Genomic DNA, 113,829 nt, shown 5'->3' with positions numbered 1-113,829 from the left:
TGCTGGTTGATCTGCAGCGCGGCGGCGACGTCGCGTGCGGCCGGCAGCCGGTCGCCGGGAGACAGCGCGCCGGTGAGCAGGTCTGCCCGGACGGACGCTGCGACCTGGTCGTACAACGGTCGAGAGCTCTCGGGATCCACTCGGATCAGCATCCGTACGCCTCCTTCTCGGTTCGCTAGTAATTCTAGCTGAACTATAACAACTGTGACAACCTCCAGACGTTTCGCAGAGCAGCTCTGCGGTGATCCACACTGTCCGCATGCGCATCACCCCTCGCCGGCTCGCCATCGGCATGAGCCTGTGGTTCCCCAACCTCTTCAGCGGCATCCGCATCCGACGTTTCAGCGACGACTGGACACACGCCACGGTCGAGCTGCACGTCAATGCGATCACCCGCAACTACGTGAAGACCGCGTTCGGCGGCTCGATGTCCGCGATGACGGACCCGTACTTCTTCATGCTGGTGATGCATCAGCTCGGCCGCGACTACGTCGTATGGGACACCCGCGGGGAGATCGAGTTCCTGAAGCCCGGGCGGGGAGTGCTCACGGCGGAGTTCGAGGTGAGCCGCGAGAGGGCCGCGGAGATCCGGGAGCGCGCGCACGGCGGCGCGAAGGTGCTCGAGTGGTTCGAGACCGAGATCACCGACCGCGCGGGCGATGTCGTCGCGCGGGTCCGGCGCGAGGTGTACATCCGCGAGAAGAAGCGCGTCACCTCGTCGCGCGGCTGAAGGATGCGACACCCGACGTTCACGATCCCATGACACGATGACGGGATGCCCCTCGCCCGACGCCTGAGACTCGTCGATGCCGTCACGATCGGGCTCGGCTCCATGATCGGCGCCGGGGTCTTCGCGGTGTGGGGTCCGGCGATCGGCGTCGCGGGCAGCGGCATCCTCATCGCCCTGGCGATCGCCGCCGTCGTCGCCTACTGCAATGCGACCGCGTCGGCGCAGCTCGCGGCAGCGCATCCGGTCGCCGGCGGCACGTACGCGTACGCCCGCGCCGAGATCGGCCCCTGGTGGGGGTTCGTCGCCGGATGGAGCTTCGTGATCGGCAAGATCGCCAGCTGCGCCGCGATGGCGATGACCTTCGCGGCCTACGCCGCCCCGGAGGGCTGGCAGGCACCGGTCGCCGCACTCGCGGTGAGCGCGCTCGCCGTCGTGAACTGCTTCGGGGTCACCCGCACGGCACTGGTGACGCGCATCCTCGTCGTCTGCTCGCTCCTCGGTCTCGCGACCGTCGTGGCGATCGGCCTCGGCTCGGCATCCGCCCTCTCTCCCCCTCCCCTGCCGGTCGCGAACGCCTACGGGGTGCTGCAGGGTGCCGGCCTGCTGTTCTTCGCCTTCGCCGGCTACGCCCGCATAGCGACCATGGGCGAGGAGGTCGTGGACCCCGCGAAGACCATCCCACGGGCGATCGTCCTCGCGCTCGGCGGAGCCGTCGTGGTCTACGCCTGCGTCGCGATCACCGTCATGACGACCCTCGGGGCCGATGCCGTGGAGAGCGGCGCTCCGCTCGCCGACGTGCTCTCGGCGTCGGGATGGCCTGTGCTCACGCCGATCGTGCGGATCGCCGCCGCTGCCGCGTCGCTCGGCGCGCTGCTGGCGCTCCTCACGGGCATCGGCCGCACGACCCTCGCGATGTCGCGCGAACAGGACCTCCCCCCGTTCCTCGCAGCGGTCGACGAACGCTGGCAGGTGCCACGGCGGGCGGAGATCGCCATCGCCCTCGTCGTGATCGCCATCGTCCTGTTCGCCGATCTGCGCGACGCCATCGGCTTCTCCTCCTTCGGCGTTCTGCTGTACTACCTCATCGCGAATGCGGCGGCCTTCCGTCAGGAGGGACCATCGCGGCGCTACCCGCGGGCCCTCCAGGTGGTCGGCGCCCTCGGCTGTCTCGTGCTGGTGAACACCCTGCCCGTGCTGGCGTCACTGATCGGGACTCTCGTGGTGCTCCTGGGCGTCGGCTATCGGATGCTCCGGCTGCGCCTCGCGGCGCGCTGACCGCACCGCCTGATCGTCACTCCGCGGCGTCCAGGCGATACGCGCGCGGGGTCAGGCCGAGGATGCTTCGGAAGTCGCGGGTCAGGTGCGCGTGATCGGCGTATCCCGATTCGGCTGCGAGCTGCGCGAGGTCGATCGTCGGATCGCTCCGCAGCCGCTCCGCCGCCTCCTGCAGCCGGCGTCGCCGGATCATGGCGGCCGGCGGCACCCCGACGTGGCGGTGCGCCAGGCGCTGCAGCGTCCGCGTCGAGACGGCCAGGCGCCGCGCAGCCTCCTCCACAGTGTCGGCGGCGTCGTCGCCCATCAGCACGTCGACGAGCGTGTTCGCCTGCCTCGCCGCGTCGCCGATCGCTCCGACGCGGAGCGCGAGCCACTCGGAGAACACCGCCACCGCCTGTTCGCGGTAGGCGCCGCGCCCGGACATCGCGTCTCCCACCGCGGTCGCCAGCTCCGGCGCGTCGATCTGCTCCTCTCCGTCGACCAGCGCCGAGGGGGCGGACGAGAGCACGGCGACGGCGGCGGGCCGCAGCATCGCGCCGACGGCCCAGCCCTCTCCGACCAGGTCTCGATGCGACGCCGTCGTCGTCGGCCCGGAGAGCGTGACCGTCGCTCCCTCCACCACGAGGTTGACGGCCGGATAGCCGACGACGGCCTGACGGGACGAGCGGCCGGGCTCGATGCGCCACTCGGGGATCCAGAACCACACCACGAGCTCGGTCGCCTCGGGCGCGGGCGGCAGCCTGTGGAAGTCCGGCAGCCTGGCCGGGTAGAGCACTCCTCGGGAGCGGCTGATCATAGCACCAGCGTAGACAGGGCGGCCGACATCGCGGGGCTGTCGCGGATCTTCAAGCGGCGCCTGCCACGGCAGAACTACCGTGGCGGCATGACCGACGAGAACAGCACCGGCGCGACCGGCGAGCACACCACGGACGGCCGCCCGCACACGGCGACCTCCCTCACTCCCTTCCTGGCGATCCCCGGCGCACGTGACGCCATCGACTTCTATCGAGACGTCTTCGGCGCCCGGGTGGTCGACGTGACGGAATTCGGCGGCGCCGTGGCTCACGCCGACCTCGACTTCGGGCTCGGCAGGCTGCAGCTGGGCGAGCCGAGCCCCGAGTACCGCCTGGTGCCACCGCCGTCGGGCGACGACGACTGCTATTCGATGGGCCTCTATGTCGCGAACGTCGATGAAGTCGTCCGGCGGGCGGTCGAGGCGGGCGCGACAGTACGCGAAGCGCCGTCCGACTTCGTCTCGGGCGACAGGTTCGCCAGCATCCGCGATCCGTTCGGCGTGCGCTGGTCGGTGATGACCCGTATCGAGGACATCTCCGACGAGGAGAGCGCACGTCGAGTCGCCGAGTGGGCGGCGTCCTTCAGCTCCGCACCCTCGGACGACGCGCACTGAGCGCCGCGTCCGCAGCAGAACAGGCCTGGGGCAGCAGGGCCTCGGCGGTCCGCCGGTAGCCGAGAGGGCTCGGATGGAACCGATCGAGGCTGAACATGGCCTCAGGGTCGTCGAAGAACATCGGGCCGACCGCGCGGCGGAGATCGACGGGCCGCGCGCCCTCGCTCCGCGCGGTCTCGGCCTGCGCCTCGGCCAGCCGGCGCGACATGCTCGAGATGAGCCGTCGCAACGGCTGCGGCACGGGGCGGAGCGCTCCGAGGTCGGGACAGGTGCCCACCACCACCTCCGTGCCGCGGCTCCGCAGGCGCAGGATCGTCTCGCGGAGGTGTGCCGTCGAGACCGCGATCGGGATGCGGTGCGTGACGTCGTTGCCGCCGACGACGATCACGGCGACGTGGGGCGCATAGTCCTCCGGCAGCTGATCGAGCTGCACCGCGAGATCCGGCGACTCGGAGCCCACGACCGCCCCCGTGCGCAGATGCACCGGCCTGTGCATCCGCCGCGCCATGCCCTTCGCCAGGCGTCCGCCGAGCGTCTCCTTGCGGCGCTCCGCTCCCAGCCCCGCCGCCAGCGAATCTCCGAGCATGAGCAGATCGACCGGTGCACCCTCGAGCGAGCGGCGCCAGATCCGATCCGCGTCGATCGACTGCTCGCCGAGGGGTTTGCCGATGCGACGACGCGCGACGGCGGCCTGGTGCGCGAGGACGGACCGGATGCCGACGACGGTCGCCGCCGCGACGGCTCCGAGCGCTGCGAAGGCGACGAGGTGCTGCCGGCTCATACGTCGATTCGACCCGACCGCCGTGAACGCCGAGTGAACGCGGGTGTCAGGACAGCGGCTTGAGGTCCAGATCCACGGTTCCGGCGGCCACGGTCGCGAACGACGAGTAGCCGTCCGCCGCCGAGCGCTCCAGCAGCGCCTTCAGATTCTTCGTGCGGCGCTCGAGCCGGACTCGTGCCCCCGACGCCACGAGCGCGGCCTTGTGCGCGACGAGCTCTGCGACCGGGACATCGGCGTCGTGCACGAGGACGACCGCCTGCTCGGCGGCATCCGCTCCCGTCGTCACGAGGTCGACGAGACGCTCGAAGCCGAGCGAGAACCCGACCGCCGGAACCTGCTGCCCGAGGAAGCGGCCGATCATCCCGTCGTACCGGCCGCCACCGCCGAGCGAGTAGGTGACGGACGGATGCGCCAGCTCGAAGATCGTGCCGGTGTAGTAGCCCATGCCGCGCACGAGGAAGGGGTCGAAGACGAGCGGGATGTCGGCGGCACCGCGTCCGGCGGCCACAGCCTCGCCGATGCCGACGAGGTGGCCCACGATGTCGTCGGGCGCATCGTCCGGCAGCGCCTTGCGGATCTGGCGCTCCCCGAAGGGGTTGTACTCCCTGGTCTGCGGACGGCGGAGGAACTCCTCGAACGCGTCCACCGCCGACGTCGAGCCGAGCCCGTCCGCCTGTCGCAGTGCACGTTCTCGCAGCTCGGCGGCGACACCGTCGGGTCCGATCTTGTCGAGCTTGTCGATGGTGATCAGCACGCCGGGGCGCTCCTCGGCCGTGAATCCGAAGCTGTCGAGCATCCAGTCGAGCGCCCGTCGATCGTTGATGCGGATGCTCGCGCCGTCGAGCCCGAGCGCATCGACGGCGTCCAGCGACGCGACCATGAGCTCGGCCTCGGCTCGCGACGAGTCGTCGCCGATGATGTCGATGTCGCACTGCACGAACTGGCGGTAGCGACCCTTCTGCGGGCGCTCCGCGCGCCAGACCGGACCGATCTGGATGGCGCGGAACACCCCGGGCAGCTGTGCGCGATTGCTGGCGTAGTACCGGGCGAGCGGCACGGTGAGGTCGTAGCGCAGACCGAGGTCGGCGAGTGCCGCCTGGTCGCCTGCCGCCTCGCGGATCGCGTCGGCATCGAGGCCGCGGCGCAGCACGTTGTATGCGAGTTTCTCGTTGTCGCCGCCGATTCCCGCGTGCAGCCGCGAGTACTCCTCGAGGGCCGGCGTCTCGATCTCGTCGAAGCCGTGCGACCGGTATCGGTCGCGGATGACGGAGAGGACACGTTCGCGCCGCGCCTTGTCGGCGGGGAGGATGTCGCGCATGCCGCGCGGCGGGTTCACAGTAGCCACCCCACCATCTTTCCAGGTCGGAGGCGTGGGCCGTGCCGTCAGTCGTCGCCCTCCGCGTCGCGGACCTGCTCCTCGAGCACCCGCAGCCGCTCCCGGAGCGCACGCTCGGCGTCCCAGCCGTTCCGGCGGGCCGTGACCACGAGGGCGAGCAGCGCGTCGCCGAGCTCACCCTCGGACGATACCGAGGCCGACACCGGCGCCGAGGATGCCTCCACCCTCACGCCCGCCCCGACGGCACGACCGACCAGCTTCTGCGAGAGGGCGAGCGCCGGCATCCCTCGGGGGATCCCGTCGAGCACACTGCGGCGGGTGCGCTTCTCGGCGGCCTTCGCGGCGTTCCAGTGCACGAGCACCTCGTCCGGCGTCGTCGCCACCTCGTCCCCGAACACGTGCGGGTGACGACGGACCATCTTCTCGGACAGCGTCGCGGCCACGTCGTCGATGTCGAACGGATCGTCGGGATCCTGTGCGGCGATCGCCGCATGGAACAGCACCTGCCATAGGAGATCGCCCAGCTCCTCGCGCAGGTCGTCGCGGGTGCCGCTCTCGACGGCGTCGATGACCTCGTGCGACTCCTCGATCAGGTACGGCACGAGGTCGCGATGCGTGATCTGCTGCGACCACACGCAGCGCTCCCGCACCACGCGCATGACCTCTGCCGCCTCGCGGAGCGGACCGTGGTCGGACTGGGCGCTCATCGCTCCCTCTTCGTCAGTGCGATCCGGCTCCGGGCCATCCTGCTCCGGGATCGTCACGACGTCGCCTGCGCCACGCGCCGATACCACCGGGCGCGCAGCGAGACGATCACGCCGGAGAGCGCGAGCGCGATGAGCGAACCGACCAGGACGCCCAGGATCGCCTGATCACGGATGCCGGGCTGGGTCTCGAAGGCGAGGTTGGCGAGCAGCAGCGACACCGTGAATCCGATTCCGCCGAGAGCACCCGCCGCGAGCACGTCGGCGAAGGGCAGCGCCGGCGCAGACCCGCGCGGTCGGATGCGCATCGCGAGCCAGCCGAACACCCCGATACCGATGATCTTGCCGACGGGGAGGGCGACGGCGATGCCCCAGAAAGCGGGCGAGAGCTCGCCGGGCGAGAGCGCGGGGATCACGACGAATGCGGCGACGAACGCGAACACGGGAAGGATCACGCCGTTCACGGCGGGTTCCAGAAGGTGCCGGGTGCGCGCGGCGGGAACCGGCGACATGACGAGGCCCAGCATCACTCCGGCGATCGTGGCATGGATGCCGGATGCCGCGACGAGCCCCCAGGCGACGACGCCGACGACCACCATCGCGGCGGCGATCGCCGTGTGCCCCGTCGCGTGCAGCGCCCGACTGAGGAGCCAGAACGCGACGACCGCGACGACCCCCAGTCCGAGAAGCAGCCACTGCACGTCGTGCGCGAACAGGACCGCGATGAAGATGATGCCGATGATGTCGTCGAGGATCGCGAGTGCGAGAAGGAACACGCGCACCGTCGACGGGAGCCCTCGCCCGAACATGGCCAGGACTCCGAGGGCGAAGGCGATGTCCGTCGCGGTGGGGATCGGCCAGCCGGTCGCCGTCGCCTCGCCGCCGGCGATCAGGAGATAGACCGCGATCGGCACGAGGACTCCGCCCGTTGCCGCGATCGCCGGCTGCACGGCCTTGCGCGGCGAGTCGAGCTCGCCGTGGGTCAGCTCGTGCCGCAGCTCGATGGCGACGACGAGGAAGAAGACGGCGAGCAGCCCGTCCGAGACCCAGTGCGCCACCGAGAGGTCGAGGCCGGTGCCCGGCACCGCGATGTGGAAGTCCAGCACCGCGGCGAGCGCGTCATGGGTCGGCAGATTCGCCAGGAGGAGGCCGAGTCCCGCTGCGAGGAGCAGCAGAACAGCCGGGAACTGCTGGCCGCGAAGGGGGTTCGTCGAGATGCGCATCACCCCCATGGTAGGTCGCGCGACGTTTCATCGTCGCAGTCCGTCATGCGTTCAGAGCCACCCCCTCGCGCGGGATACTCTCGAACGGTGACCCCCGAACACGCCTTCCCCGAGCCCACCGACACCTCGGCCATCCGCATCATCGGCCGTTTCGAAGCGGGCCGCGGCATCCCCGACGCCATGCGCTCGGACGTCAGGATGCTCGGTGCCCTTCTCGGCCAGGTGCTGCGCGAAGCGGGCGGCGACGACCTCTTCGAGGACGTCGAGCGACTGCGCCTCGCCACCATCCAGGCATATGACGAGGAGACCTCCGACGCGTTCGAACGCGCCGCCGCGATCGCCGAGTCGTTCAGCATCGAGCGTGCGGACGAGGTCGCGCGGGCCTTCACCTGCTACTTCCATCTCGTGAACCTCGCCGAGGAGCATCAGCGCGTGCGCGTGCTCCGGGAGCGCGCCGGCCAGCCCGAGTCCTCGACCTCCTCGGGCACCCAGCCGCAGGCGGCCGACACCGTGGCCACGGCATACGCCCGGCTGAAGACCGAGGTCGGCGATGACGAGGCACGGCGCCGCCTCGAGGGCCTCCGGTTCCACCCGGTCTTCACCGCCCACCCGACGGAGGCACGGCGCCGCGCGGTGTCGTCCAGCATCCGTCGTCTGTCCGAGCTGCTCACCCAGCACGATGCCGCGAGCGAGGCCGGCGCCGAGCAGCGCCGCGCTCGGCGCCGCATGCTCGAGGAGATCGACACGCTCTGGCGCACCGCTCCGCTGCGCGCTCAGAAGCCGTCTCCGACCGACGAGGTGCGCACGGTCATGGGCGTCTTCGACGAGACGCTCTTCACGACCGTGCCGCACGTCTACCGCCGCATCGACGACGCCCTCCGCGGCGACGACTCCGGGGCGAGCGCGCCGATCGTGCCCGCGTTCGTGCGCATCGGCTCCTGGGTCGGCGGCGACCGCGACGGCAACCCGTTCGTCACGGCATCCGTCACCCGCGAGGCGTCGCAGATCGCCTCCGACCACGTGCTGCGGGGGCTCGAGCGCGCGCTCGAGCGGATCGGCCGCACACTGACGCTCGACGCCGAGGACACGCCGCCGAGCGATGCCGTCGTGCAGCTCTGGGAGCGGTTCGCCGCCGCCGAGCCGCGCCTGGCCGACGAGCTCGGGGCGCGCTCCCCCGGTGAGCCGCACCGGCGCGTGGTGCTGTCTCTCGCACATCGGGTGGCCGCCACCCGGCGCGGCGACGAGGGGCGCTACGCGGGCCCTGAGGAGCTGCTGTCCGACCTGCGCGCGGTGCAGTCGTCACTGGCGGATGCCGGTGCGCGGCGCCATGCCTTCGGCGGCGTGCAGCACCTCATCTGGCAGGTCGAGACGTACGGGTTTCACCTCACCGAGCTCGAGGTCCGCCAGCACTCACAGGTGCACGCCAAGGCCCTCGGCGAGCTGGAGTCGGGGGATCCGATCAGCGCGCAGACCGAAGAGGTGCTGGAGGTCTTCCGCGCCATCGCCGAGATCCAGCGCGACCGCGGCCTCCGCGCGGCGGGTCGCTACGTCGTGTCCTTCACGCAGGCGGCCTCCGACCTGGCGAACGTGCACCGGCTCGCGAGGCACGCGCTCGGCGACGACGCTCCCGTGCTCGACGTCGTCCCCCTCTTCGAGACCTTCGCCGATCTGCAGGCCGCGCCCGGCATCCTCGCCGAGGCCGTCACGTTCCCCGAGTTCCGCTCTCGCATGGCAGAGACCGGCAACCGGCTCGAGGTCATGCTCGGCTACTCCGACTCGTCGAAGGACGTGGGGCCGGTCGCGGCGAACCTCGCACTGTACGAAGCTCAGGAGAAGATCGCCCAGTGGGCGAAGGACTCCGACATCGAGCTCACCCTCTTCCACGGCCGCGGCGGCGCCCTCGGCCGTGGCGGCGGACCGGCGAACTCCGCGATCCTCGCGCAGCCGCCGCACTCGGTCGACGGACGCTTCAAGCTCACCGAGCAGGGCGAGGTGATCTTCGCGCGGTACGGCGAACCGGCCATCGCGATGCGTCACATCGATCAGGTCGCCGCCGCCACACTGCTCGCCTCCTCGCCGACGGTCGAGCAGCGCACGAGCGACGCCGCATCGCGGTTCGCCGACATCGCCGCCGTCATGGATCGCTCGTCGAGGGAGCGCTTCTTCTCGCTCGTGAAGGCCGAGGGCTTCGCGCCCTGGTTCGCCACGGTCACCCCGATGGAGGAGATCGGCCTGCTCGCCCTCGGCTCGCGCCCCGCACGTCGAGGTCTCTCGGTCGAGTCGCTCGAGGACCTCCGCGCCATCCCGTGGGTGTTCGCGTGGACCCAGGCCCGGATCAACCTCGCCGGCTGGTTCGGACTCGGCACGGCTCTCGCCGCCGTGGGCGACGAAGCGCGCCTGATCGAGGCCTACCGCGAGTGGCCGCTGCTGCGGACGATGGTCGACAACGTCGCCATGAGCCTCGCGAAGACGGATGAGCGCATCGCCCGCCAGTACCTGGCACTGGGCGATCGCGACGACCTCGCGCAGCTCGTCCTCGACGAGATGACGCTCACACGCGAGTGGGTGATCCGCCTGACCGGCGGCGTGGGCCTGCTCGAGAACAAGCCGATCCTGCAACGCGCCGTGCAGCTGCGCACCCCGTACGTCGACGCACTGTCGCTGCTCCAGCTGCGAGCACTGCGGGCGCTGCGCGAGCCCGCGGATGCCGTCGGCTCGGGTTCCGAGGACGAACAGCGTCGACTCCTGCTGCTCTCGGTGAGCGGCGTGGCCGCGGGCCTCCAGAACACCGGGTGATCCGCCGCTCATCGCGTGTCACCCGGCAGGCCGACGTGAGAGTTCTCACGTCGGCCTGCCCGATAGAGTGAAAACTCCGCCCGATCCGGCGACCCCTCACGCGACACGATCGCACGCCTCACCATCCCCCGATCAGAAAGTCCTCGCGTGACCTCTTCGCCCTCCGCCGACTTCCATCCGCTCGCAGAATCCGTGCAGCCCGTCTTCGACACCGTGCTCGCCCGCAGCCCGCACGAGCCCGAGTTCCAGCAGGCGGTGCACGAGGTGCTGCACTCCATCGCGCCGGTGCTGGAGCGGAGCCCCGAGTACGTCGACGGCGGCATCCTCGAGCGCCTCGTCGAGCCCGAGCGCCAGATCCTCTTCCGGGTGCCGTGGGTCGACGACGCCGGACGTCTGCACGTCAACCGCGGCTACCGGATCCAGTTCTCATCGGTGCTCGGACCGTACAAGGGCGGCCTGCGGTTCCACCCCTCGGTCAACCTGTCGATCATCAAGTTCCTCGGCTTCGAGCAGATCTTCAAGAACGCGCTCACCGGTCAGGGCATCGGCGGCGGCAAGGGCGGCTCGGACTTCGACCCCCACGGTCGCTCGAACGGCGAGATCATGCGGTTCTGCCAGTCGTTCATGAACGAGCTGTACCGCCACCTCGGTGAGCACACCGACGTCCCCGCGGGCGACATCGGCGTCGGCGGCCGCGAGATCGGCTACCTGTTCGGCCAGTACCGCAAGGTCACCAACCGTCACGAGTCCGGCATGTTCACCGGCAAGGGCACCGGCTGGGGCGGCGCCGAGGTGCGCACCGAGGCCACCGGATACGGAGCGGTGTTCTTCGCCCAGGAGATGCTCGGCGTGCACGGCGACTCGCTCGACGGCAAGCGCGTCGGCGTCTCGGGCTCGGGCAACGTCGCGATCTATGCGATCCAGAAGGCCTCCCAGCTCGGCGCGACCGCGGTCACGGCATCCGACTCCTCCGGGTACGTCGTCGACGACGCCGGTATCGACGTCGACCTGCTCCGCCAGCTCAAGGAGGTCGAGCGGGCGCGCATCGTCGAGTACGCGAACCGTCGTCCCGGCGCCCGCTTCGTCGAGGGCGGCAGCGTCTGGGAGGTGCCGGTGGACATCGCCGTGCCCTCCGCCACGCAGAACGAGCTCGATCTCGACGCCGCCGAGGCGCTCATCGCGAACGGCGTGCGGGCGGTCTCCGAGGGCGCCAACATGCCGTGCGTGCCATCCGCCGTCGAGGCGTTCCAGAGCGCAGGCGTGCTCTTCGCGCCCGGCAAGGCGGCGAACGCCGGCGGCGTCGCGACCTCGGCGCTCGAGATGAGCCAGAACGCCTCGCGTCAGCGCTGGAGCTTCGAGGCCAGCGAGAACCGCCTGCGCGAGATCATGGCCGACATCCACCGTGCCGCCTTCGATGCCGCGGAGCGGTACGACGTCCCCGGCGATTACGTCGCGGGCGCGAACATCGCGGGATTCGAGCGGGTCGCCGGTGCCATGCTCGCGCAGGGCGTCATCTGATCGCCTCACCCGTTCCGCACGACCGCAGAGCCGCCTCCCTCCCGGGTGAGGCGGCTCTGCGGCATCCGCGGGGTGTCAGATCTCGTCGACCGGCACCTTCACGACCTTGTTGTAGCCGGTGACGGCCTGGTTCTCGTCGAAGGCGACCACCTTCTTGCGGAAGCCCCGCGTGATCACGGCGAGGTAGACGATCCCGAGCGCCGTCCAGGTGAGGCCGCCGATGAGCGCATCCTGGTGGAGGTTCGCCCACAGGAGTCCGGTCAGCAGCATGCCGATACCCGGCATGACGATGTAGTTCACGATGTCCGCGGGGGTCTTGCGGCGTCCCTTGCGCACCGCGAACCATGCGATCACCGAGATGTTCACGAACGTGAAGGCGATGAGTGCGCCGTAGTTGATCCACGCCGCGATCAGCTCGAGCGTGAACGGGATCGCGAGCAGCGAGATCGCGCCCACGAGCACGATGTTGAAGGTCGGCGTGTGCGTGCGCGGGTTGATGTAGCCGAAAGCCTTCTGCGGCAGCACGTTGTTTCGCCCCATCACCAGCAGCATGCGGGAGACCGAGGCGTGCGAGGCGAGACCCGAGGCGAGGGTCGCGCAGAAGCCGGCCGCTGTCAGCACCGCCATCAGCACGTCGCCGCCGACGAGGCCGCCGATGACCGGCAGCGTCGAGTCCTCGACGTACTGCATGTCGCCGCCCGGGGCGAACTCGTTCCAGTCGGGGAAGCGCAGCTGCGTCACGTACGCCGCGATCAGGAAGATCGCTCCGCCGAGGAGCACGGTCAGGAGGATCGCCTTCGGCATGACCTTCGGGTCCTTGGCCTCCTCCGCGTACATGGTCACTGCGTCGAACCCGATGAACGAGAAGCAGACGATCGTCGCGCCCATCAGCACGGCGCCCATGGTGGCGCCGTCGTGGATGAACGGCGCCGCGGACGCGATCGTCGCGGCGCCCTCGCCCCGCATGAGCTGCGCCACGACGAGGACCACGAAGACGGCCATGACGACGATCGAGAACACGAGCAGGATCATGTTCATGTTCGAGGTGCCGCGCATCGTCATGTAGATGATGCTCGTGACGAGGATGCAGTAGAGGACGACCCAGATCCACCCCGGGATGTCGGGGAACAGAGCCTCGAGGTAGCTGCGGATGATGAGGCAGTTCACCATCGGCAGCAGCACGTAGTCGATCAGCGACGTCCAGCCGACCATGAAGCCGAGGTTGGGGTGGATCGATTCGCGGACGTACGTGTAGGCGGACCCGGCGCTCGGGATGGCGCTCGAGATCTTGCCGTAGCTGATCGCCGTGAAGACCATCACCACGAGGGCGACCAGATAAGCGGCGGGGACCACGTTGTCCGTATCGCGTGCCACCATGCCGAACGTGTCGAAGACGACCGTCGGGGTCATGTAGCCGAGACCCAGGCCGACGATCGCCCAGAGCCCGAGATTCCTGCGGAGCGTTCCCCCGCCCTGCGCGAGCGGCTTGGTCTTGGTCGCCATGTGTTCTCCTCGGAGAGCAGGGGCCGGACTTCGGGTCGTCCGACGCTGAGGATCAGTATGTACCCGGGATATTCGTCAGCGGAAGAGCAATTCTCGTTCGAAATACGCATTTAACATGATGAAATCTCGCGAGATTCGAAGACCGCTACGCTTTCCTGTCACCAGCCCTCGGCGAGCACGCGATCGAGCATCGCGACGACGTGATCCGCGCTCTCCGCGGTCAGGCACAGGGGCGGCTTGATCTTGAGGACATTGGAGCGCTCCGAGGTGGTCAGCACGATCACGCCGAGTTCCCGCATCCGCTCACAGATCGCCGCCGCCTCCGCAGCGGCGGGCTCCCTCGTCTCCCGGTCGCGCACCAGCTCGACTCCGAGGTACAGCCCGGTGCCGTGCACGGGTCCCACCAGCGGATGCCGCTGACCCAGCTCGCGAAGACCATCGGCCAGCCGCGCACCGATCTCGAGCGCGTTGCGCTGCAGGTCGTCCTCGATCATGGCGTCGAGCACGGCGATGCCGACCCGACAGCTGAGCGTGCTGCCGCCCGCCGACGAGAAGAACTGCCCCTGGGTGCTCAGCGCATCGGCGATCGCCCTCGTGGTGATGACGCCTCCGATCGGGAACCCGTTGCCCATGGGCTTCGCGATCGTCACGATGTCGGGCACGACACCGGACTGCTCGAAGCCCCAGAAGGTCGAGCCCATGCGCCCGAATCCGACCTGCACCTCATCGGCGATGCAGAGACCGCCCCGGGCGCGGACGAGCTCGTACGCCCCCGCGAGATAGCCGTCGGGCAGCAGCACGCCGCCCGCGTTGCCGAGGACGGACTCGCAGAGCAACGCCGCGGCGTCCCTGCCCTCGGCCGAGAGCCGGTCGAGATCGGCCTCGAGATCCTTCAGGTAACGGGGCGCAGAGTCATCACCCCGATACGTCCCGCGGAAGCTGTTCGGCACGTCGGCCACGTGCACCCAGTCGGGGCGCGAATCCAGCGCGTGCGGGTTGTCGTACGCGCTGGTGGTGACCGCATCGCTCGCCATCGTCCACCCGTGGTACGCCTCGCGGAGCGCGACGACGGTGCGACGGCCCGTCGCGGCCTGCGCGAGGCGGAGCGCCAGATCGACGGCCTCGGAGCCGCTGTTCACCAGCAGCACCGTATCGAGTCCGCTGCCCGCCGGCATGAGCGCCACCAGACGCTCGCTGTACTCCGCGAGGTCACGGAACAGGAAGCGCGAGTTGGTGGCGAGGGTCCGCAGCTGTCTGGCCGCCGCGTCCGCGACCCTCGGATGGCCGTGCCCCAGCCCGGCGACGTTGTTGACCACGTCGATGTAGCCGCGCCCCGTGGTGTCGACGAGGTGATGGCGCCAGCCGCGCTCGATCTGCGGCGGATGCTCGTAGTACCGCTCCTGCGCCTCCGCGAAGATGCGCTCGCGTCGGCTCAGCTCGTTCTCGGCGTCGTCGCGCTGGGCGAGTGACCGGATCCCGAGCAGCACGGCCGGGTCGGCGGTGAGCCGACGCCAGGCGCCGACCTGCGCGGGCTCGACGAGCCGGGCGCCGCCGAGTGGCGCCGCGTTCTGCGGAGCATCCGTCCTGCGCACGCCGACGACGACGACCCGCGTGTCGAAGGAGGCGGCGAGACGCCCGATGCCCTCGCCTCGCTCGACGGAGCCGGCTCGCACGTGCTCGAGGTCGGCGCCGCGCAGGATCACCTCCCAGCCGTCTCCCCTGTCGATGCGGACCTGTCCTGCCGAGACGCTGAGGTCTCCTCCGATCGGCGCGACCAGGCGCGACGAGGGACCAGGCGCGACGTGCAGCTCGGTCTCGATCGGCCAGGTGGCGGCAGCGTCTGCCGTGTCGACCGCGGTGCGGGTGAGTCGGAACACCCCGTAAGGGACCACCACGACACGCGCCCCGCCGTCGTGCGCCTCCGAGACGAGCTGCGCCTCGATGCCGGACTCGCGCCACCGACCGGCATCCAACGCCTCAGCCTCCACCCCCGGATCGACGACCACGGTACGGCCGCCGAGATCGGGAAGCAGGGCGGAGAGCTCCGGCTCCTCGGATGCCGGCGCGTCGAAGGCCGGACTCTCGAACCCCAGCCGGGCGGAGACGTGCTCGACGGCCTCGGTCAGGTGCACCGCTGTTGCCGCGTCGAAGATGGCGCGCTCGCCGTCGACCCGCTCGCGCGCATAGTCGTTGTCCCCGTCGATCTCGAGCTGCCGCCATCCGCTCGCCACCAGCAGCGCGGAGCGCAGCACGATCAGCGGCCAGACGGCCACGGCCTCCTCGCGGCTCAAGGGCGCATGTGCGTGGAACGCGGCGATCGTCTCGAGCACTCGGAGCGGACGGTCCGGCTCATGATGCAGCATCGACGATGCGCACACGGCGAGCTCGGCCACCCTCCATCCGAGACCCAGGTCGCCGAGGTCGAGCACGGTGTGCGGATGCAGCCGGGAGTCCTCCCCGCGCTGCCCCATGACGTTGTCGTCGGTGAGATCGCCGTGGATCGCCTGCACGGGCAGGTCGGCCGCCACGGGTGCCAGCGCCGCTCCTGCCTCGTCGGCCGCCCGCAGGACCCGCCGGCGCAGCGTCGAGTCGGCGATGGAGGGAGCGAGAGCGATCACCTGCTGCCGCGCGACCCTCATGTCCCACATCTGCTCGCGATCGAGTCCCGGATGCGTCAGGGCCGAGAGCGCGGTGACGGATGCCGCCGCCAGAGCCCCGAATTCGGCGAGGACGACCGGCGCGAGGTAGCCGGCGTCGACCAGCGCCTCTCCCTCGGCGAATTCGCTGCGACGCACCGCGAAGTCGCGCCATCTCTGCGTCAGCTCTCCGTCGAGTCCCGGCAGCACCGCCGGCACAGACACCCCGGCGGCTCGATAGGCATCGAGGGCGGCGTGCTGAGCGTCGCGCGCCTCATCGCCGAAGACGGGATTGTCGACGCGCAGCACACTGCGCCGCCCATCCGGCTCCTGCAGCACGAAGTTGCGGTCCTGGTTGCTGCCCAGCTCGGCGGCCACGACGTCGATGCCGTAGCGTTCGCGGGCGATCAGCGCCGCATCGGCCGTGCTGACATCGGGGCGGACCAGCCCTGCACCCGCACTCACCCGCGCTCCGCCCGGTGCCCGCGGCGGTGGGTGTCACCGTCGACCCGGACATCGGCGGCATGCCGTGCCAGAGAGCTCCCGTAGCGTTCGGTCAGCTGGACCATGAGGTCGGGGGTGTCGCGGTCTACGCCGAACACGTGCCCGGGGAAGTCGAGCTCCGGCTGCGCGGCGGCGATCTCCTCGTCGCGGTCCGGCGACAGCAGCTGCACCGGGTCGCCCACCGCCACCCACCCGATCGGCACCACGGTTCCCGACGGCAGCACGGCTCTGCGATGGACGATCGCGTTCACGCGCACCTCGCAGCGGTCGCCGACCAGCGCGCCGTTGAAGATGCGGGCTCCCGAGGCGAGGAACACCTCCTCGCCCACCGTCGCCCCGGCGATGCTCGCCAGCGTTCCGATCAGCGTGTGCGGGCCGATGTGCACGGCGTTGGCCGCTGTCGCGCGGATGAGCGCGTTCTCCATGACGATGACGTGGGCCCCGAGGGTGATCGGCCCGCCTTCCGCGGTGATCACCGCACCGTGCAGGACCTGGCAGTCGGGGCCGATCGACACGTCGCCGGAGATCACGGCGGTGGGAGCGATGACGGCGGTGTCGTGGATCCGGGGCCGAGCCCCGAGGTGCTCGTACAACATGACGCCAGCGTAGTGGGGAGCAGCCGCGCGCGGCTCACTCCTCCGTGGCGGCGCGCGCTCGGAGGATCCCGATGACGAGCGTGATGAGGAACAGCACCACGCCGATGATCGCCAACCAGAGCAGTCCTTCGATCACGAAACCGAAGACAGCGAGACCGGCCCAGGCGATGAGGAGGATGATGAGGAGGGCCCACATGTGACAAGCATCTCTCCCCCACCCCTGGCCGGCACCCCGTTGACGCGCTTGCGATCGGTCGCTAGGGCGTTGCTACGCTGGGCACATGCAATCCCGGTGACTCGATCCCCTCCCTGCCGTCAGGCCGCGCCTCTGCGCGCCTCGGCACCACGATCGAAAGGCTCCGCATGCACTCCTCCGACCTCCCCCTCCTCGGCCGAACCGCTCTCGTCACCGGCGTCTCCCGCCGACGGGGCATCGGCTTCGCCACCGCGACCCGACTCGCCGCACTCGGCGCGAACGTCTTCTTCCACCATCACCGCCCGCATGACCTCGACCATCCCTGGGGCGGCGACGATCTCGACGCCGTGCGCGCCGGTATCGCCGATGCCCTGGCCTCCGGAGCGGTCTCCGACGACGCGGGCGCCGATCTCCGCGACGCGACGCGCATCGAACCGCTGCTGGATGCCGCGACGGCACTGACCGGCTCGCTGGACATCCTGGTGTGCAACCAGGCGATGAGCGGTGGCGACGGGAGCATCTTCGACATGACCGCCGACCGCCTCGACGCGCACTGGCAGGCCAATGCACGGGCGACCCTGCTGCTCACCGCGGGGCTGGCCCGCCGCAGACGACGCGAACTGCTCGGCGAGACGGACGGTGACTCGGCGCGGCCCGGGGATCGCATCGAGAGCGCCGGCCCGTTCGACGCACCGACGGGGCATGTGATCTGGATGACCTCGGGCCAGGGACACAGCGCCATGCGCGGCGAGATCTCGTATGCGACGAGCAAGGCGGCCCTCGCGGGCATCACCCGCTCGACGGCCGCCGAGCTGCTCGACGTCGGGATCGTGCTCAACACCGTGAACCCCGGGCCGGTCAACACGGGCTACCTCGACGCCGACACCACCGATCGGGATCTCTCGGGCGTGGCCGAGTGGATCGCCGGAACCCCGTTCGGACGAGTCGGACGACCCGACGACCCGGCGCAGCTCATCGGCTGGCTCTGCACGGATGCGGGGTCGTGGGTGGTCGGTCAGGTGCTCACCTCCGACGGCGGGTTCTCGTTGTAGCCGCGCCTCCGGTCGCAGATGCAGTTGATCGTCGCGGTCGGCGGATCTACCCTGCAGAGCATGGGCGTCACGAGTCTGTTCCCCATCCTCCGCACCTCCGACCTGCCGCGGCTCGCGAGCTTCTACGAGTCGGCGTTCGACGCCGTCGTCACGTATCGGTACACCGATGATGGGATCGACGTGTATGTCGCCCTCGCCGTGGGCGGGGGCGCGCTGGGCATCGGCCTCGAGCCGCGGGTCACACCCGGGGATCCGGTCGCCGTCTGGCTGTACGTCGATGACGTGGACGCCGCGTTCACCGGAAGCCTCGCCGCGGGCGCGGAGGCGGTCGCACCCCCTGACGACATGCCCTGGGGTGAGCGCGTCGCCCAGGTCAGGGACCCGGACGGCACTCTGCTCTATCTCGCGACGGCGGTCTGAGCTCTATCTCGCGACGGCGGTCTGAGCTCTATCTCGCGACGGCGGTCTGACCCGCGGGGTCCTCGGTCTTGGCGGGCTCGGGGAAGATCGCCGTGAACAGCTGACCGACCCACTCGAGCAGCTCGGCGTCCGGCAGGGGCTCGACACCGACGCCGATCGCTGCGGGCACCGTCGGCATGGGCACCACGAGCGCTTCTCCCCCGGAGACGAGCTTGGCCTTCGGGTAGAGACGCTGCAGGCGCACCTTGATCGAGTCCTCGAGGCGCGCGGGCGCGATCCTCAGGTTGGAGCCCATCACGACGACGTCGGCGAGGCCGACACGGGCCGCGCGGCGCCGCAGGCGGGCGATCGCGATGAGCCCCTCGACCTCGGCGGGCGGCGTGCCGTAGCGGTCGGTGAGCTCCTCGATCACGAGGTCGATCGCGTCGTCCTTGGCCGTCGCGGCCGACGCTGCCGACAGCTTCTGGTACGCCTCCAGTCGGAGTCGCTCGCTGTCGATGTAGTACTCCGGGATGCGCGCGTCGAGCGGCAGCTCGAGCCGGAGCTCCTGTCCTGTCTCGACCTCGTCACCGCGGAACGTCGCGACCGCCTCGCCGATCATGCGGAGATAGAGGTCGAATCCGACACCGGCGATGTGACCGGCCTGCTCGGCGCCGAGCAGGTTGCCCGCGCCGCGGAGCTCGAGATCCTTGAGGGCCACCTGCATGCCGGAGCCGAGGTCGTTGTTCACCGCGATGGTCTGCAGGCGGTCGGCCGCGGTCTCGCTGAGCGGCTTCATCTCGTCGTACAGGAAGTAGGCGTAGGCGCGCTCGCGCCCGCGCCCCACGCGCCCGCGCAGCTGATGCAGCTGGCTCAGGCCGTACTTGTCGGCGCGGTCGATGATGATCGTGTTCGCGTTGGAGATGTCGAGCCCGGTCTCGATGATCGTCGTCGACACGAGCACGTCGAACTTGCGCTCCCAGAAGTCGTCGACGACCTGCTCGAGCTGGTGCTCGCCCATCTGCCCGTGGGCCACGGCGATCCGCGCTTCGGGCACGAGCTCGGCGAGCTCCGCCGCGACGCGCTGGATCGACTGCACGCGATTGTGCACGAAGAAGACCTGGCCCTCGCGCAGGATCTCGCGACGGATGGCGGCGGCCATCTGCTTGTCGCTGCGCGGCCCGACGAAGGAGAGGATCGGATGCCGGTCCTCCGGCGGCGTCGCCAGCGTCGACATCTCACGGATGCCGGTGACCGCCATCTCCAGCGTGCGCGGGATCGGCGTCGCGCTCATCGCGAGGATGTCGACGTTCGTCTTCATCTTCTTGAGCGCGTCCTTGTGCTCGACTCCGAACCGCTGCTCCTCGTCGATGATCATGAGCCCGAGGTCCTTGAACAGCACCTGGTCGGTGAGGATCCGATGCGTGCCGATGACCATGTCGACGGTGCCGTCGAGCAGACCGGCCAACGTCAGGCGCGCTTCCTTGTCGCTCTGGAAACGCGACAGCGGACGGACCTTGACCGGGAAGCCGGCGAAGCGCTCGGTGAAGGTCTCGAGGTGCTGCTTCACGAGCAGCGTCGTCGGCACGAGCATCGCGACCTGCTTGCCGTCCTGGATCGCCTTGAACGCCGCGCGGACGGCGACCTCGGTCTTGCCGAAACCGACATCGCCCGAGAGCAGGCGGTCCATCGGGATCGGCCGCTCCATGTCGGCCTTGATCTCGTCGATGGTCTGCAGCTGGTCATGCGTCTCGGCGAACGGGAACGCCTCTTCGAGCTCGCGCTGCCAGGGTGTGTCGGGGCCGAAGGCGTGGCCCTTGGCGCTCATTCGCGCCGAGTAGAGCTTGACCAGTTCGACGGCGATGTCGCGCACGGCCCTGCGCGCCTTGCCCTTCGCCTGCGCCCAGTCGCTGCCGCCCATCTTCGAGAGGGTGGGCGCCTCGCCGCCGACGTACTTCGACAGCAGGTCGAGCTGGTCGGTCGGGACGTACAGCTTGTCGCCCGGGTAGCCCCGCTTGGACGGCGCGTACTCGAGGACGAGGTAGTCCCGCACCGACTTCGTGGCGTTGCGTCCGCCGGTCGACACCTCGCGCTGCGTCATCTCGACGAAGCGGCCGATGCCGTGGGTGGCGTGCACGACGAAGTCGCCCTGCTTGAGCTGCAGCGGGTCGACGACGTTCTTGCGGCGGGAGGCGAGCTTCTTGACGACGCGCTGGTCGCCGCCGATGGTGCGTCCGTAGAACTCGTTGTCGGTGAGGACCGCGAGCTTCGCCTCGGCGATCTGGAAGCCGGCCTCCACGGATCCGGTGACCAGCGTCGCGACGCCCGGATCGGGCGGGGTGTCCAGCGTCTCAACGATGCGCGCCGCGATGCCGCGGTCGGACAGCACGTCCCGCGCGCGATCGACGAGGCCGGCGCCGGCGGCGATGACCACCACGCGCCATCCGTCGGCGACCTTCGCATCGACGAAGGAGATCGCCCCGTCGACGTTGCCGTGGAAGGAGGGGATGACGGCGCCGTCGATCGTCTCGGCGTCCTCCCCGCCCATCGCGAACGGGCTCAGCCGCCACCAGACTCCGCCGCGGTCGCGGACGACCTCTCGGAGCTCGGCGATCGTGAGGAAGTCGCCGGCGCCGAGGTCGATGGGCGCGGAGGCGCCGGATGTGGCGGCGCTCCACGCGGCGTCGAGGAACTCGCGGTTCGTCTCGCCGAGGGTGATCGCGCGTGCGCTGGAGCGCTCGGGGTCGACGACGGCGGTGGCGCTGCCGTCGGGAAGGTACTCGGCCAGCGACTTCAGCGGACCGGAGACGGCGGGGAGGAGGGACTCCATGCCCTCGACGGGGATGCCCTCCGCCATCTTCTCGAGCATGCCGGCAATCGCCGGGAACCCTCCGATCAGCGCGCGCGCACGGTCTCGCACGTCCTGCGTCAGGAGCAGCTCACGGCTGGGCGGGAGGTCGACGCCGTCGACGTCGCCGGGCAGCGAGCGCTGGTCGGCGACCGAGAACGCGCGGATCTGATCGATCTCGTCGCCGAAGAAATCGACGCGATACGGATGCTCGGACGTCGGCGGGAAGACATCGAGGATGCCGCCGCGCACCGCGAACTCACCGCGCCTCGACACCATGTCGACACGGGAGTAGGCACGCTCGACCAGCTGCTCGGCGACGCGATCGAGCTCGTTCCCGCGGCTCCCCGTCCTGAGCTCGAGCGGCGCGATCTCGCCGAGGTTGCCCGCGATCGGCTGGAGCGCGGCGCGGACGGAGGCGACGACGATCAGGGGGTGCTCTCCCGACCAGTCGGCGACGCGACGCAGCACCTGCAGTCGCTGGCCGACCGTGTCGGGGCTCGGGCTCAGTCGCTCGTGAGGCAGCGTCTCCCACGCGGGGAACGTGAGCACCTCGGCGCCGGGGATGTACGCGCCGAGCGCCGACGCGAGACTCTCGGCCCGGCGCCCCGTGGGGACGACGGTGAGGAGAGCGGCCGGGTGCCCCGCGGCGCGACGCTTCTCGAGGAGGCCTGCGAGCGCAGGCGCGTCGAGGCCGTCGACCAGGCCGAGGTCGGCATCGGTCTGCGCCCAGGCGAGGGCGTCACGGTACAGAGACGCCTCTTCCAAGGCGCGCAGAATCCCCGGAACAGTCACCGGACAAGCCTAGCCGTGGCTCCCGACATCGGGAGCGTCGCCGTCGACACGCGGCACCACCCCTCTAGGATTCTCGGATGCGACCGGTCACCCTCACCACCGAACGTCTCGTCCTGCATGTACCGGACGAGACGGATGTCGACGCGATCACCGCGGCGTGCCAGGACCCGGAGATCCCGCGCTGGACGACCGTGCCGAGTCCCTACACGCGGACGCACGCCGAGGACTACGTGCGACTCGCCGCAGAATGGTGGGCCGACGGCAGCCAGACGATTTGGTGCGCGTACCGCGACGGCGAGCTGGTGGCCTCGATCGGCCTGCACCACATCACCGAGCATGCCTCGGGCGGACACGCCGAGCTCGGCTTCTGGGTGGCCGCACCCGCCCGCGGACACGGCTACATCGTGGAGGCGGCGCGCGCGGTGATCGACTGGGCGTTCCACGACCTGCGGCTCGCGCGTCTCACGTGGCGCGCGGCGGTGGGCAACATCCCGTCGGCCCGCGCGGCTCGCGCCCTGGGGTTCCGGTACGAAGGACTGGCCAGGCAGGCGCTCACGAGCGAGCGAGGACGCGAGGACGGGTGGTCGGCGGGACTCCTCGCCGCCGACGACAGCTCGCCGGTCGACTGGCCGATCCTCTAGTCCGGTGTCGGATCCCGGTGGCAGGATGGGCGCATGCCCGAGATGCCGGAAGTACAGGGCCTGACCGCGTTCCTCGCCGAACGAGCCGTCGGCCGCACGATCGTGCGCACCAGCGTGGGAGCGATCGCCGCGCTGAAGACGTACGATCCCCCGAACACGGCTCTGCACGGCGCCCGGATCACGGCGTCCACCCGCCGGGGCAAGTTCATCGTGCTCTCCTGCGGCGATGAGCTGCACCTCGTGTTCCATCTTGCGAAGGCAGGCTGGCTCCGCTGGTACGAGACCCTGCCGACGACCCTCATCAAGCCGGGCAAGTCGCCGATCGCGCTGCGCGTCGGCCTCGATGACGAGAGCGGCTTCGATCTCACGGAGGCCGGCTCGAAGAAGTCGCTCGCCGTCTACGTGGTGCGGGATCCGCAGGAGGTGCCCGGCATCGCGCGCCTGGGTCCCGACCCGCTCGACGACGACTTCACACGAGACGCGTTCGCCGGGCTCCTCACCGGGCGCCGCACTCAGATCAAAGGCCTGCTGCGCGATCAGGCGATCGTCGCCGGGATCGGCAACGCGTACTCCGACGAGATCCTGCACGCCGCGCGGATGTCTCCCTACGCGATCGCGGACAAGCTCGACGGCGACGAGGTCGACCGACTGTACGCCGCGATGCGGACCACCCTGACGGAGGCGGTGGCCGAAGCATCCGGAAGACCTCCGGCAGATCTGAAGGATGCGAAGCGGCGCGGGATGCAGGTGCACGCTCGACGGGGCGAGGCGTGCCCCGTGTGCGGAGACGTCGTGCGCAGCGTGTTCTTCGCCGACCGTTCGCTGGAGTACTGCGCGACGTGTCAGACCGGCGGCAAGGTCCTCGCCGACCGCCGGCTCTCCCGACTGCTGAAGTGACTGCGCTGCCGGAGACGCGCCACCTCCCCGACGCGGAATGAAATGCGCGCAGGCGCGTTGAGTACACTCAGATCAACAACGTGCTCCGGGGTCGGTGGGAATCCGAACCGGCGGTGACAGTCCGCGAGCGTCTCGATACATCGGGATGCCGATCCGGTGGAATTCCGGGACCGACGGTGATGTGAGGGAGACCTCGCTAGTCCGGAAGGGAGGCAGCACGAGACGCATGCGTGCGTCCGTTCCGCCACCCTGCCTGCCCGGAGCCTCAGAGAGGACCACGGATGGCAGTGAACGAGGCGGAACGCCGGGCGATGACCCGCGCACTCTCGCTCGCGACGCTCGGCCCGCGCGGAGTCAACCCGCAGGTCGGAGCCGTGCTCCTCTCCCCTGACGGCACGGTTCTCGCCGAAGGCTGGCACCACGGCGCGGGCACTCCGCACGCCGAGGTCGACGCGCTCTCGAAGCTCGCACCAGGCGCTGCCCGCGGAGCCACCGCCGTGGTCACCCTGGAGCCCTGCAACCACACCGGTCGGACAGGTCCCTGCGCGCTCGCGCTCATCGACGCCGGCGTCGCACGCGTGGTCTACGCCCTCGACGACCCGGGCGCCGTCTCGGGCGGCGGAGCGGAGCGTCTGCGCGACGCGGGCGTCAGCGTCGACGCCGGGGAGCAGGCGGATGCCGCGCACGCGGTGATCTCCGGCTGGCTCACCGCGCAGCGCCTCGGACGCCCGCACATCACCGTCAAGTGGGCGCAGAGCCTCGACGGACGTGCGGCTGCGGCCGACGGATCGAGCCAATGGATCACCGGGCCCTCCGCTCGCGCCGACGTGCACCGTCGACGTGCTGAGGCCGACGCGATCGTCGTCGGCACCGGAACGGTGCTCTCGGACGATCCCTCGCTCACGGCCCGCGACGGCGATGCGCTGTTCGCCGACCAGCCGGTGCCCGTCGTCATCGGATCGAGGGCGACGCCCGACGACGCCGCCGTCCGCCGGCATCCGCGTCCACCGCTCTTCTACGACACCCGTGATCTGCACGCCGTGGTCGCCGACCTCCAGGCCCGCGGCATCCAGAGCCTCTTCGTCGAGGGCGGCCCGACACTCGCGAGCGCCTTCGTCTCGGCAAGACTCGTCGACCGGGTGCTCGCCTACATCGCGCCCGTGCTGCTCGGCGGCGATCGGCTGGCGCTGACCGACATCGGGGTGCCGTCGATCGGCGAAGCCCGCCGGCTGACCGTCGAGGAGTGGCTGCCGTTGGGATCCGACCTGCTCGCGATCGCGAGCCCCAGCCCCGACCGCCCCAGCGCCGACCGCCCCAGCCCCGCAGGACCCCGAGAAGAAGGAGCCGCCTGATGTTCACCGGGATCATCGAAGAGATCGGCGAGATCACCGCGATCGCCCCCGCAGGTGACGGCTGGCGACTCACCGTCCGCGCGCCGCGCGCCGCGCGGGACGCGGTGCACGGCGAGTCCATTGCCGTCTCGGGCGTGTGCCTCACCGTGGTCGACTCGACCGCCGAGACCTTCGACGCCGATGTCATGAAGCAGACCCTCGACGTCGCGGCCCTCGGTGGAGCCGCCGTGGGCACGCGGGTCAACATCGAGAAGGCGATGCCGGTCGGAGCGCGACTCGGCGGCCACATCGTGCAGGGTCACGTCGACGGCGTCGGCGACCTGCTCGAGGTGCGCCCGGGAGCGCAGTGGAGTGTCCTGCGCATCTCGCTCCCCGACGATCTCGCGCCGCTCGTGGTCGACAAGGGATCCATCTCGGTCGACGGAACCTCGCTCACTGTGAGCGCGGTCAGCGAGCCCGCCGAGCCGTCCCCCTGGTTCGAGGTGTCCCTGATCCCTGAGACGCTCTCCGCGACCACTCTCGGCGCCCGCGCCGTCGGCGACCGCGTCAACCTCGAGACCGACATCCTCGCCCGTCACGTCGAGCGCCTGCTCGCGTTCCGCGCCGCACCGGAAGGAGGCTCGCGATGAGCCTTTCCACCATTCCCGAGGCCCTGGAGGCGCTGCGTGCCGGGCGTCCCGTCCTCGTCGCAGACGATGAGAACCGTGAGAACGAGGGCGATGTCATCCTCTCCGCCGAACTCGCGACCCCCGAGTGGGTGGCGTGGACGGTGCGCTGGTCGTCGGGGTTCATCTGCGCGCCCATGCCCGCCGATCTGGCCGACCACCTGAACCTGCCGCCGATGGTCGCCGCCAGCGAGGACGCCCGCTCGACGGCCTACACCGTGAGCGTCGACGCCGCCGAGGGCGTGACGACCGGGATCAGCGCATTCGATCGGGCGCACACCCTCAACGTGCTCTCGAATCCCGAGTCGACGGCCACGAGCATCATCCGGCCGGGTCACGTGCTCCCCCTCCGCGCCGTCGACGGCGGCGTGCGCGAGCGCAGTGGCCACACCGAGGCGGCGGTCGAGCTCATGAAGCTCGCGGGCCTCCGCCCGGTCGGCGCGATCGCCGAGGTCGTCGCCGAGGACGGCAGCATGATGCGTCTGCCCGGCCTGATCGAGCTCGGTCGGCGCGACGGCGTGCCCGTCATCACGATCGAACAGCTCATCGCCCACCTCGACGAGGTCGACCCGACGGGATACACGCCCGCGAGCCGCAGTCGTCGTGTGAGCCTGCGGGCGGATGCCACCGTGCCCACCACGCACGGGTCGTTCCGGTTCCTCGCGTACAAGGACAGGATCACCGGGACCGACCACATCGCCGTCGTGTCGGGCGAGCTCGGCGAGACGGCGCTCGTCCGGGTGCATTCGGAATGCCTGACGGGCGAGGCGTTCGGCTCTCTCAAGTGCGAATGCGGCCCGCAGCTGGATGCAGCGCTCGACGCGATCGAGCAGGACGGCGGGATCGTCATCTACATGCGCGGGCACGAGGGTCGCGGCATCGGCCTCATCAACAAGCTCCGCGCGTACAGCCTCCAGGAGGAGGGCCTCGACACCGTGGACGCGAATCTCGCCCTCGGTCTTCCCGCGGATGCGCGCGACTACGCGGCAGCCGCCGGCATCCTCTCCGACCTCGGAGTCTCGAAGGTGCGCCTGCTGACGAACAACACCGACAAGGTGAACCAGCTGCGCCACCTCGGTCTCGACGTCGTCGAGCAGGTTCCGCTCATCGTCGGGGTCGGCCCCAACAACCACCAGTACCTCGAGACCAAGCGTGACCGGATGGGTCACATCATCGGCGAGGCAGAGCTCGCCCAGGCACTCTCCGACGGAAGGAAGAACGACGCATGAGCGGCGCAGGAGCACCCAAGACCGAGGCCATCGACGGACGCGGACTGGACGTCGTGATCATCGCCGGCACCTGGCACGAGACCATCTCGAACGGCCTCATCGCCGGCGCCGAGCGCGTGCTCGACGAGGCCGGCGCGACGCACCGCCTCGTGCGGGTGCCCGGCTCGTTCGAGCTGGCCGTGGCCGCACAGGCGGCGTTCGCGGGCGGGGCCGATGCGGTCGTGGCGCTCGGCGTGATCATCCGCGGCGGCACCCCCCACTTCGAGTACGTCTCGGCGGCGACCACCGACGGCCTCACCCGGGTGTCGCTCGATGCGGGCAAGCCGGTCGGCTTCGGCCTGCTGACCCTCGACGACGAGAAGCAGGGTCTCGACCGCGCGGGCCTCGAGGGCTCGAAGGAGGACAAGGGCGCGGAGGCTGCGGATGCTGCGCTGCGCACGGCTCTCGTCGTCCGAGAACTGCGCGGCTGAGGTCAGCCTGCCCTTGCTGGCGCGGAGACCGTGAGCGCTCCTACGGTGAGCACATGGAGACTCTGCGTCATGTCGTGCTGTTCGTCCATCTGATCGGCTTCGCCGTGCTCTTCGGAGCGTGGGCCGCGCAGGCGTTCGGCGGACGCCGCGAGTTCACCCGCCTGATGAGCATCGGCATGACCGTCGCCGCTGTCGCGGGCCTCGCATTGGCTGCTCCGTGGGGGCTGCCGGAGGGCGTCGAGCTGAACTACGCCAAGATCGGGACCAAGCTCGTCGTGCTGCTCGCGATCGGAGCCCTGCTCGGCATCGGCACGTCGAAGCAGCGCAAGGACGGCTCCGTCCCGCCCGCGATGTTCTGGCTGGTCGGCATCCTCACCGCTCTCAACGCCGGGATCGCCGCGATCTGGCGCTGACCCTGCTCAGGCGTCGTCGGCGAACAGGCGCCTGACCCGGGGCAGCACGCGTGCGTGAGTCCGTCGGACCTCGGCGTACGCACTCGCCATCACGGGATCGACCTCCGCACGCGCACCGACGGCGACCATCGCATCGACCGCAGCATCCCAGGTCGGGTGCATCCCCGTGCCCACCGCCGCGCAGATCGCCGCGCCCACGCCGGCGGCATCGTGCACGAGCGGCGTACGCACCGGCACGCCGAACACGGCTGCGAGGATGCTCAGCATCAGCGGCGATCCGCTGCCGCCGCCGGTGACCACCAGTTCTCGTCGTCGCCTTCCCAGCACGCGCCTCGCGCGCGCATCGCCCTCCTCGCTCGCGATCGCGAGCGCCTCGAGGATCGCACGATGGATGTGGAATCGTCCCTGAGTGCCGTCGAACCCCACCAGCGCTCCCCGCCGCCAGGGCTCCTGCGTCGGGGCCAACCAGTCGAGCGCGGCGATCAGCCCGCCCGCACCGATCGGCACCTGTTCGGCGCCGCGATCCAGGACCTCCTCCGACACGGGCTCCCTTGCGCCGGAGACGAGCTCCCGGAACCAGCTGACGGTCCACATCCCCCGCCTCACTCCCGAGCTCTCGTACAGGAACCGTCCCGGCTCCGCGGCGAAGTTCGTCCAGACGTCGGGATGAGGTGGCAGCGGGCGGTCGCCGGGAGTCATGGTCGCGACATAGGTGCCCAGCGACAGCAGCGCCTCCTCCTCGTCTCGCAGCCCCGCACCGAGTGCCTCCACGGCCTTGTCGTTGGAGGTCGCGATCACGGGGATCCCCTCGGGGAGGCCGGTGAGGGCCCCCGCTTCAGCGGTGAGCCTCCCGAGGGTCTCCCCCGGCGGGAGCACGTCGAACAGCATCGACGGTTCCATGCCGCAGCGGGCGTAGTCTTCGGCATCCGCGCTCCACGTCCATCGCGCGGTGTCGATGGGCCACATCCCCTGGTAGTTGCCGGCCGCGTCGCGGCGCTGCCCGGTGAGCCGATGCGCGATATAGCCCGAAGAGGTGGTGACGAAGACGGCGTCATCGGCCTCCTGCCGGTACGGCAGCGAAAGCCGCTCGTCCATCCAGCTCATCACCGGCTGAGCCAGGGACCCGTCTGCGCGCAGCACCGCCCGGCAGAAGCGGATCGTGCACAGGCCGATCCCGCGGATGTCGCCGGGATCGCCCGGGAACACCGCCAGCGCTTCGCGTACGGCGGCGGCGATGGAGTCCCACAGATCGTCGTCGGGATGCTCCCATCGACCCGGCGACGGCGACGAGTACGGGCGCAGGGGGACGCGAGACCGTGCATGGATCGCGCCGCGTGCATCGAGGATCAGGACCTTCGTGCTCTGCGAGCCGTTGTCGATCGCGACGACGTACCCTGCGCCCGGGTCGCTCACGTGCGAGACGCCGTCTCGATGTCGTCCAGCGGGTAGATCGTGCCTCTGTTCATGATCCCGTTCGGGTCGAGACCGTCCTTGAGAGTCCGCAGCAGCCGGTACGCCGTGCCGTGCTCTTCGTGCGTCCACGGCGTACGGTACTTGCCGATGCCGTGGTGGTGGACCATCGACCCTCCGAGCCGCAACGCCTCCTCGACGACGATCGCGTTGAGCGGTTCGTGGTACTCGGTGATCTCCTCCCTGGGATCGCAGGCGATGTCGTAGTCGTACACGAAGTACAGGTTCGTCCCGGTCTGGTAGCTGTGCGAGGAGTGCGCCCCGAGCATGGTGAGATCAGCCGCTCGCGGGAACTCGGTGCGGACCCGCCGCATCACGGATTCGAACAGCTCCTCGACGCCGGACCAGTCGATGGAGACCTCGGTCGTGTAGCCGAGGTGCGCGTTCTCGAGCATCTCCCGCTTCTCCGCGTCGATCTTGTCCTGGCCCCAGTTCAGGTTGTCGAACCAGTTCTCGATGAGTGCGGGGTCGACCCTGTCGTGCGGGATGTCTGTGAAGATCTCCTCCACGCCGGCAGCGGTGGCATCTGCGACCCCCTTCGGCCCCTCGGCGACGACGACCACCACCGCCCTGCCACCCGCGAAGTGCGAGAAGTGCTGCGCGGCGTCCTCCTCCGAGTAGGCGCGCGCGACCGACGGGTGGTACCCGGCGACGATGATGTCACGCAAGCCCGAGACCCCCTCGGGCAGAGAATCGACCAGGTATCCGAGGAAGCGGTTGTTCTCCGGCTGATAGGTGAACACCTTGACCGTGACCTCGGTGATCACTGCCAGTGCACCCTCGTTGCCGATCACGATGTGACGGATGTCCGGCCCCGCCGCGCGACGCGGGACGTTCTTGACCCGCACGACCTCGCCGTCGGGCAGCACGGCCTCGAGTCCGACGACCATGTCCTCGATGCCCCCGTAGAGCGTGGAGAACTGTCCGATCGAACGCGTCGCGACCAGGCCGCCCATCTGCGCGAGCGGCTTGGACTGCGGCGAGTGGCCCGTCGTGAGCCCCTGCGCGCGCAACGCGTCTTCGAGCACCTGCAGCGGCACGCCGCACTGGGCCGTCACCATCATGTCGACGGGGTCGATCTCGAGGATCGCGTCCATGCGTGAGCCGTCGAGCACGATGGAGTCGTCGACGATCGTCTCGAGGCCGCCCTCGGTCGCGGTGCGACCGGTGCGGGGCACGACGTTGACGAGGTTCTCATCGGCGAACGCGAGGATCGACGAGACATCGGAGGTCGATCGCGCGTAGACGATGGCGGCCGGGATCGGACCGTCGAAGATGCCGTGCACGGACGTGTACTTCTTGAAGCGGTCGACGCTCGCCTCGCGCAGCTCCTGCTCGTCGGTCTCGACCTGGTCGGCGCCGAGCATCTCCTGCAGACGGGTGACGATCTCCGCGCGTGAGAGAGCGGATCGTGAAGCAACCATGAAAAGGTGTCCTGTTCGTTGAAGGTGTCGGGGCGCCGGCTCAGCGCACCAGGTAGCCGCCGTCGACGGACAGGATGTGCCCGTTGACGAAGTCGGAGGCGGGGCTGGCCAGGAACACGGTCGCGCCCATGAGGTCCGCGACGTCTCCCCATCTCCCCGCCGGGGTGTGATCGACGATGCGTCGGTTGGCCTCGGAGTCCGACCGCGTCTCCTGGGTGATCGGGGTGGCGAAGTACCCGGGGGCGATCGCGTTGACCTGGATGCCGTGGCCTCCCAGCTCGTCGGCATACGCCTTGGTCAAGCCCGCGATGCCGTGCTTGGTCGCCGCGTACGCCGGCGATCCGAGTCCGCCGAGGAATGCGAACAACGAGGCGATGTTGATGATCTTGCCCGCACCCTGCGGGATCATTCGCTTCGCCACCTCGTGGGACATCTCGAACGCCGCCGTGAGATTCACGGCCACCATCGGGTCCCACTGCTCCCGGCCGAAGTCGGTGACGTCTGCGATGCGGCTGATCCCCGCCGAGTTGACGAGGACGTCGACGCCGCCCAGCGTCTCGACGCAGACGTCGACGACCCGGGCCGGCGCCCCCGCCGTGGTGATGTCGATGGTGAGCTCGTGATAGCGGACCCCGGCGGCGTCGAGGAGCGCGGCGGTCTCGCCCCCGTCATCGAACAGCGTCGGGACGAGAACGTCGGCTCCCGCCTTGGCGAGGGCGAGGGTGAACGCCTGGCCGAGGCCGGTGTTCCCCCCTGTGACGATCGCTCGCCGACCGCGCAGAGAGAAGTGGTCGAGGGAGAAGTCGGTGATGTGCACGGATGCCCTTTCAGGAGTGCGATTCGGCGAACGGGTCGGCGATGCCGATGTAGGTCGTCTCGAGGTACTCGTCGATGCCCTCGAACCCGCCCTCGCGGCCGATCCCCGACTGCTTGACGCCGCCGAACGGCGCTGCGGGGTTCGACACGAGTCCGGTGTTCAGGCCGAACATGCCTGTCTCCAGTCGTTCGGCGAGACGGAGGGCCCGGTTGACGTCGCGGGTGTAGGCGAAGCACACGAGACCGTACTCGCTCGCGTTGGCGAGGCGCACCGCCTCGTCCTCATCGCGGAACGTGGTGATCGGCGCGACGGGTCCGAAGATCTCCTGCTGCAGTATGCGGGCGTCCTGCGGCACGTCGACGAGCACGGTCGCGGGATAGAAGTAGCCGCGCCCCTGCGGAACGCTGCCACCCAGCGCGAGACGGGCGCCGTCCTCGATCGCTCCGGCGACGAGCTCCGCGACCTTGCCGCGTGTCGACTCGTCGACGAGCGGCCCGAGGGTCGAGGTCGGCTCGGTACCACGCGCGTTCACGTACTCGCCCATACGGGCGACCAGCCGCGACGTGAACTCCTCGGCCACGCTCTCGTGCACGAGGAACCTGTTCGCCGCCACACATGCCTCACCGCCGTTGCGCAGCTTCGCGAGCAGAGCGCCCTCCACCGCCGCCTCGACGTCCGCGTCGTCGAAGACGAGGAAAGGGGCGTTGCCGCCGAGCTCCATGGACACTCGGAGAACCTGGTGCGCGGCGTCCGCGATCAGGCGGCGACCCACCTCGGTCGACCCGGTGAACGACAGTTTCCGCAGTCGCGGGTCGGTGATGAGCGGCCCGGTCACTGCACCGGCGCGGGTTGTCGGGATCACGTTCACCACGCCGTCCGGCACTCCGGCTTCGCGCAGCACATCCGCGAACAGCAGCGCGGTGAGCGGGGTCAGCGCGGCGGGTTTGAGGACCGACGTGCACCCGGCGGCGAGCGCGGGGGCCACCTTTCGCGTCGCCATCGCGAGGGGGAAGTTCCAGGGGGTGATGAGGAGGCTGGGCCCGACCGGACGCTTCGCGACCAGCAGGCGGTTCCGGCCGTCCGGCGCTGTGGCATAGCGGCCGGAGATGCGCGGCGCCTCCTCGGAGAACCAGCGAAGGAACTCCGCGCCGTAGGCGACCTCCGCACGGGACTCCGCGAGCGGCTTGCCCATCTCGAGCGTCATCACCAGGGCGAAGTCCTCGGCACGCGCGGTCACGAGCTCGAACGCGCGGCGCAGGATCTCGCCGCGAGCGCGCGGCGCCGTGGCGGCCCAGCTCGCCTGGGCGTCGGCGGCGGCATCGAGCGCGGCCATGCCGTCCTCCGGCGTCGCGTCGGCGACTCGGGCGAGAACCTCGCCGGTTGACGGATCGTGCACCTCGAACGTGGCGCCCGAACTCGCGTCACGCCACTGACCGCCGATCAGCAGCCCCGAGGGGACGGCGGCGATCAGCTCGGCTTCGCGCGTCGCGGTCATGCGATCACCTCCCGCCGCAGGTCGTGTCCGAGGAGCTCCTCGTACAACCGGACGGGGGTCATCTCCCCCGCACTGTCGCCGTACCGGGCGCGGGCCCGACGGAAGATCTGCTCCACGAGCGACGACAGCTCGACCGGCATGCCGACCGAGCGCGCCAGATCCACGGAGAGACCGAGATCCTTGCAGGCGAGGGCGATCGCGAAGCCCTCGTCGTAGTCGCCGTCGTCGAGGATCGACAGCACGTCCCGCGAGACGAAGGTGCTGTCCGCGGGACTCGCCGTGAGCGCGGTGCGGAGGACTTCGAGGTCGACACCCGCGGCCACGCCGACGGACAGCACCTCGGCCGTCGCCACGAGGTGGGAGAACCACAGCTGGTTGATCATGAGCTTCACGGCGTACCCCGCCCCGTGGCCGCCCACGTGGAGGATCCGCTCAGGGTCCCCCATCGCCTCGAAGACGGGACGGAGTCGCTCGACGTCGTCGGCGTCACCGCCGATGAAGATCTGCAGCATGCCGTTCGCCGCTCCCACGGACATCCCGCTCACCGGTGCGTCGACCAGGTGCAGGTCGCGCTCGGGGTTCGCCGCTCTGACGCCCGCGAGCACCTCGGGCACTGAGGTCGACATGTCGATCCAGGTGCCGCCGTCGGGAAGCCCCGCGACCAGCCCGTCGGGCCCGGACGCCACCGCATCGACATGCTTGGGCGTGGGCAGCATCGTGATGACGAGGTCGCTCGCCTGGGCGACCTCGCGCGGCGTGGCCGCCCACTCCGCGCCGCCGGCGATCAGGTCAGCCGCCGATTCGCGGCGGAGGTCGGTGACGACGAGCGGGAAGCCGGCCGCCTGCAGGTTGCGGGTCATGCCCGAGCCCATGTTGCCGAGGCCGATGAAGCCGACGGTGGGCCGGGTCTCGACACGGGCGGTGTCGAGCACGGGGGTGGGAGAACTCATCTGTCGTGCGTGTCCTTCGAAGGGGTGGCGGATGCGGGGGTGAAGAAGGGGTTGTGCGGGGCGTGGCGAGCCTCGAGCACGTCGCCGAGCTCGGGCAGTGAGGCAGCGCCGTTCGCCAGGGCGGTGCGGGTCGCCTCGCGGTTGTTGCGGTAGACGACCTCGGCGTCGTCTGCTCCGGGGTTGACCCACACGGCCGCGATGAGCGCGTGCGTGTCGGTCGCCTCCGGCGGGATCACGCCATCGGCCACGGCATCCGCGACACCGGCGGCGACGCCTGCCTGAGCGGGTCCCCAGATGAGGAGTCCATGCTCGTCGCTCGCCGGAGCCGCCTTGGTGACGAACAACGTCAGCGGCTTGACCGGAAGAGACGGGCGCAGCACCGCCACGAACGGCACGTGCCCCTGGGTGGGGCCGGCGAGGGCCGTGGCCCACGCCGTCCCCGCCGGGCCTTCGCGATGGCCGAGGACCGTGTTGATGTGGGCCGCGTTCACGCCATCGCCGACGAAGCTCTCACCGAGTTGGAGCGTCGATGCCATCAGATGAGTCCCTGCTCCTCGAGCCAGTCGATCGCGACGTCTTCGGGGTCCTCGCCGTCGACGTCCACCAGGGCGTTGAGCTCCTGCATGACCTCGGTGGTCAGCAACGGGCTCAGCTCCGCCATCACGTCGGCGATCTCGGGGTAGTCGTCGAGCGTGCTCTGCGCGAGCGTGAAGCCTCCCTGGTAGCTGGGGAAGAACTCCTTGTCGTCCTCCATCACCACGAGGTCGAGGGCGGGGATGCGCCCGTCGGTCTGGAACACCTCGCCGAAGTTGCAGTCGTCACCCTTCTGCGTCGCGGTGTAGATGACGCCGGTGTCGAGCATCGTGACGTTCGAGTCGGGAGCATCGAAGCCGTAGGCCGCCTTCAGCCCGGGCCACCCGTCGTCACGGGTCGAGAACTCGCTCTCGATGCAGAACGTCTGATCGGCGCTCGGCAGGGCGGCGACATCGCTGAGCGTCTCCACGCCGAGCTCGTCGGCCTCGCTCTGGCGGATGGCGAACGCGTAGGTGTTGTTGAACGGGGCGGGGTCGAGCCATGCGATGCCGTTCTCGGCATCCGCCTCCTTGACCGCCTCGAACTGCGCCTCGGCTCCCTGCACCGGAGCTGTGTTGCCGTTGTAGGTGATCCACGAGGTGCCGGTGTACTCCCAGTACCCGAGGAACTGGTCGTTCTCGAGCGCCTGGCGAACGTTCGCCGAGCCGACGAGCTTGGTGTTCGCCTCGACGTCGGCGCCGTGCGCGTTGAGCAGCTCGGCGGTCATGTACGCGAGGATGTACTGCTCCGAGAAGTCCTTCGATCCGATCTCGCCGGTGAGGCCGTCCAGCTCGTCCCCCTGCGCGCCGGCACCGCCGCCGGCGCTGGAGGAGCAGCCGGTGAGGATGAGCGCGCCGACGGTGAGAGCCACGAAGGGGGCGGAGGCGATGGTGCGTGTTTTCATTGCGGGTTCCTTTCGGGAAGGGATGCGGTGTGTCAGAGACCCTTGGGGCGCACGATGTCCTCCACGACACCGGCGGCCCAGTCGATGAGCACGGCGATCGAGGCGACCAGGATGGCGCCGACGACGAGCACGGGATAGCGCTGCAGCTTGAGGCCGTTGATGATCATGTCGCCGAGACCGCCGGCGTTGATGAACGTCGCGACGGTGGCCACTCCGACCGCGAAGACAAGCGCCGTCCGGAGACCGGCGAGGATCACCGGCGAGGCCAGAGGGAGCTCGACCCGGCGCAGCACCTGGGCGGGCGTCATCCCCATCCCCCTCGCGGATTCGCGGATGCTGGGATCGACCTGCGCCAGGCCCGCGATCGTGTTCTGCAGGACGGGGAGGAACGAGTAGATCACGAGCGCGAGGAGGGCGGTGGTGAATCCGGTCTGCCAGACGATCGCGAGCAGGATCACCACGCCGATGGCCGGCGTGGCCTGGCCGATGTTGGCGATGCCGATCACGACGCCGCGGAAGACCCTCGAGGGAGATCTGCTCACCGCGATGCCCGCGGGGATCGCCAGGACGGCCACGAGGACCGAGGCGATGATCGACAGTACGAGGTGCTCGCCGATGCGCGCGGAGATGTAGTCGGCGTTGAGCGTGCGCTGCTCGATCGAGTCGAGCTCGAGGCTCGACACCCAGACATAGGTGAGCAGGAGCACGACGGCGACGACGATCAGCGGGATCGTCCGGCGCAGCAGCACCGGCATCTCCCTGCGGGGCGTGCTCTGAGTGCGCAGCACCGTCGTCGCCGACGGCACGACCAGCTGCGGGCCGGTCACGGTCAGACCTCCTCGGCGCGGCGCGCGGGGCCCTCGGCCCCCAGCGCCGCGGAGATCGACGACTGGTCGATCGAGCCGACGACGGCCCCGTCGCGCGTCACGTTGACGCGACGCGCGCCGGTGACGATGAGCGTATCGAGTGCCTCGCGCAGCGAGGCGTGCTCGTCGACGGTCGCGTCGGGAGCGCCCGGGTCGGCCGACGCGATACGCGCATCGGCGACCGGGATCAGCGCGAGGCGCTTGAGCGCGGCGCCCTCGCCGATGAATGAGCGGACGTAGTCGTTCGCCGGTTCGGCGAGGATGCGCGCTGGAGTGTCGAACTGCTCGATCTGGCTGCGGTCGCTGAGCACGGCGATCCGATCGCCCATGCGGATCGCCTCCTCGAAGTCGTGGGTGACGAAGATGATGGTCTTGCCGATGTCGGCTTGCAGTCGGAGGAACTCCGCCTGCAGCTTCTCTCGCGTTATCGGGTCCGTCGCGCCGAAGGGCTCGTCCATGAGCATCACGGGCGGGTCGGCCGCGAGCGCACGTGCGACGCCGACGCGCTGCTGCTGTCCGCCGGAGAGCTGTCGCGGGTATCGCTGGGCGAAGACGCCGGGGTCCAGCTGCACGGTGCGCAGGAGCTCGTCCACGCGCTCGGCGGTGCGCGCCTTGGACCAGCCGAGCAGCTTCGGCACGATCGCGATGTTCTCTGCGATGGTGAAGTGCGGGAAGAGGCCGATCTGCTGGATCACATAGCCGATGTGGCGCCGCAGCTCGTTGCCGTCGAGCGACAGCACGTCGTCGCCGTTGATGCGGATCGACCCCGACGTCGGCTCGATGATCCGGTTGATCATCTTCATGGTCGTCGTCTTGCCGCAGCCGCTGGGGCCGACGAACATGATGAGCTCGCCCGGCTCCACGCGCAGGGAGAAGTCCTCGACGGCCGGAGCCTCCTGGCCCGGATACTGCTTCGTGATGTGGTCGAGCACGATGTCGACTCCGCCCTGCTGGGCGGCGAGCGACGTCAGGACGCCGGTGTTCGTGGTGGTGTCAGGCACGGAGACCCCTTGATGTGGTGAGGCGGGCGACGAGCACGAGGATGCCGTCGAGGAGCAGCGCGAGGAGGATCACGGCCACGGTGCCCGTGAGTGCGTAGTTGAGGGCGTTCTTCGACCCGAGCGAGCTGAGGCCCTTGAAGATGTACTCGCCGAGGCCCGGGCCGGCGACGTACGCGGCGATCGCCGCGATGCCGACCGTGAGCTGCGCCGCGACCCGGACGCCGGTCATGATGACGGGCCAGGCGATGGGCAGCTGGACGGTGAACAGGATGCGGGTGGGACCGAGGCCCATGCCGCGTGCCGATTCGAGCACGGACAGGGGCACCTCGCGGAGGCCGACGACCGTGTTGCGCACGACGGGGAGCAGCGAATAGAAGACCAGAGCCACGACTGTCGGAAGCCATCCGAGGCCGAGCACGGGGCTCAGGAGCGCCAGGAGCGCGAGCGACGGGATCGTGATGGCCACGGCGGATGCCGTCAGCACGGTGGTCCTCGCGATGCGGCGGTTGCGGACGAGGATGCCGAGGCCGATCCCGATGATCGCGGCGAGCGCGACCGAGACCAGGACGACGACGAGGTGATCTCGGGTGAGCTCGAGGATGTCGTCGGCGCGGCGTGTGAGGAAGGCCGTGAGGTCTTCCCAGTTGAATCCGGTCAAGAGGGCTCCTGTCTCGTCGTTGAGGCCGGTACCGGGTGTGTCACCAAAGTAATCCCAGTAACCATTTCGTCAAAGCCTGTTGTGTTTATGGCAACAGCCGGAACTATGATGGGGCGATGACCTCTCCACGTCCGACCGCGAGGCGCAACACCTCCGGTCTCGCTCGCGACATCGAGATCCTCGAGCTCCTCGGCTCCGACGAGGCGCTGCGCGCCGGAGGGATGGGGGTCTCCCAGGTGGCGCAGGCCACCGGACGCGACAAGGCGGTGGTGTCTCGCACACTCGCCACGCTCGCCGAGACCGGGCTCGTCGAGCGGGACGACGACTCCCTCCGGTACCTCCTGGGACCGCGCCTCTACGCGCTCGCGGCGCACACTGCGACATCGACCCTCGTCCACGCGTCGCGCAGCATCCTGCGCCGTCTGGTGCAGTCCACGCGCGAGACGAGTCATCTCTGCGTGCTCCGCGGGGGAAACGTGCTGACACTGCTGAGCGAGCTCAGCCCGCACGACGTGCGCACGACGGGGTGGGCGGGGACGACGACCGCCGCCTGGCGCACCCCCTCCGGTCGCGCGCTGCTCAGCGACTGGGACGAGGAGGCGCTGGCCCGCTGGTACGAGGACCACGGGCAGGATCAGCCGCTCGTCGGCAGGTTCGATCAGGCTGATCCGTCGGGCTTCCCGGTGCTCGACGCACCTCCTGCCGGCAACGCGCCGGTGACGGATTTCGCGAGTCTGCTCACCGAGCTGGAGCGCATCCGCGAGCAGGGGTTCGCACTGTCGGATGAAGAACTCGAGTTCGGCGTGGTCGCTGCGTCGGCTCCGATCACCGATTTCACCGGCCGGATCGTCGCGGCCGTGAACGTGAGCGCACCCAAGGCGCGGATCGGTCCTCGGCTCGACGCTCTGGGTGCACTGGTCGGCCGCGCCGCGCGTGAGCTCTCCGCACGTCTGGGCGACGACCGAGTCGGCCACGCCTGAACGAAGGCGGCATCCGCTCCGCCGCCGTCACCCGATGCCCCGAGCACCTTCCCAGATCGCCGCCGAGAGAGGCGACGCGTCGCCCGCATGGATGCGCTGCCAGTTGCGGCCACCGCGTGCGAAGGACTGCAGGACGCCGGTCGGCACGCGTCCCGGCGCCATCGGGTCGGCGAGCCAGTCGCAGGGCCGCACGTGCACGAGGTCGCAGCCGAGGGCATCCGATGAGCCGTCATAGCGCCACGACCCCGTCAGCCGTCCCAGCCAGAACAGCCCGTCGAGGTCTCGCGTCCACACGAACGCGCCCTCCGGCACGGCCGCGAAGCGCTCGAGACGTCTCGCCATCCGTTCGCCGTGGCGGCGGTCCACCGCGGCGAGAGCGGCCTCGAGGGAGACGGGGGCAGCGTCCACGCGACCGCCCACACCGCAGATCCCCCGGCGCAGGGCTCGTTCCACGGCGACGCCCGGGGCGACGCCATCGTCACGGGAACGCATCGGCGCGCGATACACGGGGGTCGTCACGAGATCGGCACCAGCGCGGCCTCGACGGCGTCGGCGTCGATCGTCACGGTCATCATGGTGCAGACGGGCTGGCGGCGTCGATCCGTCGGCGAGCCCGGGTTGAGCAACCGCAGCCCCGACGGCGCCACCGTGTCCCACGGGATATGGGAATGGCCGAAGACCAGCAGGTCGACATCGGGGAACGCGTCATCCATGCGCTGCTCCCGCCGCGCCGCGGGCCCGGTCTCGTGCACGACGGCGATCCGCACATCCTCCACGCGCACATGCGCCACCTCCGGCAGACGCTCGCGGAGCTCGGGGCCGTCGTTGTTCCCGAAGACGCCGTGCAGCACCGCGGCCCGCGACTCGAGGAGCTCGAGCGTCGGAAGATCGACCCAGTCACCCGCGTGGATCACGATGTCGGCCTCGTCGACGGCGCGCAGCACCGCATCGGGCAGTCGTCGTGCCCGCTTCGGCACGTGGGTGTCGGCCAGCAGCAGCAGTCTCGTCGTCACAGCATCCGCCTTCGCTCTCCTCCCCGACTCTACGCACGCACCGCCGTCGACCAGATGTCACACGCACCCAGGAGACTCCCAGGAAGGCGTAAGATCACCCGAGTGCCCTGGTATACCAGGCACGGATACGAGGGAGCAGCATGAGTACGTCCACAGCGCCAGCCAATCCGCGGTCGCGCGTCATCACCGCGAGCCTGGTCGGCACCACGATCGAGTTCTACGACTTCTACGCCTACGCGACGGCGGCCGTACTCGTCTTCCCGGTGCTGTTCTTCCCCACCGGCAACGACACGACGTCGCTGCTCTCGTCGTTCGCCGTCTTCGGCGCAGCCATGGTGGCCCGCCCCATCGGCGCCGTGGTGTTCGGCCACTTCGGCGACAAGTTCGGCCGCAAGGCGACCCTCGTCGCATCGCTGCTGACCATGGGAATCGCGACCTTCGTGATCGGTCTGCTCCCCACCTTCCAGCAGATCGGCTGGTGGGCGGCGCTGCTGCTTCTCATCCTCCGGCTGTTCCAGGGCTTCGCCCTCGGCGGCGAGTGGTCGGGTGCCGCGCTGGTCGCGACGGAGAACGCCCCCGCCGGAAAGCGGGCCTGGTACGGCACGTTCCCGCAGCTCGGCGCGCCGCTCGGCTTCATCATCGCGAACTTCCTGTTCCTGGGGATCAACTGGCTCCTGCCGCACTCCGAGAACCCCGCCCTGAAGTCCGAGGCCTTCCTGTCGTGGGGCTGGCGGATCCCGTTCCTGTTCTCCGCGATCATGGTCATCATTGGCCTCTGGGTGCGCCTCAAGCTCGTCGAGTCCGACACCTTCAAGAAGGCCGAGGAGAAGGGCGTGATCCGCAAGCTCCCGCTCGCCACGGTCTTCCGTCACCACTGGAAGCAGCTGATCCTCGGCACGTTCATCATGCTGGCGACGTACGTGCTGTTCTACCTGATGACGAACTTCACCCTCGCCTACGGCACGAAGGCCGCGTCCCTCGAGACCGCGTCCGCAGCCGCGCAGGCGGCGGCTGAGGCGGCGGGCAACGACTTCGACGCCTCGGCGTTCGCCGCGCAGTTCTATCCGGGTCTCGGATTCGGGTACACCGACTTCGTGCTGATGCAGATCATCGGCGTGGTGTTCTTCGGCATCTTCACCCTGCTGTCCGGTCCGATCGCCGACAAGATCGGACGCCGCCGGCTGCTGCTGTGGGTCACGGGTCTCATCATCGTGTTCGGTCTGACCTTCAACGCGTTCCTGCTGCCGGCGGTCGATCCGAAGTTCACCGGTGCGCTCGCACAGGCCTTCCTCGTCTTCGGCTTCATGCTGATGGGCGCGACCTTCGGCCCCATGGGCGCGCTGCTGCCGGAGCTCTTCCCGACGAACGTGCGCTACACGGGATCTGCGATCTCGTACAACGTCTCGTCGATCCTCGGCGCCGCTGTCGCGCCGATCATCGCCGTGTGGCTGTGGGAGCTCGGCGACGGCGCTCCGTGGCTCGTCGGCCTGTACCTCTCGGTCATGGGCGTGCTGACGTTCATCGCGCTCTTCCTCTCGAAGGAGACCAAGGACAACGACTACGAGTCCGACCTCGGAGTGGCCGCGGCCGTCGAGCTCTGACGCCTCCGGAATCCGTCGAACGGCCGCATCCCTTCGGGGGTGCGGCCGTTCGCCTTTCGAGGGTCGGCCGTCCGCGCGCTGACGACGTGCGCGGTGGATGTGGGGCCGGAGGCGTGCCGCTGCGCTGGCCCGCAGCCCGGCCGGATGCGGGGCCGGAGGCGTGCCGCTGCACCGGCCCGGCCGGATGCGGGGTCAATAACGCACCGGCGAAGGCCGTTTACGGTGCGAAATCGACCCCGCACGCCGCGCGAGGTGGGGAATCGACCCCGCACGCGGCGCGAGGTGCGGAATCGGACCCCGCACCGCCCGCCGCAGTGCATGCGCGGCAGAATCGCACCACGCGCAGCCGCCGCCGGATGCGGGGTCAATAACGCACCGGCGAAGGCCGTTTACGGTGCGGAATCGACCCCGCACGAGGCCGCCGCAGTGCATGCGCGGCAGAATCGCACGGCGCGCGGCCGCGGCCGGATGCGGGGTCAATAACGCACCGGCGAAGGCCGTTTACGGTGCGAAATCGACCCCGCACGACGCGCGAGGTGCGAAATCGACCCCGCACGCGGCGCGAGATGCGAAATCGACCCCGCACCGCCCGCCGCAGTGCATGCGCGGCAGAATCGCACCACGCGCAGCCGCCGCCGGATGCGGGGTCAATAACGCACCGGCGAAGGCCGTTTACGGTGAGAAATCGACCCCGCACGCGGCGCGAGATGCGCAATCGACCCCGCAGCGCGGCCCGCGAGCCACGGCACGCGGGAGTCCGAGTGCGTCCCGCGACGCCGGCGTGATCCCGGAATGACTCGCCGGGATCACCCGAGGATCCGGTCTCCCTGATGTCGAGCAGCGCGACAGCGCCTCAGTAGGTCGCGCTCACGGTGCGGGTCTCGCCGTCGAGCGCCATCGTGCCCCCGAACGGCACGATCCACTGCGGCCTGGTGTGGCCGAACGGCACGCCCACGCACACGACGGCGTCGGGGTTGTACCGCGAGACCACGTCGACGACCGCGTCTCGCTGAGCGGCGCGGAGCGCATCGGCCTCGTCGGGCGAGGGGTGGAAGTCGAAGTCGCTCACCGGCGGTCGCGCCACCGCCACACCGGCGACCGCTCCGAGGATGCCTCGCTCCCCCAGACCTCTGAGCCAGCGCGCCACCCAGCTCGCGGCGGGGCGCTCCTCGCTCGTCTCCAGCAGCAGGATGCCGCCGCGGAGATCCTCGATCGGCGGCAGACGATCCACGAGCGCGAGCTGGTCGATGACCTCGAGGCAGCCACCCCAGGTGCGTCCTTCGACTCGTGCGGCGGGGCCCGACCAGGTCCACGGTTCGGTCGCGACGCGGTCGCCGTACTCGGTGAGCGCCCGCGGGTCCGCCCAGCGGCGGCCGACGTCCTCCGACTCCCCCGGTTCGGTGAGCTCGATCGCGCCGCCGTCGAGAAGGGCGGCCAGGAGCGAGCGCCGGTGGACATCGTCGACGGCGGGACCGGGCCCCAGGTGGACCGCGGTCGAACCGCCGTAGTAGCCGCGGATGCTCAGGCTCCACAGCCAGTTCAGGATGTTCGTGTTGTCGCTGTACCCGAGGAAGGGCTTGGGATCGGCCAGCGCGAGGGTGGGGTCGAGATGCGGGACGACGAGCACCTGGTCGTCGCCGCCGATCGTCGCGACGATCGCGCGGATCTCGGGATCCGCGAAGGCCGCGTTCACGTCGGCTGCTCGCGCCTGCGGGCTCGCATCGAGCTGTCGCGTCGTGGGGTACTCGACCGGGATCAGCCCGGTCAGATCCTCGAGGCGGCGAAGAGCCTGCGCGTGCAGCTCCGGGGCGACCGCGGGCGCGGCGAAGGCGGGCGAAAGCACGGCGACCTTGTCGCCGGCGACGGGCTTGGTTGTCGACAGCATCCGCCCAGTCTGTCAGTGCTCGCCACCGGCGCCCGGAGGTCAACATGAGTTGACAAAGAAGCCGTCGTCAACAAGTATTGACGCAGGAGGTGCACCATGACCCTGAAGACCGCGATCGCCCAGCACGACGGCAACGAACCCATCGCCGAGCTCCATCGGCTCGCCGGCCTGCGTTCGGAGATCGCCCGCGCCGAGGAGAGCCAGGTGCGGCGGGCTCGCAACCTCGGGTACTCCTGGCAGGCGATCGCCGGCGCGCTCGGCGTCTCGAAGCAGGCCGCGCATCGCCGCTTCGGCGGACGCTGACGCCCTCAGCCCACCCACAGGAATCGCCCGAGAACGAAGTACGGTCGAAGTACCCCTTTCAGAACGAGGTCCCGCATGTCCAGCACGGCGACGTCACGCCGACGCGGACGGGGCGCGCAGCACGACGGTCCGCGCGCCACATTCCGTCAGCTCCTCCCCTTCCTCTTCGAGCACAAGCGCACGCTCGTCGTCGTCGCGGTGCTCAGCGTCTTCGGCGCAGCGACATCGCTCGCGCAGCCTCTGCTGGTCGGCCAGGTGATCGAGGCCGTGCAGTCCGACCGGGGCCTCGGCATCCTCGTCTGGCTGCTGATCGGATTCGTGGTGATCTCGTCGATCATCTCCGGCTATCAGCACTATCTGCTGCAGCGCACCGGCACCGCGGTCGTGTATTCGAGTCGGCGCAAGCTCATCGCCCGCATCCTGCACCTGCCGATCAGCGAGTTCGACGCCCGCCGCACCGGCGACCTCGTCTCCCGCGTCGGCACCGACACGACGCTGCTCTACGCCGTGCTCACCCAGGGACTGGCGGATGCCGTCGGCAGCGCGCTCCTGTTCGTGGGCGCGCTCATCGCGATGCTCGTGATCGACCCGGTGCTGCTCCTGCTCATCGTCGTGGTCATCGGCGCGTCGGTCGTCGTGGTCACCGTTCTGAGCGGCCGCATCCGCACGGCATCCACCGCCCAGCAGGAGAAGGTCGGCGATCTCGCCTCCGGCGTCGAGCGTGCGGTCGGCTCCATCCGCACCGTCCGCGCGTCGGGCGCCACCGAGCGCGAGACCGAGTCCGTGTCACGGCTCGCATCCGACGCCTACGGCATCGGCGTGCAGATCGCCAAGGTCTCGTCGCTCGTCGTGCCGATCGCCGGCATCGCGCTGCAGCTGTCCCTTCTCGTCGTGCTCGGCGTCGGCGGATTCCGCGTCGCCTCGGGCACCATCACGATCGCATCGCTGATCACGTTCATCCTGTTCCTGTTCATGCTGGTGATGCCCCTCGCCACCACCTTCGGCGCGATCACGTCGGTGAACCAGGCTCTCGGAGCGCTCGGCCGCATCCAGGAGGTGCTCGACCTGCCGACCGAGACGCAGGGCGATGCCGAGATCGCCGCGTCGCTGCCCACAGAGGATCCGCAGCCCGATGCGCCGGCGATCGAGTTCCGCGACGTGCGCTTCCGCTACCCGGAGAACGTCGTGGCCGCCAGGCAGGCCGCGGCCGAGGCCGCGCGGATCCTGCTCGCCGACGCTCATCTCGACACGGCCGAGGAGACCACGGTCGACGAGGCCGCGTCGATGGAGCGCGACGTGCTCCGCGGCGTCTCGTTCTCGGTGCCGCAGGGTGCACGCGTCGCCCTCGTCGGCCCCAGCGGCGCCGGAAAGAGCACGATCCTGTCGCTCATCGAGCGGTTCTACGACCCGACGGGCGGGTCGATCCGACTGCGCGGGCACGACGCCCGCACCTTCCCGCGCGACGAGCTGCGCGCGCAGTTCGGCTACGTCGAGCAGGACGCCCCGACTCTCGCGGGAACACTCGGCGACAATCTGCGGCTCGCCGCTCCCGAGGCCTCGGACGAGCGCTGCGAGCAGGTGCTGCGCGCGGTCAACCTCGGCGATGTGCTCGATCGCAACCCCCTGCGTCTCGATGCGCCCGTCGGCGAGGACGGCGTGATGCTCTCGGGAGGAGAGCGCCAGCGCCTCGCGATCGCGCGCGCGCTCCTCACGGAGGCGCCGATCCTGCTGCTCGACGAATCGACGTCCTCGCTGGACGGCGTCAACGAGCAGCGGATGCGGGAGGCGATCGACGCCGTCTCCGCCGATCGCACGCTCATCGTGATCGCGCACCGCCTGTCGACCGTGGTCGACAGCGACGTGATCGTCGTCCTGCAGGACGGCGTGGTCGTGGGCCAGGGCACGCACGCCGAGCTCGTGGAGTCGACGCCGCTGTATCGCGACCTCGCTCGGCACCAGCTGCTGGCCTGACGCAAAGACGCAGCACGGTTCGTCTCGCTCCGCTCGCTCCGCGTCCGAGGGCGACGCGAAGGCGGGATGTCGGGGACCACTCAGCCATGGGTTCGTCTCAGACATCCCGCCTTCGCGGGTCTATGGGGGTGTGAGACGCCGGCTCCCCCGAACCGGCGCCCCGTCCGTCACGCCTTGTCGAGGCGGTAGCGGAGCGACGCCAGCTCGGCGCGCAGCGCGGCGGGGACCTTGTCGCCGAAGGTGTCGTAGAACTCCTCCGTGAGGTCCGCCTCCGTCCGCCATGCGTCGACGTCGACGGAGAAGAGCTCCTCGAGGTCGGCCTCGGGCACGTCGATGCCGTCGAGATTGAGGTCCGACACGACCGGAAGCCGACCGATCGGGCTCTCCACTGTCGACACCTCACCCGAGATGCGACGGATGATCCAGTCGACGACACGCGAGTTGTCGCCGAACCCGGGCCACAGGAAGCGACCGTCAGCTCCTCGACGGAACCAGTTCACCTGGAAGATGCGCGGAGCGCGGTCGAAGCGTAGGCCGCGGCCCACCTTGAGCCAGTGCCCGAAGTAGTCGGCCATGTTGTAGCCGCAGAACGGGAGCATCGCGAAGGGGTCGCGGCGAAGCTCGCCGACCTTCCCCTCGGCGGCGGCGGTGCGCTCGGACGAGATGTTCGAGCCGAGGAACACGCCGTGGGTCCAGTCGGTGGCCTCGACGACGAGCGGGACGTTGGTGGCGCGGCGTCCGCCGAACAGGATGACGTCGAGCGGCACCGCCTCCTCCCAGTCCTCCGAGATCTGGGGGCACTGCGCGGCCGACACGGTGAAGCGCGAGTTGGGGTGCGCAGCCGGACGACCGGAATCCGGAGTCCAGGGGTTGCCCTCCCAGTCGGTGAGGTTCGGCGGCGCCTGGTCGGTCAGGCCCTCCCACCACACGTCACCGTCCGGCCGCAGTGCGACGTTGGTGAAGATCGTGTTGCCCCACAGCGTCTCCACGGCGGTGACGTTCGTCGACTCGCCGGTGCCGGGCGCGACGCCGAAGAATCCGGCCTCGGGGTTGATCGCCCAGAGCCTGCCGTCGTCGCCGGGGCGGATCCAGGCGATGTCGTCGCCGAGCGTCTCGACGCGCCATCCGGGGATGGTCGGGCGGAGCATGGCGAGATTCGTCTTGCCGCATGCCGAGGGGAAGGCCGCGGCGACGTGGTACGCCTTGCCCGCGGGGTCGATGACGCGGATGAGCAGCATGTGCTCCGCGAGCCAGCCCTCGTCGCGGGCGATGACGGAGGCGATGCGCAGCGCGAAGCACTTCTTCGCGAGGATCGCGTTGCCGCCGTAGCCCGAGCCGAACGAGTAGACCTCGAGCGTCTCGGGGAAGTGCACGATGTACTTGTCGTCGTTGCACGGCCACTCGACGTCGGGCTCGCCGTCGGCGAGAGGAGCACCGACCGAGTGCACGGTCTTCACCCAGGGAGCACCCTCCGCGATCTGCCGGGTGACGGCATCGCCCACGCGGGTCATGATGCCGATCGAGGCGACCGCGTACTCGCTGTCGGTGACCTGGACGCCGATGTGCGACAGCGGCCCGCCCACGGGGCCCATCGAGAACGGCACGACGAACATGGTGCGTCCGCGCATCGACCCCTCGAAGATCTCCGTCATCTTCTCGCGCATCTGCGCGGGATCCGCCCAGTTGTTCGTCGGACCTGCATCCTCTTCGCGCTCGGATGCGATGAAGGTGCGCCCCTCGGTACGGGCGACGTCGCTGGGGTGCGACCGGGCGAGGTACGAGCCCGGACGCCACTCGGGGTTGAGCTTGATGAGCTTGCCCTCGTCGACGAGACCTCGCAGCAGCCAGTCGTTCTCGGCCCGCGAGCCGTCGACCCAGTGGATGCGCGCCGGCTGGGTGAGTGCCGCGATCTCGTCGACCCACGCAGACAGCTCGGACATCGCGGGGGTGTCGTACGTGGGCGCGGTCCCGAAGGTGCGCACGGGTGCGACGGATGCTGTCCGAGGGCTGAAGACTTCGGCGATCGCCATGTCTGCTCCTTTGAAGTGGGGGCCGTACACCTATCTTCTTCCGGCTCTGAGCCGACTTTCCGGCATTTCGAGCGATAAGAATGCTGATTCTTTAGATAGCATCAAGGAATGGCTCCCTCCGGCATCCACCTCACGACCCTCGGCCACCGCATCCGCCACCACCGACTCTCGAGCGGCTTCACGCTCGACGAACTCGGCGCGGCGGTGGGTGTCGCGGGGTCGCAGCTCAGCCTGATCGAGAACGGCAAGCGAGAGCCGAAGCTGTCGCTTCTGCAGGCGATCGCACACGCGACCGGCACCGAGGTCACCGATCTCATCTCCGGCGAGCCGCCGAACCGGCGGGCGGCCCTCGAGATCGAGCTGGAGCGCGCCCAGGAGAGCCCCGTGTTCCGGCAATTGGGCATCGCGCCGGTGCGTGTGACGAAGGGCATGAGCGACGAGACGATCGAATCCGTGCTCGGGCTGCACAGAGAGCTGCAGCGTCGCGAACGCGAGGCCATCGCCACGCCGGAAGAGGCCCGCCGGGCGAACACCGAACTGCGACTGCGGATGCGCGCGCAGCACAACTATCTCGCCGACATCGAGAAGCTCGCCGAGAAGCAGCTGCGATCGGCAGGGCACGTCCAGGGCGCGGTGACGCACCGCACGGTGAGCATCATGGCGGAGAAGCTCGGATTCGAGCTCATCTACGTCAACGACCTCCCCCACTCGACCCGGTCGGTGACCGACCTGGAGAACGGCCGCATCTACCTGCCCCCGGCGTCCATCCCGGGTGGTCACGGACTGCGGTCCATGGCCCTGCAGGCGATGGCGCATCGTCTTCTCGGGCACACGCCGCCGACCGACTACGCCGACTTCCTCCAGCAGCGGCTCGAGATCAACTACTTCGCGGCGTCGTGCCTCATGCCCGAGACCGCCTCCGTGGCGTTCCTTCAGCAGGCGAAGAAGGATCGCAACCTGGCGGTCGAGGACTTCCGCGATGCCTTCGGCGTGACGCACGAGGCGGCGGGCATGCGGATGACCAACCTCCTCACGCAGCACCTCGGCATGGAACTGCACTTCCTCCGCGTCGACGAGACCGGGGCGATCACGCGGGTCTACGAGAACGACGGACTGCCGTTGCCGATGGACGTCACCGGAGCGGTCGAGGGCCAGCGCGTGTGCCGCAAATTCCAGGCGCGCAGCGCGTTCACGCAGCAGAATCGCACCACGGAGCACCACCAGTACACGGACACCCCGTCGGGGACCTTCTGGTGCGCGACGCAGACCGGCTCGTCGAGCGAGGGGGAGTTCTCGATCACCGTCGGTGTGCCCTTCGACGATGCGCGCTGGTGGCGCGGACGCGAGACGGCCGACCGAGCGGTGTCGACCTGCCCCGACGAGTCGTGCTGCCGACGCCCGTCCACTGATCTCGCCGAGCGGTGGAGCGGCAAGGCCTGGCCGAGCGCCCGGGTGCACACCCACATGTTCTCGCCGCTCCCCCGAGGCGCGTTCCCCGGTGTGGACGACAACGAGGTCTACAGCTTCCTCGGGCGTCACGCCAGCGAGTGATCGGGGCGAGTCCGCCGCTCAACCCTCCATGAAGCGCGCGAACCGGGCGAGGGCGGCGGCCACGGCCGCGTCGTCGACCGGCTCGTGGAACAGTTCCGGCGGCGCGCCCATCGATGCGGCGGCGTGCGTCCAGCATCCGATCACCCGCCCCTCCTCGATGAGCGTCGCCCGCACCATGCCGTTCTTGCCGGGCCCCACCGCGGCGAGGTGCTCCGGAGCGCACACGGCCGTGCGGTCGGCGTAGGAGATGTAGTACTCGTCGAACGCGCCGAGCGCGAGGACGGATGCCGCGCCCGCCGACCGTCGTGGGCGGGTGGCGGCGGAGAACACACCTGCCTCGACCTCGACGACGCGGCCCGCAGCCCGGTCCCGCGCCTCCCGCGACTCCCCCAGCGTCAGGCCCGACCACCAGGCGAAGTCGGCGACGCCGGCGGGTCCGTGGCCGTCGATGTAGCGGACGAAGAGCTCGGCGAGCGGGTCGTCGGGCGTGGCATGCTCGCGGATGTGCGCGTCCACGGGCACGAAGCGCTGCTCGCGGGCGACTCCGTCGCGCGCGACGACCGGCCCCTGGCAGATCAGACCGTCGAGCGTGAGGACGTTCAGCAGGTGGATGCCGCGCTGCCCCGTGGGGTCGATCCCCACGCCCTCGAACACGGCGAACACCTCGGCCCTGGTGAGACCGCCCTCGCGCAGCCGGGGCATGATCGCAGCGACGGCGCCCGCGATCATGGCCTCGTCGATGCCGAGGTCGCGCTGCCGCGACGCTCCCTGCCGGCGCTGCCGCTCGGCGGTCACCGAGAGCACCCATCGCAGATCCCGCGCGGGAATGGTGTGCAGTGTGCCGCGCATGGTCCAGGCCCGTACGAGCTCACCCCGGTCGAAGGCGCGGTCCACGGTGCGGATCGTCGGCTCGCCGCGGGTGCGGGTGGCGAGCGCCCACCGCCCGGCCGTGAAGTCCTGGCTCTGCACCGCGAGCATGTGCGACGCCGCCTCCCCCACCGACGCCGCGGGCGCGGAGAGGCGATGCGAGCGCAGCCGCTCCGACAGCAGCGTCGAGGTCGTCATGGCCCCATCATGCCCGGTGCCGCCGACACGCGTGCGACGCCGCACGCGCGCGCTCAGCCGTGCAGAGTGACCTCTCGGCGCGCGGGCAGCACCACGGGGTGCGACCCCGCCATGACCTCGAGCACACGGATGACCTGGCACGAGTACCCGTACTCGTTGTCGTACCAGACGTACAGCACGACGTCATCGTCGGTCGCGATGGTCGCCAGCCCGTCGACGATCCCCGCTCGATGCGAGCCGACGAAGTCCGTCGACACGACCTCGGGGCTCTCGACGTAGTCGATCTGCTGGCGGAGCTTCGAGTGGAGGGATACCCGGCGCAGGTAGTCGTTGAGCTCTTCTCTCACCGCCGGGCGATCGAGCGTGAGGTGCAGCACGGCGAGCGACACGTCGGGCGTCGGCACCCGGATCGCCGATCCCGTGAGCTTGCCCTCGAGTTCGGGTAGCGCCCTGGCGACGGCCTTCGCGGCACCGGTCTCGGTGATGACCATGTTCAGCACTGCCGAGCGTCCGCGGCGGTCGCCGCTGTGGAAGTTGTCGATGAGGTTCTGATCGTTCGTGAACGAGTGCACGGTCTCGACGTGACCGCGGCGGATGCCGTACGCCTCGTCGACGGCCTTCAGCACCGGCGTGATGGCGTTCGTGGTGCACGAGGCGGCCGTGACGATGCGGTCCTCCGGCGTGATCGTGCCGTCGTTGATGCCGTGGACGATGTTCTTCAACGCCCCCTTGCCCGGCGCGGTCAGCAGCACGCGTGCGACGCCGGTGGACTCGAGATGGCGGCTGAGGCCGGCCTCGTCGCGCCAGCGCCCCGTGTTGTCGACGACGATCGCGTCGCGGATGCCGTACGCGGTGTAGTCGATCGTCGAGGGGTCGTCGGAGTAGATCACCTGGATGCGGGTGCCGTTGGCGATGATCTGCTCGGCCTCCTCGTCGACCGTGACGGAGCCTGCGAAGCGACCGTGCACGGAGTCGTGCAGCAGCAGCGAGGCGCGCTTGACCAGGTCGTTGTCGGCTCCGCGCCGCACGACGATCGCGCGGAGCCGGAGCCCGCTGCCTCCTCCGGTGTGGGCGATGAGGATGCGGGCGAGCAGTCGACCGATGCGGCCGAAGCCGTACAGCACGACATCGGTGGGCGGCGCGGGGACCGCTCCGACAGCGGGCGCGAGGGCGTCGGCGACGTGGGCGGCGAGCTCCTGCCCGCTCTCCGCTCGCCCCTCCACCAGACGAGCCACGTCGATCGACGAGGCCCCGGGAGCGAGCGCGTGGATCGCCTCGAGCACGGCGAGGGTCTCGTCGAGGGGGATCTGCTGGTGTCCGAGCTGCGCCACGCGATCGTGCACCTCGACGATCCCGGTCGCGGAGAGTCCGAGCAGCCGGTGCCCGTGGAGGGAGGTGACCACGTCGCGCTCGCGCTTGAGTGCGCCGATCAGCGGGATCATCCGCTCGGCCAGCTCTTCTCGCGCCGTCCAGTCGTCGTGGGGTGCGGCGATTACGTTCATCTGCGTCCTTGCATGTGTGAGCGCGCGCCGAGGTCGCCGGCGCGCGGGATTGCCGGGTGAGCTTCGGGGGATGCGACCAGCCTACGCGGCGCGCGGCGGGCTTTCGAATCGCCGCTGCGCACGTGCGACTGTTGCGTCTACAGTGGGAGAATAATGACTCACGGCATACACGGCCACGACGCCGACCTGATCATCCGCGGCGGACGCATCCACACCCTGGACCCGTCGGACTCCGTCACCCATGCGCTGGCCGTGCGAGGAGGACGCATCACCGCGCTCGGCGACGACGCCGAGGCGCTCTCGGCACGCGAGACGATCGAGCTCGACGGTCGGACTGCCGTTCCCGGCATCAACGACGCCCACCTGCATGCCGCCTGGCTCGGCGCCCGCTGGCCGCATCTGTTCTTCGGCGACACTCCCCCGGAGCAGCAGCCCGCGGGACGACTGGTCTCGACTCCCGACGAGCGCCGAGCAGCACTGCGAGGCGCCTGGTCGCTGCTCGCCGAGCTCGGCATCACGAGCTACACGGAGCCGGGGATCGGCCCGGGCGAGGACGACGGAGAGACGGGATGCTTCGGCACGACGATGCTCGACACCTACCTCGACCTGCACCGCGAGCGCATGCAGACGTCGCGCGTCACCCTGCTGCGGCTGTTCGGGACCATCGACGGCGAGAGCACGCTCGACGACTTCGAGAGAGGCATCCGGAGCAGCGTGCCGACCACGGATCCCCGGTGGCTCGCGATCACCGGCGTGAAGATCTTCGCCGACGGCATCCCGCCGATGGCGACGGCCTGGGTGCAGGACCCCTACCTCGACGGCTCGCACGGAGAGCTGCTCACCCGTGGCGCCGTCGAGCCGGTCGAGGCGTTCCGCCGCATGGTGCGGCTCGCGGCGGGCCGCGGACTCCAGGTCGCGGTGCACGCGACCGGCGACCGCTCGATCTCGGAGTTCCTGGCCGTCCTCGAGAGCCTCGACCCGGCCACCGCGACGCCCGCGACGGGCCCGCACTATGTCGTGCACGGCGACCTCGCGACCGGTGAGCAGATCGCTCGGATGCGACGGGTCGGCGCCGGGTTCGCAGTGCAGCCTCTCATCGCCGGCCACACGCATGAGTGGGCCGGGGCGCAGCTTCCCGCGGAGCGGCTCGCCCGCGCCTGGCCGGTCGCGGACATGCTCGCGAGCGGCGTCCTGACGACGATCACCAGCGACGCGCCCATCGTGACGCCCGACTGGCGCACGAGCCTCGACGCCACGGTCGACCTGCTCCGTGACGCCGAGCAGGTCGTCGACCGGGGCCTCCGGCGCATCCTCCTGCGATCCGTGACGCTGGATGCCGCCCGGCAGGACGGCGCCGAGACGTGGAAGGGCTCGCTCGAGCCGGGCAAGGTCGCAGACCTCACGGTGCTCGACGAGGACCCCGTCGACCCCGCCCGGGCCTTCTCGTCGATCGGCGTGGCCCGCACCGTCGTCGACGGGCGCACGGTCTTCCGGCGCGACTGAGGGCGCTCCACCCAGACGAAAACGGCGGGCGGCATGTTCACGCATGCCGCCCGCCTCTGATCCCCCTCGGATCAGTCCCGAGCTCCGGCGCGCGCCCGAGGGCGGGCGCCGGAGCGAGTCTCACACCGCCGTCGCGATGAGCACCCGCGGGCTTCCCGCGAGCGCGATCTTCTCGCGCACCTCCCAGCCGGCGTCCGCGAGCCACCCGCGCACCTCGGCCTCCGGGTACACGACCGTCCCATCGATCACGAGGTACTCCCCCGCATGCACGGCGTCGAGCGCACGCTGCTCATCGTCGTCGTCCAGGAAGAAGTCGAGCACCGTCAGCGTGGCGCCGGCCGCGGCCGCGCCGCGCAGGTTGCGGAAGATGCGCGCGTTCTCCTCGGCACCGAAGCGGTGGATGACGTGGTTCGCCAGGATCAGGTCGTACTCGCCCTCCGGAGTGGCGGTGGCGGTGTCGCCGTTCTCCACCGTGGTGCGGTCGGTGAGCCCTGCCGCCTCGATCGCCTCGGCCACTCCTCCGTCGAAGCCGGGCGCGTACAGGAAGGTGGTCCGGAGCTCGGGGCTCCGCCGCATGACCTCGATCGCGAAGCCGGCCGAGAGACCGCCGAAGTCGAGCGCCCGGCGGGCCGACGAGAGATCGACCGAGCGGGCGAACTCCTGCGCGTGCAGGGCGTTGTACGTCATGACCCCGTCCATGAAGGTCGCCCAGCGGGCGTCGTCCATCTGCAGGTCGCCCGGCTCCGTCGTGTCGACCGTGTGCGCGAACTGCAGCCAGTGCGGGTAGCTGATCTCGCCGAGGAACGTGAGGAACGGCGCGAGGTCGATCGCCGACGAGGGTCCGACCAGGTACGCCGCAGCGTCAGGCGCCACGGAGTACCGTCCGTCAGTGCGGGAGAGCAGGCCCTTGGCCGCCATCGCGTCGGCGAGGATCCGCGCGATCCTCTCGCTCACTCCGCACTCGGCGGCGATCGCGACCGTCGTGTCCGCACCGTTCGCGACGGCCGCGAACAGGCCGATCCTGCTCGCCTGGAACAGCTGCTGCGAAGCCATGTAGCCGGTCGCGATGTCCAGGATCCTCGTCGCCTCGGGAGGAGAGATGTTCGTCATGGTGTGCCTTTCTGGCTGTGGAGGTTCTTTATTCTACGTTTGGAGGATAATAGAGGCAGAGTGCGGCGCCCGGCTCGCGGGCCCTCAGCCCGCGAGGAAGTCGATCGTCACCGCGCGGAACTCCTGCGAGCGCAGGGCGGCCACGTGATCCCCGGGAACGCGCCGCACGGCGCCCTCCGGCAGCATCGCGGCGAGACCGTGGATCCCCGCGGCCATTCCGTCGTCGATCCCGCCGACGAGGAGCGTCGGCTGCACAGGCGGAGCCGCCGCCGGGTCGAACGGTTCGGCGGCGAGGCCTTCGATCAGATCGAGGATGCCGTCGGCGCGGTTGCCCGGCGCGGATGCCATCTGCAGGATCGTGCCCGTCAGCGGATCGGCCGGCAGGGCACCCCCCGCGAGGGCGGTGCGCGCCGCTGCGAGATCGACGTGGGCGAACGGCTCACCGGGTGCCAGCCCGCCGAGCACGAGGCGCCGCACCCGCATCGACGGATGCCCGGCGAGATCCCACGCGAGCCTCGCGCCGAGGGAGTACCCCACGAGGTCGACCTCGCCGTCGCCGACCACCGCGGCGATGAGGTCGAGCACCTCTGTGCTCGTCACGACACCGAAGTCCGAGCTCCTGCCGTGCGCCGGCAGGTCGACGACGACGCTCGGTCGGTCGCCGAGGAGAGGCGACCAGTCCGCATCCGGCCAGTCCGCGTCGCCTGACGAGGCGAGCCCGTGCAGGAACACGACCGGACGCCCCGCACCGGGACGACGATGGACGAAGAGAGCTGTCATGACGCACCCGCCTCTCGGGAAGGGCGCGCCGGCCTCAGCGAAGGCGCGCCAGGAACTGGTCGACGTAGGCGCGGTAGTCCGCGAGGCGCTCGCCGTCCGGATACATGAGGTTGATCACGGTCGCGCCGACGGCCACCGAGATGTACTCGTTGGCCACGACGTCGAAGTCCTGGGCGCGGATGGCACCGGCGTCGCTCGCCGCCTGCATCCTCTCGACCAGCATCCCGCGCCACCTCTCGAGGTGCGTGCGGTAGAGGGCGGTGAGTGCATCGTTCGACATCGCGTACTCCCACAGCGCCAGAAGCACCCGCCCGCTGGGGATCTCCTGCACCCGGCTCGGCAGAGTGCCCTCGAGCAGCGTCCGCAACGCCGTCTCGGCGCTCTGCCCCTCGGCGATCGATTCCTGCAGCCAGGTGTCGTGCTCGGACAGCACCGTCTCGAAGGTCGCCGCGACGATGCTCTCCTTGCCCGGGAAGTAGTGCTTCAGCGCGCCGTTGGCGAATCCCGCCTCCGCCGCGATGCTGCGCATCGTCGCCGCCTCGAAGCCGCCCTTGAGGATGATGCTCCGCGCCACCTCGACGATGTCCCGTCGACGCTGGTCGTGGTCGATGATCTTCGGCATGGAATCCTTCCGGCCGGTGGTGTCTGGGCCTGGTGCTACCGTACAACCGCATCGCGCACCTCCCGCAGAGCCAGCCACTGAGTCCGCCGTTCCCGCTGCGCGACCGGGTCGGCCACGGGCGACGCGAGGCGCAGGCGTTCCGAGTACGGATGCTGCGGCGATCGCGTCACCTGCTCGCCCTCGCCCACCTCGACGAGCTCGCCCCGGTACATCACGGCCACCCGATGGCAGACGCGACGCACGACTCCGAGGTCGTGCGAGACGAAGAGGTACGCCACGCCGGTCTCCCGCTGCAGCTCGATGAACAGGTCGAGGATCGTCGCCTGGGTCGTGAGGTCGAGCGCGCTGACCGGCTCGTCGCACACGATCAGTCGCGGACCCCGCACCAGGGCTCGCGCGATCGCGATGCGCTGCCGCTGCCCGCCGGAGAACTCGCTCGGATATCGCTCCATCGCGGTGGAGGGGAGGCGCACCCGATCGAGCATCTCCCGCACCCTGGTCGCCGCCGCTCCGGCGCTGATGCCGCTCGTCAGCAGGGGCTCGACGAGGATGTCGCCGATCGTCATCGCGGGGTTCAGCGAGCCGTACGGATCCTGGAACACGACCTGGATGTCGTCGGCGAGCGCGCGCCGCGCGCGACCGCTCACCCCGCTGATCTCCCGACCGTCGAATTGGATGCGGCCGCCGGTCACCGGAGCGAGTCCGAGAATCGCCTTGCCCAGCGTGGACTTGCCGGAGCCTGATTCGCCGACGAGACCCAGGCACTCGCCGGGGGCGATGTCGAGCGACACCCCGTGGAGCGCGCGGAACGCGGTGCGGCCACGACCGTAGTCGACCACCAGATCGCTGACGTCGAGAAGAGCGGTCATGCGGTCACCTCCACTGCTGTCGCGGACGACGAGCGCGACAGCCGGTCGAGCTCCCGTCGGCCGGCGACGTCGTCGAGAGAGGCCGCGATCAGCTCTCGCGTGTACTCCTCGGCCGGTGCGGCGAAGAGGTCGTCGACCGCCCCCGACTCGACGATGTCTCCCCCGCGCATGACGACCACCCGGTCGCAGATGTCGGCCACGACGCCGAAGTTGTGCGTGACGATGAGCAGGGCCATGCCGTACTCCGCCTGCAGCTCGCGGAGCAGCTCGAGCACCTCGGCCTGGACGGTGACGTCGAGGGCCGTCGTCGGCTCATCGGCCACCAGCAGCGACGGCCGCCCCGCGATCGCCCCCGCGATGAGGACGCGCTGCGCCATGCCGCCGGAGACCTGATGGGGATAGCTGCGCATCACCCGATCGGGGTCGGTGAGTCCCACGCGTGCGAGCATCGCCCGCGCGCGCTCCTCGGCGGCCGCCCGACTCAGACCGTGCGTGCGCCGCAGCGGCTCGATCAACTGATGGCCGATCGTGTACGACGGGTCGAGATTGCTCATCGGCTCCTGCGGCACGTAGCCGATCTCGCGTCCGAGGAGCGCCCGCCGCTGCGCGGGGGACGCATGAGTGACGTCGATGCCGCCGACCCAGACGGCGTCGGCCTCTGCCCGGCCCGTGGCGGGCAGGAGGTCGAGCACGGAGAACACCGTCTGCGACTTGCCCGACCCGGACTCGCCCACGATCCCGACCACCTCACCCGGTGCGACGTCGAGGGTGACGCCGTGCACCACCTCGGTCTCCCCGACCGGCGTGGCATGGGTCACGCGGAGGTTCTCGACCCGAAGGGCCGAGGCCTCGGCGGCGTGGCTCGTCGTGCCCGTGGCCGGTGCGGCGGATGCCGGTGCAGCATCCGTCCGTCGCTTGGCGGCCCGGGGAGTGCGCACCTGCACGAGCTCCGCGAGCGTCGATCCCATGATCGCGAGCACCGCGATCGTGAGCCCGAGTGCGGCGGAGGGCCAGAGCAGCATCAGCGGGTAGGTGAGCATGAGCCGGAAGCCCTCGAGCATCATCGCGCCCCAGCTGGGGACGTTCGAATCGCCGATCCCGAGGAACTGGAGACCCGCCTGCATGCCCATCGCGATGCCTGCGGTGAGGGCCGTCTGGATGATGACCGCCGGATACACGGCTTTGATCACATGGCGGAAGATGATTCGCGCGTCCGACAGCCCCGACACCCGCGCGGCGTCGATGTAGGCCTCGCCCCGTACCGCGAGCGTCTGCGACCTCGAGATGCGGAAGTACCCCGGGACCATGAAGACGCCGACGGTGACCATGAGCACTTCGAAGTTGTTGCGGCTGCCGGCGGCGACCACCAGCAGGATGATCATGCCGGGGATCGACTGCAGCGCGTCGCTGATCCACGTCGCGACCCGATCGAGGACTCCCCCGAAGTAGCCGGCGGCGACTCCTGCGGGCACGCCGATCACGACGGCCGCGACGATGGTGATCACGGCGCCCCAGATGGTGGTGCGGGTGCCGTAGATGAGTCGCGAGAGGATGTCGCGTCCCGTCGAGTCCCCACCCAGCAGGTGCTCCGGTCCCGGCGGCGCCTTGGCCGCGGCGAGGTCAACGAGGTTCGGGTCCATCGGGGCGAGCAGCGGTGCGAACACCCCCACCAGCACGATGAGGACGAAGACGATGAGCGGGATGAGTCCGCCCGGATGCCGCAGGAACCGGCGCAGCAGACCGGAACGGCGCTTCTGAGCCGCGCGGTCGAACGCTACGCGGATGTCGGTGGTCGTCATGAGACACGCACCTTCGGGTTGATCCAGCCGAGCACGAGGTCGAGAAGGAGGTTGATGAGGACGACGAAGACGATCGAGATGACCGTGATCCCCAGCAGCATGGGGATGTCGCCGTTCTGCGAGGACTGGTTGGTGAGCTGGCCGAGGCCCGGGAGGCTGAAGATCTGCTCGACGACGATCGCGCCCGACAGGAGTCCGACGAACATGAGCGCGATGACCGTGAGGGCCGCCGGCGACGCGTTCCGGAGGATGTGCAGGTTGACCCTGGCAGACGAGAGCCCGCGGCTGCGGAGCGTGCGCACCCAGTCCTGACGCGTCTGGGCGATGACGGCGTTGCGCAGCTGCTCGGAGACGGCGACGATGCCGCCGAGGGCGAGCGAGATCGCCGGCAGGGTGATCGAGCGCACCCAGCCGTCGACCGACTGCGACGGCGACACGTAGCCGACGGCGGGGAACCACCGCAGCTGCACGGCGAACCAGATCACGAGGACGAGGCTGACCCAGAAGCCCGGAAGGGCGAAGAGCACGACGGAGACGCCCTTGATGATCCGGTCGAACCAGGTGCCGGGGCTCAGGCCGGTGATCATCCCGAACACGATCCCGATCACGGCGGTGATCAGGGTGGCCGCGGTCACGACGGAGAGCGTGACGGGCACCTTGATGGCGAGCTGGTCGGCGACCGGTTGGAAGTTGCGCCAGGAGACGCCGAAGTCGAGCAGCACGGCGTGAGACAGCCAGTCCCAGAACTGCACGAGCAGGGGACGGTCGATACCGATCTTCTCCGCGAGCGCCGCCTGCTGAGCGGGGCTCGCCGTGGTGCCGAGGAGCGCGGCCGTCGGATCGCTGATCGCCAGATGTGCGAGGAAGAACGTGCCGATCGAGACCGCCACGAGCAGCAGGATGCCGGACAGCACCCGCTTCGCGGTGAACACGAGCATGGGAGACCTCTCTGGGCCGGAGGGGAAGGAGTGGAGACGATGTCGGAGCTCGGGGCGAGGTCCAGGCGACGTCGGGGCGGCGCGAGGCCGCCCCGACGTGCCCCGGATCACCCCTGGGTGATGTACCGCAGCGTGGGGAACATCATCCCGACGACGGGCTGCAGCTCGATGCCGGCCGCCGTGTAGTAAATGTTGTTCGCCTGGTACCAGACCGACCACCAGGCCTGATCGACGAGCGCCTGGTTGAGCTCCTCGACCGCTGCCGTCTGCGCGTCGCCGCGCTCGGTCTGCACCTTCTCGACGAGCGGAGCGATGACCTCGTTCTGCGCGTAGTCGGGCTCGGGGTTGAACCACTGCACGCTCGTCAGCTGACGCTGGACGGTGGCGACGTCGTTGCCGTCCATCGCGAGGAAGGAGATGAACATCGGGTAGTTCGGCGCGTTCAGCTGGTAGTCCGGCATCTGCATGTTGTCCCAGGTCACGGTCACGCCGAGCTCGGTGAGAGCCTGCTCGGCCGACGGCTTCCACATCTCGAAGATGGGCGACATCGGCATCGAGATCGCGAACCCGTCGGCGTACCCGGCGTCGGCGAGCAACTGCTTGGCCTTGTCCATGTTGTACGCGTAGGCGTCGTTGAGGGCGGGATCGTTGATGTCGCCGCCGTCGGGGAACACCTGGTTCGTCGCGACGCCCGCCCCGCTGCCGACCGCGGCGAGAACGGCAGCACCGTCGAACGCGTAGTTCAGCGCCTGCCGCACCTCGAGCGTGCCGAGCGGCTCGCTCTTCGCGCCGGTGTGGTCGGTGATCACGAGACCCGCCCAGCCGGAGACGCGCTGGGCGGTGTTCCACCCCTGCTGCTCGGCCTGCTCGAGGTTCGCGACGTCGCCGTACTGCACGTTGATCTGTCCGCTGAGCATCGCGTTGTGACGTGCGGTGGCATCGGTGATCGGGAAGATCGCCAGCTCGCCGAACGGATAGGTCTCGGCATCCCAATGGTCCTCGACCTTGGTGAAGTGGTACTCGGCGCCGGCGACGCTCGTCGCATCGTCGCGGACGTACGGACCGGAGCCGATGGGCTCGGCGCCCAGCGTCCCCGCCTCGATCGATGCCGGCGACATGACGTAGCTGCGTCCGAGACCCATGAGGTAGAGGATCGTGTCGTCGCGCTGGGTGAGCTCGATGGCGAGGGTGTCGTCGTCGACCTTCGAGAACGAGGCGACGTTGAGATACGCCTCCCCCGAGCGAGCGCCCGCCTTCAGGTACTCGAGGCTGGCGATCACCGCATCGACATCCACCGGTGCGCCGTCGCTGAACACGGCGTCGGTGCGGATGTCCATCTCGATGCTGAGATCGTCGTCGGCGACGGTCCACTCGGTGGCGAGCGACGGGACGGGGTTGCCGTCCGCGTCGAGGGCCACCAGCGGGTCGTAGACCGCGGACAGGTACGGTCCGTCGAAGCCGATGTCCGCGAGGGAGGGATCCCACGACGTGACGTCGAGGAAGTTCCCGATGTTGAGGGCATCGGGTGCCGAGGATCCGTCAGACGGAGACGGGGTGCCTCCGCTGCTGCAGCTGGTGAGCGCGAGCGTCGCGGCGACGGCCGCGGCGAGCGCAAGGGTCGTACGTTTCATGGTGCCTTCTCTCGGGTGCAGGAGGTGTGAAGAAGGTTCGAAGAGCCGCAGCCCGGGAGCCGGATCCGACGCCACTTCGATGTGTCGTGCTGGTTAGTCTACATGCGTGGAAAAAGAACACAAGAGCCGACTTCCACGCGCCGTCTCACCACGCGCCGTCGTCGCGCACCGCGCGGTCGACCCCGAAGTCCTCGAGCGCGGCCCGCACCTCGACGCCATGATCGCGGGCGAGCGCGAGGGCCTCGTGGTTCTGCTCGAGCTGCTCGAGGCGCGATGCTCCGAACAGGACGTTCGAGGTCGCGGGATTCGCGAGGCAGAAGGCGATGCCGAGCGCGGCGGGCGTGACGCCGAATTCCGCCGCGACCCGCTCCACGTCGGGGTAGATCGCGAGCACCTGCTCACGGATGCCGCCGACGTCGGCGCCGATCTTGCGCTGCGGCATGCGACCGGTGGCGAGGATGCCGCCTTCGAACACGTCCGACGCCTGCAGGGTGAGCGTGCCGTCGATGAAGAGCGGCCCGTACGCCGCACCCTCCGCCATCGAGCGACGCGCGATCCCGTACTTGAGCTGGGCGAAACCCGGGCCGACCAGCCCCTCGGCCTCCGCTGCCGCGAGGGCCGCCCGGGTCTCCTCGATGCGCCAGTTGTTGATCCCCCACGAGTCCACGAGCCCCTCGTCGATGAGCTCGTTCACGTCGGCGACGAGGCGACCGACGTCCGGGGCGGCGAGGTAGTCCCCCACCACGAGCGTGTCGAACCGGTCGAGCCCCGCACGATCGAGCGATTCGCGGAGCTGCGCGCCGAACCCCTGGTTCGGCCAGTCCCAGAGCCAGAGCTTGCCGCACAGGACGATGTCCGACCGGTCGACGCCGCTCGCACGGAGCGCCTGCCCGAACAGGATGTCCGTCTTCGAGTTCTCCGCGTGCGGACCCATGTTGTAGTAGGCGACGTCGAAGAAGCCGGCATCGAGCTCGACGGCGCGCCGGATCATCGCGGCGGCCTCGGCATGCGGCATCCGATCCCAGGTGTTCCATGATCCGAGCGCCAGAGGAGGGACGGGGGACCCACCGCTCGTCAGGGGCCTGCGTGGATATGTCGAAACCGGCATGAGAGCTCCTCGTTCGTCGATTGCACGGGGTTGTGTTTTTCTATGGTTGTAGAATATAACGGAGACACACACCGGGAACACCACCCGGACCACCCGTCAGTGAGGACGAAAGATGACCGACTCCCCCGTTCGCCGCGTACTCGTCACGGGTGGCGCCTCCGGCCTCGGCCGCGGCATCGCGACCTCGTTCCGCGCTCAGGGGGCGGAGGTCTTCATCGGCGATCTCGATGCGGATGCCGCCGCCTCCGTCGCGGCGGAGATCGGCGCGACGGCCCTCGCCCTCGACATCGCGGACGAGGCCTCCGTCCTCGCCGCGGCCGACGCCCTCCGCACGGCGGGCGGACTCGACGTCCTCGTCAACAACGCGGGCGTCGTGGCCGGCGGAGGCACGCTGCAGGAGGTCCCCGTGGCGGCCGTCGACGCCGCGATCCGCGTCAACATCCGGGGGACGTTCCTCATGCTCCGCGTCTTCGGCGCCCTGCTGGCCGAGGCGGGCCGCGGCTCGATCGTCAACATCTCGTCGATCGGCGCCCGGCAGCCCACTCCCGGACTCGGTCACTACGAGGCGACCAAGGCCGCCGTCGACGCCCTCACGCGCACGGCCGCGATCGAGCTGGCCGCCTCCGGGGTGCGGGTGAACGCAGTCGCCCCCGGCCCCGTGCTCACCCCCCTGACCGCCGCCTTCGCCTCCGACCCGCAGGCCCGCGCCGCCTGGGAGTCCCGCATCCCGCTCGGCTCGATCGCCGAGGTCGAGCAGGTGGCACCGCTCGTGCTCTTCCTCGCCGGGGACGAGGCGAGCCACATCACCGGCATCTCCGTGCCCGTCGACGGCGGACAGCTCCTCGTCTGACACCCCTTCACCCTCCGTACCCGCGCTCCGAACCGAGGATCCATGACTCTCCCCACCACCACTCGCGCCGCCGTGCTCACCGGACACGGCGAACCGCTGACCCTGCAGGACCTTCCGCTGCCGTCCGAGATCGAGCCGGGCGCCGCACTCGTCCGCATCTCGTGCACGACGCTCTGCGGCACGGACATCGAGATCTGGGAGGGGCGCATGAGCTTCCCCGGAATGCTGCCGATGGTCCTCGGGCACGAGATGGTCGGTGAGGTGGTCGCCGTCGGCGCCGAAGCCCGGGACGCTCTCGGACGACCGCTCTCCCTCGGCGATCGCATCGGCTGGTCGGAGTCGACGTGCGGAGAGTGCCACGGCTGCGTCGTCCTCCGTGAGCCGGTGGCGTGCTCCCGCCGCGGCTACGGGTTCCTGCAGCGCTCGGACGTGCACCCGTTCGCGACGGCGGGACTCTCCGAGTACGCGTACGTCACCCCCCGTGCGGCCAAGCTGCTGCTGCCTCCGGCCGTGCCCGACACCTGGGCCTCGATGGCCGGATGCGCAGCCAAGACGGTGCTGCGGGCGTTCGAGCGCGCCGGTCGCATCCGTCCCGGCTCCACGGTCGTCATCCAGGGCTCCGGAGCGCTGGGCATCTTCGCGACGGCCGTCGCGAAGATCGCCGGCGCCGGTCAGGTCATCACGGTCGGGGCGCCGGCCGCGCGACTCGAGCTGGCCGCTCGTTTCGGTGCCGATGCGGTCGTGGACTTCCGCGAGGGCCCGGTGGTCGAGCAGGTGCTCGACCTGACGGGCGGGTACGGCGCCGACCACGTCTTCGATTTCGCGGGTGCGCCGACCGTCGGTCCGGACGCCGTCGGGATGGCCGCGCAGCGCGGCACCGTGGTGGTCGTCGGCTCGACCGGGCCGGCCGGTGACGGATTCGCCCTCAGCACGGTGATGGGCAAGGAGCTGACGATCGTCGGCTCGCTCAACGGCGACATCTCGGACTACGCCAGGGCCATCGACTTCTTCGCCGCCTTCGCGGGCCGCTACCCGTGGGACGACCTGTTCAGCGCCCCGGTCGGACTCGCGGAGGCGTCGGACAAGATCGCGCACATGCATCACCTCGACGAGGTCAAAGCCGTCATCGATCCGAGACTGTGAGGTCACCCATGACATCCGCTTCCCCGCACCGGGCACCCGTCCTCCCGCGCCGCGAGATCGGCCGCAGCGGCATCCATGCGTCGCTGTTCTCGCTCGGGTCCTGGCACACCTACGACCGGATGCCGTTCGAAGACGCCGTCGCGATGCTCCGCGAGGCCGTCGACCGGGGCGTCAACCTGTTCGACGTGGGCGTGTACTCCGCCCCCGGAATGCCTCCCGTGTTCACCGACGTCATCTTCTCAGGCATGGTCCGCGCCGCGGGCCTGCGCCGTGACGAGTGGCTGCTCTCGTCCAAGCTCTGGCTCGAGGCCTTCGGCGCGGCCGGCTTCCGGCCACAGCTCGAGACCGCTCTCCTCCGCGTCGGGGCCGAGCACTCCGATCTCGTGATCCTCGGCGACCTGCGTCGGGACGATCTCGACCTGCGGGACCTCGTCCTCGACCTCGCCCGGCTCGAGGACGCGGGCCTGATCCGCGCGTGGGGAGTGAACAACTGGTCGGCGTCGAGCATCCAGGCGCTCCTCGACATCGCCGCGCGCGAGGGCGTCGCCGGGCCGCAGATCGCGCAGCTGAAGTACAGCGTGTCGCGGCGGTCGATCCCCGACGGCGCTCCGTTCGCGCGGCTGTGGGAGCAGGGGCTCGGTCTGCAGGCGTCGGATTGCCTCGAGGGCGGCCTGCTCGCCGGCAGGACCCCGGGTGAGCGCCAGGTCGGCCGGGACCCGGGCGACATCCGGGAGCGGATCATCGCCGACGTGCCGGCGTTCTCCGAGCTCGCATCGAGTCTCGACGCCTCGCCCGCGCAACTGGGGCTGGCGTTCACCCTCACTCACCCCGCACTGACCACGACGCTGTTCGGTTCGTCGCGGATCGACCAGCTGCGCGCGAACCTCGACGCGGTGGACCTCGTCGACCGCGTCGGCGCCGCCGAGCTGCGGCGCCTCGTCGAGCCGTTCTGGGCCGATCGCGACGCGGTCGATCCCGAAGGCCCCTGACCCCGCTGAGGAGAACCATGACCATCGCCACCGGACGCCCGACGCTCACGCCCGTCCCCTTCGACCCCGAGGTGCAGGCGGTCCTCGACGAACTCGCGAGGAACCCCCAGCCTCCGCTCACGCGGGAGACACTGCCCCGGATCGGCACGGACACCATGTTCCCCGACGACGACGCCGTGATCGCCGGCCGAGCGATCGACGCCGAGGACCGGGTGATCCCGGGACCCGACGGCGCCCCCGGTGTGGAGATCACGATCTTCCGCCCCCGGGACAGCGCCGGGGAGATCCTGCCCGCCTTCCTCAACATCCACGGCGGCGGGATGATCGTCGGACACCGCTCGTGGGAGACCGCGCGCGTCGTCGACATCGTCGACGAGCATCGGGTGCTCGCCGTGAACGTGGAGTACCGGCTCGCTCCGGAGGACCCGTTCCCCGCGGGAGTGGAAGACTGCTACGCGGCCTTCGTCTGGCTGCACGAGAACGCGGCCTCGCTGGGGGTCGATCCCGATCGCATCGTCGTCGGAGGCGGCAGCGCGGGCGGCGGGCTCGCCGCAGCCGTCGCTCTCATGGCGCGCGACAGGCAGGGTCCGCGGATGCTCGGCCAGCTCCTGCTGTGCCCGATGATCGACAACACGAACTCGACGGTGTCGAGCCACCAGTACGACGGCATCGGCACCTGGCAGCGCGACATGAACCTGCTCGCCTGGTCGTGCGTGCTCGGCGACGATCTCGCCTTCAGCGAGGACGCCCCGGCCTACGCCGCACCCAGCAGGGCGGCCGACCTCTCGGACCTCCCGCCCGCGTACATCGAGGTCGGCGAGGCCGAGACGTTCCGCGACGAGGACACGGAGTACGCGTCACGCATCTGGGCGACGGGAGGACAGGCCGAGCTGCACGTGTGGGGCGGGGGCGCGCACGGCTTCGACATGTACATGCCGGGGGCCGAGATCACGCGCGCGGCGCTCGCAGCGCGCGCGTCCTGGCTGCGCCGCATCTGGAGCGTCGGGCGATGATCGCGCCCCGCCCGGTGCCCTACGACCGCGAACTCGTCGCCGGGCTCGAGGCCTTCGTCTCGGCGGTCGAGGTGATCCCGCTGCGCGCCGACACCATCCACGCGAACCGCGACCATTTCGCGGCCCTCATCCCGGCCATCGACGCCCAGGCGGCAGGGAGGGCCGTGACCTGGGAGGACCGGACCATCCCCGGCCCGCACGGAGCCCCGGACCTCGAGGTGACGATCGTGCGCCCCGAGCGGGCGCGGCCGGGCCTCGCACCGGCGGTGCTGTCGATCCACGGCGGCGGCATGGTGCTCGGCACCCGCTTCTTCGGCACCGGCGAGCTCATCGACCTCGCCGAACGCCACGGCGTCGTGGGCCTCGCGGTCGAGTATCGACTCGCTCCCGAGCATCCGGGGCCCGCCCAGGCGGAGGACTGCTATGCGGCACTGGAGTGGATGGCGGCGCATGCCGACGACCTCGGGATCGATCCGACCCGGATCGTCGCCTCGGGCATGAGCGCGGGCGGCGGACTCTCCGCCGCCGTGGCGCTCCTGTCACGTGACCGCGGCGGCCCGCGGCTGGCCGGCCAGCTGCTCGGGTGTCCGATGCTCGACGACCGCAACGACACGGTGTCGAGCCGCCAGTACGACGGATTCGGCGCGTGGGACCGCACCAACAACGACACCGCCTGGGATGCCATCGCCGGGCAGGATCGGTTCTCCGACGACTTCTCGCCGATCGTCGCTCCCGCCCGCTCCCGAGATCTGTCCGATCTCGCCCCGGCGTTCATCGAGGTCGGCGCGGCCGAGACCTTCCGCGACGAAGCGGTCGACTACGCCCGGCGGATCTGGGCCACCGGGGGCCGGGCCGAGCTGCACGTGTGGGCCGGCGGCTACCACGGCTTCAGCGGCTTCTCGCCGGACGCCGAGGTGTCGAAGGCGTCGATCGCCGCCCGCGAGAGCTGGCTGCGGCGAGTGCTCCTCCTCGACGGATGAGCACCCCTCATTCCGGTTCGCTCGACGAGCCAGGACGACCGCGCCGACGTATGGGCACGCTGCACGCGATGCTCGTGCTCGGGATGCTCGAGGCCTTCGGCCCCCTGTCGATGGACCTGTACCTCCCTCAGCTCCCCCAGCTCGCCGAGGCGCTCGACACCTCTGACGCGCTGGGGCAGGCCACGATGTCGGCGTGCATGATCGGGCTCGGACTCGGGCAGCTCATCGCGGGCCCGCTGAGCGACCGCCTGGGCCGGCGCCCGCCCCTGCTCGCGGGCGTCGCCCTGTTCGCCGTGCTGTCAGTGGTCTGCGCCGTCGCACCGACGATCGAGGTGCTGCTCGTCGCGCGGTTCCTGCAGGGGCTCGCCGGATCGGCGGGCATCGTGATCTGCCTCGCGATCGCGCGCGACCAGTTCGAGGGCATCGAGCTGTCGCGGATGCTGTCCCTGCTCTTCCTGGTGTCCGGCACCGCGCCGATCGTCGCGCCGGTCGTGGGCGGTCAGCTGTCGCGCGTCATGGACTGGCGCGGGATCTTCTGGGTCCTCGGCGGCATCGGTCTCGCGCTGCTCGTCGTGGTGATCGTCGCGGTTCCCGAGACGCTCGATCGCGACCGTCGGCATGGCGGAGGGCTTCGCGTGCTCGCCGGGCATACGAGAGCGGTCGCGCGCGACGGGCTCTTCGTCGCGGTCCTGTGCGCGGGTGCCGCGAGCGGAGTGGCGTTCTTCACGTACCTGTCGATGTCGTCGTTCGTGCTCCAGGACGAGTTCGGCCTGAGCCCGCAGACGTTCAGCCTCGCGTTCGCGGCGGGTGCGCTCGCGAGCATCGCGGGAGGACAGACGAGCAGACTGATCGTGCGACGCTGGGGGCCGCTGCGCGTCTACCTGGGAGGCGTCACGGCCACATTCGCGGCGACGACCGTGCTGCTCCTGATCACCATCGCCGGGTGGGGAGTCGAGGGCGTGGTCGCCGCACTGGTCGGGTTCATGCTCTGCGCGGGGGTCGGGGGGCCGAACGGGCACACCCTCGCGCTCGCGCGCCATGACTCCAGAGCCGGCACCGCATCTGCCGTCCTGGGGATGTCGTCGTTCCTCATCGGCCCGCTCGTCGCGCCCGCGGCCGCCGGCATCGGCGGCGCATCGGCGATCACGATGGCGACGACGATGGCGGTCTCGGCGGGCGTGGCAGCCCTCATCGCGTGGACGGTCGTGCGTCCGGCCGGACTCAGAGCCCCAGGCACATGACGGCGACACCGCCCGCCATCGCCCAGGACTCGATCGCGAGCAGGCGGGCGGCGCGTCCCCGATGCGCGGGACCGACGATCCATTCGGCGACGACGGTCCAGAGAACGACGCCGATCACCCCGACGATCACCAGCGCCGACAGGACGCCGGAGAGGCCGTGACCGTGGTGCCCGGCGGTCTCGCCGACCGCCGGGCCCGCCGACAGGCTCTCGAACGAGCAGATCGCCATCACGAGAGAGACCAGGGCTCGGTGGCAGCAGGTCGCCGCGGAGGCCGTGCCGCGCACGCCGAGCGTGCCGAGCATCGCCGAGACGAGCAGCACGACGCCGAGGATCAGCCCCACCATCGCGTCACCGTGGGTCGCGGCGGTCGCGAGCATCGCGGCCGCCATCACGAGGGCGGTCTGACGCCCCTGCCACGGCACCGCGCGCCACGCCGCCACGCACGCGGCTGCCGAGACGACGGCGGCCGTCGCCATCAGCCACGATGCTGCGGGGAGGAGATGATCCACCTTCGCATCATATTGATCAACCGCTCAAAATAGCCAGACCCCGTCGGATGCGGCAGGATGGGCGCGTGCCCCGCGTCGTCGATCACGATGAGCGCCGCCGGCAGATCGCCGAGGCGCTGCTCGTCGTCGCCGCCCGCGACGGGCATGAGAACGTCTCGTCGCGTGCTGTCGCGAAGGAGCTGGGCGTTGCGACCGGTGCCCTGTGGCACTACTTCGACGGTTTCGACGACGTCGTCCGCGCGGCCGCCGCGGAGGTCACCCGCCGCACCGACGAGCGCATCGCGGCGGCGACCACGGGCCTCCGGGGGCTCGCTCGTCTCGACGCCCTCATGCGGGAGGTGCTCCCGGTCGACGACCGCACCCGCACCGAGGCGCGCGTCGTCGTCGGCTTCTGGGGACGCCTGGCCGCGATCGCTCCCGTGCCGGATGCCGGTGCGCCGACTCTCGCGACCTGGCAGGAGAGCATCCGCGAGGCACTGTCCGAGGCGATCGCCGACGGTGCGCTGCGCCCGGACACCCCGATCGACGCACTCATCGCGCTCCTGCGCGCCATCACGTACGGGCAGCAGGTCGTCGAGGTCACCGAGCCGCAGGACGCCGCCTCGCACCTCGCGGTGCTCGAGAGCATCCTCTCCCCCTGGCGGACCTGACCGCTCCCCCGTTGCACGGCGCCGGGTCGCGTCCGGTGCGCGTCCGTCGACCTCGAACTCCGCCCTTGTGCGGTGCCGCTCCGCCGTCGTACCATCGTGCCGACCCTTTTATTGAGCGATCGCTCGAAATAGTGAGGTACGACGATGTCCCATCCGCAGCCCGTCTCGATCGACCCGATCGCGACCCCGCATCCGCTCGACCCGCTCACCGGACCCGAGATCGCGGCCGCCCGCGCGGTGCTCGCCTCGGCGGGCCTTCTCGGCGAGACCGTGCGGGTGCCGATGCTGCTGCCCGACGAGCCGACCAAGCAGGAGCTCGCGTCCTGGGCGCCCGGCTCCCCGATCGACCGCCGAATCGATGCCACCCTGCTCGACGTCGCCACGGGCGTCGCGACCGAGGTCGTCGTCTCGATCACGCGCGGCGAGGTGCTCCGCGCGGAGCGCGTGCCGAACGACGCGCCGCCCTATGGCCAGCCTCAGTACCTGTTCGAGGAGTACGAGCGCGCCGAGGCGATCGCCAAGGCGTCCCCGGAGTGGCAGGCGGCCATGACGCGCCGCGGGCTCGAGGAGCACATGGCCCTGGCCTTCTGCGGCCCGCTCGCCCCGGGGTACACGGGCCGTGCCGACGAGGTCGGACGCCGCGTCATCCGGTCGCTCACCTTCCTCGCATACGACGAGCAGGACTCCCCGTGGGCGCACCCCGTCGAGGGCCTGGTCGTGCACATCGATCTGACGACGAACAGCGTCATCCGCATCGACGACGAGGGCGACGTGCCGGTTCCGGCAGGTCACGGCAACTACTACCCCGAGACGCAGGGCGCGGCGCGCACCTCTCTGAGGCCTATCGAGATCACCCAGCCCGAGGGGCCGAGCTTCGCGGTGAGCGGATCGCTCGTGGAGTGGGAGAAATGGGCGATGCGCGTCAGCTTCAACGCCCGCGAGGGGCTCGTGCTGCACGACGTGTCGTTCGACGGCCGCTCGGTGCTGAGCCGGGCCAGTGTGCCCGAGATGGTCGTGCCCTACGGCGACACCGCGCCCGGGCGCTTCTGGATCAGCTACTTCGACGCCGGTGAGTACCTTCTCGGCAAGAACGCCAACCATCTGGAGCTCGGCTGCGACTGCCTCGGCGTCATCCGGTACCTCGACGGCTACGTCGCCGACGACCACGGCAACCCGGTGCGCATCCCGAACGTGATCTGCATGCACGAGGAGGACTACGGGATCCTCTGGAAGCACACCGATCTCTCGGGGCGGTCGGACGTGCGCCGCTCGCGGCGCTTCGTGATCTCGTACTTCTCGACCATCGGCAACTACGACTACGGCTTCTACTGGCACTTCTACCTGGACGGATCGATCGAGGTCGTCGCCAAGGCCACCGGCATCGTGTTCGCCGGCGCCGGCGAACCGGGCGTGCGGCAGAAGCACGCGACGGAGCTCGCGCCGGGGGTGTTCGCCCCCGTGCACCAGCATCTGTTCTGCGCGAGGCTCGACGTGGCCATCGACGGCGAGGACAACCGACTCGTCGAGGTCGATGCGCAGCGCATCCCGATGGGGCCGGACAATCCGTTCGGCAACGCCTTCACGTGGTCGGAGACGCCGCTCGCGACCGAGAGCGCAGCGCAGCGCGACGCGGACTCCTCGGCCGCCCGCGTCTGGGAGGTGCAGAGCGCCTCGCGCACCAACCACGTCGGGCGCCCGACGGCCTATCACCTGATCCCCGAGCCGACCGCGCTGCTCATGGCAGACCCTGCGTCCTCAGTGGCCGCGAGGGCGGCCTTCGCGACCAGGCACCTCTGGGCGACGCAGCACGAGCCCGGTCAGCTGTGGCCGGCGGGACGCTATCCGAACGCGCATCAGGGCGGCTCCGGCCTGCCGGAGTACTCGGCGGGCGACCGGTCGCTCGACGGCGAGGACATCGTGCTGTGGCACACCTTCGGCCTCACGCACTTCCCTCGCCCCGAGGACTGGCCGATCATGCCGGTCGACTACGCCGGCTTCTGGTTCAAGCCCTACGGGTTCCTCGACCAGAACCCCGCGATGGACGTGCCGGAGTCGTCACAGGCTCACAGCACTGCGGACTCCGGATGCTGCGGCGGCGGCGCCTGCAGCTGCGCACACTGATCCACGGCCTCGCCTTCCTCCCCGACCACCCGGTCGGGGAAGAAGGCGGCGAGCGAGCCGTTCACGACAGGCTCGCGATGGCGTTCCGCAGGATGCCGTCGGCGTCTGCGAGCGCGGTCGCCGCGGCATCCGCCGATGCCCCCGTCGCGAGGATCAGCAGTGCGAGCTTGACCGACCCGCTCGCGGCGGCGAGCGCGGCCGATGCCTCGTCGATCCCGACTCCCGCGAGCTGCGTGACCGTTCGGATGGACCTCGCGTGCAGCTTCTCGTTCGTCGCGAGCAGATCGACCATGACGCCCTGGTAGGTCTTGCCGAGCTTGATCATCGACAGCGTCGTGAGCATGTTCACGACGAGCTTCTGCGCGGTGCCGGATTTCAGACGCGTGGAGCCCGAGATGAACTCCGGGCCGGTCACCACCTCGATGGCGATGTCCGCGACCGCTCCGATCTCGGAACCCTCGTTCGACGCGATCGCCACGGTGAGCGCGCCCTCGTCGCGGGCGAAGCGGAGTCCGCCGACGACGTAGGGGGTGCGCCCCGACGCGGAGATGCCGACCACGGTGTCCCGCTCCGAGAGACCGAGCTCGCGCAGTGATGCGGCCGCCGCGTGCAGATCGTCCTCGGCGTTCTCCACCGCAGACCTGATGGCCGTCTCTCCGCCGGCGATGAGACCCACCACCATCGACGGATCGGTGCCGAAGGTCGGCGGGCACTCACTCGCGTCGAGCACTCCCACCCGGCCCGCTGTTCCGGCGCCGATGTAGATCAGTCGCCCGCCGCGTCGGAAACGGTCGGTGATGCCGTCGACGGCGGCGGCGATCTCGGAACCGCGCTCCCCGACCGCGGCGGGGACTCTGTGGTCCTCCTCGTTCATCCGTCGCACGAGCTCCTCCGTGCCGAGCAGATCGAGGTCGCCCCGGTCGGTGGTCGACGCCTCGGTGCCGAGCGAGGAGAGGACGTCGAGAAGGGAGGTCAATCGGGCGGTGTCATCATTCGGCACGGTGCACGAACCTTTCGTGAGGGAGATCGGAGCGCTCGGCGAGCAGGCGCGCGCCGTCCAGCGCATCGCCGACGGAGGGGACGACCACGAGACCGGCAGCATGCAAGGAGGCGCCGAGTCGGTCATGGAACCAACGGTGGTCGGTGAGGCCGCCGTGCAGGGCGACGGCGGGGTTCTGAGCGGATGCCGCGGCCGCCGAGCTCTGAGCGGATGCCGCGACCGCCGTCGCCGTGAGGAGTCGGACACCCTCTGCCGCCGTCTGCGCCGCGACGTCGTCGCCGGACGCCGCGGCGTCGAGGACGAGGGGTGCGAGCGTCGCCAGCCGCCGCGCCAGAGCGTCGTCCTGCGCCAGCCACGCCTGTACGGACGACACGTCGCCGACCGGGTCGCGCAGGGCCTCCGTCAGCGCCGTCGACGGCCCGAGTCCGGCCGCCGCGCGGAGCACGGCGCGCAGCGCCTCCCGCCCGAGCCACGATCCGCTGCCGAAGTCGCCGAGCTCGGGTCCCCATCCGTCGACCAGCGCTGCGTCGTCGGGCGTGATCCCCAGGGCGGCCGCTCCGGTTCCGGCGATGAGCAGGACGCCCTGTCCCCCGTCGAGCGCACCGGCGTGCGCGGACACCACGTCCGAGGTGACGACCACGGGAACACCGGCCTCGGTCGCGAGCCGCCGAGCGAGGTCTGCCGCGGCACGGGGTGCGGCCCAGGCTCCGGCCGCCCCGACGGCGATGGCCTCCGGTGACGCGTCCTGAGCGTCCGAGGCGCGGACGGCGTCGAGCGCGGGCCGGATAGCCGCGAGGGCGGCCTCGACCCCCTCGGCGGCCGCGAGCCCCGGCGCCCCGACGCCGTCGTGGGCGACCCGAAGGCGGGGGCCGGCGACCACCGCCCGGCAGCGCGATTTACCGAGGTCGACGGCGAGGACGAGGGGCGGAACAGGCATGAAAATAGTCTACGCACGCACGGGACGCTGTGAAAGAATTGTTCATCGACCGAGAATCGACGCACCGAACCGGGCATGAGGAGATCATGAGCATCCAGACGACGATCGCCGCCGCCGCCGATTCGCTGCCGCCGTCGCTCGCCCGCATCGCGCGGACGATCGCCGACGATCCGTCGCTCGTGGTCGACAGCACGATCACCGAGATCGCCACGACGTGCGCGACCTCGGTCGCCTCGGTGGTCCGCTTCTGCCGCGCCGTCGGGGTCGAGGGCTACGCCGCACTGCGCATGATGCTCGCGACCGAGCTCGGCCGCGAGTCCGCACAGTTCACCGCCTCGTCGGGCTTCGGCTCCGAGATCGCGGCCGCCGACACACTGCGCGAGGCCGCCGCGAAGGTCGCCGCTCTCGAGGTCCTCGCGATCGAGGAGACCATCGCCGACCTCGACGAGAAGTCGCTCGCCGCGATCGTCGACGCCATCGACGGCGCCGACCGCATCCTCCTGTTCGGGATCGGCGCGAGCAGCCTCGCGGCATCCGACCTCGGTCACAAGCTCCTCCGGATCGGACGCACCGCCATCGTGCTCTCCGACGCCCACGAGGCGAGCGCAGCCGCCGCGCTCGGTGCCACCAGGACCGTCGCGATCGGCTTCTCGCATTCGGGGACGACCCGCGAGACGCTGCACTTCCTGCGCACGGCGCGTTCGGCGGCCGGCACGACGATCGGCGTGACGGGCTCCGCGGGCTCGCCGCTCGCGGCCGAGGCCGACCACGTGCTCGTCACCCATGCCAGGGAGCCGCGACTGCGCGCCGGGGCGATGGTCAGCCGGATCGCGCAGCTCGCGCTCGTCGACGTCCTGTTCGTCGGCGTCGCGCAGCGGCGGTACGCGCATACCGTGCACGCCCTGCAGCGCACATCCGACGCCGCCCGAGCGCTGCGCTGACCGCCTGCGCCCACGCTCTCAGGCGGGCACGAGCTCGTGCCGGCGCTCCGGCCCCACCGACCCCGCGGTGCGGAGGAACACGATGATCCAGCTGAAGATGAGCACGGCGGCGATCAGCTCGACCGCGGTGAGGTTGTAGTAGCCGACGGCGAAGAACGCCGCGAGCAGCACGATCACGAGCACGTACGCCCAGCCGAACGCGACGAAGACCCGAGGGATGCCGCGCACGAACCACGGCAGGCCCACGACGATGACCGCGAAGGCCACGACCATGCCCGACGCGACCGTGTTGTGAAGGAGGAAGAAGTCGTCGACGGGGAAGATCCCGACGCACGCGAGGAAGATGCCCATGAGGATCAGCCCGCCCCGCACGATGAAGCGCCCTCGCCGGTCGATCGGGTCGTCGACGGGCAGCCCGGCCGTCGCATAGCGGGCGATGGTCGTGACCATGACGCCCGCGATGATGAGCGTGACGTTGAAGGCGAGCGACGCGCTGTTCGTGCTCATGCCCAGGGCCGACAGGTTGTCGCGCCACCAGTGGATGTCGCTGGAGGCGAGCATCGCGGCGAACGCACCCACCACCAGGAAGACCGCGAGCACCAGCGACAGCACCATCGGGGTGAGCGCGACCGAGCTGAGGAAGGTCACGTAGGCGGTGACCGCGAGCGCCACCGCGACGAGCACCGCACCCGGAAAGGGGAACACCGGGGCATCGGTGAAGCTGCGCTCGAGCAGTTCGGCGATCCCCAGCCAGCCCAGATACGCGATCGCCGCATGCGCGAAGGCGATCGCGGCGAGGTCGTACCAGCGCAGGCGGTCTCCGGGGACGCTGAATCCGTCGCGGGTGCCGTCCGGACCGATGACCTGCGGTCGCGCCGCCACCCGCCCGAGAGCGAACGAGAGCACGGCGGTCACCGCACCCCCGTAGGCGGCGAACGAGCCGATCGACCCCGCACCGCTGATCGCCATCTCGCGCCCCCAGAAGACCGGGAAGCCGATCAGGAAGCCGACGATGAGGAACAGCGCCCCGACGATGAGCGCGGTGGCCTCGATCACCGCATCCGAGGTGTCCGGCCCGCGCAGCTGCCGCAGGACCTGCATGACCTTCTCGCCGACAGCTCTCATCGCGTGTCCTCTCCGGAACAGCACTCGCCTTCTCCGCACATCCTAGGAGGAGCACCGCTCCGACGTCGTCGGTGATAGCATCGCGGAACGGATCGTATACAACGTCGTCGTTCCACCACCCGAGGTGATCAGTCATGAACGGTGCACCCGCTGCTCCCGCCGAATCGGTGTCCACGCTCGTCGCGCGCAATATCAGCGACTTCCGCGCGGCCGTCTCCGAGTCCTTCGTCCCCCTGCAGGTGTCGACCGCGGGTCCCGACCATTTCCGCGGCGTGATCCGCGGCGCGTCCGTCGACGAGGTGCACGTGACCGAGGTGCGGGCGACGTCGCATGTCGTCGAGCGCACCCCCGAGCTCATCGCCCGAGGAGACAGGTCGTACTTCAAGCTGAGCCTCATGCTCGCCGGCACCGGCATGCTGATCCAGGACGACCGCGAAGCCGTGCTCCAGGCGGGCGACCTCGCCGTGTACGACACCGATCGCCCGTACTCACTCGTCTTCGACGACGACTTCCGCACCATGGTGGTGATGTTCCCGAAGCACCTCATCAGCCTGCCTTCCGACATGGTGGGGCAGCTCACGGCGGTGCGGATCTCCGGCCAGGGCGGGCTCGGCGGCATGGTCGTCCCCTACCTCACGCAGCTCGCCGGAAACCTCGACCAGCTCGCGGGCACCACCGGCGCACGACTCGCGCACAGCGCGCTGGACCTCGTCACCACCGTGTTCACTCGCGAGCTCGGCCTCGACGAGGTCTCCGCCGACCCGCACCGGGCGCTGGTGCAGCGCATCCGCTCGTACATCGACCGCAATCTCGCCTCGACCGACCTCGGTCCGGCGACGATCGCGTCGGCGCATTTCATCTCGACCCGCCACCTGCACGGGCTCTTCCAGGAGCAGGGCGTGACCGTCTCGACGTGGATCCGCACGCGTCGCCTCGAGCAGTGCCGCCGCGACCTGCTCGATCCCATGCTCGCCGACCGGCCCGTCGCGGCGGTCGCCGCACGCTGGGGCTTCGTCGATGCGGCGCACTTCAGCCGCGCGTTCAAGTCGGCCTTCGGCATCTCGCCCAGCGAGTACCGCGGCGCGCACTGAGCACGCTGCCCTGGGCCCCGAGCCAGGGGGCGTGCGTCAGGGAGTGTGCGTCAGGGAGTGTGCGTCAGGGGATGTAGACCGGCGGATCGAACATCGTGCCGCCGTAGAGCAGCTGCACCGCGATGAAGCCCGGCAGCGACATCGCTGCGACCAGCACCGGCGCGAGCGCGAGGCTCGGCAGCCATCCGCGCCGGCCGCCGTCACGGAGCGCGAAGACCAGGCCGACGGTGACCAGCGCGTGGAACACGAGCACGGGCACGAGTCCCACAGTGAAGCCCCAGCCCTCCATCGACGACCCGGCGGTGAGCGCCTTCGACTGCTCGCTGAACTGCTCCTCGTACGACATGCCGCACCTCACCCATGCCAGGGCGAAGAAGACCACGCCGAAGAACACGGATGCCGTCCAGGCCACCGCCTTCACGCCGGTCGACAGGGGCGGCAGGGGTTCCGTGCGCATGCCTCATCATGGCATCCGCCTCGCGTCCGGATGATCGCGTCGCACGCACCCCGCCCGCGCTCTTGCCCGGGAGGGCACGCCGGTTGACTGTCGGCGCGGGATGGCCGCGCAGACCTTGAGCGGATGCCGAGCCCGGCCGGAGCATGAGGCAAGCGCACCGCGAGGAGGCGGTGCCCGGAGCGAGGACGCTCCGCCGCATGCGACGTCAGGACTCCCATGACCGCTCCCGTCTCGACCGATCCCGTACAGACCGATCCTTCGCAGACCGATCCCGCGCTCGACGAATGGCGCACGTATGACGAGTTCGCCGCAGGCATCGACACGTTCCGCCTTCCGAACACGTCGCTCTCGGGCACAGCGCTCACGCTCACGCTCGACGACGGCTCGACTCTCGCTCTGACCTTCGACTCGGTCGCCGTGACCTGGACGGGCTTCGACTCCTCCGGCACAGACCCGTACGACGCCGTCGCCGTGCGCGACGACGTCGTCTTCGTCAACATCCCGCTCGAGAGCCGGGAACGCGAGGCCATCACGGTCGTGTACTCGACGGCGACCCATCGGGCGACCGTCGTCCTCTCGCACATCGCGGCCGAGGCGATCGAGGGCACCCCGCAGGTGTCGCAGCAGTTCTGGGCGGCGACGACCGACGGCGGGGCGGCGACCGGCGAGGTGCCCGGCCCCAGCCGCGATCTCATCGGCAAGCGGAACATCTACCGGTACAGCCCCGAGCACCTGTACGAGCACGTGTACGTGTCGAGCCAGCGGTACGCGTGGCAGTGCCTCGAGGGCGTGCAGCGCGGGCACGGCGACATGGATCTGTCGACCGTGTGGAAGTTCGCCGACGGCCTGTACCTCTTCTGCTTCCGCGAGTTCCGCATCGCGGTCGCGAGCGTGTGGCTGCACGACCTCGGCTATCAGCTCATGACGACGGGCATCTTCCTGGGGCTGAACGGCGAAGGCCAGGCAGAGCACTCGCGCGCCGGAGGCCACATCTATCCGCTCGGCGCCGTCGCCTACCCCGACGCGCAGCCCGTCTGAGAACGAAGGGCCCACCCATGAGCAATGCAGACATCATCGCGGCGCACTACGCGGCCAGCGACCGGGGCGACCTCGACGGGATGCTGGCTCCGTTCGCCGACGACATCGCCTGGACCGAAGCTGCGGGCTTCCCCTACGCCGGAACGTACATCGGGCCGGACGCCGTGGCCGCGAACGTCTTCCAGCGCATCCAGGAGGAGTGGGACGACTACACCGTCGCGATCGACGAGGTCATCGACGGCGGCGACGTCGTGGTCGGCATCGGCACCTACTCGGGCACGTACCGCGAGACGGGCCGCTTCTTCGCAGCACGGGTCGCCCACGTCTGGCGGGTGGCCGGCGGCAAGGTCGTCGCGTTCGAGCAGTTCACCGACACCGAGCTCGTCAATCGCGCTCTGCGGCCCTGACCCGATCAGCACCGCTCGACGACCAGCACCACCCGACGACCGGCACCACTCGACGACCAGCACCACCCGAACACAGCACCACCCGAACACAGCACCACCCGAAATCTGCATCACCCGAATACGAGAGCAGGATCACATGAACAAGCGAGTATCCGGCAGCGCGGCGCTCATCGCCGTCGCAGCCCTCGCCCTCGCCGGCTGCGCGGGCGGAGACGGGGGTGGTGGTGGCGAAGGAGCCCCCATCGTCGTCGGCTCCGTGAACACGATCAGCGGCCCGGCGACCTTCCCCGAGGCATCGCAGGCGGCCGCCGCCGTCTTCGACGCGTTCAACGAGGCAGGCGGTCTCGACGGCCGCACCATCGAGTACAAGATGCTCGACGACAAGGGAGACCCGGCGACGGCGACGGCCTCGGCCCGAGAGCTGGTCGGCAGCGACGGAGCCGTCGCCCTGGTCGGCTCGGCCAGCCTCATCGAGTGCGAGATCAACGCCAAGTACTACGAGCAGGAGGACATCCTGTCGCTGCCGGGCATCGGCGTCGACACCGGATGCTTCGCGAGCGACAACATCTCGCCGGCGAACGTCGGACCGTTCAACGACATGACGCTGACCCTGCAGTACGGATCCGAGGTGCTCGGGCTCGACGACATCTGCATCCTGCTCGAGATCGCCGGGTCCACGAGGCCCACCTATCAGGCGGCCATCGACAAGTGGACCGAGATCACCGGCAAGGAGCCGAAGTACGTCGACGACACGGTTCCGTACGGCGCATCGGACTACACGCCCTACATCGTCAAGGCGCGCGACCAGGGCTGCAAGGCGCTCGCCATCAACCCCGTCGAGCCCGACGCGATCGGGCAGGTCAAGGCCGCGAACGCCCAGGGCTGGGACGACGTCACCTGGCTGTACCTCACCAGCGTGTACAGCGAGAACTTCGCGGACGCGATCGACGACGCGGGTGCCGGCATCTACGTCCCCGCGGAGTTCTACCCGTTCACCGACGACGACGAGATCAACCAGGACTGGCGGGAGCTGATGGAGGCCAACGACATCCCTCTCACATCCTTCAGCCAGGGCGGGTACCTCGCGGCGACCTACTTCATCGAGGTGCTCGAGAGCATGGACGGCGACATCACCAGGGAGTCGGTCACCGAAGCCCTGCGCGGCATGGAGCCGATCGAGAACCCCATGGTCGGGACCCCGTACGCCTTCGGCACTCAGAACACCGCCGGGTGGCCGATCATCCTCGAGTCGGGCACGAACGCCTGGGAGAAGGTGTCGGATGACTGGCTCCGCATCGGCGAGTAGCCGCTGACTCCCCGCGCTTCGACAGGCTCAGCGACCCAGGACATAGGTCCTGAGCCTGTCGAGGGCCCCTTTACTCCTCGACTCAGAAAGGTCGCCGCATGCTGCAAGGCGCCATCGCCGGACTCGCCGCCGGCGGCCTCTACGCCGTACTCGGTGTATGCCTCACTCTGATGTCCCGCCTGGTGCGGGTCGTCAACTTCGCCCAGGCCGCGACAGGCATGTTCGGCGCGTTCACCGCGGTGTGGTTCGTCCGTGAGATCGGTCTCCCCATCTGGATCGGATCCATCGTCGGCGTCCTCGTCGCGGGCCTCCTCGCCGCGGCCATCGGATTCATCGCCGCGACGTGGCTCTCCGAGGCGTCCACCACCACCCGATCCGCCATGACCGTCGGCCCCCTCCTGCTGCTCATCTCGATGTCGTTCATCCTGTTCGGCAACAAGCCGCAGCCGTTCACGCCGATCATCGCCGGCCCGGCCTTCTCCCTGGGCGGCGTCGTCATCAGCCAGGTGACGATCGCGACCGTCGCCATGGCGATCGTCACGGCCGTCGCCGTGCGCGTCATACTCCGTCGCACGCGGGTCGGCACGCAGCTGCGGGCGCTGTCCGAGCGTCCGACGACGGCGGAGCTGCTCGGCATCCGCTCTCGCCCGCTGTCGATCGCGGTCTGGTTCGTCACCGGCGTGATCAGCGCCATCGCGATCATGATCGTCGCTCCCTCGCAGTCGAACGACGCGACGAGTCTCGCGATGCTGATCGTGCCCGCGGCCGCCGCCGCGCTGCTCGGCGGCTTCCGGCGCCTCGATCTCGCCGTGGTCGGCGGTGTCGTTCTCGGCGTGCTCGGTGGTCTCGTCGCTCAGATCGACGAGGTCGCCCTGGTACGCAACTTCCTGCCGTTCCTGTTCATCGTCGTCCTGCTGCTCTGGACCCAACGCAAGGAGGTGTGGGATGCCGCTCGCTGACCGCCCCTGGTTCACCGTCGCCTGGCCGTTCGCCGTCGGCGCCGCCGCGATCGGCGTCGGCGCGATACTGAGCGCCGCGCTGCCCGGCTATTTCGTCTTCCTCGCGATCAGCGCCGTGATCGCCGCGATCGCCATCCTGGGCCTCGGGATCGTCACCGGGTCGGCCGGGATGATCGCGCTGTGCCAGCTCACGTTCGCCGCGGTCGGCGCCTGGATCGTGTCGCTGCTCAACGTCATGCAGGCGCCTGGGGGCTTCGTCGTCTGGCTCGTGTTCGGCGGCATCGCGGCGGGACTCGTCGGCGTCCTCGTCGGGCTGCCCGCCCTGCGACTGCGCGGCGTCAACCTCGCGGTCGTCACACTGGGCTTCGCCGCCGCGGCCGACGTGACGCTCGTGCAGATCCAGTTCCCCGGGTCCGCCGACGGCACCGCGATCGAGCGACCGGAGCTGTTCTCGAACGACCGCGAGTTCTTCTTCCTCTCGATCGTCGTCCTCGCCGTGTGCGCGGTGGGCGTCTTCTTCCTGCAGCGCGGCCGCTGGGGATCCAGCTGGAAGGCGGTCGCGTTCTCGGAGCGCGGCACCGCCGCCGCGGGGCAGAGCGTGCAGATGGCGAAGCTCACCGCCTTCGCGGTGTCCGCCGCACTCGGAGGCATCGCGGGCGGGCTCCTCGCCGGTCAGGTGCAGCTGCCGTTCGCATCGAGCTTCACGCCGCTGCAGTCCCTGGCGCTGTACGTGCTCGCCATCATGTCGGGCGCGCATCTGATCGACATGGCGATCCTCGGCGGCATCCTCTGGGTGCTCGTGCCCGAGCTGCTCAAGCGGTGGGGCGTACCTCAGGACTGGGCCTTCGTGGTCTTCGGAGTGCTCGGTGTGCAGGCGCTCACCAGCGGCACCAACCTCGGGCAGGGCATTCGCGATCTGCTCTGGCGGCGGGCGGATCGCAAGACGGCGAACGCCCGGCTGACGGCTCTGCCGCCGGATGCGTCGTCGGATGCGGCGGTGATCACGACCACGACCACCGCGACCGTGGACGAACACGCGCTCGACGGGGCGCCGGTGCTCACGGTCGAGGGTCTCACCGTGCAGTTCGGGGCGCTCAAGGCGCTCGACGACGTCTCGTTCCAGGTGCCCGCCGCGTCGATCATGGGCCTCATCGGTCCGAACGGAGCGGGCAAGTCGACGTTCGTCGATGCCATCAGCGGGTTCCTCCCGAAGCACGGCGGCCGGGTGCTGCTGGGCGACCGGGATCTCGCGGGGCTCTCCCCCACACGCCGTGCACGCCTCGGGTTGCGCCGCACCTTCCAGCAGGATCGGGTGCCGCCCGCGCTGACCGTCGGCGCGTACGTGCGCTTCGTGGCGCGGCGGAGGCTGGCCGCATCGGACATCGACGAGGCGCTGGAGTTCTTCGGATGCCCTCCGGCGCGCTCGCGGCTCTCGAGCGTCGACGTCGGCACGCGCCGGCTCGTCGAGGTCGCCGCGAACGTGCTCGCGACGCCGAGGCTACTGATCCTCGACGAGCCGGCGGCGGGCCTGTCGCACGACGAGCATCTCGCGCTCGCGGCTCGTCTTCGCGAGCTGCCCGCCCGATACGGGGTGGCGCTGATCATCATCGAGCACGACCTGGACCTCGTGCGGTCGGTGTGCCCCATGCTCACCGTGCTCGACTTCGGTCGGGTGCTGGCTTCGGGGCCGCAGGCCGAGGTGCTGGCGAACCCCGAGGTCGTCAAGGCGTACATGGGAGAGACGGAGCTGCTGTCATGAGCGAGCTGGTGCTGGATGCGGTGACCGTCAGCCGAGGGGCCGGGCCGGTGATCTCCGACGTGTCGCTGACCGTGCGCGGGGGCGAGGTGCTCGCACTCGTCGGACCCAACGGAGCCGGCAAGACGAGTCTCATCGAGTCGGTGTCGGGTGTGACGCCGCACTCGTCGGGTTCACTTCTGCTCGACGGCGAGCCGCTCGACCGGCTGTCGCGCGTGGCCCGAGCTCGGCGGGGGATCGTGCACATCGAACAGGGGCGAGCCGTGTTCCCCTCGCTGACGGTGCGGGAGAACATCTCGCTCACGGCGCGCACTCCGGCCGAGCTGGATGCTGCTCTGGCCCAGTTCCCGGAGCTCGAGAAGCGCATCGACTCCCCGACGGCGCTGCTGTCGGGCGGCGAGCAGCAGATGGTGGTGCTCGCGCGAGCGTTCGCCGCGAAGCCGCGCATCCTGCTCATCGACGAGATGTCGCTGGGGCTCGCCCCCGTCGTGTTCATGCGGCTCATGCCGATCGTGAAGTCCATCGCGGAGTCGGGTGTCGGGGTGCTGCTCGTCGAGCAGTTCACGCAGTTGGCGCTCGATCTCGCGCGCGAGGCGGTGGTGGTCGCGGGAGGACGGGTGTCGTTCCAGGGGACGTCGGAGGACCTGAAGGCCGATTCCGGGTTGCTGCATCGCGCGTACCTGGGTGGCTGAGGGTCGGCAGTAGCCTGAGGAGGTGACCGACACCATCAGCGCCCGCGCCGTCCTGCTCGACATGGACGGCACCCTCGTCGATTCGACCGCCGTCGTGGAACGCCTCTGGCTCGCGTGGGCGGAGCCGCACGGCATCGCGCCGGAGACGGTGCTGAGCGTGGTGCACGGACGGCAGGGTCATCAGAGCATGGCGATCATGCTTCCGGAGCGCGATCATGAGATCAACATCCGCGAGAACGCCGTGATGCTCGCGAACGAGAGCGCGGATGTCGACGGTGTCATCCCGATCGAGGGTGCGGATGCTCTGCTCGCTGCCCTGCTCCCCTACCCCCATGCGATCGTGACCTCGGCTGACGTGACCCTGATGAACGCACGCATGGGCCAGGCCGGACTCACTGTGCCGACTCTCACCGTGACGGCGGAGAGCGTGTCGGCATCGAAGCCCGATCCCGAGGGTTTCCTTCTCGGTGCGACGCTGCTGGGCGTCGATCCTGCCGACTGCGTCGTGTTCGAAGACTCGGGAGCCGGCATCCAGGCGGCGCACGCGGCAGGGATGCGGGTCATCGGGGTCGGCGCGCACGCGACGGCGCACCACCCGACGTTCCACGTCGACGACCTGACGCAGATCGCCGTCGTGCCGAAGGACGACGGCTTCGAGCTCGTGATCCGCTGATCCGCTGATCCGCTGATCCAGCCGCATCGTCCGCGCGATGCTGTACGTCTCGCCCCTGTCATCCGGTGCGGGCGAGTCGCTCGGGAACGTCCGGTCGGGCCGCGCTGAGTCGTGGAGTACGCCATCTCCGGTCGGGGTCCCACCATCTCGGTCCTCGCACCTGCGGGAGTCCGTGGTCCATCCGGATCTCCCACCCGGACCTGTCCAGGGACCGGTGATGCCACCAGCACAACGGGACTCCGTTGTCGGTATGCGTCGGCCCGCCCCGAGCGTGCTCCGTCACGTGGTGGATCTCGCACCAGGACGCCGGAACATGGCATCCGGGGATCAGGCATTCCGTGTCGCGGGCGATGATCGCCCGACGTTGGTGCACGGTGAAGACCCGGTCGGTGGTGGTGATGCCGACGATGCGGCCCTCGTCCATCAGCACGCGCTGGATCGCCCCCGTGCACGCCGTCTGCGCCGCGACGGAGACGGGAACGTGCGCGCCGGATCCGGGGATCGTCGCCCACCCGCCGTTGCGCCGTCCGCCGGACACAGCGCCTCCGAACGCCGTGCCTCCGAACGCCGCGCCTCCGAATGCGGCAGCGGTGGCGCTCGTGGTGCGGGTTGCGAGGTCCTTCGCGTCGATGTTGACGACGAGGACCGGTGATGCGCCACCGAGTGTGGGCATCTCCTTGTGTCGAGCCGCGATACCCAGCGCTGCCGCGAGCGCATCGTGCCGCTTCTGCGCCGCCGTGCGGTCATCGAGCACGCACCGCGGATCGGAGTTGAACGGGTCAGCATCGGCGTCTATGTCCGTGTCTGCCCCCGCGCCTGCGCCTGCGCCGGCGTCTACGCCCGATCCGACGTCCGAGAAAGCAGTGTCCTCATCCGACTCGCCGGCACCCTCGCTCGGGGCGAAGAACACTCCCGGCTGCGGAGGGCCGTCGCCTTTCGGGTTGAGGATCGCGTCCATGATGAGCTGCAACTGGGCGGCGGCGTCCGGGGTGAGGTATCCGCGGATCGTGTGCACGCCGTCTTTCAACCGACCGATCGTGACCCCACGACGACGACATGCATCCTCATCCTTGGGTTCTTCACCGTCCGGGTCGAACATCGACGCGAGATCCTCCGCGAGAGCCTTCAGATCCTGCGCCGTCGGCGCAGGACCCGGCGCATCCGCATCCAGGTCGTCCTCGTCGGCATCGACTCCGGTGTCGATGCCGTGCCCCCGGGCGCATCCGGCCAGCGCCACATCGGCCGCCAGTCGCTGGTCGACGGTGAGTCGATCCCACACCTTCTCGATCGGACCCGTCGCCGCCAAGAACCCGGCCACACCGACGACCCCGTTCAGAAGCGCCAGCCGCATCTCCGGCCACCGAGCGGGCATCCTCTCCCCCGCGAGACTCATCGGCCGCCGCACCAGATCGACGACCCGATCGACCCTGGCCGCGCCCCGCGCATCGACCAGCAGGGTCCGCTGCAGCAGCTCGTTCATGCCCCGACACCCCGCCGCGTGCGGCAAGTCGCCCGGGTCTCCCGTCGCGACGGTCTCGACGATCACCGCTTCGGCCCGCCGGAACACGGCACCCGCACCCTGCAGCACCGTCACTCGGTCCGCATCGTTCAACCCGGCGAGCGCCTCATCGGACAGCACTGAGTCGAGGTCGGCGAGGACCCGATCGAGAAGCTCGGCAGTGCTGTTCATACCCGTGAGTCAACCCGAGACCACCGACATTCGAGCCCCGTGGAACCCTCTATTCGCCCAGGTCAGCGGCTGTATTCCGAAACACCGGAACACGAGTTCCTCGGGCCATCGCACGAGGATGTCTCGTCTCGGGCGGCTCCACCCGCCTCGCTCGACGACCAAGAAAGCTCTCGGGCGGCTCCGCCCAACCCCGTTACATCCCGGCGTGATCGAACGCGATCGTCGGGACGTCCACCACGTGCGATCCGCCGTCGGCGACGATCACCGCCCCGGTGACGTACGACGACTCCCCCGACCCGAGGAATCTCACCACCGAGGCGATCTCGGCCGGCCGGGCAGGACGCCGCAGCGGAACATCCGCGGTCACCGTCGCATACGCCTCTTCCCTCGACGAGAGACCGGCGTGCGTGGCGAACTCGTCCATCTCGTCGTCGGCCATGGGGGTCTGAACCCATCCCGGGCACACCGCATTCACGCGCACGCCCTGCCGACCGTAGTCCCTCGCCAGCGTGCGGGTCAGACCGATCAGCGCGTGCTTGCCCACGGTGTATCCGGCGACCGACGGACCCGCGAACAGCCCCGCTAGCGACGACACGATCACGATCTGACCCTTCGCCTCGATCAGTGCCGGCAGCGCCTCCCTCGCCATCACGAACGCGGTCGTGAGGTTCGCGCGGATGGCTGCCTCCCAGCTGTCGTCGTCGGTCTCCGCGACCGGCGAGAACCCATGCCCGCCGGCGTTCGCCACCAGCACGTCGATCCGCCCGAAGGTCGCCAGCACCTCCGCCACGGCCGCCTTCGCCGAGGTCGTGTCCGCGGCATCGGCGATGATCGGATGCGCCCCCACCGCCGCCTCGACGGCCTGCAGCGGCTCGGGGCGGCGCCCCACCACCACGACATGCGCACCCTCCGCGGCATACCGTTCGGCGATCGCGGCGCCGATGCCGGTGCCTCCGCCCGTGATCACGACGACCCGCCCCGAGACGGTCGATCCGACTGCAAGTCCCATATCTGCTCCTGATTGTCCGGCGCTCGCGCGCATCATGCGGGAAATCCCGATCGGGCCGAGTACCCGAAGTCACTGAGAAGGCTCGTGCCGTTGACGGCGCGGCTGCGCGGCGACACGAGATAGGCCACGTGCGCCGCGACCTCGTCGGCGCTCTGCACCGGGAACGAGGCGTCGGAGAACGCATCGGCTCCGAGATCGCTGCGGCTCATCGGGGTGTCGACCACCGAGGGTGCGACGGAGTTGACCCTCACACCGGTGCCGGCGAGATCGACGGAGAGGGCTCGTCCGAACTGCACCAGCGCGGCCTTCGAGGCGCAGTACGGCACCATGCCCTGCGAGGCGACCGACGCCGAGTCGCTGGCGAGCAGCACGACGGATGCCGCGGACGCGGCCCTGAGCGCAGGAAGCGCCTCTCGGACGACGAGGAACGCGCCGGTCACGTTCACGGCCAGCACGGCGTTCCAATCATCGAGCGAGAGCGCGTCGATGCTCTGCCCGACCGGTCCGGAGATCCCCGCACAGCAGACGAGCGCATCCAGACCGCCGAGCTCCCGGACGGCGTCGCCCACAGCGCGGCTCACCTGCTCCTCCGAGGTCACGTCGGCGACGACCGGCACAGCCCGCATCGCGCCGCCTGCGTCCCCCACAGCAGAAGCACCAGAACCTGCACCCGCACCGGCAGAAGCACCAGCAGCACCAGCCCCAGCACCAGCACCGGCGCCGACAGCAGCACACGCCGCGGCCACCTCCTCGAGCGCCTCCGCATCGCGGTCCAGCAGCGCCACCCGCATCCCCTCCGCGGCGAGCGCCAGCGCCGTGGCGCGTCCGATGCCGCTCGCGGCACCCGTGATCAGCGCGGTGCGTCCGTGCAGCTGCAGGTCCATGCGGCCCCTCGTGACTCCGCCCGCACGCCGGTGGCGCACTGTGAGGACGGCGGTGTCGTCTCGGTCATCCTGCTCTCCGGCATCCGCTCGCAGAACGCCGTCAGCGCTGGTGTGCGCGCTCGCACCATCGTCCTTCACTCAGGGTCAAGCGGCGCATCCTCAGCGCGAGCAGACTCGCATCATCGACGATTCCCCTCGTCGTCGATGCCGCGCGAGCGCGGCCGTCACCGAGCAAAGGAGCCGCCGTGGCAGACCCGATCACCGCGTCCACGACGCACGACCACACCTCTCTCCGCCCCGGCGCCCTCGGCGTCGCCGGCATCGTCTTCCTCGTCCTCGCGGCGGTCGCCCCGCTGACCGGCATCGTCGTCGTCGCCTCGCTCGCGATCGCGCTGGGCAACGGCGGCGGCACGCCGATGTCGTTCTTCCTCGTCGCGGGGATCCTGCTGCTGTTCGCGGTCGGCTACGCGCAGATGTCGAAGCAGCTCGTCAACGCCGGCGGCTTCTACGCGTTCGTCGTGAAAGGGCTGGGACGCACCGGAGGGCTCATCGCCGGGCTGATCGCGACGCTCGGCTACAACTTCTTCGTGGTCGGCACGATCGGCACCAGCGGATTCTTCATGCAGAACATCATCCGCGACCTCACCGGCCTCGACGTGCACTGGCTGGTGTGGGGACTGCTGTCGATCGTCGTGTGCTTCGTCCTCGCGCGGATAGGCGTCGACTTCAGCTCGAAGGTGCTGGGCGTCTGCCTGGTGCTCGAGGTGCTGATGCTCGTCGTGTTCGACGTCTCCGTGCTCGTCCAGACCGGCTACGACCTGGGCGCGTTCAGCCCTGAGGCCGTGTTCTCGGGATCGCTGCCCATCGGCCTCCTCCTCGCCGCCACCGGGTTCCTCGGTTTCGAGGCGACGGCCCTCTTCAGCGAAGAGGCCAAGCAGCCGCTGCGCACCATCCCGCGCGCGACCTACACGTCGATCATCGCCATCGGCGTCATCCTCGGCGTCACCACCTGGGCGGTCGTCAGCGCGACCGGCGTGGCTCAGGCTCAGGCCACCGCGCTCGAGCACCTGCCCACCGGCGACCTCATCTTCTCGCTGTCGCAGCAGTACCTCGGGGGTCCGCTCACCACCGTCATGATGGTGCTGCTGCTCGTGAGCCTGTTCGCGGCGATGCTGGCGTTCCACAACTCCGCCACGCGCTACCTGTACTCGCTCGGTCGCGCGCGCATCCTGCCGCAGGCGCTCGCCCGCACCCGCAGCAACGGCGCTCCGCAGCTCGCGGGCATCGTGCAGGCATCGTTCGCCGGGATCGTCGCGATCATCTTCGCGATCGCCGGGGCCGACCCGATCCTCACCCTCGTCCCCGCGATGCTCGGGTTCGGCACGCTGAGCGTGCTGATCCTGCAGGGGCTCGCCGCGATCTCGATCGTCGTGTACTTCCGCCGCAGGCAGGATCCGCGCTGGTGGAGCACGTTCATCGCCCCCGGCATCGGCTTCCTCGGCATCGCCGCGATCTCGGTCCTCGCGGTCGTCAACTTCAACATCGTCGCCGGCTCCGAGGAGCTCGCGATCCGCTTGATGCCGCTGCTGCTCGTGCTCGCCCTCATCGGCGGCGTCGTCTACGCCGCCTACCTCAAGAGATCCCGCCCCGCCGTCTACGAGGGCCTTTCCTCCGACCTCGAGCAGTTCAGCAACCGCTGACACGTCCGCACGACCTCCGCTCCGACGCACGATCCCCGACTCCGACGCACGACCCCCGACTCCAAGGAGAGACATGACGACCCTCAACCCCGCCGACACCTCCACCTGGCTTCCGCTGGAAGGCCTCGCTCCCGGCTTCGACGCGAACAAGGCGCCGCATTCGACGGCGCTGAGCGGACGCAAGATCACCGTGGTGGATGCGCGCGGCACGCGCATCTCGCACCGCTTCGCCGACACGACGGTCACGTGGGACTACCGACCGGGCGCCGAGGACCCGACGGAAGCGGCGACCGACACCGACGACTACGAGGCCTTCGAGGTCGACGACGAGCTCTACTTCGTGCAGTTCCATCACGACTACCTGCCGAACGAGGCGGTGTCGCTGATCGTCGATCTCCGTCACGGTCGCGCACTCGCGGTCCTGTCGGTGATCCTCCCCGCGCCCGAGCAGGGCCGCACGCGCGTGCAGCACCTCTTCGCACCGGGCGTCCTCGAGGGGGCCGCCGTCACGGGTGCGGAACCGGCTCCGACGACGACGCTCATCGGCCGCCGCGTCGAATGGGTCTACAGCGAGGAGCACGCGTACGAGCACGTCTACCTCTCCGAGCGCTGGTACTCCTGGCAGTGCCTCGCCGGCCCCGAGCGCGGGCTCGCCGACACCGACGAGAACAGCGTGTGGCAGGTGCGCCCCGGAATCTACGTCTTCGCCTGGCGCGAGAAGGTCATCCCCTGCGCATCGGTCACGATCGCCGATCATCGTGATGTGAACGCGATCCGCTCGCACGGGGTGCTGTTCGGACTCGACGAGTCCGGCGAGGTGCCGACGCACTTCACGTTCGGCGCCCACGGCCGCCTGCTGTCGACCACGCACCATGCACCGGGGCTCGAGCCCGCGCACTTCGGAGACGCGTGATGACGGCCGACCTCATCGTCACGGGGTCCGTCATCCGGACGGCCGACCGCGCGCAGCCCGTGGTCGAGGCCTTCGCCGTGCAGGACGGCCGCATCGTGGCCGTCGGCACCCTCGACGAGGTCTCCTCCCGCAGAGGACCCGAGACGCGGATGCTCGACGTCGGCGACGCCGCGGTCTACCCCGGCTTCGTCGACGTGCACAACCATCACGCACTGGCCGGCCGGACCGAGCTGTTCGAGCTCTCGCTGCCGCCGTCGCTGACCCTCGACGAGATCCTCGACCGGGTGCGCGAGAAGGCGGCGTCGCTGCCCGCGGACGCGTGGATCATCGGCGGGGTCGTGGCGACCACGCTGCTTCCGACGCTCGCGAACACCGCGACGAGGCAGCGGCTGGACGAGGCGGCGGGCGGGCGCCCGGTGGTGATCGTCGAGGACTCCCGGCACAATCGCTGGGCCAGCACCCGCGCTCTGGAGCTCGCCGGCATCTCGACGGACAGCGTCCCGGCGGGCGGCGTCACGGTCCTCGATCCCGAGGACGGGACGCCGACCGGCGTGCTGCTCGAAGCGGCCGGCATCCCGGTGCAGGAGGCGTACGACCGCAGCGGCGGTCTGACGCCCGAGCAGCACGTCGCCGCATCCCGCCATGGGGTGGAGCTCCTGAACTCGTTCGGGATCACGACCTTCCAGGACGCCGGTGTCTCGGTCGACATCCTCGCGGCGCTGGCCGCCCTCGACCGCGCGGGCGAGCTGAACGCGTGGGTCGTGTCGTCGCTGCTCATCAACGACGAGATCTTCGGGTTCGATCCCATCGGATCGCCGCTGATCGAGCGCGGCGAGGAGTTCCGCACGCCGCATCACCGACCCGACTTCGTCAAGATCTTCCTCGACGGCGTGCCCCCCGCTCGGACCGCCTCGTTCCTCGAGCCGTATGTCGCGGATGCCGTGCACGGGGCCCACTTCCACGGGGAGGCGACGATGTCGTTCGAGGAGCTGCACGGGTGGCTGCGCTCCGTCGCCGAACGCGGCCTCGGCGCGAAGGTGCACTGCACGGGTGACGGCTCGGCCCGTCTCGTGCTGGACGTCGCGGAACGCATCCGGACGGAGGGGTTCACCACGCCGATCCAGATCGCGCACGGTCAGTTCCTCGCCGGGTCCGACATCCCTCGGCTGCGTGCTCTCGACGTGTCGGCCGACATCTCGCCCTTCATCTGGTTCCCCGGAGTCATCCCGCAGGCACTCGCCGAGGTCCTCGGCGACCGGGCCGAGCACTCGCAGCCCAACCGTGCGCTGCTCGACGCCGGGGCGCTCGTCGCCGGCGGCTCCGACTGGCCCGTCAGCGAATCTCCGAACACCCTGGAGGGACTCCAAGGACTCGTGACGCGCGCCGATCCCCTCCGCCGCGCGCCCGGGGTCCTCTGGGCGGAGCAGGCGATCACCCCGGAGGAGGCCCTCGAGGTCTTCACGATCAACGCCGCGACCGCGATGGGGCTGGGCCAGGAGACCGGGTCGATCGCGGTGGGCAAGTCGGCCGACTTCGTCGTGCTCGCGCGCGACGCGATCGCGGGCCCGCCGGACGACATCGTGGGCACCGTCGTCCTGTCGACCTGGTTCGCCGGCCGCGAGGTCCACACCGCGGGCTCGGGCAGCGTCCGCTGATCCCGGTACGGCGCCCGCCGCGCATAGCGCAAGGACCGGCCAGCGAGATAGGACCTCTGCCCCATCAACCGCCGGTGCTCGACCATCCGCTCACTCCACGGGGCGGGCTGACCCCCTGCCGTCCCGCGTGCGGGGTCGAAAAAGCACCGCAAGTCGGCGGTTCGGATGCAGTTTCGACCCCGCACCGACGGCGGGATGCTGATTCGACCCCGCACCGACGGCGGGATGCTGATTCGACCCCGCGCCGACGGCACCGGCCGCGACCGGGGCGGATGCCGTCAGCGGGCGAGCAGGAACCGCGCTCCGCGCTCGCCGATCATCGCCGCCGGGGCGTTCGTGTTGCCGGTGGGCACGGTCGGGATGACCGAGGCGTCGATCACGCTGAGTCCCTCGAGGCCGCGCACGCGCAGCGTCGGATCCACCACCGCCTCGGCATCCGACCCCATCCGGCAGGTGCCGACCTGGTGGTGGTAGGTGATGGCGGTACGGCGCACCCACTCCTTGACCTCGGCGTCGGGCACGTCGGGGCCCGGGTACACCTCGACCGCGCCCCATTCCTCGGCGAGCGCGGGCCGGGCGCCGATCCGACGGCACTGGCGCACCGAGGCTGCGAGCGCCGCGACGTCGCGTTCGTCCGCCAGAGCCGCGAGATCGATGAGCGGCAGATCCGAGACCTCGGGGCCCGAGAGCGTCAGAGACCCGCGGCTGTACGGGGTGACGAGTCCGGCCATCAGGGTGAAGCCGTCATCGCCCCGCGGTTCGAGTTCGCCCCACATCGGCACGGAGAAGTGGATGGGCTGGGTGTCGGGCTGCGCGAGACCGTCGCGGCTGCGCCAGAACAGGTGCGTCTGCGTCACCGAGACGCCGGGCTGCGGCGGACCGACAGGCCGCTCGGTGGTGAAGATGACGGGCGACAGCAGGTGGTCGTGCAGGTTCTTGCCGACCTGCGGAGAGTCGAGCACGACGGGGATCCCGAGCGCGTCGAGCTCCTCGGCCGGACCGATCCCCGATCGCAGGAGGATGATCGGCGACCCGATCGCGCCGGCCGAGAGGACGACCTCGTCGGCGAACAGCTCCTCCCCGTCCGACAGGCGGATGCCGCGCGCGCGACCGTCCTCGACGATGACGGAATGCACCTCGCGCCCGGTCACGACGGTGAGCTGCTCGGCGACCGGCTGCGCGTACGTCATCCAGGTGTTCACTCGTCGTCCGTCGCGGATCGTGACCTGCTGCTGCGACACCCCGTCGAGCGTGCCGCCGTTGTAGTTCGGGTTGTGGGTCAGCCCCTCCTCGACCGCCGCGTCGATGATCGACGCCTGGATCGGCGACAGTGCGTAGTCGGCCGTGACCCAGAGCAGATCGTGCTCGATCGCGTCGAACACCGGCTCGACGGCATCCCATCCCCACCCCGTCGCACCGGCGCGCTCCCACTCGTCGTAGTCCGACCCCGCGCCGCGCACCCAGATCATCGCGTTGAGCGCGTGCGACCCCCCGGTGACCTTGCCGCGGGGCAGGTGGAGGCGACGACCCGACGCGTGCTCCTGCGGCACGGTGAAGTAGTCCCAGTCGTCTGCAGAGTGCCAGAGCTCCCCCGCGCGCGACGGGTCGTGGATCGCCGGGTTCGAGTCGTACCCGCCGGCCTCCACGAGCGTCACGTCGACGCCCGCATCCGTCAGCCGTCGCGCGACGATCGCGCCCGAGGTGCCTGCGCCGACGACGATCGCCGACCTCACGCCTGCGCCTTCCGTCCCGGACCCGACACGACCTGCGTCACGGCGACGGACTTGAGCCCCTCGACGCCGAACTCCAGCCCGTAGCCCGAGCTCTTGACCCCGCCGAAGGGCACCATCGGGTGGAGCCCCCCGTGCGAGTTGATCCAGACCGTGCCGGATTCCATGCGCGTCGCTGCCTCGCGGGCCTCGTCGGGGTCGCTCGACCACACCGAGGCGCCGAGCCCCACGTCGACGGAGTTCGCGAGGGCGAACGCCTCGTCGACGTCGCTGTAGCGGATCACGGGCAGGGCAGGACCGAACTGCTCCTCCTGCACGAGTGCCGCGTCGTTGTCGATGTCGGCGATGATCGTCGGCCGGTAGAAGAGCTCGCCGAGTTCGGGGGCAGCCTCCCCACCGGTCACCACCCGAGCGCCACGCGACCGCGCCTCCTCGACGAGCCGGGACACGATGTCGAACTGCGCCCGGTTCTGCAGCGGCCCGAGCACGTTCTGCTCGTCGAGGCCGTTGCCGATCGGCACGGACGCCGCGATCTCGGCCAGAGCGTCCACGACCTCGTCGTAGACCGAATCGTGCACGTACAGGCGCTTCATCGCGGCGCAGGTCTGGCCTGTGTTGATGAACGCACCCCAGAAGAGATCCTGCGCGACGGACGCCACGTCGGTGCCGGGGAGGACGATGCCGGCGTCGTTGCCGCCGAGCTCGAGCGTGAGGCGCGCGAGGTTGCCGGCCGAGCTCTCGATGATGCGACGGCCCGTCGCGGTCGATCCCGTGAACATGATCTTGTCGACGTCCGGATGCGACGACAGCCGCGAGCCCACCTCGCGATCGCCGGACACCCCGATGAGGACGTCCGCGGGCAGCACCTCGTTCATCACCGCGAGCATCGCCAGCACGCTGAGGGGGGTGTACTCGCTGGGCTTGGCGACCACCGTGTTGCCCATGCGGAGCGACGGTCCGATCTGCCAGATCGTGATCATGAGCGGCCAGTTCCAGGGCCCGATCGCCCCGACCACACCCGCGGCCTTGTAGACGAGCTCCGCGTGCAGGTTCTCATCGTCGACGAGCACCTGCGGCTCGAGCGGGATCGTCGCGTTCGTGCGCAGCCAGGCGGAGCAGGCACCGAGCTCGAACCGGGCGTTCGGGCCGTTCAGCGGCTTACCCTGTTCGCGGGAGAGCACGTGGGCGAGCGCCTCGGCGTTGGCGTCGATGGCGTCGGCTGCCGCGAGAAGCAGCTCACTGCGCGCGTCATGGCCGAGGGCCTCCCAGCCGGGCTGAGCGGCCTTCGCGCGCGCGATCGCGTCGTCGAGGTCGGCGACGGAGTGCACGGGCGCTCGTCCGATCACGTCGCGGGTGGCGGCGTCGGGGATGTCCCGTCCCGCGCCCTCCGGCGCCTGGATGCGGTCGAGCAGCGCAGCGGCTGCGGATGCGGATTCGGACATCGGGACTCTCCTTCGAGCGGTGGCACTGGCCGAGCGACGGCCGCTCGTCTCATTGTCGGATGCCGTCCCGACGTGCACTTGTCGAGGAGTGCGCCGCAGATGTCCGAGTGCGAAGGGATGCGCGCGGGGCCCACGTCAGACGAGGGTGGAGTCCTCGAAGATCAGGGTCGTGCGCGTCGACCGGATCGACGGGATCGCCTGGATGTCCTCCAGCACGATCCGCCGCAGATCGCGCGCATCACTCGCCCGCACGAGCAGGATCACGTCGAAGTCGCCGCCGACGAGCGCCATGTGCTCGATCTCGGGGATCATCCGCAGCCGTGCGGACACCTCCTGCCAGGTCGCCTGCTCGATCGCGAGGGTCACGTACGCGCTCGCGTGATGTCCGAGCAGCACGGGGTCGGTGCGCACCGTGTACCCGGTGATCACCCCGGCATCCGTCAGCCGCCTGATGCGGGCATGGGCTCCGGCCCGCGAGATGTGCACCGCCTCGGCGATCGCCGTCATCGAGGCGCGCGCATCGCGCCGCAGCTCGTCGAGGACCGCTCGGTCGACCTCATCCAGCGTGATCATGGGACTCCTTCGTCCGGTGAGGGAATTCTGACAGTTCGTTCTGTTTTTCCACAACTTCCTCGCATTCGTCCATGTTTTCTCGCAGTTCCTTGGACGCCTGCCGCCACGGGCACATGCTGGGGCACATCAGGTTCGGCGAGGAGGGCGGACGGATGCAGCACGAGGACATGCTCCCCCGGAGCACGGTGACCCAGCTCATCGATGCGCACGGCACGGTCGTCGAGGACGAGCAGTATGCGCTGCCGAGCGTAGAGGCACTGCTGGCGGCCTACCGCGGCCTCGTCGACGCGCGGCGCATCAACGACCAGGCGAGCGCCCTCGTGCGGCAGGGCAGACTCGCCGTCTACCCGTCCTCGCATGGTCAGGAGGCCTGCCAGATCGGGGCCGCGCTCGCGCTCTCCCCCGATGACTGGCTCTTCCCCACCTACCGGGACTCCGTGGCCGTGATCGCCCGCGGCGTGGCGCCGGCGGAGGCGATGGTGCTGCTCCAGGGCGGCTGGCACTCGGGGTACGACGTGCGCAGGCACCGCGTCGCTCCGCAGGCCACGCCGCTCGCGACCCAGCTGCTGCACGCGGTCGGCTTCGCGTATGCCGCGAAGCAGCGCGGCGAGGACACCGTCGTCATGGCGCTGTGCGGCGACGGCGCCACCAGTGAGGGCGACTTCCACGAGGCGCTGAACTTCGCCGCGGTCTTCCGCGTGCCCGTCGTGTTCTTCGTGCAGAACAACGGGTTCGCGATCTCCGTCCCCCTCAGCCGCCAGACCGCAGCGCCGTCTCTCGCGCACAAGGCGATCGGCTACGGGATGCCGGGCCGACGCGTCGACGGCAACGACGTGGCCGCGGTCCTCGCCGTGCTGGGTGAGGCCGTCGCCCTCGCCCGATCGGGAGGCGGCCCGAGCCTGATCGAGGCGCACACGTATCGGATGCAGGCCCACACGAACGCCGACGACGACACCCGGTACCGCGAGCGGTCGGAGGTCGAGGAGTGGGCCGCCCGCGACCCGCTCGCCCGGCTTCGCACGCATCTGACGGCGACCGGGGCGTTGACCGACGCGCGCGAGGAGGAGTTCGCGGCGGGCGCGGAGGAGATCGCCTCCGCGATGCGGGAGGCGCTCGCCGTCGACGCCGAGGTCGACCCCGAGGACCTGTTCCGATTCGTCACCGCGACCCGCTCGCCGCAGCTCGACGAGCAGTGGCGGCTGCTGCGGGGAGAGATCGACCGGACCCGTACGGAGGACCCGGCCCAGCAGCAGATCCACGGAGGTTCACGATGACGATCGCGCACGACGACATCCGCGTCGCGGGAGAGGTGGCGCCCGTCGCGACCCTCAGCATGGCCGCCGCCCTGAACCTCGCCCTCGCCGACGCGATCGAGGCCGACACGGCGGTCGTGGTGTTCGGGGAGGACGTGGGAGCGCTCGGCGGGGTCTTCCGGATCACCGACGGCCTCACCGCCCGGTTCGGCGAGGATCGCTGCTTCGACACTCCTCTGGCAGAATCCGGCATCGTCGGCACGGCCGTCGGCATGGCCATGAACGGCATGCGCCCTGTGGTCGAGCTGCAGTTCGACGCGTTCGCGCTGCCGGCGTTCGAGCAGATCGTCAGCCACGTCGCGAAGATGGGCAACCGGACTCGCGGAGTCGTGCGGATGCCGCTCGTGATCCGCATCCCGTTCGGTGGCGGCATCGGCGGCGTCGAGCATCACTGCGACTCCTCGGAGGCGTACTACGCGCACACGCCGGGACTCACCGTCATCAGCCCGTCGACACCGCAGGACGCCTACTCGATGCTGCGGGCGGCGATCGCCTCTCCCGACCCCGTGATCTTCCTCGAACCCAAGAAGCTCTACTGGACCAAGGGCGAGGTCGACACCTCGATCGTCGCGGAGATCGGCACGGCGCGCGTCGCCAGGGAGGGCACCGACGTCACGCTCCTCGCGTACGCGGCATCCGTCCCGCTCGCACTGGAGGCGGCGGAGGTCGCATCCGCCGAGGGACGCAGCGTGCAGGTCATCGACATCCGCTCGCTGTCGCCGTTCGACGACGCGACCGTGACCGCCGCCGTGCGCGCGACGGGTCGTGCCGTCGTGATCGCCGAGGCGCCGGGCTACTCCAGCGTGGCCTCCGAGATCCAGGCCCGCGTGTTCGAGCGCTGCTTCGAGTACCTCGAGGCGCCGGTGCGGCGGGTCACCGGCTTCGACACCCCGTTCGCTCCTCCGAAGCTCGAGCACTGGTATCTGCCCGATGTCGATCGCGTGCTCGATGCGATCGACTCGCTGCACTGGGAGGATGAGTCGTGACGTCGCGCACCGCCCGCACGTTCCGCTTGCCCGACCTCGGCGAGGGGCTGACCGAGGCGGGTCTCGTGCAGTGGCTCGTCGCCGTCGGCGACACGATCGCCACGGACCAGGCGATCGCCGAGGTGGAGACCGCCAAGAGCGTCGTCGAGCTCCCGTCGCCCTTCGCGGGCGTCGTCACCGCGCTGCACGGCCGGCCTGGAGACAGCATCGACGTGGGCGCCCCGGTGCTGGAGGTGAGCGACCGGGCGACGACCGCCGAGCCCACCGCCTCGGCGGCCGCCCACGAGGCGTACCGCGAAGAGGAGCGCGCGGGGTCCGGCAACGTCCTCATCGGCTACGGCACCACCGAACGCACCGGTTCCGGTCGGCGCCGACGGCCCGTGACCGGTCCGGCGGCTCCGGCTCTGGCGGCTCCGGCGGCTCCGGCTGCTCCGGCGGCACGGACCATCGACGACACCCCCGCCACAGCGGATGCCGACACGCGGCGCCCCGTCGCCGTACGATCTCCTCTCGTCCGCCGGCTCGCCCGCGACCTCGGGCTCGACGTGCACGCGATCACGCCCACCGGGCATGACGGCGCGGTCACCCGGGCCGACGTCCTCGCGGCCGCCGTGGACAGCGCGGTGGCGGGAGCCGCTGCGCATCATCGAGAGACCACCGATGCAGATGTCGAGGGTCTCCCCGTGGTCCGGCGCGAGCGTCTCTCTCCGCTGCGGAAGGCCGTCGGCGCGACGCTGACGCGCAGCCGCTCCGAGATCCCCGAGGCCACGGTGTGGGTCGACGTCGACGCCACCGAGCTCTGGACGCTGCGCGCGCAGATGGCCCCCGACGGAGGGGCGGCGCCGTCGATCACCGCTCTGCTCGCCCGCTTCGTCCTGATCGCCCTCGAGGAGCATCCGGTGCTGGCATCACGCCTGAGCGACGACGCCTCCGAGCTGATCTCGTTCGACGGCGTGAACCTCGGTGTGGCCGCCGACACCGACCGCGGTCTCCTGGTGCCCGTCATCCCGCGCGCCCATGTCCTCACTGTCGAGCAGCTCGACAGCGCGCTCCGCGAGCTCGCGACGGATGCCCGTGCCGGCGGACTCCCCCCGGAGCGCCTGCGCGGGTCGACGTTCACCCTGAACAACTACGGCTCCCTGGGCGTCGACGGGTCTGCGGCGATCATCAACCACCCCGACGTCGCGATCCTCGGGATCGGCCGCATCCTCGAGCGGCCCTGGGTGGTCGACGGGCAGATCGTGGCCCGGCGCATCTTGCAGCTGTCGCTGGTGTTCGATCACCGGGTGTGCGACGGCGGGTACGCCGCGCGCTTCCTGCGACGAGTGGTGGATCTGATCGAGCATCCGCTTCGCGCGTTCGGGAGGGTCTGAGGGCCTACGGCGTCCGCCGGCGACCCTCCGCGTCTCACCCGAAGACGGCGGGCTTGACCGCAGTCGCGTCCTCGACAGTGATGCCGACGATCGTCGCGCCGTCTTCGAGGACGTCCCGATCCGCCTGGAAGCGGAACACCTGCCCGTCGCGCGTCGTCACCGCATAGAAGTCGTCACTCGAGGAGGAGACGTCGACGATCGTCCCTCCGGGGTAGGCGGCGATCGCCTCCGAGATCGGGGCACCCACCCGGATGCCTGCGCGTTCGGGAAGCACGGCGCCGTCCTGAGCCGTCTCGTCGAGGCTGCGTGCATTCCCGACGGTGATCGACGACACGGCCGTCCCGCCCTCCACCGGCTGCACGAGGATCGACCCCGAGCCCTCCGCGGCGACGAGCGTGTACGGCCCTCCGTCGTACTCCGGCTCCACGACCTGCGCGCCCTCGGCCGCGGCCACCGCGGCATCCACCTCATCGCCGAGTCGCAGTGGTCCGACCCCGCCGACGCCGATCTGCCACTCGTTCCAGACGTCACCGGGATCTCCGGAAGGATCCTCCTCTGCGACCGGCGGATTCTCGGTGAGCTCGTCGATCAGCGTGTCCCGCGCTTCGGCAGTACGCGTCTGCAGGAGAAGGGCGGCGGCCTCGGCGTCGAAGGTCCGATCGCCCGTGAACGGCTGCCAGAGCTGCACGATCACGTTGCCCGTGGAGGCGAACGCCTGGAAAGCCCGCCAGTCGTACTCTCCTCCGGCGTCGATGAGAGTGCCCGCCACGGCGCGGACGCCGTCGACGTCCTCGGGGATCACCGCATCGAAGGACGCGGGCGCCTCCTTGGTGAAGTCCGCGCAGTCCGCGGCGGCCCGCGCGAGCTGGTCCATGCGGGCCCCTGCATGCGCCTCGTCGGCGAACTGCAGCACGAGCAGGCGTCCGAACCCGTAGTCCGGATCGGTGGGCACCTGCCACTCGACGGTTCGCGCCCCGACCGCGCCGAGGGATTGCTCGGCGTAGAGCGCGTCGCAGATCGCGGGGTCGGCGGGCAGTCCTCCGCCGTCCGAGATCTGCTCGAGCACCGGAGACACCTCGCCGACCTCGGTGGCCTCGGGGACGATTCCGACGATCTCATCCGGTGTGAGCAGGAGGTGCTCGAGCTCGTCGCCGACGAACACGACCGGTCCGGCGTACGGCTCGGGCGAAGACGATGGCTCGAGCGTCGGCGACGCGCTCGGAGCGACCTCCGGGAACGGCACGCAGGCGGTCAGCGCGACGAGCGCCCCGAGGGCGACGCCGCCGAGGGCGACCCGCATCCGAGCGGTGGTGACGATACGCATGGTGAACCTCCGGCTGTGCATGGCACCGCGACGAGAGATGCCCCTGGTCAGGAGCCTAGAGCGCCTCGGCCGCCGCTGCGCGCGCGTCGTCGGCCGTGGCCGCCGTGAGGACGGCATCCGCTGCGGCTCGGCACTGCGCGTCCGTGACATCCCGGAGCGCGGCGGCGACCCGCCCGAGAGCAGCGGGCGCCATGGAGAGCGAGGTCGCTCCGAGGCCCACGAGAACCGCGGCCAGCGTCGGGTCGGCCCCGGCCTCGCCGCACACGCCGACCGGCAGATCCCACCTGCGCCCCGCCGCTCCCGCGACGCCGATAAGGCGCAGCACCGCGGGCTGCCACGGATCGTTGAGGTCGCCGAGCTCGCCCAGCAGCCGATCGGCGGCCAGCGTGTACTGCGCGAGGTCGTTGGTGCCGAGGCTGATGAATTCGACGCCCTCGAGCACCTCCGATGCGAGCATCGCAGCCGACGGCGTCTCGATCATGACACCCACCCGCTCCCACCCGGCGGCACGGGCGCGAGCCGCGAAGTACCGTGCCTCCTCTACCGTCGCCACCATCGGGGCCATCACCTCGACGAGAGCGGACTCGGCGTCCGCCGCGAGCGCCAGAGCCCGCAACTGGTCGTCGAGCAGCGCGGGGGCCCGGCGTGCGATCCGCAGCCCGCGGACTCCCAGGGCGGGGTTCTCCTCGGCATCCACGTTCGCGAAGGGCAGCGGCTTGTCGCTGCCGGCATCCAGGGTGCGGACGACGACCTTTCGGCCGGGGAACGCGGCGAAGACCCCGCGATACGCCTCCACCTGCTCCTCGATCGACGGCGCATCGGTGCGGTCGAGGAAGCAGAACTCGGTGCGGAAGAGGCCGATGCCCTCGGCTCCGGATGCTGCCGCGGTGGCCGCGTCCGCCGCTCCCCCGACGTTGGCGAGCAGGGGGATGCGGCGACCGTCGGCGAGCACTCCCGATCCGTCGAAGGGAACGACGACCGACGCCGTCCGCGCCGTCTGGACCCGTGTGTCGTCCGGGTCGATCTCGACCGTGCCGCGATCCCCGTCGACGAGCACTGCCGCGCCGGGTTCGATCCCCGTGGCGCCCCGCACGCCGACCACGGCGGGGATGCCGAGCGACCGGGCGATGATCGCGGTGTGCGAGGTGGGCCCGCCCTGCTCCGTCACCAGCGCGACGCAGTTGCCGCTGCCGAGCGCGGCCGTGTCGGCCGGCGCGAGGTCGGTCGCGACGAGCACGAAGGGCTCATCGCGCTCCGGGACGCCGGGCAGGTCCACCCCGAGGATCTCGGCGACCAGCCGATCGCGCACGTCGCGGATGTCGGCGGCACGCTCGGCCATCCGGCCCCCGAGGACCCTCAGCGCCTTCTCGTGGGTGGCGGCCGACTCCCAGACGGCGCGTGCGGCGGTGCACCCCTCGGCGCGCACCGCTGCCGACGCGTCGGCGAGGAGCTCGGGATCTGCTGCGAGCATCTGCGAGGCGTCGAGGATCGCGCGGGCTGCGCCGGTCGCCGTCGCGCTGCGCGCGCGCAGCTGATCGGCCACGGCTGCGGATGCCCGTTCGAGCACCGCCACCTCCGCCTCGCGGTCCGCGGGAGCGACGACGACGCCTCGATCGGGCTCACCGAGACCCGCCGCGAGGATCACCGCCGGCGCCACGACTGTGCCCCCGCTCACGCCCCTTCCGCGCAGCACCGCGCCAGATGACACCGTGCCAGAGGACACGCTGCCGGAGGACACTGTGCCGGATGACACGCGCACACCGGCCTCTGTCGTCTCGCTCGTCGAGCTCTCCGCAGCATCGGCCGTGGGACGGACAGTCGTCGTCCCCTCCCCGAACCCGTCGTGGAACAGCGCGACGAGACGCTCGACGACGCCCTCGGCATCCTCCCCGCCCGCCGACAGCTCGATCTCGTCGCCCTGCCGCGCACCGAGGGCCAGCAGCCGGGACAGGCTCGCCGCCGAGGCATCCGGCCCGTCCGGCAGGCGTCGGAGCCGCACCTCTGCTCCGACGGACGCCTCGGCGATGAGAGCGGCCGGCCGTGCGTGGATGCCGAGCGGGTTCCGCACCGCGACCACGTGCACGACCTCGTCCGCCCTCTCGGAAAGGTGCGCGTCCGTGGGGGCAGCAGCCTCGCCGACCGCGTCGCCGAGCTGACCCGACTTCGCATCGAGCGCCGCCGTGGCCTCCCGGGCGACGTCGTCGAGATCCCCGCCGGCCGCCGCGGACACGACCGCTGCGAGCAGCCCCTCCACGAAGGGCGCCGGCGCGAGCCGCACGGGTGCGTCGCTCGCCCGCAGCTCCAGGGCCAGTTCGGCGCTCAGCACCGCGGATCCGAGGTCCATGAGCACGAGGACACCCTCGCAGTCCGTCGCGAGCTCGTCGATGGCGGCAGCGACCGCCACCGCGTCGGTGCCGAGGATCGGGGTGCCGTCGGCATCCGTGCCCGCACCGGCCGCGACCCGCACCGGAGCGCCGCCCTCGCGCACCATCTGCTGGGCGAGCTCGAGTGCCGCCTCCCCGAGCCGAGCGCTGTGGGAGACGGCGACGATGCCGATCATCGGGTCCGGTCCGCCACCGCAGCGGCGAGCGCGTCGAACAGCAGTGCGGTCGACGCGGCACCCGGATCGAGGTGGCCGGCGCTGCGTTCGCCGAGGTAGCTCGCGCGGCCCTTGCGCGCCACGAGCGGCTCGGTCCCATCGCGTCCTTCCTCGCCCGCTCGCGCCGCCTCGGCCGTCGCAACGGCGAGGTCCGCGCCCTCGGCGATGCTGGCATCGAAGGCATCCACCGCGGGCGCCATGGCGTCGAACATCGTCTTGTCGCCCGCTTCGGCCTTGCCCCGCGCGACGATGCCGTCGAGACCCGCCCGCAGTGCGGCTCCGAGCTGCGCGGGATCGAGCTCCGTGACAGCACCGGCGGTCATGCCCATGCGCAGGAAGAGCGTGCCGTACAGCGGACCGCTCGCACCGCCGACGGAGCTCACGAGCGTCATGCCGACCGTCTTCAGCAGCTCATCTGCGGTCGCGGGTGCACCGGCTTCGAGTTTCGCCATGACCGCATCCATACCCCGTGCCATGTTGGCACCGTGGTCGGCATCGCCGATCGCCGAGTCCAGCTCGGTGAGCCACTCGCGCTTCTCGGTCACCGCGTCGCGGAAGCGGCTGATCCAGTCGGCGAGCACCGCCGTGTCGACCGCCGCCATCACGCACCCCACCGCAGGCCGGGGGTGTTCACGGGTGCATCCCAGAGGCGCAGCAGCTCATCGTCGGCCTTCAGCACGGTGAGCGAGCATCCGGCCATGTCGAGCGACGTGATGTAGTTGCCGACGAGGTTCCTCGCGACCTGCACTCCGGCCTGTTCGAGCAGCGGCAGGACCTCCCCGTACATGAGGTACAGCTCGATGAGCGGCGAGCCGCCCATGCCGTTGAGCATGACGATCGCGGGACCGGTCGCGTCGAGGTCGCCGAGGATCGGCTCCACGAGCTGCCGTGCGATGTCGGATGCCGGTGCCAGCGGCTCGCGGTGCCGGCCCGGCTCGCCGTGGATGCCGATGCCGATCTCCATCTGGTCCTCGGGCAGATCGAACGTCGGCTTGCCGGCGGCGGGAACCGTGCAGCTCGTCAGCGCCATGCCCATCGACCGGCCCTGCCCGTTGATCCGCTTCGCGAGCTCGACCACCGCCGCGAGGTCGCGTCCCTCCTCGGCCGCGGCCCCGACGAGCTTCTCGAGGAGCACGGTGAGCCCGACGCCGCGACGACCGGCGGTGTACAGCGAGTCCTGCACCGCGACGTCGTCGTCCACCACGACCGTGCCGACCTCGATGCCCTCCATCGCGGCGAGCTCGGCGGCCATCTCGAAGTTCAGCACGTCACCCGTGTAGTTCTTCACGATGTGGAGCACTCCCGCTCCGCGATCGACCGCCTTCGTCGCGGCCTGCACGCGGTCGGGGGTCGGCGAGGTGAAGACCTCCCCGGCGACGGCGGCGTCGAGCATCCCGAGCCCCACGTAGCCGCCGTGCAGCGGCTCGTGCCCCGACCCGCCGCCCGACACCACTGCGACCCGGCCCTGCTCCTTCGGCGTCGCGCGCGTGATGACGTGGGTGTCGAGGTCGACCGAGAGCTCCGGATGCGCGAGGGCCACGCCCCGCAGCGATTCGACCAGAACATCGGCGGGGTTGTTGATGAGCTTCTTCATCGTGCGATCTCCCTTGATCTCTGCGGCGGCGATCCTTCGCGGAAATACGAAAGATATTCGTCAATGTCGAATATGCTCGGGGCCACTGGCGTTGTCAAGACCTCGCCGACAGCGGGTCCTCGACACGACTCGATGACGAGAAGACGGAGGAAGCCCTGTGATCCAGGCCATCGATCGGGCGGCCAAGGTGCTCGAGCTCCTGCAGGGCGCCCGGCACCTCGGCATCACGGACCTCGCCCTCGCCCTGGACCTCCCGCCGTCGACCGTGCACGGGATCGTGAAGTCGCTGCGGGAGCACGGACTCGTGGCGAAGGAACGCGGGGGGCAGCGCTACATGCTCGGGCCGACCCTGCTGCGACTGAGCAACGTCTACCTCGACACCCTCGATGTGCGGGCGAGGGCGATGCGCTGGACGCAGGAGCTCGCGCGCCGTACCAACCTCGCGGTGCGCCTGGGGGCACCTCACTTCCACGAGGTGCTCGTGATCCACCACGACCTGCGGCCGGACGACAGTCAGCAGATGCTCGAGACGGGTGTGGCGATCCCCGCCCACGCGTCTGCGATGGGCAAGGTGCTGCTCGCGCACGACCTCGGCTTCCAGAGATCCGTGTTCGAGAGGCCGCTGCGCAGTCTCACCGGCGACACGATCACGGACGTCGCCCGTCTGACGCTGGAGCTGCCGGCGATCGCCGAACGCGGCAGCGCGTCGGAGACCGACGAGGCCGTGCTCGGCGAATCATCCGTCGCCGCCCCCGTCTCCGACGCCTCGGACGACATCGTCGCCGCGGTCGCCGTGGTGATGCCGACCTCGCAGGCGCCGGCTCCCGACGCGGTGCTCAATGCCTTGCGCGAGACCGCCCGCAACATCTCGCGGGAGCTGGGCGCCCGGTCCTGGCCACCCCGGGTCGCTCCCGCCGACGACTGACCGGTCAGCGCTGCTCGCTCCCCTCAGCGGGACTGCAGCCCGTCGAGGCTCACCCGGAGGATGTCCTCGGCGAGCTCCTCGGGGTCGACCGGACCGCCAGGGCGGTACCACTCGACCACGGAGTTGATCATGCCGAAGATCAGCCTGGTGGCCACCGCCGCGTCGACGTCGTCCCGGATGAGGCCCTCGCTCTGCGCCTCCGCCACGATGGCCGTGACCCGCTGGTCGAACGCCCGACGCCGCACGAGCGCGGCCGTCTCGACCGGACCGTTCCCCCGGACCCGCAGCAGCAGCGTCACCGACGGCAGCTTGGCGGTGAGCACGCGCACGGCGCCGCGGATGATCGCCCGGAGGCGATCGGAGGCGAGCGGATGCCGGGCCGACGCCTCGTCCACCACGGCCTCGAGGGCGTCGAGCGCGTCACCCAGCGCGAGTTCGAGGATCGCAGACTTCGATTCGAAGTGGTGGTAGAGCGCCGACTTGGTGAGTCCCAACGTCGCGCTGAGGTCGGCCACGCTGGTCGCGTCGTATCCCTGCTCGTTGAACACCTTCACGGCGATCGCGAGCACCTGCGCACGGTCGTATCCCGGCCGGCCGCGCTTGGGGGCCGACGCCTCGGAACCGGTGTGCGCCATAGGGCTCAGTCTGGCATCCGCGGCCTGTTGCCATTCGCAGGACGATCTGAGATCGTATTACTGACCGATCGGTCTGCAATTGCCGCCAGCGTGGGCGTTCGAGAGGATGACGATGTCCGAGGCCTATCTCGTCGACGGCGTCCGCACCCCCGTGGGCCGCCACCGGGGTGCGCTGGCATCCGTTCGCCCCGACGATCTGGCCGCCCTCGTCGTGGGCGAGACGGTCCGCAGAGCGGGCGTCCCGCCGCAGGCGATCGACGAGGTCATCCTCGGCGCCGCGAATCAGGCCGGGGAGGACAACCGCAACGTCGCCCGCATGGCGGTGCTGCTCGCGGGCCTGCCGGACACGATCCCCGGGGTGACGGTGAACCGCCTCTGCGCGTCCGGGATGTCGGCGATCGCGACCGCCGCGAGCGCCGTGCGGGCGGGCGATGCGGATCTCCTCGTCGCCGGAGGGGTCGAGTCCATGACCCGGGCACCCTGGGTGCAGGCGAAGCCGGAGCGGGCCTGGGCCGGGCCGGGCACCGCCTTCGACACCTCGATCGGCTGGCGCTTCACGAACCCGCGGCTGGCCGCCCGCGCCAAGGCCACCTTCTCGATGCCCGAGACCGCGGAGGAGGTCGCGCAGCTCGACGGGATCAGCCGGCAGGATGCCGACGCCTTCGCCCTGGCGAGTCACCGCCGGGCCGTCGCCGCCATCGACGCCGGGCGCTTCGGGCCCGAGATCGTGGGCGTCGAGACGAGCGGGGGTCGGATCGACGTCGACGAGGGGCCCCGGCGAGACACCACCATCGAGGCCCTCGCGGCTCTGCGTCCCGTCGTCGCGGGCGGACGCGTCGTCACCGCCGGCAACTCCAGCTCGCTGAACGACGGCGCGTCTGCGATCGTCGTCGCGAGCGCCGAGTCCGTCGCCCGCCACGGACTGCGCCCCCGAGCGCGCATCGTGGCGTCGGCGACCGTTGCCCTCGCTCCCGAGATCATGGGTCTGGGGCCGGTCCCCGCCACGGAGAAGGCGCTGGCGAAGGCCGGTCTGCGGATCGACGACCTCGGCGCGGTGGAGCTGAACGAGGCCTTCGCGACGCAATCGCTCGCCTGCATCCGTCGCCTCGGTCTCGACCCGGCCATCGTCAACGCCGACGGCGGCGCGATCGCCCTCGGGCACCCTCTGGGGTCCAGCGGGTCTCGCCTGATCGTGACGCTCCTCGGCCGCCTCGAGCGCGAGCACGCCCGCTACGGACTCGCCACGATGTGCGTGGGCGTCGGCCAGGGCACCGCGATGATCGTGGAGCGCATCGCATGAGCCTGCACGTCGAGGAGCAGGACGATCGCGTCGTCGCGACGCTGGACCGTCCGGAGAAGCGGAACGCGATCGATCACGAGACCATCGCCGCCCTGCACGACCTGTGCGCTCTGCTCGAGACCGCTCCGCGCACGCTGATCCTCACCGGCTCGAACGGCGTCTTCGCGGCGGGAGCCGACATCGGCCAGCTCCGGGACCGCACGTCCGCCGACGCCCGTCGCGGTATCAACACGAGGGCATTCATCCGCATCCACGACCTGCCGATGCCGGTGATCGCGGCCATCGACGGGTACGCACTCGGCGGAGGAGCCGAACTCGCATATGCCGCCGACATCCGCATCGGCACGCCGTCGCTGCGCATCGGCAATCCCGAGCCCGGCCTCGGGATCATCGCGGCGGCGGGCGCGACGTGGCGCCTCCCCGAGATCGTCGGCGACGCCAGAGCGAGCGAGCTCCTTCTCACCGGACGCGCACTGCACGCCGAGGAGGCACTGCGCTGGGGCCTCGTGTCGTCCCTGCACCCGGCAGACGAGCTGCTCCCCGCGGCGCACGCGATCGCGGACCGCATCGCGGCGAACGACGCCCTCGCGACTCGGCACACCAAGAGCGCGCTGCGCGCGCCGAGCGCACGGCACCCGGAGATCGAGCTCGAGCTGCAGGCCGAGCTCTTCGACTCACCCGAGAAGCACCGGCGCATGACCGCCTTCCTGGAGAAGCGACGATGAGCACGGCACCGATCCCGCCCCGCTCGGTCGGCGTGCTCGGCGGCGGCCGCATGGGGGCCGGGATCGCCCACGCCTTCCTGCGGGCGGGCTGTCTCGTCACCGTCGTCGAACGCGATCCGGCGAGCGCGGATGCCGCACGAGACCGCGTTCTCGACGGCATCCGTCGATCGGTCGAGCGTGACCCGACGGTGGATGAGGTCGAGGTCGGCGCCCGGCTCACGACCGGCACCGACAGCGCGGCCTTCGGCGACGCCGACCTCGTGATCGAGGCCGTTCCAGAAGATCGTGCCCTCAAAGAGGAGGCGCTCTCCCACGCGGAGGCGGCGATGCCCGCGGGCGCCGTGCTGGCGAGCAACACGTCATCGATCTCGATCGACGACCTCGCTGCGGGTCGTCGACGCCCTGAGCGATTCCTCGGGCTGCACTTCTTCAACCCCGTGCCCGCGTCGGCGCTCGTCGAGATCGTGCGCGGTGCCGTCACCTCGACCGAGACCGTCGACAGCGCACGCGAGTGGGTGCAGGCCCTCGCCAAGACGCCCGTCGTGGTGCGCGACTCCCCCGGCTTCGCGTCGTCACGACTCGGGGTGCTGCTCGGGCTGGAGGCGATCCGCATGCTCGAGGAAGGCGTCGCATCGGCATCCGACATCGACGCCGCCATGACCCTCGGGTACCGGCATCCGATCGGACCGCTGCGCACGACCGACGTGGTGGGCCTCGACGTCCGGCTCGGCATCGCCGAGGAGCTGGAGCGCGCGCTCGGCGAGCGCTTCCGTCCGCCCGATCTGCTGCGGCGCCTGGTCGCCGACGGAAAGCTGGGCCGCAAGAGCGGCGAAGGGTTCTACGCATGGAACGAGGAGAGATGACCGACTGCCTGCCGAGTCACGTCCAGGGCGAGTGGTGGACGCCGTCGACGCCGTCCGGAGCCACCGAGGTGCGCGACGCGTCGACAGGCGAGGTCGTCACCCTGGTCTCGACCGACGGCCTCGACCTCGCCGGCGCGCTCGAGTACGGGCGCCGCGTCGGGCAGCGAAGCCTCGGCGCGCTCACCTTCCATCAGCGGGCGGTGCTGCTCAAGCAGTTCGCTCTCGCCCTCACCGCCCGTAAACACGAGCTGTATGCCGAGTCCTCGCGGACGGGCGCGACGACGAGCGATTCCTGGGTCGACATCGACGGTGGCATCGGCGTGCTGTTCTCCTACTCCGGCAAGGGGCGGCGCGAGCTTCCGAACAGTCGCGTACACGTCGACGGCCCCGTCGAGCCCCTGTCGAAGGACGGGTCGTTCCTCGGCCGCCACGTGTACACGACCCTGCCGGGCATCGCGGTGCAGATCAACGCCTTCAACTTCCCCGTGTGGGGCGCGCTGGAGAAGTTCGCACCCGCGTTCCTCGCGGGCATGCCGACCCTCGTCAAGCCGGCGACGCCCACGGGCTTCGTCACGGAGGCGATGGTGCGCATCCTCGTCGAGTCCGACCTGCTGCCCGAGGGGTCGCTGCAGCTCGTCAGCGGAAGCGTGCCCGATCTCTTCGCGCACCTCCGCCTCGGTGACCTCGTCGCCTTCACCGGAAGCGCATCGACGGCTGAGAGCCTCAAGGCGCACCCCGCCGTTCAGACCGGCGGCGTGCGATTCACCACCGAGACCGACTCCATCAACGCCTCCGTGCTCGGCACCGACGCCGTCGAGGGAACGCCCGAGTTCGATGCCTACGTCCGCCAGCTCGTCGCGGAGATGACGTCGAAGGCGGGTCAGAAATGCACGGCCATCCGTCGGGCGATCGTGCCCGCGGTCTCGGCGGACGCGGTGGTCTCGGCCGTCAGGGCACGCCTCGACGCGAAGACCGTGCTCGGGGATCCGCGTGCCGACGGGGTCACCATGGGGCCTCTCGCATCGACCTCGCAACGCGATGAGGTGCTGCGGCAGGTGCAGCGGCTGCAGGAGGCGGGAGGCAGGATCGTCATCGGATCGACGGATGCTCCGGAGGTGCGCCGCGCCGACGGGAGCACCGGCCTCTCGCCGGACGGCGCCTTCGTGGCGCCGCTGCTGCTGCGCTTCGATGACGCTCAGGCCGATGCCGCGCACACCGTCGAGGCGTTCGGGCCCGTGTCCACGCTGCTCACCTACGACACCACCGCGGACGCCGCGGCCCTGGTGGTGCGAGGGGGCGGCACTCTCGTCACGAGCATCGCGACGCACGACCCCGTGCAGGCCGTGGAGCTGGCGACGCGCATCGCGCCGTTCAACGGGCGCATGCTGCTGCTCGATCGGGACGACGCACGATCGTCGACCGGTCACGGATCGCCCCTGCCCAACCTCGTGCACGGCGGACCCGGCCGCGCCGGCGGCGGAGAGGAGCTCGGCGGCATCCGTGCCGTGCTCCATCACATGCAGCGCACGGCTATTCAGGGTTCGCCCGAGATGCTGACGGCGCTGACCGGCGTGTGGCATGCGGGTGCCGCAGCGCGCAGCGGCGGTCGGCATCCGTTCCGGAAGTCGCTCGCGGAGCTCCGCATCGGCGATCAGATCGCCTCGGCCTCGCGCGAGGTCACGCTCGAGGACATCGAGACCTTCGCGCAGTTCACCGGCGACACGTTCTACGCCCATATGGACGAGACTGCGGCGGCGGCGAACCCGTTCTTCCCCGGCCGGGTGGCGCACGGGTACCTGCTGGTGTCGTGGGCGGCCGGGCTGTTCGTCGACCCCGAGCCGGGTCCCGTTCTCGCGAACTACGGCCTGGAGAACCTGCGCTTCCTCACGCCGGTGTCGCCGGGGGACACCATCCGGGTCGAGCTCACCGCCAAGCAGATCACGCCGCGAGAGACGGACGAGTACGGCGAGGTCCGGTGGGATGCGGTGATCCGCAACCAGGTCGACGAGATCGTCGCTACCTACGACGTGCTCACCCTGGTGAGCAAGGAGCCTGCGCCGGAGACCGTACCGGCGTGAGGGCCTCCCCCTGAGCACCGACTGTCGCGAATCTTCGATCGGCGAAGAGAGACTGGTGCTGCGCCGCCTGAGCGTCTCTCTCAGCCGCGAAGCGCGAGGACGAAGGGAAGCACGTCCGTGGCCCCCGCCTGCCGCAGGGTGCGCGCCGCGACCGTCAGCGTCCAGCGGCTGTCGGCCAGGTCGTCGACGAGCAGCACCGGACCCTCCGGCACCTCGAGACCCTCTGCGCTGAACCTCTCCCAGAGTCCGGCGAGCCGGAAGACGCTGTTGCCGCCGGGCTGTCCCGTGGGTCCGCCGTTCAGCGGCTCGAGCGCACCCAGATAGGGCAGCCGTCCGATCTCGGCCAGTCCTCTGGCCAGCGAGTCGACGAGGAGCGGCCTCGACCGCGAGGGCATGCCGACCACCGCGACCGGCCGATCGGACCACCCCCAGTCGGCGAGCACGCGCACGCACGCGGCGAGCACCTGCGGAGATGCCGGAGCATCCGGTGCCCCTGCGGCGAAGAGTTCCCGCAACGTCCCTCCCCACCCGAGATCGGTGAGACGGGCCAACGCGCGTCCCTCCCCCGCCTGCTCGCCTGCGGCGATGCGTCCCTTCACGGGGATGTCGAGTCGGTCGGCGCCGGTCGGCCAGGCGCGTCGGGGCTCGATCGGCACTCCCACGCGATCGAGGGAGGCGGCGGCCTGCGTCGTCGCCGATTCGCCGATCTCCTTCGGGAACCAGACGCCCGCGCAGTTGTCGCACCGGCCGCACGGCGCGGCCGTGTCGTCGTCGAGCGACCGCTGCAGGAACTCCATCCGGCACCCGTCCGTCTGCTCGTAGTCGAGCATGTGCTGCTGCTCGGCGCGGCGTTCGGCGGCGATGCGCTCGTACCGCTCGGCGTCGTAGGTCCACGGGGCACCCGTCGCGACCCACCCGCCCTGCACCCGACGCACCGCGCCGTCGACGTCGAGCACCTTGAGAAGCAGCTCGAGCGGTGTGCGACGGATGTCGACCATCGCCTCGAGAGCGGGCGTCGAGATCGGCTGATCGCCCAGCGCCGCGATGACGCGCTCGGCGCGCTCCCGGTCGGGCATCGACGCCGTCGCGAAGTAGTGCCAGATGTCGCGGTCCTCGACGCCGGGCAGCAGCAGCACATCGGCGCTCTCGCTCGCGCGGCCCGCACGCCCCACCTGCTGGTAGTAGGCCACCGGCGACGACGGCGCTCCGAGGTGCAGGACGAAGCCGAGATCGGGCTTGTCGAAGCCCATGCCGAGCGCGCTGGTGGCGACGAGCGCCTTGACCTCGTTGCGCTTCAGCATCCCCTCGGATTCCGTGCGCTCGTCGGTGTCGGTCTGACCGGTGTACGCACGCACCTCGTGGCCGTGCTCCCGCAGCAGTCGCGCGGTGTCGACCGCCGCCGCGACCGTGAGCGTGTAGATGATGCCCGAGCCGGGAAGGTCGTCGATGTGGCTGAGCAGCCAGGCCAGACGGCTCGCCGAATCGCGCAGTCGCAGCACGCCGAGCCGCAGAGAGGTGCGCGCGAGCGGTCCCCGGATCGTGAGGACGCCGTCGCCCGCCTCGCCCGACGGAGAGGGCGCGCTGCCGGCCCCGAGCTGCTCGGCGACATCGGCGACGACCCTGCTGTTCGCCGTCGCCGTGGTCGCGAGCACCGGCACCTCGGCCGGCATCTGCTCGATGAGGTCGCGCAGCCGTCGATAGTCGGGGCGGAAGTCGTGCCCCCAGTCGCTGATGCAATGCGCCTCATCGACGACGAGCATGCCGATCCGCCGTACGAGGGTGGGCAGCTGCTGCTCACGAAAGGCGGGATTGTTCAGACGTTCGGGAGAGACCAGGAGCACGTCGACCTCGTCACGGTCGAGCTGCGCGAGCACCTCCGCCCACTCGTGCGCGTTCGTCGAGTTGATCGCGACCGCCCGTACCCCTGCACGCTCGGCCGCCGCGATCTGATCGCGCATGAGGGCGAGCAGCGGCGACACGAGCACCGTCGGTCCGGCACCCTGCGCACGCAGCAGCGACGTCGCGACGAAGTACACCGCCGACTTTCCCCACCCCGTGCGCTGAACGACGAGCGCCCGTCGCCGCCCGCCCACCAGCGCCTCGATCGCCTCGAACTGGCCGTCATGGAAGTCGGCGTCGGGCCGACCGACGAGTTCGCGCAGCGCGGCGAGGGCTGCGGTGCGAGTGTCGGCGGGTGTCGTGGAAGTCATGTCTCCACTCTGCCCGAGGCCGCCGACACCCAGGCTGCATCC

Annotated in this window: 100 protein-coding genes (1 of these 100 only partly in view); 48 read left to right on the top strand and 52 right to left on the bottom strand. The window is 70.3% G+C overall.

Annotation, left to right across the window (positions count from 1 at the left end; translation table 11 throughout):
- Positions 1–152: the beginning of a GntR family transcriptional regulator gene (locus tag BN2660_RS10605; protein ID WP_091231420.1), read on the bottom strand. The gene continues 244 nt to the left of window position 1, outside the view; 152 of the gene's 396 nt are visible here — the first part of the coding sequence; the start codon lies at positions 150–152; its stop codon lies off the left edge, out of view.
- A gap of 107 nt (positions 153–259) precedes the next feature.
- Here BN2660_RS10605 and BN2660_RS10600 point away from each other — a divergent pair, with 107 nt between their 5' ends.
- Both BN2660_RS10600 and BN2660_RS10595 read left to right on the top strand, forming a co-directional pair.
- A complete protein-coding gene (locus tag BN2660_RS10600) occupies positions 260–730 on the top strand; it encodes a PaaI family thioesterase (RefSeq protein WP_091231417.1) in 471 nt (156 codons plus the stop codon).
- 45 nt (positions 731–775) lie between these two features.
- Positions 776–2,005 (top strand): APC family permease, encoded by a 1,230-nt coding sequence (locus tag BN2660_RS10595; RefSeq protein WP_091231414.1) that lies wholly within the window; start codon positions 776–778, stop codon positions 2,003–2,005.
- 16 nt (positions 2,006–2,021) lie between these two features.
- On the opposite strand, the gene BN2660_RS10590 is transcribed toward BN2660_RS10595, so the two are convergent.
- Positions 2,022–2,801, bottom strand: coding sequence for a helix-turn-helix domain-containing protein (locus BN2660_RS10590; protein ID WP_091231411.1), 780 nt, complete (start codon positions 2,799–2,801; stop codon positions 2,022–2,024).
- Positions 2,802–2,888: 87 nt separating this feature from the next.
- On the opposite strand from BN2660_RS10590, the gene BN2660_RS10585 reads away from it, so the two are divergent.
- Complete coding sequence (locus BN2660_RS10585) at positions 2,889–3,413, top strand: VOC family protein (protein WP_091231408.1); 525 nt, start codon at positions 2,889–2,891, stop codon at positions 3,411–3,413.
- Here BN2660_RS10585 and BN2660_RS10580 read toward each other — a convergent pair.
- The 4 genes from BN2660_RS10580 to BN2660_RS10565 all read right to left on the bottom strand — a co-directional run bounded on the left by BN2660_RS10580 (position 3,382) and on the right by BN2660_RS10565 (position 7,457).
- Positions 3,382–4,194, bottom strand: coding sequence for an SGNH/GDSL hydrolase family protein (locus BN2660_RS10580; RefSeq protein ID WP_091231405.1), 813 nt, complete (start codon positions 4,192–4,194; stop codon positions 3,382–3,384). The two genes, BN2660_RS10585 and BN2660_RS10580, sit on opposite strands and share 32 nt — an antisense overlap.
- A gap of 46 nt (positions 4,195–4,240) precedes the next feature.
- On the bottom strand, positions 4,241–5,512 hold the full coding sequence (locus BN2660_RS10575) for a histidine--tRNA ligase (RefSeq protein WP_218054121.1): 1,272 nt from the start codon (positions 5,510–5,512) through the stop codon (positions 4,241–4,243).
- A gap of 65 nt (positions 5,513–5,577) precedes the next feature.
- A complete protein-coding gene (locus tag BN2660_RS10570; RefSeq protein ID WP_091233542.1) occupies positions 5,578–6,237 on the bottom strand; it encodes a nucleoside triphosphate pyrophosphohydrolase in 660 nt (219 codons plus the stop codon).
- Positions 6,238–6,290: 53 nt separating this feature from the next.
- A complete protein-coding gene (locus tag BN2660_RS10565) occupies positions 6,291–7,457 on the bottom strand; it encodes a Na+/H+ antiporter NhaA (protein ID WP_091231398.1) in 1,167 nt (388 codons plus the stop codon).
- A gap of 87 nt (positions 7,458–7,544) precedes the next feature.
- Between BN2660_RS10565 and BN2660_RS10560 the strand changes: the two genes are divergently transcribed.
- Both BN2660_RS10560 and gdhA read left to right on the top strand, forming a co-directional pair.
- Positions 7,545–10,253 (top strand): phosphoenolpyruvate carboxylase, encoded by a 2,709-nt coding sequence (locus tag BN2660_RS10560; protein ID WP_255305115.1) that lies wholly within the window; start codon positions 7,545–7,547, stop codon positions 10,251–10,253.
- Positions 10,254–10,400: 147 nt separating this feature from the next.
- Positions 10,401–11,771, top strand: a complete 1,371-nt coding sequence (gdhA, locus tag BN2660_RS10555) for an NADP-specific glutamate dehydrogenase (RefSeq protein ID WP_091231393.1) — start codon at positions 10,401–10,403, stop codon at positions 11,769–11,771.
- Between the two features lie 75 nt (positions 11,772–11,846).
- Here the strand turns inward: gdhA and BN2660_RS10550 are convergent, their stop codons facing one another.
- The 4 genes from BN2660_RS10550 to BN2660_RS16615 form a co-directional block, all read right to left on the bottom strand.
- Positions 11,847–13,274 (bottom strand): APC family permease, encoded by a 1,428-nt coding sequence (locus BN2660_RS10550; protein ID WP_091231390.1) that lies wholly within the window; start codon positions 13,272–13,274, stop codon positions 11,847–11,849.
- A gap of 158 nt (positions 13,275–13,432) precedes the next feature.
- Positions 13,433–16,375, bottom strand: coding sequence for an aminotransferase (locus tag BN2660_RS10545; RefSeq protein ID WP_255305114.1), 2,943 nt, complete (start codon positions 16,373–16,375; stop codon positions 13,433–13,435).
- On the bottom strand, positions 16,372–17,010 hold the full coding sequence (locus BN2660_RS10540; RefSeq protein WP_091231388.1) for a gamma carbonic anhydrase family protein: 639 nt from the start codon (positions 17,008–17,010) through the stop codon (positions 16,372–16,374). The genes BN2660_RS10545 and BN2660_RS10540 overlap by 4 nt, the downstream gene beginning before the upstream one ends.
- A gap of 34 nt (positions 17,011–17,044) precedes the next feature.
- On the bottom strand, positions 17,045–17,206 hold the full coding sequence (locus BN2660_RS16615; protein ID WP_176697164.1) for a hypothetical protein: 162 nt from the start codon (positions 17,204–17,206) through the stop codon (positions 17,045–17,047).
- A gap of 167 nt (positions 17,207–17,373) precedes the next feature.
- On the opposite strand from BN2660_RS16615, the gene BN2660_RS10535 reads away from it, so the two are divergent.
- Positions 17,374–18,258, top strand: coding sequence for an SDR family oxidoreductase (locus tag BN2660_RS10535; RefSeq protein WP_091231385.1), 885 nt, complete (start codon positions 17,374–17,376; stop codon positions 18,256–18,258).
- Positions 18,259–18,318: 60 nt separating this feature from the next.
- Positions 18,319–18,678, top strand: a complete 360-nt coding sequence (locus tag BN2660_RS10530) for a VOC family protein (RefSeq protein WP_091233535.1) — start codon at positions 18,319–18,321, stop codon at positions 18,676–18,678.
- A 28-nt stretch (positions 18,679–18,706) separates the two neighbouring features.
- On the opposite strand, the gene mfd is transcribed toward BN2660_RS10530, so the two are convergent.
- On the bottom strand, positions 18,707–22,300 hold the full coding sequence (gene mfd, locus BN2660_RS10525; protein ID WP_091231382.1) for a transcription-repair coupling factor: 3,594 nt from the start codon (positions 22,298–22,300) through the stop codon (positions 18,707–18,709).
- A 77-nt stretch (positions 22,301–22,377) separates the two neighbouring features.
- Here mfd and BN2660_RS10520 point away from each other — a divergent pair, with 77 nt between their 5' ends.
- From BN2660_RS10520 to BN2660_RS10490, 7 genes are all read left to right on the top strand, one after another.
- Entirely contained in the window at positions 22,378–22,941 is a 564-nt protein-coding gene (locus BN2660_RS10520) for a GNAT family N-acetyltransferase (protein WP_091231378.1), read from the top strand.
- 33 nt (positions 22,942–22,974) lie between these two features.
- On the top strand, positions 22,975–23,838 hold the full coding sequence (locus BN2660_RS10515; RefSeq protein WP_091231375.1) for an Fpg/Nei family DNA glycosylase: 864 nt from the start codon (positions 22,975–22,977) through the stop codon (positions 23,836–23,838).
- 281 nt (positions 23,839–24,119) lie between these two features.
- Positions 24,120–25,190 carry a bifunctional diaminohydroxyphosphoribosylaminopyrimidine deaminase/5-amino-6-(5-phosphoribosylamino)uracil reductase RibD gene (ribD, locus tag BN2660_RS10510; RefSeq protein ID WP_091231373.1) on the top strand — a complete coding sequence of 357 codons (1,071 nt, stop codon included), beginning with the start codon at positions 24,120–24,122 and terminating at the stop codon, positions 25,188–25,190.
- Positions 25,190–25,819 carry a riboflavin synthase gene (locus tag BN2660_RS10505; RefSeq protein WP_091231370.1) on the top strand — a complete coding sequence of 210 codons (630 nt, stop codon included), beginning with the start codon at positions 25,190–25,192 and terminating at the stop codon, positions 25,817–25,819. The genes ribD and BN2660_RS10505 overlap by 1 nt, the downstream gene beginning before the upstream one ends.
- A complete protein-coding gene (ribA, locus tag BN2660_RS10500; protein ID WP_091231367.1) occupies positions 25,816–27,084 on the top strand; it encodes a GTP cyclohydrolase II in 1,269 nt (422 codons plus the stop codon). The genes BN2660_RS10505 and ribA overlap by 4 nt, the downstream gene beginning before the upstream one ends.
- On the top strand, positions 27,081–27,554 hold the full coding sequence (gene ribH, locus BN2660_RS10495) for a 6,7-dimethyl-8-ribityllumazine synthase (protein ID WP_091231364.1): 474 nt from the start codon (positions 27,081–27,083) through the stop codon (positions 27,552–27,554). The genes ribA and ribH overlap by 4 nt, the downstream gene beginning before the upstream one ends.
- A gap of 53 nt (positions 27,555–27,607) precedes the next feature.
- On the top strand, positions 27,608–27,967 hold the full coding sequence (locus tag BN2660_RS10490) for a Fe-S protein (protein ID WP_091231361.1): 360 nt from the start codon (positions 27,608–27,610) through the stop codon (positions 27,965–27,967).
- 6 nt (positions 27,968–27,973) lie between these two features.
- Here BN2660_RS10490 and BN2660_RS10485 read toward each other — a convergent pair whose 3' ends face one another.
- From BN2660_RS10485 to BN2660_RS10440, 10 genes are read right to left on the bottom strand one after another with little or no spacing between them, the layout of a single operon-like run.
- Complete coding sequence (locus BN2660_RS10485) at positions 27,974–29,380, bottom strand: FGGY-family carbohydrate kinase (RefSeq protein WP_091231358.1); 1,407 nt, start codon at positions 29,378–29,380, stop codon at positions 27,974–27,976.
- A complete protein-coding gene (locus BN2660_RS10480) occupies positions 29,377–30,861 on the bottom strand; it encodes an FAD-binding oxidoreductase (protein WP_091231356.1) in 1,485 nt (494 codons plus the stop codon). The genes BN2660_RS10485 and BN2660_RS10480 overlap by 4 nt, the downstream gene beginning before the upstream one ends.
- A gap of 40 nt (positions 30,862–30,901) precedes the next feature.
- Complete coding sequence (locus BN2660_RS10475) at positions 30,902–31,678, bottom strand: SDR family oxidoreductase (protein WP_091231353.1); 777 nt, start codon at positions 31,676–31,678, stop codon at positions 30,902–30,904.
- Between the two features lie 10 nt (positions 31,679–31,688).
- Positions 31,689–33,173, bottom strand: a complete 1,485-nt coding sequence (locus BN2660_RS10470; protein WP_091231351.1) for an NAD-dependent succinate-semialdehyde dehydrogenase — start codon at positions 33,171–33,173, stop codon at positions 31,689–31,691.
- The gene (locus BN2660_RS10465; RefSeq protein ID WP_091231348.1) at positions 33,170–34,123 is read right to left on the bottom strand and encodes an NAD(P)-dependent oxidoreductase; all 954 of its coding nucleotides are present in this window, start codon (positions 34,121–34,123) and stop codon (positions 33,170–33,172) included. Before BN2660_RS10465 ends, BN2660_RS10470 begins: the two co-directional genes overlap by 4 nt.
- Positions 34,120–34,659 carry a formaldehyde-activating enzyme gene (fae, locus tag BN2660_RS10460; protein WP_091231345.1) on the bottom strand — a complete coding sequence of 180 codons (540 nt, stop codon included), beginning with the start codon at positions 34,657–34,659 and terminating at the stop codon, positions 34,120–34,122. Before fae ends, BN2660_RS10465 begins: the two co-directional genes overlap by 4 nt.
- Positions 34,659–35,600: a glycine betaine ABC transporter substrate-binding protein gene (locus BN2660_RS10455; RefSeq protein WP_091231341.1), complete on the bottom strand. Its 942-nt coding sequence runs from the start codon at positions 35,598–35,600 to the stop codon at positions 34,659–34,661. The genes fae and BN2660_RS10455 overlap by 1 nt, the downstream gene beginning before the upstream one ends.
- A gap of 32 nt (positions 35,601–35,632) precedes the next feature.
- Positions 35,633–36,433 (bottom strand): ABC transporter permease, encoded by an 801-nt coding sequence (locus tag BN2660_RS10450; protein ID WP_091231338.1) that lies wholly within the window; start codon positions 36,431–36,433, stop codon positions 35,633–35,635.
- Positions 36,430–37,467, bottom strand: coding sequence for an ABC transporter ATP-binding protein (locus tag BN2660_RS10445; protein WP_176697163.1), 1,038 nt, complete (start codon positions 37,465–37,467; stop codon positions 36,430–36,432). Before BN2660_RS10445 ends, BN2660_RS10450 begins: the two co-directional genes overlap by 4 nt.
- Positions 37,460–38,125 (bottom strand): ABC transporter permease, encoded by a 666-nt coding sequence (locus BN2660_RS10440; RefSeq protein WP_091231335.1) that lies wholly within the window; start codon positions 38,123–38,125, stop codon positions 37,460–37,462. The genes BN2660_RS10445 and BN2660_RS10440 overlap by 8 nt, the downstream gene beginning before the upstream one ends.
- A 116-nt stretch (positions 38,126–38,241) precedes the next feature.
- On the opposite strand from BN2660_RS10440, the gene BN2660_RS10435 reads away from it, so the two are divergent.
- Positions 38,242–39,105, top strand: a complete 864-nt coding sequence (locus BN2660_RS10435; RefSeq protein WP_091231331.1) for an IclR family transcriptional regulator — start codon at positions 38,242–38,244, stop codon at positions 39,103–39,105.
- 27 nt (positions 39,106–39,132) lie between these two features.
- Here the strand turns inward: BN2660_RS10435 and BN2660_RS10430 are convergent, their stop codons facing one another.
- Together BN2660_RS10430 and BN2660_RS10425 are read right to left on the bottom strand one after the other, a co-directional pair.
- Entirely contained in the window at positions 39,133–39,597 is a 465-nt protein-coding gene (locus BN2660_RS10430; RefSeq protein WP_091233529.1) for a GAF domain-containing protein, read from the bottom strand.
- 23 nt (positions 39,598–39,620) lie between these two features.
- Positions 39,621–40,118, bottom strand: coding sequence for a metallophosphoesterase family protein (locus BN2660_RS10425; protein WP_091231328.1), 498 nt, complete (start codon positions 40,116–40,118; stop codon positions 39,621–39,623).
- A gap of 140 nt (positions 40,119–40,258) precedes the next feature.
- Here BN2660_RS10425 and BN2660_RS10420 point away from each other — a divergent pair, with 140 nt between their 5' ends.
- Positions 40,259–41,719 carry an MFS transporter gene (locus BN2660_RS10420; RefSeq protein WP_091231325.1) on the top strand — a complete coding sequence of 487 codons (1,461 nt, stop codon included), beginning with the start codon at positions 40,259–40,261 and terminating at the stop codon, positions 41,717–41,719.
- An 853-nt stretch (positions 41,720–42,572) separates the two neighbouring features.
- Here the strand turns inward: BN2660_RS10420 and BN2660_RS10415 are convergent.
- Positions 42,573–43,604, bottom strand: coding sequence for a S66 family peptidase (locus BN2660_RS10415; protein ID WP_091231321.1), 1,032 nt, complete (start codon positions 43,602–43,604; stop codon positions 42,573–42,575).
- Between the two features lie 96 nt (positions 43,605–43,700).
- Here BN2660_RS10415 and BN2660_RS10410 point away from each other — a divergent pair, with 96 nt between their 5' ends.
- Together BN2660_RS10410 and BN2660_RS10405 are read left to right on the top strand one after the other, a co-directional pair.
- On the top strand, positions 43,701–43,907 hold the full coding sequence (locus BN2660_RS10410; RefSeq protein ID WP_091231317.1) for a transcriptional regulator: 207 nt from the start codon (positions 43,701–43,703) through the stop codon (positions 43,905–43,907).
- A gap of 75 nt (positions 43,908–43,982) precedes the next feature.
- The gene (locus BN2660_RS10405; protein ID WP_091231313.1) at positions 43,983–45,878 is read left to right on the top strand and encodes an ABC transporter ATP-binding protein; all 1,896 of its coding nucleotides are present in this window, start codon (positions 43,983–43,985) and stop codon (positions 45,876–45,878) included.
- 167 nt (positions 45,879–46,045) lie between these two features.
- Here BN2660_RS10405 and BN2660_RS10400 read toward each other — a convergent pair whose 3' ends face one another.
- Complete coding sequence (locus BN2660_RS10400; protein WP_091231309.1) at positions 46,046–47,908, bottom strand: phosphoenolpyruvate carboxykinase (GTP); 1,863 nt, start codon at positions 47,906–47,908, stop codon at positions 46,046–46,048.
- Between the two features lie 108 nt (positions 47,909–48,016).
- Between BN2660_RS10400 and BN2660_RS10395 the strand changes: the two genes are divergently transcribed.
- Positions 48,017–49,459, top strand: a complete 1,443-nt coding sequence (locus BN2660_RS10395; RefSeq protein WP_091231306.1) for an XRE family transcriptional regulator — start codon at positions 48,017–48,019, stop codon at positions 49,457–49,459.
- Between the two features lie 18 nt (positions 49,460–49,477).
- Here the strand turns inward: BN2660_RS10395 and BN2660_RS10390 are convergent, their stop codons facing one another.
- Positions 49,478–50,524 (bottom strand): winged helix DNA-binding domain-containing protein, encoded by a 1,047-nt coding sequence (locus tag BN2660_RS10390; RefSeq protein WP_091231303.1) that lies wholly within the window; start codon positions 50,522–50,524, stop codon positions 49,478–49,480.
- Positions 50,525–50,577: 53 nt separating this feature from the next.
- The gene (locus BN2660_RS10385; RefSeq protein ID WP_091231299.1) at positions 50,578–52,026 is read right to left on the bottom strand and encodes a glyceraldehyde-3-phosphate dehydrogenase; all 1,449 of its coding nucleotides are present in this window, start codon (positions 52,024–52,026) and stop codon (positions 50,578–50,580) included.
- 153 nt (positions 52,027–52,179) lie between these two features.
- Between BN2660_RS10385 and BN2660_RS10380 the strand changes: the two genes are divergently transcribed.
- On the top strand, positions 52,180–53,529 hold the full coding sequence (locus tag BN2660_RS10380) for an amidohydrolase (RefSeq protein WP_091231295.1): 1,350 nt from the start codon (positions 52,180–52,182) through the stop codon (positions 53,527–53,529).
- 120 nt (positions 53,530–53,649) lie between these two features.
- On the opposite strand, the gene BN2660_RS10375 is transcribed toward BN2660_RS10380, so the two are convergent.
- The 8 genes from BN2660_RS10375 to BN2660_RS10340 form a co-directional block, all read right to left on the bottom strand.
- Positions 53,650–54,639 carry a class I SAM-dependent methyltransferase gene (locus BN2660_RS10375; protein WP_091231291.1) on the bottom strand — a complete coding sequence of 330 codons (990 nt, stop codon included), beginning with the start codon at positions 54,637–54,639 and terminating at the stop codon, positions 53,650–53,652.
- Between the two features lie 84 nt (positions 54,640–54,723).
- Positions 54,724–55,419 carry an alpha/beta fold hydrolase gene (locus tag BN2660_RS10370; RefSeq protein ID WP_091231288.1) on the bottom strand — a complete coding sequence of 232 codons (696 nt, stop codon included), beginning with the start codon at positions 55,417–55,419 and terminating at the stop codon, positions 54,724–54,726.
- Positions 55,420–55,453: 34 nt separating this feature from the next.
- Entirely contained in the window at positions 55,454–56,041 is a 588-nt protein-coding gene (locus BN2660_RS10365; RefSeq protein WP_091231286.1) for a TetR/AcrR family transcriptional regulator, read from the bottom strand.
- A gap of 35 nt (positions 56,042–56,076) precedes the next feature.
- Positions 56,077–56,910 (bottom strand): ATP-binding cassette domain-containing protein, encoded by an 834-nt coding sequence (locus BN2660_RS10360; protein ID WP_091231283.1) that lies wholly within the window; start codon positions 56,908–56,910, stop codon positions 56,077–56,079.
- Positions 56,907–58,709, bottom strand: a complete 1,803-nt coding sequence (locus tag BN2660_RS10355) for a dipeptide/oligopeptide/nickel ABC transporter permease/ATP-binding protein (RefSeq protein WP_091231280.1) — start codon at positions 58,707–58,709, stop codon at positions 56,907–56,909. The genes BN2660_RS10360 and BN2660_RS10355 overlap by 4 nt, the downstream gene beginning before the upstream one ends.
- Positions 58,706–59,647: an ABC transporter permease gene (locus BN2660_RS10350; protein WP_091231277.1), complete on the bottom strand. Its 942-nt coding sequence runs from the start codon at positions 59,645–59,647 to the stop codon at positions 58,706–58,708. The genes BN2660_RS10355 and BN2660_RS10350 overlap by 4 nt, the downstream gene beginning before the upstream one ends.
- Before the next feature lie 107 nt (positions 59,648–59,754).
- Complete coding sequence (locus tag BN2660_RS10345) at positions 59,755–61,278, bottom strand: ABC transporter substrate-binding protein (protein ID WP_091231275.1); 1,524 nt, start codon at positions 61,276–61,278, stop codon at positions 59,755–59,757.
- Positions 61,279–61,423: 145 nt separating this feature from the next.
- Complete coding sequence (locus tag BN2660_RS10340) at positions 61,424–62,386, bottom strand: aldo/keto reductase (protein WP_091231271.1); 963 nt, start codon at positions 62,384–62,386, stop codon at positions 61,424–61,426.
- 112 nt (positions 62,387–62,498) lie between these two features.
- Here BN2660_RS10340 and BN2660_RS10335 point away from each other — a divergent pair, with 112 nt between their 5' ends.
- Genes BN2660_RS10335 through BN2660_RS10310 form a run of 6 tightly spaced genes read left to right on the top strand, consistent with a single transcriptional unit; the run spans position 62,499 to position 68,602 of the window.
- On the top strand, positions 62,499–63,236 hold the full coding sequence (locus BN2660_RS10335) for an SDR family NAD(P)-dependent oxidoreductase (RefSeq protein ID WP_091231266.1): 738 nt from the start codon (positions 62,499–62,501) through the stop codon (positions 63,234–63,236).
- Positions 63,237–63,278: 42 nt separating this feature from the next.
- Positions 63,279–64,379 (top strand): zinc-binding dehydrogenase, encoded by a 1,101-nt coding sequence (locus BN2660_RS10330; RefSeq protein WP_091231263.1) that lies wholly within the window; start codon positions 63,279–63,281, stop codon positions 64,377–64,379.
- A gap of 8 nt (positions 64,380–64,387) precedes the next feature.
- Positions 64,388–65,368 carry an aldo/keto reductase gene (locus BN2660_RS10325; RefSeq protein ID WP_091231260.1) on the top strand — a complete coding sequence of 327 codons (981 nt, stop codon included), beginning with the start codon at positions 64,388–64,390 and terminating at the stop codon, positions 65,366–65,368.
- A 17-nt stretch (positions 65,369–65,385) separates the two neighbouring features.
- On the top strand, positions 65,386–66,381 hold the full coding sequence (locus tag BN2660_RS10320; RefSeq protein ID WP_091231256.1) for an alpha/beta hydrolase: 996 nt from the start codon (positions 65,386–65,388) through the stop codon (positions 66,379–66,381).
- The gene (locus BN2660_RS10315) at positions 66,378–67,361 is read left to right on the top strand and encodes an alpha/beta hydrolase (RefSeq protein ID WP_091231252.1); all 984 of its coding nucleotides are present in this window, start codon (positions 66,378–66,380) and stop codon (positions 67,359–67,361) included. Before BN2660_RS10320 ends, BN2660_RS10315 begins: the two co-directional genes overlap by 4 nt.
- Positions 67,358–68,602: a multidrug effflux MFS transporter gene (locus BN2660_RS10310; protein ID WP_255305113.1), complete on the top strand. Its 1,245-nt coding sequence runs from the start codon at positions 67,358–67,360 to the stop codon at positions 68,600–68,602. The genes BN2660_RS10315 and BN2660_RS10310 overlap by 4 nt, the downstream gene beginning before the upstream one ends.
- Here BN2660_RS10310 and BN2660_RS10305 read toward each other — a convergent pair.
- The gene (locus tag BN2660_RS10305) at positions 68,583–69,113 is read right to left on the bottom strand and encodes a hypothetical protein (protein ID WP_091231247.1); all 531 of its coding nucleotides are present in this window, start codon (positions 69,111–69,113) and stop codon (positions 68,583–68,585) included. The genes BN2660_RS10310 and BN2660_RS10305 overlap by 20 nt on opposite strands.
- A gap of 65 nt (positions 69,114–69,178) precedes the next feature.
- Here BN2660_RS10305 and BN2660_RS10300 point away from each other — a divergent pair, with 65 nt between their 5' ends.
- The gene (locus tag BN2660_RS10300; protein WP_091231244.1) at positions 69,179–69,763 is read left to right on the top strand and encodes a TetR/AcrR family transcriptional regulator; all 585 of its coding nucleotides are present in this window, start codon (positions 69,179–69,181) and stop codon (positions 69,761–69,763) included.
- A 144-nt stretch (positions 69,764–69,907) separates the two neighbouring features.
- On the top strand, positions 69,908–71,884 hold the full coding sequence (locus BN2660_RS10295; protein WP_176697162.1) for a primary-amine oxidase: 1,977 nt from the start codon (positions 69,908–69,910) through the stop codon (positions 71,882–71,884).
- A 61-nt stretch (positions 71,885–71,945) separates the two neighbouring features.
- Here BN2660_RS10295 and murQ read toward each other — a convergent pair whose 3' ends face one another.
- Together murQ and BN2660_RS10285 are read right to left on the bottom strand one after the other, a co-directional pair.
- Positions 71,946–72,884: an N-acetylmuramic acid 6-phosphate etherase gene (gene murQ / locus BN2660_RS10290; protein ID WP_091231241.1), complete on the bottom strand. Its 939-nt coding sequence runs from the start codon at positions 72,882–72,884 to the stop codon at positions 71,946–71,948.
- The gene (locus tag BN2660_RS10285) at positions 72,874–73,821 is read right to left on the bottom strand and encodes a BadF/BadG/BcrA/BcrD ATPase family protein (RefSeq protein ID WP_091231238.1); all 948 of its coding nucleotides are present in this window, start codon (positions 73,819–73,821) and stop codon (positions 72,874–72,876) included. The genes murQ and BN2660_RS10285 overlap by 11 nt, the downstream gene beginning before the upstream one ends.
- Positions 73,822–73,907: 86 nt before the next feature.
- Between BN2660_RS10285 and BN2660_RS10280 the strand changes: the two genes are divergently transcribed.
- Positions 73,908–74,762, top strand: a complete 855-nt coding sequence (locus BN2660_RS10280; RefSeq protein WP_091233523.1) for a MurR/RpiR family transcriptional regulator — start codon at positions 73,908–73,910, stop codon at positions 74,760–74,762.
- A gap of 18 nt (positions 74,763–74,780) precedes the next feature.
- On the opposite strand, the gene BN2660_RS10275 is transcribed toward BN2660_RS10280, so the two are convergent.
- Positions 74,781–75,887 (bottom strand): DUF998 domain-containing protein, encoded by a 1,107-nt coding sequence (locus BN2660_RS10275; RefSeq protein ID WP_091231234.1) that lies wholly within the window; start codon positions 75,885–75,887, stop codon positions 74,781–74,783.
- Between the two features lie 134 nt (positions 75,888–76,021).
- Between BN2660_RS10275 and BN2660_RS10270 the strand changes: the two genes are divergently transcribed.
- The gene (locus BN2660_RS10270) at positions 76,022–76,978 is read left to right on the top strand and encodes an AraC-like ligand-binding domain-containing protein (protein ID WP_091231232.1); all 957 of its coding nucleotides are present in this window, start codon (positions 76,022–76,024) and stop codon (positions 76,976–76,978) included.
- Positions 76,979–77,042: 64 nt separating this feature from the next.
- Here the strand turns inward: BN2660_RS10270 and BN2660_RS10265 are convergent, their stop codons facing one another.
- Entirely contained in the window at positions 77,043–77,435 is a 393-nt protein-coding gene (locus BN2660_RS10265) for a hypothetical protein (protein ID WP_091231229.1), read from the bottom strand.
- A gap of 216 nt (positions 77,436–77,651) precedes the next feature.
- Here BN2660_RS10265 and BN2660_RS10260 point away from each other — a divergent pair, with 216 nt between their 5' ends.
- The 7 genes from BN2660_RS10260 (at position 77,652) to BN2660_RS10230 (ending at position 84,266) form a co-directional block, all read left to right on the top strand.
- Positions 77,652–78,473, top strand: coding sequence for a MoaF C-terminal domain-containing protein (locus tag BN2660_RS10260; protein WP_091231226.1), 822 nt, complete (start codon positions 77,652–77,654; stop codon positions 78,471–78,473).
- A 17-nt stretch (positions 78,474–78,490) separates the two neighbouring features.
- The gene (locus tag BN2660_RS10255) at positions 78,491–78,880 is read left to right on the top strand and encodes a nuclear transport factor 2 family protein (RefSeq protein WP_091231224.1); all 390 of its coding nucleotides are present in this window, start codon (positions 78,491–78,493) and stop codon (positions 78,878–78,880) included.
- Positions 78,881–79,016: 136 nt separating this feature from the next.
- Positions 79,017–80,186 (top strand): ABC transporter substrate-binding protein, encoded by a 1,170-nt coding sequence (locus BN2660_RS10250; RefSeq protein ID WP_091231220.1) that lies wholly within the window; start codon positions 79,017–79,019, stop codon positions 80,184–80,186.
- Positions 80,187–80,284: 98 nt separating this feature from the next.
- Positions 80,285–81,145 (top strand): branched-chain amino acid ABC transporter permease, encoded by an 861-nt coding sequence (locus BN2660_RS10245; protein ID WP_091231217.1) that lies wholly within the window; start codon positions 80,285–80,287, stop codon positions 81,143–81,145.
- Positions 81,132–82,904, top strand: coding sequence for a branched-chain amino acid ABC transporter ATP-binding protein/permease (locus BN2660_RS10240; protein ID WP_091231214.1), 1,773 nt, complete (start codon positions 81,132–81,134; stop codon positions 82,902–82,904). The genes BN2660_RS10245 and BN2660_RS10240 overlap by 14 nt, the downstream gene beginning before the upstream one ends.
- Entirely contained in the window at positions 82,901–83,593 is a 693-nt protein-coding gene (locus BN2660_RS10235; RefSeq protein WP_091231210.1) for an ABC transporter ATP-binding protein, read from the top strand. Before BN2660_RS10240 ends, BN2660_RS10235 begins: the two co-directional genes overlap by 4 nt.
- Positions 83,594–83,615: 22 nt before the next feature.
- Positions 83,616–84,266 carry an HAD-IA family hydrolase gene (locus BN2660_RS10230; protein ID WP_091231207.1) on the top strand — a complete coding sequence of 217 codons (651 nt, stop codon included), beginning with the start codon at positions 83,616–83,618 and terminating at the stop codon, positions 84,264–84,266.
- Positions 84,267–84,324: 58 nt separating this feature from the next.
- On the opposite strand, the gene BN2660_RS10225 is transcribed toward BN2660_RS10230, so the two are convergent.
- The 3 genes from BN2660_RS10225 to BN2660_RS10215 form a co-directional block, all read right to left on the bottom strand.
- Positions 84,325–85,956, bottom strand: a complete 1,632-nt coding sequence (locus BN2660_RS10225; RefSeq protein WP_091231204.1) for an HNH endonuclease signature motif containing protein — start codon at positions 85,954–85,956, stop codon at positions 84,325–84,327.
- 193 nt (positions 85,957–86,149) lie between these two features.
- On the bottom strand, positions 86,150–86,965 hold the full coding sequence (locus tag BN2660_RS10220; protein ID WP_091231200.1) for an SDR family NAD(P)-dependent oxidoreductase: 816 nt from the start codon (positions 86,963–86,965) through the stop codon (positions 86,150–86,152).
- Positions 86,966–86,997: 32 nt separating this feature from the next.
- Positions 86,998–87,849 carry an SDR family NAD(P)-dependent oxidoreductase gene (locus tag BN2660_RS10215; RefSeq protein WP_091233520.1) on the bottom strand — a complete coding sequence of 284 codons (852 nt, stop codon included), beginning with the start codon at positions 87,847–87,849 and terminating at the stop codon, positions 86,998–87,000.
- 245 nt (positions 87,850–88,094) lie between these two features.
- Here BN2660_RS10215 and BN2660_RS10210 point away from each other — a divergent pair, with 245 nt between their 5' ends.
- The 3 genes from BN2660_RS10210 to BN2660_RS10200 all read left to right on the top strand — a co-directional run bounded on the left by BN2660_RS10210 (position 88,095) and on the right by BN2660_RS10200 (position 92,117).
- A complete protein-coding gene (locus tag BN2660_RS10210) occupies positions 88,095–89,549 on the top strand; it encodes an APC family permease (protein WP_091231197.1) in 1,455 nt (484 codons plus the stop codon).
- A gap of 73 nt (positions 89,550–89,622) precedes the next feature.
- Complete coding sequence (locus BN2660_RS10205) at positions 89,623–90,462, top strand: molybdenum cofactor biosynthesis F family protein (RefSeq protein ID WP_091231194.1); 840 nt, start codon at positions 89,623–89,625, stop codon at positions 90,460–90,462.
- Positions 90,462–92,117, top strand: a complete 1,656-nt coding sequence (locus BN2660_RS10200) for an amidohydrolase (RefSeq protein WP_091231191.1) — start codon at positions 90,462–90,464, stop codon at positions 92,115–92,117. The genes BN2660_RS10205 and BN2660_RS10200 overlap by 1 nt, the downstream gene beginning before the upstream one ends.
- 278 nt (positions 92,118–92,395) lie before the next feature.
- Here BN2660_RS10200 and BN2660_RS10195 read toward each other — a convergent pair whose 3' ends face one another.
- The 3 genes from BN2660_RS10195 to BN2660_RS10185 form a co-directional block, all read right to left on the bottom strand.
- Positions 92,396–93,850, bottom strand: coding sequence for a GMC family oxidoreductase (locus BN2660_RS10195; RefSeq protein WP_091231187.1), 1,455 nt, complete (start codon positions 93,848–93,850; stop codon positions 92,396–92,398).
- Positions 93,847–95,289 carry an aldehyde dehydrogenase family protein gene (locus BN2660_RS10190; RefSeq protein ID WP_091231183.1) on the bottom strand — a complete coding sequence of 481 codons (1,443 nt, stop codon included), beginning with the start codon at positions 95,287–95,289 and terminating at the stop codon, positions 93,847–93,849. The genes BN2660_RS10195 and BN2660_RS10190 overlap by 4 nt, the downstream gene beginning before the upstream one ends.
- Positions 95,290–95,424: 135 nt before the next feature.
- Positions 95,425–95,862, bottom strand: a complete 438-nt coding sequence (locus BN2660_RS10185; protein ID WP_176697160.1) for an Lrp/AsnC family transcriptional regulator — start codon at positions 95,860–95,862, stop codon at positions 95,425–95,427.
- Between the two features lie 152 nt (positions 95,863–96,014).
- Between BN2660_RS10185 and pdhA the strand changes: the two genes are divergently transcribed.
- From pdhA to BN2660_RS10170, 3 genes are read left to right on the top strand one after another with little or no spacing between them, the layout of a single operon-like run.
- The gene (gene pdhA / locus BN2660_RS10180) at positions 96,015–97,136 is read left to right on the top strand and encodes a pyruvate dehydrogenase (acetyl-transferring) E1 component subunit alpha (RefSeq protein WP_091233514.1); all 1,122 of its coding nucleotides are present in this window, start codon (positions 96,015–96,017) and stop codon (positions 97,134–97,136) included.
- Positions 97,133–98,161 (top strand): alpha-ketoacid dehydrogenase subunit beta, encoded by a 1,029-nt coding sequence (locus BN2660_RS10175; protein WP_091231179.1) that lies wholly within the window; start codon positions 97,133–97,135, stop codon positions 98,159–98,161. The genes pdhA and BN2660_RS10175 overlap by 4 nt, the downstream gene beginning before the upstream one ends.
- Positions 98,158–99,534 (top strand): dihydrolipoamide acetyltransferase family protein, encoded by a 1,377-nt coding sequence (locus BN2660_RS10170; RefSeq protein ID WP_091231176.1) that lies wholly within the window; start codon positions 98,158–98,160, stop codon positions 99,532–99,534. Before BN2660_RS10175 ends, BN2660_RS10170 begins: the two co-directional genes overlap by 4 nt.
- Before the next feature lie 34 nt (positions 99,535–99,568).
- Here BN2660_RS10170 and BN2660_RS10165 read toward each other — a convergent pair whose 3' ends face one another.
- Genes BN2660_RS10165 through dhaK form a run of 4 tightly spaced genes read right to left on the bottom strand, consistent with a single transcriptional unit; the run spans position 99,569 to position 105,051 of the window.
- On the bottom strand, positions 99,569–100,858 hold the full coding sequence (locus tag BN2660_RS10165; protein ID WP_091231174.1) for a hypothetical protein: 1,290 nt from the start codon (positions 100,856–100,858) through the stop codon (positions 99,569–99,571).
- 55 nt (positions 100,859–100,913) lie between these two features.
- Complete coding sequence (gene ptsP, locus BN2660_RS10160; RefSeq protein ID WP_091231172.1) at positions 100,914–103,418, bottom strand: phosphoenolpyruvate--protein phosphotransferase; 2,505 nt, start codon at positions 103,416–103,418, stop codon at positions 100,914–100,916.
- A complete protein-coding gene (gene dhaL / locus BN2660_RS10155; protein WP_091231167.1) occupies positions 103,415–104,059 on the bottom strand; it encodes a dihydroxyacetone kinase subunit DhaL in 645 nt (214 codons plus the stop codon). The genes ptsP and dhaL overlap by 4 nt, the downstream gene beginning before the upstream one ends.
- The gene (gene dhaK, locus BN2660_RS10150; protein ID WP_091231163.1) at positions 104,059–105,051 is read right to left on the bottom strand and encodes a dihydroxyacetone kinase subunit DhaK; all 993 of its coding nucleotides are present in this window, start codon (positions 105,049–105,051) and stop codon (positions 104,059–104,061) included. The genes dhaL and dhaK overlap by 1 nt, the downstream gene beginning before the upstream one ends.
- 157 nt (positions 105,052–105,208) lie before the next feature.
- On the opposite strand from dhaK, the gene BN2660_RS10145 reads away from it, so the two are divergent.
- The gene (locus BN2660_RS10145; protein ID WP_091231161.1) at positions 105,209–105,976 is read left to right on the top strand and encodes an IclR family transcriptional regulator; all 768 of its coding nucleotides are present in this window, start codon (positions 105,209–105,211) and stop codon (positions 105,974–105,976) included.
- Positions 105,977–105,999: 23 nt separating this feature from the next.
- Here the strand turns inward: BN2660_RS10145 and BN2660_RS10140 are convergent, their stop codons facing one another.
- The gene (locus BN2660_RS10140; RefSeq protein WP_091231158.1) at positions 106,000–106,611 is read right to left on the bottom strand and encodes a TetR/AcrR family transcriptional regulator; all 612 of its coding nucleotides are present in this window, start codon (positions 106,609–106,611) and stop codon (positions 106,000–106,002) included.
- Between the two features lie 112 nt (positions 106,612–106,723).
- Here BN2660_RS10140 and BN2660_RS10135 point away from each other — a divergent pair, with 112 nt between their 5' ends.
- From BN2660_RS10135 to paaZ, 4 genes are read left to right on the top strand one after another with little or no spacing between them, the layout of a single operon-like run.
- On the top strand, positions 106,724–107,911 hold the full coding sequence (locus tag BN2660_RS10135) for a thiolase family protein (RefSeq protein ID WP_091233512.1): 1,188 nt from the start codon (positions 106,724–106,726) through the stop codon (positions 107,909–107,911).
- Positions 107,908–108,636, top strand: coding sequence for an enoyl-CoA hydratase/isomerase family protein (locus BN2660_RS10130; protein WP_091231154.1), 729 nt, complete (start codon positions 107,908–107,910; stop codon positions 108,634–108,636). The genes BN2660_RS10135 and BN2660_RS10130 overlap by 4 nt, the downstream gene beginning before the upstream one ends.
- On the top strand, positions 108,633–109,499 hold the full coding sequence (locus BN2660_RS10125; RefSeq protein WP_091231150.1) for a 3-hydroxyacyl-CoA dehydrogenase family protein: 867 nt from the start codon (positions 108,633–108,635) through the stop codon (positions 109,497–109,499). The genes BN2660_RS10130 and BN2660_RS10125 overlap by 4 nt, the downstream gene beginning before the upstream one ends.
- Entirely contained in the window at positions 109,496–111,577 is a 2,082-nt protein-coding gene (paaZ, locus tag BN2660_RS10120; RefSeq protein WP_091231147.1) for a phenylacetic acid degradation bifunctional protein PaaZ, read from the top strand. The genes BN2660_RS10125 and paaZ overlap by 4 nt, the downstream gene beginning before the upstream one ends.
- A gap of 80 nt (positions 111,578–111,657) precedes the next feature.
- On the opposite strand, the gene BN2660_RS10115 is transcribed toward paaZ, so the two are convergent.
- A complete protein-coding gene (locus tag BN2660_RS10115; protein ID WP_091231143.1) occupies positions 111,658–113,787 on the bottom strand; it encodes a RecQ family ATP-dependent DNA helicase in 2,130 nt (709 codons plus the stop codon).
- Positions 113,788–113,829 lie beyond the last annotated feature (42 nt).

The organism is Microbacterium sp. 3J1 (assembly GCF_001049495.1).
Taxonomy (GTDB): domain Bacteria; phylum Actinomycetota; class Actinomycetes; order Actinomycetales; family Microbacteriaceae; genus Microbacterium.
This window is presented reverse-complemented; position numbering and strand designations above follow the sequence as displayed.

What these genes read in the sequence shown, in the direction of transcription:
- BN2660_RS10415 (WP_091231321.1), bottom strand. Translation starts at nt 43,604, where the DNA reads ATGCTGTCGACAACCAAGCCCGTCGCCGGCGACAAGGTCGCCGTGCTT.
- BN2660_RS10255 (WP_091231224.1), top strand. Translation starts at nt 78,491, where the DNA reads ATGAGCAATGCAGACATCATCGCGGCGCACTACGCGGCCAGCGACCGG.
- BN2660_RS10140 (WP_091231158.1), bottom strand. Translation starts at nt 106,611, where the DNA reads ATGGCGCACACCGGTTCCGAGGCGTCGGCCCCCAAGCGCGGCCGGCCG.
- ptsP (WP_091231172.1), bottom strand. Translation starts at nt 103,418, where the DNA reads ATGATCGGCATCGTCGCCGTCTCCCACAGCGCTCGGCTCGGGGAGGCG.
- BN2660_RS10250 (WP_091231220.1), top strand. Translation starts at nt 79,017, where the DNA reads ATGAACAAGCGAGTATCCGGCAGCGCGGCGCTCATCGCCGTCGCAGCC.
- BN2660_RS10225 (WP_091231204.1), bottom strand. Translation starts at nt 85,956, where the DNA reads ATGAACAGCACTGCCGAGCTTCTCGATCGGGTCCTCGCCGACCTCGAC.
- BN2660_RS10355 (WP_091231280.1), bottom strand. Translation starts at nt 58,709, where the DNA reads ATGACGACCACCGACATCCGCGTAGCGTTCGACCGCGCGGCTCAGAAG.
- dhaK (WP_091231163.1), bottom strand. Translation starts at nt 105,051, where the DNA reads ATGAAGAAGCTCATCAACAACCCCGCCGATGTTCTGGTCGAATCGCTG.
- ribH (WP_091231364.1), top strand. Translation starts at nt 27,081, where the DNA reads ATGAGCGGCGCAGGAGCACCCAAGACCGAGGCCATCGACGGACGCGGA.
- BN2660_RS10595 (WP_091231414.1), top strand. Translation starts at nt 776, where the DNA reads ATGCCCCTCGCCCGACGCCTGAGACTCGTCGATGCCGTCACGATCGGG.
- BN2660_RS10345 (WP_091231275.1), bottom strand. Translation starts at nt 61,278, where the DNA reads ATGAAACGTACGACCCTTGCGCTCGCCGCGGCCGTCGCCGCGACGCTC.
- paaZ (WP_091231147.1), top strand. Translation starts at nt 109,496, where the DNA reads ATGACCGACTGCCTGCCGAGTCACGTCCAGGGCGAGTGGTGGACGCCG.
- BN2660_RS10335 (WP_091231266.1), top strand. Translation starts at nt 62,499, where the DNA reads ATGACCGACTCCCCCGTTCGCCGCGTACTCGTCACGGGTGGCGCCTCC.
- BN2660_RS10370 (WP_091231288.1), bottom strand. Translation starts at nt 55,419, where the DNA reads ATGACAGCTCTCTTCGTCCATCGTCGTCCCGGTGCGGGGCGTCCGGTC.
- BN2660_RS16615 (WP_176697164.1), bottom strand. Translation starts at nt 17,206, where the DNA reads ATGTGGGCCCTCCTCATCATCCTCCTCATCGCCTGGGCCGGTCTCGCT.
- BN2660_RS10330 (WP_091231263.1), top strand. Translation starts at nt 63,279, where the DNA reads ATGACTCTCCCCACCACCACTCGCGCCGCCGTGCTCACCGGACACGGC.
- BN2660_RS10395 (WP_091231306.1), top strand. Translation starts at nt 48,017, where the DNA reads ATGGCTCCCTCCGGCATCCACCTCACGACCCTCGGCCACCGCATCCGC.
- BN2660_RS10580 (WP_091231405.1), bottom strand. Translation starts at nt 4,194, where the DNA reads ATGAGCCGGCAGCACCTCGTCGCCTTCGCAGCGCTCGGAGCCGTCGCG.
- BN2660_RS10360 (WP_091231283.1), bottom strand. Translation starts at nt 56,910, where the DNA reads ATGACCGCTCTTCTCGACGTCAGCGATCTGGTGGTCGACTACGGTCGT.
- BN2660_RS10325 (WP_091231260.1), top strand. Translation starts at nt 64,388, where the DNA reads ATGACATCCGCTTCCCCGCACCGGGCACCCGTCCTCCCGCGCCGCGAG.
- BN2660_RS10315 (WP_091231252.1), top strand. Translation starts at nt 66,378, where the DNA reads ATGATCGCGCCCCGCCCGGTGCCCTACGACCGCGAACTCGTCGCCGGG.
- BN2660_RS10280 (WP_091233523.1), top strand. Translation starts at nt 73,908, where the DNA reads ATGAGCATCCAGACGACGATCGCCGCCGCCGCCGATTCGCTGCCGCCG.
- BN2660_RS10340 (WP_091231271.1), bottom strand. Translation starts at nt 62,386, where the DNA reads ATGCCGGTTTCGACATATCCACGCAGGCCCCTGACGAGCGGTGGGTCC.
- BN2660_RS10310 (WP_255305113.1), top strand. Translation starts at nt 67,358, where the DNA reads ATGAGCACCCCTCATTCCGGTTCGCTCGACGAGCCAGGACGACCGCGC.
- BN2660_RS10185 (WP_176697160.1), bottom strand. Translation starts at nt 95,862, where the DNA reads ATGATCACGCTGGATGAGGTCGACCGAGCGGTCCTCGACGAGCTGCGG.
- BN2660_RS10515 (WP_091231375.1), top strand. Translation starts at nt 22,975, where the DNA reads ATGCCCGAGATGCCGGAAGTACAGGGCCTGACCGCGTTCCTCGCCGAA.
- BN2660_RS10350 (WP_091231277.1), bottom strand. Translation starts at nt 59,647, where the DNA reads ATGCTCGTGTTCACCGCGAAGCGGGTGCTGTCCGGCATCCTGCTGCTC.
- BN2660_RS10190 (WP_091231183.1), bottom strand. Translation starts at nt 95,289, where the DNA reads ATGTCCGAATCCGCATCCGCAGCCGCTGCGCTGCTCGACCGCATCCAG.
- BN2660_RS10365 (WP_091231286.1), bottom strand. Translation starts at nt 56,041, where the DNA reads ATGCCGAAGATCATCGACCACGACCAGCGTCGACGGGACATCGTCGAG.
- BN2660_RS10520 (WP_091231378.1), top strand. Translation starts at nt 22,378, where the DNA reads ATGCGACCGGTCACCCTCACCACCGAACGTCTCGTCCTGCATGTACCG.
- BN2660_RS10575 (WP_218054121.1), bottom strand. Translation starts at nt 5,512, where the DNA reads ATGCGCGACATCCTCCCCGCCGACAAGGCGCGGCGCGAACGTGTCCTC.
- BN2660_RS10490 (WP_091231361.1), top strand. Translation starts at nt 27,608, where the DNA reads ATGGAGACTCTGCGTCATGTCGTGCTGTTCGTCCATCTGATCGGCTTC.
- BN2660_RS10130 (WP_091231154.1), top strand. Translation starts at nt 107,908, where the DNA reads ATGAGCCTGCACGTCGAGGAGCAGGACGATCGCGTCGTCGCGACGCTG.
- pdhA (WP_091233514.1), top strand. Translation starts at nt 96,015, where the DNA reads ATGCAGCACGAGGACATGCTCCCCCGGAGCACGGTGACCCAGCTCATC.
- BN2660_RS10530 (WP_091233535.1), top strand. Translation starts at nt 18,319, where the DNA reads ATGGGCGTCACGAGTCTGTTCCCCATCCTCCGCACCTCCGACCTGCCG.
- BN2660_RS10235 (WP_091231210.1), top strand. Translation starts at nt 82,901, where the DNA reads ATGAGCGAGCTGGTGCTGGATGCGGTGACCGTCAGCCGAGGGGCCGGG.
- fae (WP_091231345.1), bottom strand. Translation starts at nt 34,659, where the DNA reads ATGGCATCGACGCTCCAACTCGGTGAGAGCTTCGTCGGCGATGGCGTG.
- BN2660_RS10295 (WP_176697162.1), top strand. Translation starts at nt 69,908, where the DNA reads ATGTCCCATCCGCAGCCCGTCTCGATCGACCCGATCGCGACCCCGCAT.
- BN2660_RS10240 (WP_091231214.1), top strand. Translation starts at nt 81,132, where the DNA reads ATGCCGCTCGCTGACCGCCCCTGGTTCACCGTCGCCTGGCCGTTCGCC.
- BN2660_RS10420 (WP_091231325.1), top strand. Translation starts at nt 40,259, where the DNA reads ATGAGTACGTCCACAGCGCCAGCCAATCCGCGGTCGCGCGTCATCACC.
- BN2660_RS10135 (WP_091233512.1), top strand. Translation starts at nt 106,724, where the DNA reads ATGTCCGAGGCCTATCTCGTCGACGGCGTCCGCACCCCCGTGGGCCGC.
- BN2660_RS10540 (WP_091231388.1), bottom strand. Translation starts at nt 17,010, where the DNA reads ATGTTGTACGAGCACCTCGGGGCTCGGCCCCGGATCCACGACACCGCC.
- BN2660_RS10245 (WP_091231217.1), top strand. Translation starts at nt 80,285, where the DNA reads ATGCTGCAAGGCGCCATCGCCGGACTCGCCGCCGGCGGCCTCTACGCC.
- BN2660_RS10410 (WP_091231317.1), top strand. Translation starts at nt 43,701, where the DNA reads ATGACCCTGAAGACCGCGATCGCCCAGCACGACGGCAACGAACCCATC.
- BN2660_RS10550 (WP_091231390.1), bottom strand. Translation starts at nt 13,274, where the DNA reads ATGGCGACCAAGACCAAGCCGCTCGCGCAGGGCGGGGGAACGCTCCGC.
- BN2660_RS10470 (WP_091231351.1), bottom strand. Translation starts at nt 33,173, where the DNA reads ATGACCGCGACGCGCGAAGCCGAGCTGATCGCCGCCGTCCCCTCGGGG.
- BN2660_RS10455 (WP_091231341.1), bottom strand. Translation starts at nt 35,600, where the DNA reads ATGAAAACACGCACCATCGCCTCCGCCCCCTTCGTGGCTCTCACCGTC.
- BN2660_RS10600 (WP_091231417.1), top strand. Translation starts at nt 260, where the DNA reads ATGCGCATCACCCCTCGCCGGCTCGCCATCGGCATGAGCCTGTGGTTC.
- BN2660_RS10585 (WP_091231408.1), top strand. Translation starts at nt 2,889, where the DNA reads ATGACCGACGAGAACAGCACCGGCGCGACCGGCGAGCACACCACGGAC.
- BN2660_RS10405 (WP_091231313.1), top strand. Translation starts at nt 43,983, where the DNA reads ATGTCCAGCACGGCGACGTCACGCCGACGCGGACGGGGCGCGCAGCAC.
- ribA (WP_091231367.1), top strand. Translation starts at nt 25,816, where the DNA reads ATGAGCCTTTCCACCATTCCCGAGGCCCTGGAGGCGCTGCGTGCCGGG.
- BN2660_RS10480 (WP_091231356.1), bottom strand. Translation starts at nt 30,861, where the DNA reads ATGGTTGCTTCACGATCCGCTCTCTCACGCGCGGAGATCGTCACCCGT.
- BN2660_RS10320 (WP_091231256.1), top strand. Translation starts at nt 65,386, where the DNA reads ATGACCATCGCCACCGGACGCCCGACGCTCACGCCCGTCCCCTTCGAC.
- BN2660_RS10265 (WP_091231229.1), bottom strand. Translation starts at nt 77,435, where the DNA reads ATGCGCACGGAACCCCTGCCGCCCCTGTCGACCGGCGTGAAGGCGGTG.
- BN2660_RS10215 (WP_091233520.1), bottom strand. Translation starts at nt 87,849, where the DNA reads ATGGACCTGCAGCTGCACGGACGCACCGCGCTGATCACGGGTGCCGCG.
- BN2660_RS10570 (WP_091233542.1), bottom strand. Translation starts at nt 6,237, where the DNA reads ATGAGCGCCCAGTCCGACCACGGTCCGCTCCGCGAGGCGGCAGAGGTC.
- BN2660_RS10435 (WP_091231331.1), top strand. Translation starts at nt 38,242, where the DNA reads ATGACCTCTCCACGTCCGACCGCGAGGCGCAACACCTCCGGTCTCGCT.
- BN2660_RS10505 (WP_091231370.1), top strand. Translation starts at nt 25,190, where the DNA reads ATGTTCACCGGGATCATCGAAGAGATCGGCGAGATCACCGCGATCGCC.
- BN2660_RS10565 (WP_091231398.1), bottom strand. Translation starts at nt 7,457, where the DNA reads ATGCGCATCTCGACGAACCCCCTTCGCGGCCAGCAGTTCCCGGCTGTT.
- BN2660_RS10260 (WP_091231226.1), top strand. Translation starts at nt 77,652, where the DNA reads ATGACCGCTCCCGTCTCGACCGATCCCGTACAGACCGATCCTTCGCAG.
- BN2660_RS10590 (WP_091231411.1), bottom strand. Translation starts at nt 2,801, where the DNA reads ATGATCAGCCGCTCCCGAGGAGTGCTCTACCCGGCCAGGCTGCCGGAC.
- BN2660_RS10205 (WP_091231194.1), top strand. Translation starts at nt 89,623, where the DNA reads ATGACGACCCTCAACCCCGCCGACACCTCCACCTGGCTTCCGCTGGAA.
- BN2660_RS10430 (WP_091233529.1), bottom strand. Translation starts at nt 39,597, where the DNA reads ATGCGTTCCCGTGACGATGGCGTCGCCCCGGGCGTCGCCGTGGAACGA.
- BN2660_RS10390 (WP_091231303.1), bottom strand. Translation starts at nt 50,524, where the DNA reads ATGACGACCTCGACGCTGCTGTCGGAGCGGCTGCGCTCGCATCGCCTC.
- BN2660_RS10175 (WP_091231179.1), top strand. Translation starts at nt 97,133, where the DNA reads ATGACGATCGCGCACGACGACATCCGCGTCGCGGGAGAGGTGGCGCCC.
- BN2660_RS10220 (WP_091231200.1), bottom strand. Translation starts at nt 86,965, where the DNA reads ATGGGACTTGCAGTCGGATCGACCGTCTCGGGGCGGGTCGTCGTGATC.
- BN2660_RS10385 (WP_091231299.1), bottom strand. Translation starts at nt 52,026, where the DNA reads ATGAACGTAATCGCCGCACCCCACGACGACTGGACGGCGCGAGAAGAG.
- BN2660_RS10270 (WP_091231232.1), top strand. Translation starts at nt 76,022, where the DNA reads ATGAACGGTGCACCCGCTGCTCCCGCCGAATCGGTGTCCACGCTCGTC.
- BN2660_RS10535 (WP_091231385.1), top strand. Translation starts at nt 17,374, where the DNA reads ATGCACTCCTCCGACCTCCCCCTCCTCGGCCGAACCGCTCTCGTCACC.
- BN2660_RS10115 (WP_091231143.1), bottom strand. Translation starts at nt 113,787, where the DNA reads ATGACTTCCACGACACCCGCCGACACTCGCACCGCAGCCCTCGCCGCG.
- BN2660_RS10400 (WP_091231309.1), bottom strand. Translation starts at nt 47,908, where the DNA reads ATGGCGATCGCCGAAGTCTTCAGCCCTCGGACAGCATCCGTCGCACCC.
- BN2660_RS10200 (WP_091231191.1), top strand. Translation starts at nt 90,462, where the DNA reads ATGACGGCCGACCTCATCGTCACGGGGTCCGTCATCCGGACGGCCGAC.
- BN2660_RS10465 (WP_091231348.1), bottom strand. Translation starts at nt 34,123, where the DNA reads ATGAGTTCTCCCACCCCCGTGCTCGACACCGCCCGTGTCGAGACCCGG.
- dhaL (WP_091231167.1), bottom strand. Translation starts at nt 104,059, where the DNA reads ATGGCGGCGGTCGACACGGCGGTGCTCGCCGACTGGATCAGCCGCTTC.
- BN2660_RS10285 (WP_091231238.1), bottom strand. Translation starts at nt 73,821, where the DNA reads ATGCCTGTTCCGCCCCTCGTCCTCGCCGTCGACCTCGGTAAATCGCGC.
- ribD (WP_091231373.1), top strand. Translation starts at nt 24,120, where the DNA reads ATGGCAGTGAACGAGGCGGAACGCCGGGCGATGACCCGCGCACTCTCG.
- BN2660_RS10125 (WP_091231150.1), top strand. Translation starts at nt 108,633, where the DNA reads ATGAGCACGGCACCGATCCCGCCCCGCTCGGTCGGCGTGCTCGGCGGC.
- BN2660_RS10380 (WP_091231295.1), top strand. Translation starts at nt 52,180, where the DNA reads ATGACTCACGGCATACACGGCCACGACGCCGACCTGATCATCCGCGGC.
- BN2660_RS10275 (WP_091231234.1), bottom strand. Translation starts at nt 75,887, where the DNA reads ATGAGAGCTGTCGGCGAGAAGGTCATGCAGGTCCTGCGGCAGCTGCGC.
- BN2660_RS10375 (WP_091231291.1), bottom strand. Translation starts at nt 54,639, where the DNA reads ATGACGAACATCTCTCCTCCCGAGGCGACGAGGATCCTGGACATCGCG.
- BN2660_RS10165 (WP_091231174.1), bottom strand. Translation starts at nt 100,858, where the DNA reads ATGCGTATCGTCACCACCGCTCGGATGCGGGTCGCCCTCGGCGGCGTC.